Below are 115,343 nucleotides of genomic sequence, written 5' to 3' on the forward strand. Positions count from 1 at the left end.
GATCTCACTACATCTTTCCTTTTCTGATCACGCTGTTCTTTTATCGTAGCCATGGAAAGCAGTATACACTGCCAATACTTTCGGAACGATTAATAGTAAGCAGACACAAGAACCAGTATCAAAAGCCCGAGCAAAAGGATTCGTCGAATAACGGGATTCATCCGGTCATCTTTCACGACAGATGTAAACAGAAATGCATCACCCACCCCTCTACTTGGGTGGTTTATTGCAACAGGCCGGAGGCGGTGCATGTGCATTGTCTCTGGCATTGGTATCGGTAAATTCAAACCAATTGCCCTTAAACCGGCACCACCAATTGTCTAATGGCGGAAAGCCGGCGTTTTCCAACGCCTCCACAATGGCTTGGTAAGCCGACTGACTGGCGTCGTATCGCACGATGAGCTGGTGTTTTTCCACATCCGTAGCCATATTGCGGACACCCGATAAAGCACGGACTGCATCTTCCACTGCCATCGCATCGGCAGCATGAACCAGTGCCGGTATCTTGATCCTGCGCCTGACTTCCCAGGTGCCTACAGGTTTCATGGAATCTTGCGTTTTCATCACTTACTCCGGACTCTATTCAACCACCCAAATCCTTTCGTTTTTGCTCGAACTCCTCTTGATCAATCTCACCCCTTGCGTAGCGCTCCTTCAGGATGTCCAGTGCAGACTTTTGCGTTTCAGGTGAATCATTGCTACTCCCCCCAGCCGCCTTTACAGCCCACACAATCACAACGATCAAAAGGATCCAAAACAACCACATAAAGCCACCACCAAAACCCATACCAAAACCGTTTCCCATCATGACCTCCTCTTCGTTAAATCGTTACTCGCCTGAGTCTGAGTGCATTACCAATCACGGACACCGAGCTAAAGCTCATGGCGGCCGCAGCGAGTATCGGTGATAACAACAGACCAAAAACGGGATAGAGTGCACCGGCGGCTACCGGCACACCGAGAGAATTGTAGATAAAGGCGAAGAAGAGGTTCTGGCGGATATTGCGCATGGTCGCCCGGCTCAACCGCTTAGCACGCACGATGCCGCGCAGGTCACCCTTGACCAGGGTCACGCCGGCGCTCTCCATCGCCACATCGGTACCGGTACCCATAGCGATACCGACATGGGATTGCGCCAGGGCTGGGGCGTCGTTGATGCCATCTCCCGCCATCGCGACCGTATGCCCCTCCGCCTGGAGCTTTCTGACGATCTCAGCCTTCTGGTCCGGCAGCACTTCGGCCTCGACCCGGTCGATACCAAGCTGGTCAGCCACAGCCTGAGCGGTCGTTTGATTATCACCCGTCAGCATGACCACCTTTACGCCCTCGACATGCAGATCACGAATGGCCTGTGGTGTGGAGGCCTTGATGGGATCAGCCACACCAATCAGTCCGGCAGCCTTACCGTCAATGGCCACGAACATGACAGTCTGTCCCTGTGCGCGACCAATTTCGGCATCTGCAAGCAAATTGCCCGAATCGATCGACAGCCCCTCGAGCAGTGTGAGGTTGCCGAGCGCCACCGCTCGTCCATCGACAGTGCCGGTCACGCCTTGGCCGGTGATCGATTCGAACCGGTCAGTGGGAGCCAAGCTGACACCCCTCTCCTCGGCACCACGGACAATGGCCTCCGCCAGCGGGTGTTCACTGGCCCGTTCCAGACTGGCGGCGAGACGCAGCATCTCATCTTCTTCGAAGTCTTGGCTGACCTGAATGGAAACCAGCTGCGGCTTGCCCTCGGTCAGGGTGCCAGTCTTATCCACCACCAGGGTGTCCACCTTCTCCATGATCTCCAGCGCCTCGGCGTTCTTGATCAGTACGCCCAGGGTCGCCCCCTTGCCGGTACCGACCATGATCGACATGGGTGTCGCCAGCCCCAACGCACAGGGACAGGCGATGATGAGCACCGCCACGGCATTGATCATGGCGTGGGCCAGGCGCGGCTCCGGGCCAAAAAAGCCCCAGACAATCAGGGTGAGTACGGCAATCATCACCACCGCCGGCACGAAGTAGCCAGCAACGATATCCGCCAGCTTCTGGATCGGCGCCCGCGAACGCTGAGCCTCGCTGACCATGCGTACGATCTGAGCCAGCAGGGTATCACTCCCCACTTTCTCCGCCTGCATCAGCAGGCTACCGGTGCCATTTACGGTGGCACCAATCAAGGATTCACCCCGGGTCTTCTCGACCGGTATCGGTTCCCCGGTGACCATCGACTCATCGACAGCACTACTGCCGTCGGTCACCACGCCATCCACCGGCACTTTCTCTCCTGGCCTGACTCGAAGGATGTCGCCAGGCATAACCTGTTCCAGCGGAATGTCATCTTCGGTGCCGTCCGCATGCACGATGCGTGCTGTGTTGGGGGCCAGCCCCAGCAACAGCTTGATGGCCGCATTGGTGCGGCTGCGGGCGCGCAGCTCCAATACCTGTCCCAGCAGTACCAGGGCCGTAATCACGGCTGCCGCCTCGAAGTAGACGGGGACCGTCCCGCCTTCGTGCAGCATGTTGGCGGGAAAGATGGCCGGAAACAGCAACGCGACGACGCTGTAGATCCAGGCCACCGCCACGCCCAGTCCGATCAGGGTGAACATGTTGAGATTCCAACTCACCACCGACTGCCAGCCACGTACGAAGAAGGGCCAGCCACCCCACAGGACCACCGGCGTGGCCAGAGTGAACTCGATCCATTGCACCGTCTTCATGGATAGACCAGCCGGCAGCCAGCTGGGCATGAGATCCGCCACCATCGCCAGCAAGAAGAGCGGCAGGGCCAGCATGGCGCTCACCCAGAAGCGCCGGTTCATATCGATCAGCTCTTCGTTTTTCTCCTCCACCTCGATAGTGCGCGGCTCCAGCGCCATGCCACACTTGGGGCAATTACCGGGATGCTCCTGCACGATCTCGGGGTGCATCGGGCAGGTGTATTCGGTGCGAGTCACCGCCACCGGCTCACCCATCGGCTCCAGAGCCATGCCGCACTTGGGACAGGGGCCGGGATGCGCTTCCTGGATCTCCGGATGCATGGGACAGGTGTAGACAGCGCCGGCCACAGGCGGATGCGCAACAGCCTTCGCAGCGTGATCATGATGACAGCTGTGGCAGCTATCAGCATCGGCGTGTTCCTGCTCTGCCGCCTGATCCATCTCCTTATCATTCAGATAGGCGGATGGATCAACCGCGAACTTCTTCTCGCAGTGTTCACTGCAGAAACGATATTCGACACCCTCAAAATGGAATCGATATTCGCTTTCCGCTGAGACCTCCATACCACAGACCGGATCAGTATCCGGGGAGGGCTTCAGATAGTGTTCTGGCTGAGCACGAAACTTGTCGAGACATGAACCGCTACAGAACCCATATTCGATATGGTTATATGTGTAGCGGTGAGGGCTTTCGGGATTGACATCCATGCCACAGACCGGATCGACACCGTTCCAGGTTTCAAGTTTCTTTGCTGGATGTCCCATGGTTGTCTCCTTAGCTCTCTGCGTGACAGGGTTGTTTATCTTCGTTGCTTTCGATCGACTCGATGAGATGGCACACGCTGTTGCCATCGGGAATCCCGTTTGGCATCAGCTTCCACTGCTCCAGTGCCTGTTCCATGCGAGCCTGCAGTTTCATCATCTCCTCAATCTTGACCCGGTTCTCCTGAATACGATGCTGGATGATCTTTCGCACATCGTCACAAGGTGACTCACCCATATCCCCATGCCGGGTGATCTGTTTGATCTCATTCAGGGTAAAGCCAAGATGCTTGGCCATGCGGATAAAACGGATCCGGGTTGCATCGTGTGACGTAAAGAGGCGGTAACCATTCTCCTGCTGTCCGGCAGGCTGGATCAGACCGATACGCACGTAGTAGCGAACCACATGGGCCGGTGCATCGCTCTGTATCGCAAGTTCATTAACTGTGAGCATCGATCTGTTCCTCCTGCCAGCCGGTTGTTTGCTATTTCTTCTGCAACTCAACCAACTGTTTCAGCAGTGCCTCTATGTTGGCCATGTGCGTTTCCATTTTCTTCATATGCTCCTGCATCATGGCCTGCTTCTCCTGCATCATCTTCATCATGGGCATACCGTCCTTGCCGCCACCCATCATCATGTTGCCCTGGCCCTTCATCCCGGCCATTCCACCCTGTTGGCCACTCATCATCGGCATCTGTCCACTGGACATGGGCATTCCGGAAGATGGATTTGCCGCACCTTCAGCGTAATGCTCGGAATCGGCAATCGCTGCAAAAGAAACGGAAGCCAGAAAAACGACCATGCTCATGGTTTTCGTTATCGCCATCATCTCTGCCTCTCTATTTGGAATAATCTCGCTGTAATCAGCTGGTATATTTATCGTACAACCTGCGTGTTACACACAGGTCAAGGATCTTTTTGTACGATCAGTCAATCGTGCTTCCACCCATCGCCTGGCGCACACGAAGAAGTCTGGAACGCACCTCTTTCGCCAGCTCAGCAATATCGTCCCGATCGACCAGATTTAAGACCGCCTCCGGATCCATGAATGCAACGGTGATCGTTCCATCCTCCTCTCCTCGTATCACCACATTGCACGGCAGCAGGAGTCCGATATCGGGCTCTGCATCAATGGCCTGGTTGGCAAGGGGCGGGTTGCAGGCACCAAGAATCTTGTAGGGCCTCTTCTCCAGACCCAGTTTTTTCTTCAGCGTGGCCTGCACATCAATCTCGGTCAGAATGCCGAATCCTTCGTCCTTCAACGCACCGATTAACTTCTGTTCGATCTCGTCCAGGTTCCCCGTCAGTCGGGTTGAAAAGCTGTACATCTCTTTTATCCCTCTATTTGTTAATGAAAAACTATAGCGTTCTCAGGAAATGAATGATCTTCCATCGATCCTCTTCGCCCAGTGTCTCCTTGAATGCCGGCATGGCGGTATTAAATCGCTTGCCGCCTTCACTGATGGTCCAGATGAGATAGTTGTCCCGGGCCATCATGCGCATTTGCATAAAATGGTTGAGATTGGCTGGTCGCGGTGAAAGCGGCTTGCCTGCCGGGCCATCGCCATAACCCTGCTTGCCGTGACAGGCAGCGCAGTTGGCCTGATAGAGCTGCTCGCCCTCAGCTATGACCGCATCTGATTCAGGCAATGAATTTCGCATATCTCTGTAGGGTTCAGGAACACCCACCCGCATACCCTGATGATGTCTGGCCACGCTATGGTTCATCATCATGCCGCCAGCCAGAGTGACACCAGTCACCAACGCCAACGCACCCAATCCAAATTGGCCTGCTCGTTTATTCATAACGGCTTCCTTTAGACACAGAACATCACTGCACGGTGATCGTGATCTTGCCGGAAATCAGTGGTGGATCCTGGGGTTCATGTTGCTCATCGCCCAGTAACAACTGAAGCGTGTGTCTACCGGGGGGGAGTTCCAGCAGGGTTTCGGTCTCTCCCTGATCGAAATGGATGTGGTGTGCATCACTTGGGATGGCCTCATCCATATCCGGTGTTTGATCCAGGTCCACCAGAAGGTGGTGATGGCCCGCAGTATGCCGCCGCTTTCCCGTGGTCCCGGCAGGGGTAATACCGAAACCCTCGATCCCAAATTTCACTTTGAATGGACTTTTTACCACTGCTCCATCCACAAGGCCGATGAAATAGACCTTTGCCTGTTCTGATGGCGAGTGTGCCCTCGCGATGGTTGTCCCCAGCAGCAGTGCCATTACCAGAACGGGCGTGATAACTGAAACAAGACGCTTCTTAATCATCTCTATCTCCTACTGATTGCGCCTGGCATACACGGTGGTTTTTCCGTTTGCCTGGAAGGTCACAACGTCATAAGGATCTTCCCTCGGCCCTTCCATCCCTGGCGACCCCATGGGCATGCCGGGCACAGCCAGGCCTTTGATAGGTGGTTTTTCTTTCAACAGACGGCCAATCACATCGGCAGGCACGTGCCCCTCAATGACATACTCACCCACTTTGGCGGTATGGCAGGATTGCAGATGACGCGGCACGCCCAGCTCTGCTTTCACCGGATTCATGTTGCGCTGGTTGTGTACTTCCACCGTATAACCGTTCTCTTTCAGATGACTGACCCAACCCTTGCAACAGCCGCAGGTCGGGCTTTTATAGACAACTACATCGGCCGCTTTAGCCGGTTGTTGAGTGAGTAATACGCCTCCCGTAACCAGCGTGATTCCGGCCAGCAGCCAAGCAGCGAGCTTTGCATAAGCAGGTGTTTTCTTTGACTTCACGATTCTCTTCTTTGTCATAATCTTTCTCCTTAGCCCCCATTGATTGGCCGCATGGATTTACTAGCCTGAGCATTCCGCTCATACCACACACGGTAGATCTCATCGGACCAGTGGGTCTGCACCCAGGCCAGAATGTCATCGATCTGCTGATTGTTCAGTTTGTCGGCAAAGCCCGGCATGGTCCCGCCAAGAGGAATACCTCCCCGTTGCACGGTTCGATGCAAAACGGATAACGGGTGGTGCCAGGTGTGTGCGGTACCGTTTAATGGCGGCGGAGGATACTTGCCCTCAGCATCGGGTTCTTTCCAGTTCGGTGTACCTGAGGCATCCGGCTTATGACAGCTGGCACAATTTGTCTGGAACAGTACATTGCCTCTTGCAACCTGTTCTTGGTTGTACCAACGCTGAACGGACGGAGACACCGGTGGCGATGCGACTTGTTTATAGACGCTGGCCGTCGCGTTTTGCTGGTCACTGCAACCGGCGAGCCCAATCAGGCTGGACAGCAACAGCACACCCAATAATCGTTTCTTCATGTTTCAGACTCCTTCGGTTTCATTCCACCGGCCCTTCCTCTGGGCCGGTGAAAAAGTGTTGTTGAAAGATCAGAACCAGGCCCGGATACCAGCAACGAACTGAACATCGCTGGTGTCCTCACCCTCGTCTCTAGCGAAGTCGGCGGTCTGGCCAAATTTATTCGTCCAGTTGACGCCAATATAGGGTGCAAACTCTCGCCGTACCTCGTAGCGCAACCGCAGTCCCAACTCCATGTCGGAGAGACCGGAGCCAATGCCGACCGCTGCGTCGTCCTTGCTGTAGAGATTCATCGCGATCTCGGGGGACAGGATCAGTTTTTGCGTGAACATATACTCATATTCCGCATCCAGTCGGGCACCGATCTGTCCCGATTCACCAATGAACACTCCCGTATCTACCTCGAACAGATAAGGCGCCAGGCCTTTGAATCCGAAGGCCAGAAAGTCACGGTCCGGTTCCGGTTTAATATCCCGACGCCAGCCAACCTGGAGATCCCAGAAGGGTGCGATGGCACGGCTGTAGAGAAATTGCATTTCAGCCTCTTCCGTTTTGCCATCCACCCGTTCCACGTCGGTCTTGAACCAGAACTTGTTGAGGTCGTATCCGACCCAGGCATCCGCTTCCAGTACCAGTGGATTGGGGCCATCTGTACTCCTGATCTCCAGTTTGTCGATCATCACCTTGTAGAGCAGCGGATCATCTGCCCCACCGGCAAAGACGGGGGCGGATAGTCCGATCGCCATCAAAACAGCTACTGTCTTTTTCATAATCTTTGCCTCCTCAACTGACGATGACGGTGCGGAACATGCCGAGCATGTGGTAGAGCAGATGGCAGTGGTAGGCCCAGCCACCCTCCGCATCCACGGTGACCCGGTAGCTAATCCGGGAGCCAGGCTGCACGATCACGGTGTGCTTGCGCGGGATGAAGTTGTTGTCGCCGGTCTCCAGATCACTCCACATTCCGTGCAGATGCATCGGGTGATTCATCATGGTGTCGTTGACGAAGGTGATACGCAGGCGTTCACCCAGCTTCCAGCGCAGGGGTTCGGCATCGCTGTGTTTGACGCCGTTGATCGACCACATGTAACGCCCCATGTTGCCGGTCAGATGGAGTTCGATCTCCCGGTCCGGCTCACGGTGATCGTGGGTGGTGCGCAGGTTGCGCAGATCAGCGTAGGTGAGAACACGACGGCCGTTATTACGCAGGCCGACACCAGGATCATCCAGCCGGTACTGAGGCGCATCAGCGCGCATGTCTACATGGGGGCCATATTCGGTTGCAGCATGATGGACGGGACCTGCGGTAAAGTCCGATGGATTGGGCTTCATTACCGGCTTCGCTGACGGTGCTTGAGCCAACTGCATGCCGCCCATATCCATGCCGGCCATCTGGTGCTGGCTGTGGTCCATGCCTGACATCATCTTTCCATCCGGCATCTGGTGCTGGCTGTGGTCCATACCAGACATCATCTTCCCATCCGGCATCTGATGCTGGCTGTGGTCCATACCCGACATGTCATGTCCGGTGTGGTTCATCATGTTCATGCCCATATCCCCATGCCCCAGATTCGGTACCGGGTCCATCTCGGGGATCGTAGCCGTCAATGAGGGATCGGGTGTCAAAGTCCCCCTGGCATAACCAGAGCGGGCGATATCCTGGGCGAAGATGGTGTAGGCCGTGTCGTCCTTAGGCTCGACGATAACGTCATAGGTCTCCGCCACGCCCATGCGGAACTCATCCACCGTCACCGGCTCGATGTACTGACCATCCGCTGCCACCACGGTCATCTTCAGGCCGGGAATGCGTACATCGAAGAAGGTCATAGCTGAACCGTTGATAAAGCGCAGACGGACCTTCTCGCCTCTCTTGAACAACCCTGTCCAGCCATCCGCCGGAGTCTGGCCATTAGTCAGAAAAGTGTAGGTATAGCCGGTCACATCAGACAGGTCGCGCTGACTCATGCGCATCTGATTCCACATCTTGCGGTTGTTCCAGGTAGCGGCCAGCCCCTTCTCCTTGAGGTCCTTCATCAGGTCGGTGTGGGTACGCTCATTGAAGTTGTAGTAGTGGCTGAGCTTCTTCAGCTTGGCATAGACATCGGTGGGGTCTTCATCGGTCCAGTCGGAGAACATCACCACATAGTCCCGATCGTAGCTGAAGGGTTCCGGCTCCCTGGGGTCGATGATGATAGAACCGTAGAGCCCGGTCTGCTCCTGAAACCCGGAGTGGCTGTGGTACCAGTAGGTCCCGCTTTGGGTCACCGGAAACTGATAGGTGAAGGTTTCACCCGGCTTGATTCCATTAAAGCCGGTAGCGATACCTGGTACACCGTCCATCGCGCTCGGCAGGATGATGCCGTGCCAGTGGATGGAACTGGTTTCACGCAACAGGTTAGTTACCCGCATCGTCACGGTATCGCCTTCCCGCCAACGCAGGATGGGGGCCGGCAGTGAACCATTGACGGTGGTGCCGATACGTGGCGCGCCAGTGAAATTGACCGCCTGCTCACCGATGGTCAGATTGAAATCGGTGCCGCGCAGGGTCTGTGGTCCCTGCTGTTTCATAGCGGCAGCAAGGGCGCTGGAACCCAGCCCTAGGCCGGCGACGGCACCACCCATCGCCAGCCCCTGTACAAATCGGCGGCGCGTCAGACAGACGCCTTCCAGGGATGGAGAAGTGTCGCGAGAGGTAGGACGCCGAAAGCGACCGCCCCCCTTGATTGGGTCGTTAATACTACTCATGGAGTTATTCTTCCTCTGCAAGTCAGCAGCAGACATAACGCTGCTGACCAATGGTCAACAAACAGTTGTCACAAGAGCGATCCCTGAAAAACCAGAGATCAACAGCAGGGAAGTCAGGCCCTGGGCGGGCGGAAGAGGAAAGAGGAGAGTTGGCTTATAAAACCGTCATCCGCCGATAGTGATACGGGGTTAACAGTCAGCATTGTAGGGTGAGAAAAGACCGAGAACAGCGCCAGCACACAGGAAGTACAATGACTGGAGGAGCAGCTATGACCGGTACAGTCATTGCCGGCATTGCACTGCTCACAATCGTGGGTTGTATGATCCATAACAGCCATACCCGCACCACTCTCATGCATGCTCGACATCTGATGCGCCCCCTCCTCCTGGCCGGAGGAAGCGGCAAAACCGGCTATCGCACCCTGCAGTGGAGCAAATCCCAGCAGCAGCATGAGCAGAATGGCCAGCAATCTTTCAGAGAGTCGGTGCATGGAGGTAGATCATACTGAGATTCATTCTTGTTTCAATATTTTTTGGCAAACACTTTCCAGAAAAGTTCCTTGAAGCAGGGGGAACATAAGGCAGGTGTCGGAGCCAAGCCGTCCAGTGTACCAGGCAAACAGAACACGGCAGCACGGTTTGACTCCGACCTCTTGGAAGAGATGCTCCCTCACCGAAGAGCGTGATGCAGCCCAATCAAGTTACCGGCCCTGGCCTGCTGTTCGGGGGTCAGTACGCTGTACAGATCACGACTGGCGGTAGTGACCTTTTGCATCTGTTCCAACCCCTGCTGATGGAAAGTGAAGCGCTGTTCAGGTGCAATCGACCCGCTGCCAAACATGCTCTGTCGATGAGAAGCCATCAGTCCGGCCTTGCCTTTCACAGCCTCTGTATAAGCGTTCCAGGCACTCTCCTGGTCAGCCGTAATACCCAGTGTGCTTCTCAGTCCGATCAGCTGCTGATCCGCATAGGCCACCGGATCACCGTCCATCATCCAACCCGGACCAGCACCTGGGCCGTACATGCCACCAGGACCGCCCATCATCCCATGGTGACCACCCCAGCCGGGGCCAAAACCAGGACCATATCCACCGTGGGCGAATACACCGTTGACCAGACCAATAACAAGTACGGAAGCGGCAGCGATACCCAGAAATTGTTTGGTTGTCTGTTTCATGACTCTCTCCTTTTTGCGTTACAGTGAATCGAATTGGTTGTTCAGGCTCTTGCCTTGATTTCTATAAAACCGCACTTGTGTAAGCCGCCAGTGTCGAAAAAGAGGCGTTTTGTAATCTTATGTAACAGGGGCCTTGAAAATTACCGAGCGTTACAATTCACTCCCTCACAAGTAGAAAAAACCCTTTAGATTTGGAGCCATGGACACCCCTCAAGACCACATATTGGTCGTCGATGACGACCCCGAGATCCGACACCTACTCAAGACCTATCTGGAGAAGAATGGTTACCAGGTCACGACGGCGGCAGAGGGCACCGGCATGTGGATGGCGCTGGACCAGGCCCGCATCGATCTCATCACCCTTGATCTGATGCTGCCCGGCGTTGACGGAATGGAGCTCTGCCGTACCCTGCGCACGCGTTCCAGGATTCCGGTGATCATGCTGACGGCACGAGGCGATGAGATGGATCGCATCCTGGGTCTGGAGATGGGAGCGGACGACTATCTGGCCAAGCCTTTCAGCGCCAGGGAGCTGCTGGCCCGGATCAAGGTGGTACTGCGCCGGGTACGGGACCTGCCCATCGACCCGCTGGCGAATGCCCCGGAGCGGCTCATATTCTCCGACTGGATCCTGGACACCCGAACCCAGCACCTTACCTCACCCGATGGTCTGGTGGTCCCCTTGAGCAACGCCGAGTATCGGCTATTGCACGTGCTGCTGACCCACCCCAACCGAGCACTCACCCGCGACCAATTGCTTGACCTGACCCAGGGGCGAGACGGCGGCCCCTTTGACCGCAGTATCGACGTCCTGATCGGCCGGTTGCGCAGACGCCTCGGCGACAATGCCAAGCAGCCAAAATTGATCAAGACCCTACGCGGTCGCGGCTACTTGCTCGCAAGCAAGGTCTCGTCAGCAATCTGAAGGGGAGACTCAAGGTGCCAAAATCACTTTTCGGAAGGCTGGTACTGTTGTTGCTGACGGGCCTGGTCCTGGCTCAGTTGCTCTCGGCTTTCATCCTGTTGCGTGACCGGGGACAGGTACTCTACGAGTCCATTCGAGAGAACCTGATCGTCCGTACAGCAGGCATTGTCCGCCTCCTTGACTCCCTTCCCGCCCATGATCGCCAACAGCTAGTGCCGTTATTGGCCAGCCCGGAGCTACAGATCACCCTCTCTGAGCAACCGGCTTCAATCCCGGAAGCGGATCAGAATTCCCATCCCACTTCCGAGATGGTCAGACATCAACTGCTGAAACAGCTGCCGCAGCATACCGAGGTACGGGTCTCCATCGAAAGCTCGGTCATGGAACCGCAGATGCCGCAAATGCACCGCCAGCATATGATGAGCGGCGGCCCCATGTCAGGCCCCTGGGCCTACATGCACGGACTGCATACCATGGCACAATTTTTCCACATCCAGGTGAGGTTACAAGACGGCACCTGGGTACGCTTCGAGCGCGGTCTTTCCGAGCGCATGTTCGATTGGCCAACCCGGCTCCTCATCGTCCTGGCTATTTTGCTGATCAGCGTGATCCTGCTCTCACTCATCGGCGTACGTTCGATCATCCGTCCCTTGCGGGATCTGAGGCGAGCGGCGGAAGGGCTCGGCAAGGATATCCAGCAACCGCCACTCAAAGAGACCGGCCCCGCCGAGGTCAAGGATACGGCGAAAGCCTTCAATACCATGCAAACTCGCCTGAAGAACTATATCGAAGACCGGGCGAGTATCCTCGCGGCAGTCTCCCACGACCTCAAGACACCACTGACCCGAATACGTCTACGCACGGATCTAATGGACGACGAGGAACTGCGGGCAAAGACCGAGAAGGATCTCGATGATATGGAGTCCATGGTGAGCGCAACTCTGGACTTCATGCGGGGTACCGAAACAAGAGAACCCAGCCAGCGCCTGGATCTGATGGCACTGCTGGAAAGCATTCAGGAGGATGCCCAGGAAGCGGGCGAGGATGTGCAACTTCATGGCCAGATAATCGCGCCCTACAATGGCAAACCTCTGGCGCTGAAACGCTGTATCGTCAACCTGGTGGAGAACGCTGTGCGCTATGGCGGGCAAGCCGATATCAAAATTGAAGATACAGAAGCAGAGGTCGTCATATCCATCTGCGACAAGGGTCCAGGCATTCCCGAAGGGTCACTGCAGAAGGTATTTGACCCGTTCTTTCGTCTGGAAAGCTCCCGTGCCCAACAGACTGGAGGGACGGGACTGGGTCTTGGGATTGCACGAAACATCGCACGCGCCCATGGCGGCGACCTAATTTTGCATAACCGCTCCGAGGACGGACTCTGCGCCAAGCTAAACCTGCCGCGATGAATACCCTGATACTGATTGCGCTCACCTTGTTGGCGGGAGCCCTCCTGACACCGATTTTGATTCACCGGGCCTATCGCGCACCGAGGATCCAGGAGCATAGATCGCCAGCAGATCTGGGGCTGCCCTACCGGGCCGTGCGCATCCCAACCGCAAACGGCAAGCGCCTGTTTGCCTGGTTCATTCCACTCCCGGAAGGCATCAAAAACGGCCCTGCGGTGGCCGTGATACATGGCTGGGGCGGCAACGCCGGGCACATGCTGCCGTTCGCCTCCCTGCTCCATCACGAAGGCTATGCTGTACTGCTGCTAGACGCCCGCAATCACGGCAACAGCGATGATGACAGTTTCTCTTCCATGCCACGCTTCGCCGAAGATCTCGAGCACGGGCTCGACTGGCTGGGCCACCAGCCACGCATTGACCCACAGCGGCTGTGCCTGCTCGGCCACTCCGTGGGGGCAGCTGCGGCGCTGCTGGTAGCCTCCCGCCGACAGGATCTGGCCTGCGTGATAAGCATCGCCGCCTTCGCCCACCCCGTAGAGATGATGCGCAGGCAGATGCGCTCACACCATATTCCATACCTGCCCATCGGCTGGCTGGTGCTGCGCTATATCGAACGGACCATCAAGGCCAACTTCGATGATATCGCCCCCTGCAACACCATCCGGCAGGGGAGCTGTCCGGTACTGCTGGTACACGGCGAGGAGGACGAGAGCGTTCCGCTGGCGGATGCACAGCGGATATACGCCAACCGCCTCGACGACCGGGTGGAACTGCTGCTATTGCCTGAAACCGGCCACGACTCCAGGGAAGCCATCTCCACACACGGTGGATCGCTGCTGGCGTTCCTCCGGCGAAATGCAGAGGGATTGCCCATCGCCATGGGGCGGAGAGATGCGGGTTAACGCGCATCGCTAACCCGCAGAAACGACGCAAAGCGCGGAATACCGTTGTTGGTAAAACCCTGATACTTGAATGTGACCACACTGCCGACCGCAGGTGGCGCCGCGCGTTCCCGATCTGTCAGGCCGGAGCCGATATAGAAGCGCTTGTTTCCCTCGATCTCTACCCATAGGGCCCCGGTCATTCCGTGGTATTTCCCCTTGCCAGGCCGATAGCCAACCACTCTGCCCTCCATATCATCAAAGCGTTTCACCTTGAGGGCGTTGGGACTGCAGCCTGTTTCGTAAGGGCTGCCAGGATTTCTCAATACCAATCCCTCACCACCGGCCGCATCCACCGCCATCAACCGCGTCATAACATGGGCAACATCTCGACAAACGGCTTGAGGGATAATCCGCAACTGCTCAACCGAATCGCGCGCCAAGTATTGCCGCAGTCGCCCCAAGCGGGCATCCAGACCGCCCGGCGCATTCGGTACCTCGAAGATGTTGTAGGTGATGCGGCGCCACCCCGGGTGCGGCTGATCGCGCGACGTAATGGAGAGGGTCTCTTCAAAGCGCCCCCTGGCGATCCACAATTCACCGTCCAACTCAAAAGGGGGAAGCTTCTCGGTAAACCAGCTGGGGGCAGCAAACAGCTTGCCCTGGCGCGACAGCAGCTGTCGGCCGTCCCAATAGGCCCGCACGCCATCGAGCTTCTCGCTCATAAACCAGCCGCTGACATCCATCCCCGGCCGATACTTTGTCAGCAGCAGGAGATCCGGCGCCGCGGCATGGGCAGTCAAGGTAACAAACAGCGCCAACAGCCAGCCCAAACAGATCCCTGTCCTCTTCATTGATCACATCTCCTTGTTGATCGAGTAAACACAGACGCTAACAACCGACCGGTAGTGATGGCAATCACCGCCACATCTGAAATGGCCCTCGGTCCGCGATTGGGGGGATAATGAAGCGATCATGCACACTATTCCCGATAGCCGGGGACAGGAGGTCCCCATGTCATCAAGGATTCAGACGGCCCTGCACCACTATTTTGGCTTCACCGAGTTACGCCCCGGCCAACAGGCGGTGATGCAACGTCTGCTCGACGGCCACTCAGCGGCTGCTGTGTTCCCCACCGGTGGCGGAAAATCCCTCTGCTATCAGTTACCCGCGCTGTTGCTGCCCGGCGTAACTTTGGTCGTCTCGCCACTGATTGCGCTGATGAAGGATCAGATAGATGCGCTCACCGCACGCGGCATCAGCGCCTGCCGACTCGACTCCTCACTCACTGCCGATGAGTACCGGGAGGTGGTGCAGCAACTTAAGAGCGGTGAGCTGCGGCTGCTCTACGTCGCCCCAGAGCGGTTCAATAATGAGCGATTCAGGGCGATGCTAAAGCCTATCCAGATCGCCCTGTTTGCCGTGGATGAGGCACACTGCATCTCGGAATGGGGGCACAATTTCCGTCCCGACTACCTCAAGCTGGCGGGGTTCGCTCGCCAGTTCGGCGCCGAACGCATACTGGCTCTAACGGCCACCGCCACGCCAGCAGTGCTGGAGGATATCTGCCGGCTGTTCGAGATCAAACCAGACTGCGCGGTGAGCACCGGCTTTTACCGCCCCAACCTCAACATCGAGACCACCGTAGTCGAGGCGTCGGAGCGCGACCGGGTGTTGCTCGAGGCGATCGGCCACACCCCCCCCGGCCCGGCCATCGTCTATGTCACCCTGCAAAAGACTGCCGAAGCGGTTGCCCAACGACTTGCCGATGCCGGGTTACCCGCCCGCGCCTATCACGCCGGACTCAAGGATGATATCCGTGGCGAGATCCAGGAGTGGTTCATGACAGCCAGCCACGCCATCGTGGTCGCCACCATCGCCTTCGGCATGGGGGTGGACAAGGCGAATATCCGTGCAGTCTATCACTACAACCTGCCCAAGAGTCTGGAGAACTATTCGCAGGAGATCGGTCGTGCCGGGCGTGACGGCGCACCTTCAGTTTGCCAAATGCTAGTCTGCCCCGACGACCTGAACGTGCTGGAAAACTTTGTCTATGGCGACACCCCAGATAAAGCCGCGTTGTATGGTCTAATCGATGAGCTGTTCGCTCAGGAGCCGAGCTTCGACGTCAGCCTCTATACCCTGTCGGCCCGGCACGACATCCGCCCGCTGGTGTTGCGAACGCTGCTTACCTACCTGGAGTTGGCGGGCTATCTGGAAGGCGGCACCCCCTTCTACGCTGACTACAAATTCAAACCCCTGCAAAGCTCGGCCGAGATCCTCTCCCGCTTCAAGGGGGAACATCGTAATTTTCTCGCCACCCTGTTTCGGCATGCGGTCAAGGGCAGAATCTGGTTCAGTATTGATCCAACCGAGACCGCCGTAGCGATGCAAACAACCCGCGACAGGATCGTACAGGCGCTCGAATGGCTGGGGGAGCAGCAGCTACTAGAGGTGAAGGTCGCCGGCATACGCCACCGATTCCAGCGGATGCGACAACCGGACACCACCGAGGCCCTGGCCAGTGAGCTGTACCAACGCCTCATCAAACGGGAAGACGCGGAGATCCATCGTCTGCAACAGATATTGGATCTGGTCACCCTGGACGACTGTCAGAGCAACGCCCTGGCACAGCATTTCGGCGAACAGCGTGAAGCCCCCTGCGGCCATTGCAGCTGGTGCCGACGTGGCAGGAGCGAGCTCCCGCCACGCCGAGCACAAACAATCAGTGACACATTCTGGCAGGAGCTCAGCGCCGTCAGGCAGGAGCAGACCAAAATACTGATGCAGCCGCGCCTGTTGAGCCGTTTCCTGTGCGGTATCACATCGCCGCGCCTGAGCCGGAGCAAACTGACCCGCCACCCCCTGTTTGGCAGCTTGGAGAACGTATCCTTCAGGACGGTGCTGAGCCGGGCCCAGAAGAGTATCTAGGCGAAGCTCCCGCTCCTTACCTACAGCCATGTAGGCATGGATGCCGATATCAAGCGTGGGGTCCATCAGTAGCGACTTCACATGAGGGAAATAGCCCCGCCGTGAAACGCTCGAACTCACGGGTTTTGCGCAGATAACCCAACAGATCTTCCAGGCGATCGAAAACCAGTTGCTGACGCCCCAACTGGCGATGATTGACCTCTGCGTACTCGATCCGGCAGCCGGCGCCTTGTTCTAGCGCTGTCTTCCCATCACGCACCTGGTTGTAGTCGGCCATCAACGCCTTAGCGCCCGGCCTTTCCACTGGGATACGCAGGGGAAGGAAAGAGCGCCTCTTCTCCCAGCCCGGCACGTAAGGCCCGGCCACTGCTCCAGTAGCGCTCGGCCTTTTGACGTAGTTCCTGATGTGTCAGCACGGTTCAATCATCTGGCTAGAGAGGACTTCAGGGGTCGGAGTCGAGTCAGCTATGAAGTTACTGCACTTGTATCGCATTGATCTTGCATCAAGCCACACCCAACAGACTCGCTCTCGACTCTAGACCCCGGGAGAGCTGCATCTCCTCACTTTTTGGTTTAGGTCAATTGATCGGTTCCGGCACATGGCTAAAATGCGCTTCCTTTGTGCCCAGCCTGTCGGAATAGCTTGTCGGTGGTGCGCACAAGTAACGATACGCCAAACTTTGCCAGGGGCCTGTTTTGAGTGAATTTCTGACCCAGTCTTGCAGTGACATACTGACCACCATCCTTCGTGACCTCTGTACCGGCGGTGACCCGGATGCCGCCATGCGCCACTTTGGGGACGCATGTGAGTCGTTGGATAAGGAGACATTTTCCACGATTATCGAGGAGCTGGAAGAAGAGGGGCTATTTGTCCAGTCCAACCCCAAAGTGGCCGCCTTCTATCACGACGTGCTGGTGGAGAAGCTGGCCGCCGGGCAACTGAAGCAGTTCGAACCAGGCCACCCAGTGAGGGTCTATCTGGAAGAGAACCGCCTGCTGCGTGCGCTGTTTGCCGAGATCAATCAACTGGACCCTCTCACGGAGAGAGAGGGGTTCGAGCAGCTGTTCCAGCAGATCGCCGGGGTGGATCTGCACTATGTGCGCAAGGAAAACCAGCTGTTCCCCTGTCTCGAACGCCACGGCTGGGACTCCCCGAGCAAGAACATGTGGGCCTTTCACGACGACATCCGAGCCAGGATCAAAGAGGTCCGTCTGGTACTGGAGACGGGGGATATGCAGCAGGTGGCGCTGCTGTTTCCCCTGCTGCAGGATGAGATGACACGCTTAATGAGCGTGGAGGAGACCCGGCTACTACCCAATGCGCTGCAGCTGCTGGATAAGTCCGAGTGGCAGGCCATGCGAGCTGGCGACGAAGAGATAGGCTGGATGCTGAATGAGACACCGCCACCCTATCCAGCTCCTGCAGAGAAGGAGGCGTATGTGCACCCCTCCCAGGTTGAGCGATCAGGTGAACTACCCTTCGCCACAGAGAACCGTTTTCACTATGACGAGGGGTATATGACCCCGGAGCAGGTGAATCTCATCTTTCGGCACCTGCCGCTGGACATCACCTACGTAGACGAGAATGACCGGGTGGTCTTCTATAACCGGGGTGAGGATCGTCTGTTCCCGCGCAGTGCAGGTATCATTGGCAGGGAGGTACGTTACTGTCACCCACCGAAGTCGGTGGACACAGTGTTGCGAATCCTGGAGGAGTTCAAACGCGGCACCAAGGATGTGGCAGATTTCCGCATTCACGTGAAGGGCCGGTTTGTGCAGATCCGCTATTTTGCAGTGCGTGACGAGGCGAAGAACTATCGAGGCGTTATCGAGATGTCCCAGGATATTACGGACATCAAGACCCTGGAGGGGGAACAGCGGCTGCTGGACTGGGATTAAATCCCGGCCCTACAGGGGGCCGACGGAGGAACATCATGCAATCCGAACCGGAAAAACTGCTCAAGCGGCACGCAAAGCTCGTTCACTCCGATATGCTCAAGGTGATCTCCCATGTGCAGCGGGACGAGGGGGAGTGGATCATCAACACCCTGCTGGTGGAGGGGTATGATGTTTCCTTCAGCTACAAACGCAAGCAACGATACAAGAACATCACCGGTCAGCGGGTCAACCTGACCTACTATCCAGCAACCAAGATGGTCGCCGGGATCGAGTTTGAGGTGATGAACGTGGTAAGGATCAAGATCGCCTGAGGGCAGATTCAGTCACTCACCATGGAACTGGGGGTGAACCGGCTCAAACCGGGCGGAGAAATCCGCCTAATTTATTGTCAATAGAGCTCAAAACGGCCCTGGGCATTCTCCTTTATCCCCGCACCGAGGCGGCCGCACTCTCTACCCATGGTTTGTGCCAGCCATCGTCTGTCTTGCATCGACGGTGTTTGCAGACGAAACCGCCTGATCTGCATCGGTGTCATCTGCAGGCGCAGCAACCTGCCGCTGTGCGGCTCCAGGGTAAGGAAATACATCAGCGTCAGGTCATCCCTGTACTGCGGAAAGCCGCCGATGCCTTCGTAGTCGTTGAGGAAGTCGCCGCAGCCGTAGAGTATGGGGCGGTCGTGGTAGATCTCGATCCCCTTGGGGTGATGGGAGGAGTGGCCATGCACCACATCCACGCCCGCCCGGTCGATGAGGCCGTAGGCAAAGCGTTGTTGTTCACTGGCGATTTGGTAGCCCCAGTTGCCGCCCCAGTGGATGGACACAACCACCAGGTCACCCGCCTGCTTCACCGCCGCCACTTGGCTGGCGACCTCCTCGATGCCCGCCTCGGACAGACTCTCCATAAGACGGACTCCCGCCCGCCCGGGACCGGCCCGCCATGCCCGGGGCACGCCGCTGGAGGGGTGGGCAAAGGCCAGCACTATCACGCGCCGTCCGCCAGCCAGTTCAAAGACTGCCGGTGCCTTGGCCTCCTTGCCGTTATGCCCTGCACCTATGGTCTTTATGCCGGCTGCCTCCACGGTATCGAGTGTCTCCTTCAGACCGTCATAGCCCCAGTCCAAGACATGGTTGTTGGCCAGGATACAGCCGTTGATGCCGGCTGCCTCGATGCAGGGGAAGTTATCCGGGTGCATGCGGTAGTTGATCCCCTTGCTCGGCCAGTAGCTGTCGCTGCGGGTGACGGCAGTCTCCAGATTGATCAGACGCAGATCCGGTGCCACCCGGATAAACTCCGTCAGCGCATCGCCCCAGATGTAATCGAAGGCAACCGGTGCCGGGATGGGGCCGTTGGCCTCTTCTGCAATCTCCACATAGCCCAGGGCCGAGGTCATATAGGATTCGTAGATCTCGGGGGATGAGGGGTGGGGCAGTACCTGATCGATGCCGCGACCGGTCATCACGTCGCCACAGAGAAACAGCGTGACGGGATCGGTTTTGTTCTCTGTCTCATGATGAGTCATGCGCTGTGTCCCCGCCCTGGCCACGGCTCCGCTGCCAAGGCCAAGCAGCCCCAGGCCCAGCCAGGAAAGCATCCGACGGCGTTGCACGGCTACTCCAGCATGGCGGCAAGCTGCGCCATCAAGGTGTCCTGGTCAGTGTAGAGCAAACCCCTCATCCCACAGCTGCAGGCCCGTTCTATATTGCCAGGTGCGTCATCGATAAAGATGACCTGCTGTGGTGCCAGTCCCAGGCTCTGTACCGTGTCATCGAAGAGGGAGGCATCACGCTTGCCCTTGGCGAGCCGATAGCTGACGAAGGCGTGATCGAACTCACCGGCAAAGTGCTGCTGTTCATCCAGCAGGTCCAGCCAGTCGGTCTGATCACTGAGGATGCCGGTCATGTAGCCACGCGCCCGCAGTTTCCGGACCAGTTGGATTATCCATGGTCGCACCACGAAGCGCGTCAGTATCTCATGCCGCAGTGAGACATCGTCACCCGTCATGCCCGTGCGCTTTCGCAGCAGATCCCAGAAGGCCGCTTCACTGCCTCTTCCCGTGACATAACCCGAGTCGTATACGGCGTCCATCGCCTGTGCCGGCAATATCTCGGCATCCAGCCCCTGCTGCCTGGCGATCGCTCTGAGTCCTTCAACGAAGCCCTCCGCGGCGATGACCCCGCCAAAGTCGAACAAGATGGCGCGGATCTGGCTATCCTGTTTCTGTGTCATATTATTTGTTGAGTCCAGTTTAAGCGGGGGTTTGGCTAGGGTATTCATTGGAGATTCGTATACCTTCATGGATACGGGAAGTGCCACACGGGAACACGCAGCCCTTAGTTCATCATAAAGCTGCTGCGGGTTTTGCTGGTAACGGCGCGAGAAGTGAAACGGCACCAGGCGGGATACCCATGCCTCGGTAGCGATCTCTCCCGCGGCACGGGTGGTCAGATGACCATTCTTCGCCGCATTCACTGCATCACCTTCGCTGAAGGTGGCCTCACAGAACAGGGTATGAGCATTACGGGCCAGAGCTACCAGTTTTTCCCGGTTTTCTGGCGTATCGGCCAGGTCGGTGGCATACACCAGCTTCTTACCTGGCATCACCAGTATCAGTTCGTCGCCCAGTTCACCCACACTGGCCTCGCTACCGTCTGGCAGGTAGACAGGTGCCTTCAGGTTGCCGGCCATGAGTTGCTGCTTCAGCTCAGTAAGCCAGGGCCCGGGCTCCAGTCCCCGTGCTTGCAACCGATCCTTACGTACGTTGAGGGTCTTCGCCAGTTCCAGGGCATAGGCGAGCACCGGTGTATGGTGGTCCAGTTGCACCGTACGAACCCGAAACCCCGACTCTTCCAGCAGGACACCGTCTGTTACCTCCACCTCTTCCAGCACCTCGCGCCCCGCTATGCCGGCCTGTAGGCGAACGCGTTTAAGACGTTGTCCGTGGAGTTCCGCCACTTCAAAGGCGGGGCCATTCTTACCGATGCGGTCCCACAGAAAGCTGTTGATGAAACAGACAACATGCTCTATCAGGCCCGGTGGTCCATAGATCCTGCAGGGTGGAAACTCGCCAAGCCGTGAACGCAACAGCCACTGAAAACCACTCAGGTGATCCATGTGAGCATGGCTGATGAATACATCGCTCACCTGGTGGGCAACCCGTGCCGACAAACGACTTCCGTCTCCCAGATCAAACAGCATGCTGCGACCCAGATGACGGATGCGCAGATGCAGCAGGGGGTCGCCAAACACACCATTGAGCAGGGTCAGATCAAGCGCTCCGACCCGACCCACAATGCGTGGCCCGCCGCTTTCTTCTCCCAATGTCACCCCCTCTGGTTGGGGCAGATAGGCAATGCGCCCAGCGGCAAAGGGTTCCGCCGTCTCCATCAGCCCACTGGTGCTACGGACCGCATCCCGTACCAGTAATGAATCTGCCGTGATGGCTTCCAGTGGCGTCATGACAGTCAGGCTGCCCTCCTCCAGGTGCAGTACCTCGGCCATGGCCTCGGTCCGGTTTTCTTTTAACAAGGCCACCTGCCTTCCAATCCAGGCTGCCTGTTCTTCAAGGGGTGGTGGTGTTCCAATGGGTCTGACTTCGCCCAGGTTCAGGCAATGTGTTTTCGCACCCACCAAATAGCCGTCCCACTGCGCCGTACGCAGCCTGGCCCGCGTGCGTTTGCCGGGCCGCTTTACCACCGATGCGGTATGCACCAGGAATACCTCGGCAGTAAGGGCATGGAGTTCCTCAGCAAGGGGAGGAGATCGGCCCGCTGTAGTAAGGGCAAGCACCGTATCTATCCCTGCGGCCTCCACCAGTCCTGCCAGCAGCTCGCGGCCAGCCACGCCCCGTACCACTCCGGGGCTGTCCAGTAACATCACGCCGTTCTTGCACAGCAGCGCCAGACGACGCACTGCAGTCACCAGGGGCAAACGAAAGCGGCCAGCATCCAGGGTACACAAGGATTCGTAGGCAACGACCTGCCAGCCATCATTGGCCCATTGACCCAACGACAGGGTGCCGGGAACGCCAAATGCCGGGCTACCCGGGTCAGCACTGATACACAGGCAGCTACGGTCAGAATTGTCCAGCGTACGCGCCAATTCCGCAGCCAATGTCGACTTGCCAACACCGGATGGGCCGAACAGCAATATCTGCCGGTCACCCGCGAGGAGGGTGCCAACAATATCAGTGGCGGAGCTGGGCAGAACGGGCCAGGAGTGTTTAGGTAAGTCAGTCGCCATTACATGAATGTAAATAGAGTTGAGCCCAATATCCACAGGCTCAAGAACGGATGCAGCCGACATGGCAACTGTGGTCTATAGATTAAAGAGCAATGTACCGATTGCGATGTGCTTAAACAGGGTCGATAAGCGCAAAACGCGACCTTGTTGCGCATCTAACTCAATCTACGTTTGCTTAGGGGGAGAAAATGGGGATCGCGACAGGCGCGAACATCCTCGACCCGGCCCTGGCGAAGCAGGGCCAGCGGCGTATCGAATGGGCATTGCAGGAGATGCCCGTCTTGTACGGGCTCATGGAGTGATTCCATGAACAACACCCGCTGCGGGGCACGGGGCCAACATTGTCATTACCGAGGTCGATCCGCTACGCACCCTGGAGGCGACCATGGAGATCATCATCGATGAGCTGACGCCTGAACAGCGGAGCTATCTTACTTCCTGGGAGCAGGGTACATGAGCACGCAGCGCGAGCGGCAGCGGATGATCGACGATATCAAAAGCGAGATCGACTTCACCCGCAACATGATCGACCGGGATCACTTCGAGCCGCGGGTCATGGCGGCCATGCGCAAGGTGCCGCGGGAGGAGTTCGTGCCCCCAGAGCTGAAACATGCCGCCTTCGACAACGGTCCATTGCCAATTGGTCACGGGCAGACCATATCCCAGCCCTACATCGTGGCCTTAATGACCGACTTGCTGCAGCCCGAGCCCGACCACACCATCCTCGAGATCGGCACCGGCTCGGGCTACCAGACCGCCATACTCTCGCAGATGTGCAGACCGGAAACGGCTACCTGGGCTGGCCGGAACATGCCCCCTACGATGGTGTCATCGTCACGGCGGCGGCCGGCCATATCCCCCCCGCCCTCGTAGAACAGCTCAGACCGGGAGGCAGGCTGGTGATCCCGGTCGGGCAGCCGTACAGCTATCAGGAACTGATGCTGGTAGAAAAGGACCGGGAGGGCAACAGCCATACTCGCAATATTCTCAGCGTTGCTTTCGTTCCCCTGGTGGAGACCATACCGACCAGCGGTGACGACCCAAGGTAGCGGCTATAGCCGACGACGCGCTCGTTACTACGATTGCACGCCATATCTGGGAGATCAAGTATCGGTGCATCTCGATATCTTCGAGGCATTCCGCTCATTGTACGAAAGCGCCTATCATCAAGGCGTGAAAGGTTGCACCGCATTCAGGCCAAGCAAACTGCGTGAAGGCATTTTACTGTCCGGCGAGATTGGGTGCAGCACTGCTGCAGCATCGAGCAGGAAGAGGACTGAACGGCGGCCTTGATGCCTTCTTTGCGATTGATCCTGCAATACGCGGGCTAGAACCCTGACCTTCGGTACAGGCAAACTACCAGAAATCCTCCCAGGGGCAGCGAGTCGGGAATGAATCGATCAAGCCGCTGTGCGATGGCGCCACCAGAGGGGAAAAACACTGTCCATCCAGCCCGGATCTCTGGTGTGGGCTGGAGCCCCTGTGTCCATTGCCTTACCTCATCCAGGAGATCCCAGCGAGCACCTTGGTAACTGCCACGGCCGGCCTTATACAGCCACAATAGGCTGCGGCGGTACAGCAGGCCCAGAATGACGCTTTTGCGGCTGACTCGCCACAGTTCCTCCAGGGCACGGGCAGGATCGGCCACAAAACAGAGGCTGGTTACTGCGGCACTGTGGTCGAAAGCGCCGTCGGTGAAGGGAAGTGCCCCGCTGTGGCCCTGGATATGGCCGATACGCTGGTCCAGTTTACGGGCGAAGCCCAGTGCGGCCGGGTCCGGGTCGAGACCAGTTACTGTAAGCCCTGCGTCGGTGAAACGGCTGCTAAAGTAGCCCGTGCCGCAGCCGACATCCAGCAGTTTTTCTCCCGGCTTGAATGGCAGCAGTTTGAGCATCAGCTCCAGCTCTTGCCCGGCGATCCGGCTCCCGCGTGGGGTGCTGTACCAGGCGTGGTAGGCGACCGGGTCGTGGATGCCGGTTTTACCTTGCATAATGGCGAGCCGAATATTCGTTTATCTTTGCCCTATTGAGAGCATAGGCAATGGATTTGGGCTATTTTTAAGTTATCCCCCTGGAATGCCGGCTGGGTAGATGAATGTGACCATTAGGCTTTCCACCTGGTCGGCTTTCCGCATTTAACCCGAACCTGCAGTTGCACCTTGCGCAAGTGCCCAGTATGGGAGATAGAGCCATGACTATTGCTACATCTGTTATGAACATGCTGAATGAGCGGCATATTCCCTATGAAGTGCTTGAACATGCCAAGACTGCAACCAGTCCTCAGGCGGCCCTGGCAGCCCATGTGCCCGATGATCATATCGCCAAGGGCGTGCTGATGAAGGACAACATCGGTTATATGCTGGCCGTGATTCCTGGTGACCAGTGGCTCGACCGGCGGCGTCTGAGCGAGGAGCTCGGCCGAGATCTGCGGATGGCCAGTGAGGAAGAGATCGGCCGTCTGTTCAGTGACTGTGATCTGGGCGCCATTCCGCCATTGGGTAGTGCCTATGGCATCGATATGATGCTGGACGAGGATCTGAGCAGCCTAGCCAATGTCTATTTCGAGGCCGGTGATCATGAGCACCTGCTTATGGTGGACAGCGAGCATTTCCATGAGTTGATGCGTGGTGCGCGCCACGGTCATCTTACTGCTGTGCATTGAGTTGGGAAAACCCTGCGAACTGATTACCTGGCATCAGAGTTACGGCCTGTGTCGCCGGCTTGCGGAACGGCTTCGCGCCAGCGGCTTTCGCCCTGACATCATCGTGGCCATCGGTCACGGTGGCTGGGTCATCGGTCGCATTCTGGCCGATTTCCTCGATCTCATGGATCTGACCAGTTTCAAGATCGAGCATTACCACGGACCCCACAAGCAGGCGCGTGCGAAGGTGAAATACCCCTCTCTGCCCATGTCAGCGGCCGGCGGGTCCTTCTAGTCGACGACGTCAGCGACAGCGGCGATACCTTCGAGATCGCCCTCGCGCATTTGCGTACCCGCGGCGCACCTGCGATTGTTCGCATCGCCGTGATCCATCACAAGATCCAATCGCACTTCACGCCCGATTTCCATGCCCGCAAGATCGTGAAATGGCGCTGGTTGACCTATCCGTGGGCGCTCCTGGAGGATCTGACGACGTTCGTCGGCAAGATGAAGCCCGTTCCCCGAGATGCCGAGGAGATCGCCCGGCACCTGCACCAAGAGCACGGCATCCGGCTCTCTCCGCACATGCTTCAAGACCTGTGCCTGGCGTTGGAAGAAACGGCAGTCATATCATCCCCTCAATCCAATCCCAGAAGCGGATAACGCACTCGCTGTTCACGCGATCACAAGAACAAACCAGCCCGCTGTCCCACTATTTCCACGACCACTATGCGATGGATGCTCATCCCTTCACGCAGATCAGTGGCTCAAGGCGCGCCACCTTGCGCGATAGCCCGGCCTGATGGGCGACATCGACTACTCGGCTGACATCCTTGTAGGCACCCGGCGCCTCTTCGGCCACGCCACGCAGGGATGGGCTGCGGATCAGAATGCCGCGGGTCTCCAGTTCCTTGATAACGTTCCTGCCATGCCAGCGCTTGGTCGCCTGGTGGCGGCTCATAGCACGGCCCGCGCCATGGCAAGCGGAGCTGAATGCCAGCTTTTCGCTCTCTTTAACACCGGCCAATATGTAGGACTCGGTGCCCATGGAGCCGCCGATGATCACCGGCTGTCCAACCTCGCGCAGACCATCCGGCAGGTCGGGGTGTCCGGGACCGAGCGCCAGGGTCGCACCCTTGCGATGTACGAACAGCTGTTTTTCCTTACCGTCGATCCTGTGGGTCTCGCGTTTACAAGTATTGTGTGAGACATCATAAAGCAGCGTCAGCTGGGTGCCGGGCAGGACGTCGTCGCATACCTCGCGGGTAAGATGGGTGAGAATCTGACGGTTGGCCAGGGCGCAGTTGATACCGGCACGCATGGCCCCGAGGTAGGACTGCCCGAGCTTGGACTCGATCGGCGCGCAGGCCAATTCGCGGTCCGGCAGCCAGATGCCGTGATCCTTGGCCTTGGTGGCCATGAACTTGAGGAACTCAGTGCCGATCTGATGGCCCAGGCCACGCGACCCGCAGTGGATGCTGATCACGATCTCGCCTTCCCTGAGATCGAAGGCGGCCGCAGTTTCGGCATCATAGACCTGGGCGACCAGCTGGACCTCCAGGTAGTGATTGCCGGAACCCAGAGTTCCCATCTCGCGGCGCTGTCGCTCCTTGGCCTTTTCCGAGACATCGGCCGGGTTGGCTCCGGCCATGCAGCCATGCTCCTCGGTGCGGAGCAGGTCGGCCTCACTGCCGTAGCCCTGCTGTACCGCCCAGGCGGCACCGCCAATCAGCATCTGGTCCATCTCTCGATGTGTCAGCTTTATAGTGCCTGTACTGCCCAGGCCCGCCGGGATGGCCACAGCCAGCAGGTCGGCCAAGGCCTTTTTGTGGGGGCGCAACTGATCGAGCGTCAGGCCGGTGTGCAGGGTTCGTACGCCGCAGGAGATGTCGAAACCGACGCCGCCGCCCGAGACCACGCCACCTTCATCCGGATCAAACGCCGCCACACCACCGATGGGAAAACCATAACCCCAGTGGGCATCTGGCATGGCGTAGGCAGCCTGCTGGATGCCGGGCAGGCTGGCGACATTGCTGAGCTGTTTGAAGACCTTGTGGTCCATGGCCTCGATCAGCATGTGATCGGCATAGATGATGGCTGGCACCCGCATCCTGCCCTGGGGCGCGATCCGCCAAGCGTAGGGTGATTCGGTGGCTAGGGGTCTGAATTCCATCTTTTCACTCCTTGCTACACGTCGACCACGCACTGCGCATGCCACAGGCCGTCTTCATCCAGCCATACACGCAACTCCGTAAAGGTCGCGCCCTTGATCTCCACTGCGGGCTGATGGCGGGCAATGTCAATCGGTTCGCCCCAGGCCTTGCCCTGTAGTTCATGATCACAGATCTTGACCTGGAAGCGTGTGAACAGCATATGGCGTGTCGCCATCTCATAGATCAAGGCATTCAACCACTCGGTCAGCAGCAGCTCCTCGTCAGGGGCCGAGACATTGAGCTCTATCGTCTCGCTACCTGCCACCGTATCGGGCTCGACGATCACCGCCGTCATGGCCAGCGCGGCTTGTTCGAAGGCCTCGGCTAGAGTGTAGCCGCTACCACGCACGCCGATATCGGCGACGTGGTGAAAATGCTCCCATGCTGGTACGGACGACTCTTTCATCTAGTGCTCCCCGGTCAGAGGAACAAAGGCCAAGGGAAAATAGCTCTTCATCCCCCAATCAGGCAGGTAGCGCCCGACCACTGCTCCAGTACGTTCGACTTTTTGACTTGGGGCGGCGTGTAGAGCACCCGGGACATGACAAGCGCCAGCTGTGGGTGCAATCCATCGACGCTGGCAAAGCGACATCATCAGGCGGCTCATCCTTGATCAGGATGGCTCATTTTTCGATGCTACGCACCAGTTCCATGATCCGCTTATTCTCCAGCCAAGCCTGGTCGTCCAGATACTTACACAGCTGTTTCACCAGTTGATTATTGGTTTGATAGACCTTTCTCGCCCGCCTCCAGTAGATAGTAGCGGATACGCTCGAGGATCGACCTAGGCGCATCGCCTCCATCAGTCTCAACCAGGGGCACCACCGCCACCAGTTCATCCAGTTCCTGCTGGCGACGGGGTGACATCAGAAACTCCCAGAAGGCGCAAAGTCGGGTGGGACTACTTCAGTTTTAAGCGGTACTCGTACTACAACGCCGTCTACTCCGGATCTATAACGGCTATTCTACCCCCCCCTTCAGTGGGCCATTGAACGGTTGCAGATACTGATATTATCCCTGGAAAATCACCTCATCACCCAGGCAGCTTGAATAGAATGGATAGTGAAACCCTGCTCCAGCTCGACCGACAACACGTCTGGCACCCCTACAGCGCCATTGGAGCTGATCTGCCGGTGTTCCCGGTGGCCTCCGCCAAAGGGGTGCGGCTACGCCTCAGCGACGGGCGCGAGTTGATCGACGGTATGTCCTCTTGGTGGAGTGCGATCCACGGCTACAACCACCCGGAACTGAACCGTGCGGTGCAGGATCAGCTCAGCTCCATGTCTCACGTCATGTTCGGCGGGCTGACCCACCAGCCGGCGGTGGAGCTGGCGCAACGGCTGGTGGAGCTGACCCCCGAGCCGTTGCAGTGTGTCTTCTTTGCCGATTCCGGCTCGGTGGCGGTGGAGGTGGCGATGAAGATGGCCATCCAATACTGGCACGCCCGCGGTAAACCGTCGAAGCAGCGCTTTCTTACCATCCGCAATGGCTACCATGGCGACACCTTTGGCGCGATGTCGGTGTGCGATCCGGTCAACGGCATGCACGGGCTGTTTCGCGATGCCCTAGTGCAGCAATTTTTTGTCGACGCCCCGAGCCGCCCGTTTGGCGAGCCCTGCGACGATACGGACATGGCGCCGATGGCTGAACGCCTGGCGAAGGATCATCAGCAGATCGCCGCGGTGATCCTTGAACCGGTGGTGCAAGGGGCCGGTGGTATGCGCTTCTACTCCGCCGACTATCTGCGGCACCTGCGCCAGCTGTGTGACCGCTACGGCGTGCTGCTGATCTTCGACGAGATCGCCACCGGCTTCGGTCGCAGCGGCCGTCTGTTTGCCTGTGAGCACGCCGGCGTCAGCCCGGACATCCTCTGTCTGGGCAAGGCCCTGACCGGCGGTTACATGACCCTGGCTGCGACTCTCGCTACGCAAGATGTCGCCGCCACCATCTCATCAGGGGAGCCTGGTCTGTTCATGCACGGCCCCACCTTCATGGCCAACCCGCTGGCCTGCGCCACCGCTCTGGCCAGCATCCAACTACTACTGAACTCCCCCTGGCAGGCTCGGGTGGAAGCCATCGAATCAGGCATGCGCAGTGGCCTGGAGGCCTGTCGAGGGCTGCCGTCGGTGGCCGATGTGAGAGTGTTGGGGGCGATTGGCGTGGTGGAGCTGACTGCCCCGGTGGAGATGCGCAGCGTGCAGCCGGCGTTTGTCGAGCGAGGCGTCTGGCTGCGGCCGTTTGGACGACTGGTCTATCTGATGCCACCCTACATCATCGAGGCAGCAGATCTGCAGTACCTGACCGAAGCCGTGGTGGATGTGGTCCAGCAGCTGCAGGAGAACGGCCGGGGCAACCTGCAGATCACCTGAATCTTGCCCCCGGACCGGGAGCGTCGCTGTGTCAGGCTCATTTCCCGGACTAAAGCCGGTTTTTCTCATCAAAAAAAGGCTGTGCCGCCTCAGCATCCCCTTCATTCAGTAGCAGGTGCGCCCATTTCCGATAGTATGCGCCTGCTTACAAAGAGCTGGCGCATACTCAGGATGCGCGGCAATTACCTGGTCAAGCTCTGCCTTAGCCTGTTGCAGCTTCGACTGCCTGCCTCGATAGCTGTCCAGCAGTTCCTTTATCTGCCCTACCCTGGTAACAGGGTCTTCATCCAACCCTGCGGCAACTACCGCATCTGCACATGGTAACCCCAGCAGGAGAGCCAAAATAAGTGCTTGAACCAACGATCTGATCGGTTCCATTCCGTTTTCCGTTCTCAAACGATCCATCAATATCTGGCAACTCTGCCACCGGCTGAACCGGGCACGGCACACGCATGGTTATGCCAATCCATTTCTGCATCAGGATTAACGAAGGTAAAAGCATCAAGAGTTAGGGCAACGCTGGATTTATCACCCCCATTGGCCGAGACATCTGCCGCACGTTGTACCGCATCACCGAGACACCGCCGGTCATATGGCGAAAGCGCTGATCGATATTCCCCATACTCCGGCTCATCTGGCCCATCTCCTGGTCGATTGAGACCATTACAGAGCCGATCTTACCCATCGAATCACCCACCCCCGGCATCAGCTGACCCATCGCCTCGGTATGGGCAGTGATCTGGTCCATGTTGCCCATATGCTTATCGATGCTCTCCACCTTGTCGGTGATGCGGTTCATATTGACCCTCACCACCTCCAGATTGGTATGCATCGAATCCATATTGTCGACAATACCGTTAAGGTCATTAGAGAGGATGTGGATGTAGTAGACATTGAAGACGGCCACCACCAGCAGGAGGGCTGAGACCACCATCAGCACGATATTGGTGATATGGAAGTGGTGCTGGCGTTCATCCAAATGGAACTGGGTCTCCCGTCCCAGACGCCCCACCATCTGGACAAACAGGCGTTTTGGATCCTCTGACATCACAAACTCCTAGGGAAACGGGAACATCTTGTTCATGGTGCGGGCTGGCTGCCCCATACGGTGCATATCCTGCCCCATCATCTGCACCTCGCCGTTCATCTGGTTGATCGAGACGGAGATATTGTCAATCTTGCCGCGCACCTCGGTCATATGATTTCTGATGCCACCGATGGTGCCTTCCATCTGCGTCAGATCCTGAGCGATGCCCTGCATCTCGCGGTTCATCGTCTCGGTCTGCACAGTAATGCTATCCATCCGCGAGACCCGTCGTTCCATGGAGGAGATGTAGTTCTCGATACGCCCCATCTCCCCCGAGACGCTGGTGAAATTGTGGTTCATATCGGCGACAACGTTGGAGATCCGGGTGATCTGGGAGGAGAGTGTCAGCAACAGGATTAGGATTGAGACGGCAATCAGGCCCAGGATGATGACTCCGGTGCGAATGCTGTAATTCAGCCGGTCGACGAGATGCTTCTTGACCTCGATCTGGCTGAGAATGATCGCCTCAAAAGAGGTGACAGCACGTACCAACTGCTGGTCCGACACCGGCTCGCTACTGCTTGCTGCCGATGCCTGCGTTTCATCACCCATGAATTTTTACCTCGCCCCACCGTGATGCGCTGATGCTAACCAAAACTGTAGGGAATGAGAAGAAACGGATCAGCTTCAGAGTTCTGGCGAACGCACCACCATCATCTTCTCGACCTGCATATCACGATAAGTGTGGGGAATGCCGCCAACCCCCAACCCTGACTGACGCAACCCGGCAAAAGGCATCCAGTCAACGCGAAAGGCGGTGAAATCATTGACCATCACCGCCGATGCATCGAGCCGGCGGTAGGCGCGCATTGCCTGATCCAGATTTTTCGTAAAGACCGCCGCCTGAAACACATAGGGCAGACTGTTGGCTCGTTCGATCGCCTCATCCATATCCGTATAGGGATAGACACAGATCACCGGACCGAACACCTCTTGCTGACTGACCCGTACCTGCGACGGCGGATCGTAGAGCACCGTTGCCGGATAGCAGGTCTCTGAGAGCGGTTCACCACCACACAGGCACTCAGTCCCGGCGGCGACAGCCTCCTCCACCCACTCATGGATGCGTTGCGTCTCTGCAGGCCGGATCAGCGGCCCCACCGCGGTCTCCGCCAAGGTCGGATCGCCCACCTTCATCTGCTGCGCCTGCACCTTGAGCCGCTCGGCCAGCTCACGCGCGATGGAGGCCTCGGCAAACACCCGCTGCACCGACACACAGACCTGCCCGGCGTGGTAGAAGCCGCCCTTGGCCAGCAGTGGGATGGTATCGTTCAAGTCCGCATCGGCAGCGACGATCACCGGCGCCACCCCGCCGTGTTCCAGCGCACAACGGGTACCCGGCGCCAGCTGTGAGCGCAGCCACCAGCCGACCTTCGCCGAACCGATGAAGGAGAGAAAGCCGACCCGCGCATCGGTTGCCAGCTGGCCAGCGGTGGTCTGATCCTCGGTTAGCAGCGCCTGGGCCCAGCCTTTCGGCAGACCCGCCTCATGCAGGATCTGGATAAAACGCAGGCAGGAGAGCGGAGTGTCAGAGGCCGGTTTGACGATCACCGGGCAACCGGCGGCCACTGCCGGCCCCGCCTGGTGTACGATCAAGTTGAGCGGGTGGTTGAAGGCAGAGAGCGCCACCATCACCCCAATCGGTTCACGACGAGTGAAGGCGAGCCGTCCCACCGAGGCCTGGGTCAACCCCATCGGGATCTCCTCGCCCGCTTCGGTGCGCAGGGTCTCGATGCAGAGCTGCATACCGTCGATGGCACGCGCCACCTCCACCCGTGAATCACTCAACGGCTTGCCGCCCTCACGAGCCGCCTCCAGCGCCAGCTCCTCGGCCCGCCCGATCATAATCTGCCGGGCACGCTCAAGGATCTCAGTACGCCGCCAGACAGGCAGCCAGCCATCCTTATTGCGAAACAGCGTCTCAGCCGTCGCCAGCGCCTGCTCGACCCCGGCTGCGTCCAGCGTGTCGACTGTCGCGATCGGGGTGCGGTCAAAAGGGGCCAGCACCTCAATCTGACCAGCAGGAGGGGTCTGTTCCGCAATTAGGTGAGAGAAGTGTGGAATCTCTGGCATAGCTGTTCCCCTTTGATGAACGATTGCACAAGTGGCCGGCTCCATACTAAGCACAAAGCCCGCTCTCACCAACAGGAAATGCAGCACATCTGTCAGCCCAACCACCAGACCCTATGATGCGGTTATTTCCCAATCTGCCCCAGCGCCGAATTACCTGGCCATTGATTGTCCATACTGTGGGTAGATCAACCAAATCTTCGAGGTCGCAGCAATGCCACTACAGAGTCTCGAGCAGAACCTTATCCAACCCCTGCCCTCTCCACTCACCCCACCCAGCAGAGACGCCAAGAGCGGGGCCACTCTAAGCACAGCTGCAACCAGCGAAGCGCTCAACCTGCAAGCCAGCCAGCAGCCCCTGGAGCTGCTCTACCGCAGTGCCCTGGCAAAGCTCAATGAGATACTGGCGCCCGAACTCGGCCCCCAGGCTATCGAACAAGCCGCCAAGCAGGATTTCACCCCCGAGGCCACCGCCGAACGCATCGTCGGCTTCGCCACCGGCTTCTTTGGCGGCTTTCTTGAGAACCACCCCGAGATGGAGCAGGACAGCGCACTGAACGAGTTCATTGAACTGATCGGTGGCGGCATCGAACAGGGTTTTGCAGAGGCGAGGGGGATCCTCAAGGGGCTGGAGATCCTCAACGGCGAGATCGAGCAGAATGTCGATAAGACCTATGAGCTGGTGCAGCAGGGGCTGGAACGCTTCCGCCTGGCGATCATGGAGCAGTTGGGATTGAGCGAAAACAAAGACGCCACGCCAGCATAATGAGAATGAGATAGGCACAAAAAAGGGGCCCGCGGGCCCCTTTCTCATCGACACTGTCAGAGCAGGATTACTCCCCCTCCTCCACCGCCTTCATGGAGAGACGGATGCGACCCTGCTTATCCACCTCCAGTACCTTGACGCGGATGTTATCCCCTTCGGAGAGCTTGTCGCTCACCTTCTCCACTCGCTCGTTGGATATCTGCGAGATATGCACCAGACCATCCTTGCCGGGCAGGATGGTGACAAAGGCGCCGAAGTCCATCAGGCGGGCGACCTTGCCCTCGTAGACGGTACCGACCTCGACATCCGCGGTGATCAGCTCAACGCGCTTCTTCGCCTCTTCACCGGCCGCCTTGTCGACCGAGAAGATCTTCACGATGCCATCGTCGGTGATGTCGACGGTGGCACCGGTCGCCTCGGTGATGCCGCGGATGGTCACACCACCCTTGCCGATCACATCGCGGATCTTGTCCGGGTTGATCTTGATCTCGATGATACGCGGCGCGTGCTCGGACATCTCACCCCGATGCGAGGAGATCACGCGGTTCATCTCGTCGAGGATGTGCAAACGTCCCTCTTTGGCCTGCTCCAGGGCGATCTCCATGATCTCCTTGGTGATGCCGTTGATCTTGATATCCATCTGCAGGGCGTTGATGCCCTGGGCGGTACCGGCGACCTTGAAGTCCATGTCGCCGAGGTGATCCTCGTCGCCCATGATGTCGGTGAGCACAGCAAAACGCTCATCCTCTTTGATCAGGCCCATCGCCACACCGGCCACCGGTGCCTTTAACGGCACACCGGCGTCCATCAGCGAGAGGCTGGTGCCACACACCGATGCCATCGAGGAGGAGCCGTTCGACTCGGTGATCTCGGAGACCACTCGGATCGCGTAGGGGAACTCCGCCAGGGTCGGCATGCAGGCCAGCACGCCGCGTTTGGCGAGACGACCGTGGCCAATCTCGCGACGTTTGGGGCTACCAACGCGACCGGTCTCGCCAACACAGAAGGGCGGGAAGTTGTAGTGCAGCATGAAGGACTCGCGGCGCTCGCCCTCCAGCGCATCGATGATCTGGCTGTCGCGCTCGGTGCCGAGGGTGGTGACCACCAGCGCCTGAGTCTCACCGCGGGTGAACAGGGCCGAACCGTGGGTACGCGGCAGCACACCGGTGCGCACGCTGATCGGGCGCACAGTGCGGGTGTCGCGACCATCGATGCGCGGCTCACCGTCGAGGATACGGCCGCGCACGATCCGCTTCTTCAGCTTCTCCAGGGCACCCTTGACCTCGTCGGTGCTCCAGCGGGGCTCTTCGCCCTCAGCAGCGCTGCAGAGTTTCTCCAGGGTCGCCTCTTTCACTGCATCGGCAGCGGCATAGCGCTCCAGCTTGTCGGCGATGCTGTAGGCATCACCCATCCCCGCCTCTGCTGCTTCGGCAACCGCCGCGGTCAGCGCTTCATCCACTGTCGGCGACTCAAACTCGCCCGCGGCCTTGCCCACCTCGGCAGCCAGTGCATTGATCGTGTCGATCACGATCTGGGATTGTTCGTGACCGAACAGGACTGCGCCCAGCATCACCTCTTCGGAGAGCTCATTGGCCTCGGACTCCACCATCAACACCGCCTCTTCGGTACCGGCGACGATCAGATCGAGATCAGAATCGGCGCTCAGGCCGGTGCTGGCAGCGTTGAGGATGTACTCGCCATCCTTGTAGCCGACACGGCAGGCACCGACCGGACCGTTGAACGGCAGGCCAGAGATGGCCAGCGCCGCGGAGGCGCCGATCAGAGCCGGGATCTCAGGATCCACTGCCGGATTGAGGGACTTCACGGTGAGGATCACCTGAACCTCACTGTTGTAGCCCTTGGGGAACAGCGGACGGATCGGACGATCGATCAGACGCGAGGTGAGGATCTCCTTCTCACTCGGGCGCCCCTCGCGGCGGAAGAAACCTCCGGGGATCTTACCCGCGGCATAGGTCTTCTCCTGATAATCCACTGTCAGCGGAAAGAAGTCGCGACCCGGGATCGGGCCGGCCCCGACCACGGTGGCCAGGACCACGGTGTCGTCCATATTGACCAGCACCGCGCCGTCAGCCTGGCGGGCGATCTCACCGGTCTCTAAGGAGACCTTGTGCTCACCCCACTGAAACTCTTTTTTGATTGCAGTCACTCTCTTTGTCCTCTGTGCAGAATTGACGATGCGCTTAGCGGCGCAGACCTAGTCGGGAGATCAGATCGCGGTAACGATCCACGTCTTTATTCTTCAGGTAGTCGAGCAGCTTGCGGCGGGAGTTGACCATGCGCACCAGGCCCTGACGGGAGTGGTGGTCCTGCTTATGCTCTTTGAAGTGTTCAGTGAGCTGAAGGATACGCGAGGTCAGCAGGGCTACCTGCACCTCGGGGGAACCTGTGTCGTTCGGTCCGCGTTTGTACTCTTCAACGATTGCGTTCTTTTCTGCTGCGCTCATTGCCATGACGTCTACTCCTAAGTAGCTGTGGCGTCTGTAGAAGGCCTTCACTTTGCCCCTCCAACAATGAGCTCAGAGGGGATCCGGCCGGTTAATCAGGCAGCCCCGAAGTGGGTCTGCCAAAAGCGGGTGAGTATGCGCCGTTCAAGGCGCCTCTTCAAATCGGAAAAACACCTTAGTCGGTCTTAATTCGCTGCCTGCATCATACGCTTGGGGGCGACCCGACCATCATCGAGGATCTGGCCCACACCGATGAACTCGTCACCGTTGGCGTAGAGCCGCACCCAACCTTCAGTGGGGGCCTTCGGCACCAGGATCGGCTGCCCCTGACGCAAGTAGAAAAGCATGTCAGGGGAGAGGACGACCTCTGGCCAGTTCTCCAAGGCGCTCTCCAGCGGCAGGAGCATCTGGTCCATCTCATCGAAGCGGCGCTCCTGCCAGGCCTCTTTGAGCTCGGCCAGAGTCACCATTTCGGCACCGTCATAGGGCCCAACCCCGGTGCGCCGCAGGCCGCTGACATAGGCGCCGCAGCCTAATGCCTTGCCGATATCCTCGGCGAGGGTCCGCACATAGGTGCCTTTGGAGCAGTGCACATCGAGCTCGAACTCGGGCAGCTCGCACGACAGTAACTCCAGCGCGTGAATATGGATGGTGCGCGGCTCGCGCTCCACCTCGATACCCTTACGCGCCAGATTGTAGAGGCGCTCGCCCTTGTGTTTGATGGCGGAGTACATCGGCGGTAGCTGTTGCTGCTCGCCGCGAAAGTCAGCGAGCGTGTCACGGATCTGCGCCTCGCTAACCCCGGAGGCATCCCGCTCTTCAACCACCTCGCCCTCGGCATCGGCTGTGGTGGTAGTCACCCCGAGCCGGATCCGCACCTGGTAGTGTTTGTCTGCATCGAGCAGAAACGCCGACAGCTTGGTCGCCTCGCCAAAGCAGATCGGCAACAGGCCAGTGGCAAGCGGATCGAGGCTGCCGGTATGGCCCGCCTTCGCCGCCTTGTAGAAAAACTTGACCTCCTGCAAGGCCTTGTTCGAGGTAATGCCTTCCGGCTTATCCAGCAGGAACACACCGCTGATATTGCGCCCCCGATTGCGACCACGTCCCATCTTCTACTTCAACTCTCTAATCTGAGGCTAACCGGCGCTGCCTTGATGGCAACCGATCGGGCCAGGTAATACCAATACCGGATTATTCCGGTTCGTCAGCGGTGCGGCTCACCGCCTCTTCAATCAGCTGCGTCAGATGCTGGCCCCGCCCTACCGACTCATCAAAAACAAACTTGAGCTTGGGCACTGTGCGAATCTTCAGCCCCTGCCCCAACAGCCAGCGCAGATGGCTCGCCTGCTGGTTCAGCAGCTTGGTGCACTCCGCCAGGCTGAGACTGGCGCTCATCACGGTATAGAAGACCTTGGCGACAGACAGATCACGTACCACCCGGACCTCCTGGATGGTGACCATGCCAAGGCCCGGATCACCGACCTCGCTACGGATCAGCTCTGCCAGATCGCGCTGGATCTGTGCACCAACCCGGTCGCTACGCTTAAAATCACGCGCCATGGCTTACTCGATCACCCGTGCCACTTCGGTGCGTTCGAATACCTCGATCTGGTCGCCTGGCTGCACGTCATTGTAGTTTTTCACGCCGATACCGCACTCGGTGCCCGCCTTGACCTCACTGACGTCGTCCTTGAAGCGACGCAGCGACTCTAGTGAGCCTTCGTAGATCACCACATTGTCGCGCAGCACGCGGATCGGATTGTTGCGCTTGACTGTACCCTCGGTGACCATGCAGCCGGCAATGGCACCGATCTTGGAGTTGCGAAACACGTCGCGCACCTCGGCCATACCGATGATCTCCTCACGGATCTCCGGTGAGAGCATGCCGCTGAGGGCCTTTTTCACATCATCAATGATCTCGTAGATGATGCTGTAGTAGCGCATGTCGATGCCCTGCTCCTCCACCACCCGGCGCGCGCCGGCATCGCCACGCACGTTGAAGCCGATGATGATGGCGCCGGAAGTGACCGCCAGGTTGGCGTCCGATTCGGTGATACCGCCAACTCCGGAGGCAACCACCCGCACCTTCACCTCGTCGGTGGAGGTCTTCACCAGGGACTCTTTAAGCGCCTCCACCGAGCCCTGCACGTCTGCCTTGAGGATAACGTTGAGGGTCTGGGTCTCACCCTCGGCCATCTTGCTGAACATCTCATCGAGCTTGGCCGCCTTCTGTGCTGCCAGGCGGGTATCGCGCTGGCGCTCATGACGCAGTTCGGCTAGCTCACGGGCGCGCCGTTCATCGCTCATCACGCGCATGTCGTCACCCGCTTCGGGAGTGCCGGAGAGGCCCAACACCACCACCGGGATCGAGGGACCGGCCGACTTCACTGAGTGGCCGTTCTCGTCGAACATAGCACGCACCCGGCCGAACTCCCGACCCGAGACGATCATGTCGCCACGCTTGAGGGTACCGGAACGTACCAACACAGTAGCCACCGGACCGCGCCCCTTATCAAGGGAGGATTCGACGATGGAGCCAACAGCCGGGCCGTCAGCCACTGCCTTCAGCTCCAGTACCTCCGACTGCAGCAGGATCGCGTCAAGCAGTTCGTCGATGCCCTGACCTGTCTTTGCAGAGACCCGTATAAACTGAGTATCGCCACCCCACTCCTCGGGAATCACCTCCTCCTGGGAGAGTTCCTGGATCACCCGGTCGGGGTTAGCATCCTCTTTGTCGATCTTGTTGATCGCCACGATCAGCGGCACATCAGCGGCCTTGGCGTGCTGGATTGCCTCTTTGGTCTGTGGCATCACGCCATCATCGGCGGCCACCACCAGGATTACGATATCGGTGACCTTGGCGCCGCGGGCACGCATCGCGGTAAAAGCAGCGTGGCCGGGGGTATCGAGGAAGGAAACGGTACCTTTCTTGGTATCCACATGGTAGGCACCGATGTGCTGGGTGATGCCGCCGGCTTCGCCCGCCGCCACCCGGCTGGTGCGGATGTAATCGAGCAACGAGGTCTTGCCGTGGTCGACATGGCCCATGATGGTGACCACCGGCGGGCGTGTCACCGCCTCGCCCAGCATCTCGCTATCTTCATCCGCACTCAGTAGCTCCGCCTCGACATCCTCGTCCTTCTGTTCGACCGGGGTATGCCCCAGCTCTTCCACCACCAGCACGGCGGTATCCCGGTCGAGCGGCTGGTTGATGGTGACCATCATGCCCATCTTCATCAGCACCTTGATCACCTCGGCCGCCTTCAACGCCATGCGCTGAGCCAGTTCCGCCACGGCAATGCTCTCTGGGATCAGTACCTCACGCACCACCGGTGCGGTGGGGCGCTTGAAGCCATGCTCCTGATTCTCCGGCGCCGCACCCTGACGTCCGCGCCGACGCGCTCCAGGCGGCTGCCTCTTTTTGCGCTTGCCGCGTTTGTCTGCTGAAACATGCAGCTCTTTGCGGGCGAAGCGGGAATCTTTACCCGGACCTTTGCTTTCGGCCGGTTTTTTGGGCTCACTCCGTGGCTTAGCGGCACGCCCGGCCTCTTTCTGCTTGCGCGCCTCTTCTTCCTGGCGCTTCAGCTCAGCCTGTTTGCGCTGCTCTTCTTCGGCAGCCAGGCGAAGCTTTTCCTCTTTTTGGCGCAACTCTTCCGCTGCTTTTGCCTCCTGTTCCGCCTTGAGACGGCCTGCCGCCTCTTCGGCGTGCTGCCTCTCCTGCTCAGCATTACGCCGCGCCTCGGCCTCGGCCTCGATCTTGGCCTGCTCGGCCGCCTGTGCCTCGAGCGCCTTACGCGCCTCTTCAGCCTCTTTCAGGGCAGATTCGCTGGTCTCTACCGCACTGCGTTTCACATAGGTCCGCTTCTTGCGTACCTCCACGCTGACGGTTTTACTGGCGCCGACAGGCGCTCTCCGACTCGGGGTGCTGCGTCCACTTGCCGTGGGCTGGCGCAGTTCGCTCACGGTTTTGCGTCGCAGCGTCACCTTGCTCGGCGAGCTGACAATCGACTTCCCCTGTTTGCCATGGCTTTTGCGCAGATGGCTGAGCAGGCGCGATTTTTCCTCATCGCTAATCGGGTCGTCGAGACCTTTGGCCTGAATACCGGCATCGACCAGCTGTCCCAACAGACGATCTGCGGGAATACCAACCACCTTTGCAAGCTGCGCTACGGTTACTTCGCTCATTTATTCAGGCCTCTCGGGTTTGCCTTTCCTTCGTGTTGCTGTGCAACTTGTTCTCATTGTCGCCCAGACTACTCTGCGTCTTCGAACCAGGGCGCACGCGCGGTGATGATCAGCTTACCAGCCCGCTCTTCATCCATGCCTTCGACGTCCATCAGGTCATCCACCGACTGCTCCGCCAGATCCTCCATGGTGGCGATGCCGTGGCTCGCCAGCAGATAGGCCAGGTCCTTGTCCATACCGTCCATTGTTAACAGGTCTTCAGCCGGCTCGGCAAACGCCTCTTCCTTGGCGATCGCCTTGGTCAGCAGCACATCCTTGGCACGGTTGCGCAGCTCGTCTACCAGATCATCATCGAACTCTTCGATGCTCAGCATCTCTTCGATCGGCACATAGGCCACCTCGTCAACGCTGGTGAAGCCCTCCTGCACCAGAATGGTGGCGACATCCTCGTCCACACCAAGATGCTCCATGAAGGCTTCGATGAAGCCACGCGACTCCTGATCGCTCTTCTCTGCCGCCTGGGCCTCGTCCATCACGTTGAGCTCCCAGCCCGTCAGCTGGCTGGCCAGGCGCACATTCTGTCCGCCCCGCCCGATCGCCTGGGATAGGTTCTCCTCGCTGACCGCCACATCCATGGCGTGCCGGTCCTCATCTACTACGATGGATACTACATCCGCCGGCGACATGGCGTTGATCACGAACTGCGCAGGGTTATCGTTCCATAGGATGATATCAACCCGCTCGCCGTTGAGTTCGTTGGAGACCGCCTGCACTCGCGAACCGCGCATGCCGACACAGGCGCCGACCGGGTCGATGCGTGAGTCGAGGGCCTTAACCGCGATCTTGGCGCGCAGACCGGCGTCGCGGGCGGCGCCGCGGATCTCGATCAGCCCCTCGCCGACCTCGGGCACCTCCAACTTAAAGAGTTCGATCAGCAATTCCGGCATAGTGCGGCTGACAAACAGTTGCGGCCCGCGGACCTCAGAGCGGATCTCGTAGAGATAGCCGCGGATGCGATCGCCTACCCGCACCGCCTCTTTCGGGATCATGTGTTCACGACCGATAAAGGCCTCAGCGTTGCCACCGAGATCGAGAAATACGTTGCCGCGGTCGACCCGCTTGACCACGCCGGTGACCAGTTCGCCCTTGCGGTCTTCATAGGCGGCCACGACCTTGGCGCGCTCGGCTTCGCGCACCTTCTGTACGATCACCTGTTTGGCGGCCTGGGCGGCAATGCGACCAAACTCAATTGAGTCGATCTCTTCTTCGATGAAGTCACCGATCTGGATGTCGGGTTGCTGCTCTTTGGCTGCGTCGAAAGTGATCTGACGTAGTGGCGCATCCGGTTCATCACTGGAGTAGTCTTCCACCACTTCCCAGCGGCGAAAGCTCTCGTAGTCACCACTGGTGCGGTCGATCTCGACCCGGACCAGGATATCGTCGCCGTTTTTTTTGCGCGTAGCGGATGCCAGGGCGGCTTCAATCGCCTCGAAGATAATTACCTTCTCCACGCCCTTTTCATTCGAAACAGCGTCAACAACCAGCAGAATTTCTTTACTCATCTGTTGTTACCCAATTCAGAATTTCGGTATCAAACGGGCTGAATCTATCTCATCCAGCGGAATGGCGTGCTGCTTGCCATCCTCTTCCAGCAGGATAGTGTTGCCTTCCAAACCGCTCAGCGTTCCGCTGAAGCGGCGCTGATTGCCTATCTTCATGCGAGTTTTCACACGAACCCGCTGGCCTTTGAATCGCTCAAAGTCTGCCGCTTCAAACAGCGGCCGATCGAGACCCGGCGAGGAGACCTCCAGGTCATACTTCTCCTTGATCGGATCCTCTACATCGAGCACACCGCTCACCTGGTGACTCACCTGGGCGCAATCATCGACATTGATGCCCTGCTCATGATCAATGTAGATGCGCAGCAGCAGATTGCCTCTTGGGCCACTGGTCGACTCGACACCCACCAGTTCATAGCCGAGCAGGTCGACCTCCTGGCGAATCAGTTGAATCAGTTTATCCGGTGCTGAGCGCATTTATTCTCCGCAATAAAAAATGGGCTCAAGGCCCATTCCAGCTGACTTCGACCCACCGCCGAAGATGCATATTGCAGTTACTGCATCTCCCTCTGGCCGTCCTGGGCGATCGGTGTCGAAAATAAAAAAACCCCGTAAAACGGGGTTTTTTATTATGTGGTAGCGGGGGCAGGATTTGAACCTACGACCTTCGGGTTATGAGCCCGACGAGCTACCAGACTGCTCCACCCCGCATCAACGCCGCGAATACTACTTCGATTGGTGCCCCATGGCAAGAACTATTTCACAATTATTAGCCCCAAGCAGTAATGTCCCCTTTTCCTGTCAGGAGTTGACAGGACTATTTTACAATCCGGGAATCATCCGCCAATTGCACTGTTACAGATCGAGAGCAACCCTGCAGGGAACAGGCCAAGCAGCAGCACCGCCAGTCCATTCAGCGACAGTACGATCTGTGTATCCGCACCCACAACGAGTGGTTGCTCATCAACCGGCTTGTCGAAGTACATCAGCTTAATCATGCGGATATAGTAGAAGGCACCAATGATCGAGAAGAAAACGCCTACCATAGCCACCCAGGTGAGATCGACACTGATCACAGCATCCAGCACGAACAGTTTAGCGAAGAAACCGACTGTCGGCGGTACCCCGGCCATCGAGAACATCAGCAACAGCATCATCGCAGCGAACCAGGGATTGCGCTGGTTGAGGCCCTTGAAATCATCCAGACTCTCAGCCTCGAAACCGCGCCGGCTCAGGGCGATAACGATACCGAAGCCACCCAGCGACATCACAGCATAGACCAGAGTGTAGAACATCGCTGCGGTGTAGCCTTCGGCAGTACCCGCCAGTATGCCCAACATGATGAACCCCACATGGGAGATGGTCGAGTAGGCCAGCATGCGTTTGATGTTGGTCTGCACCACCGCCACCAGGTTACCTATACCCATCGAGAGTACGGCAAGGATGATCAACATCCCCTGCCAGCCCTGCATGCCGCCATGCAGCCCCTGCATACCGTTCAGGCCTGCCATTCCATCCACCAGCAAACGCATCGCCAGCGCAAAGGCGGCGATCTTCGGTGCGCTGCTGAGAAATAGAGTCACCGCAGTCGGCGCACCATGGTAGACATCCGGCACCCACATGTGGAAAGGCACCGCACCCAGCTTAAAGGCCAGCCCGATCACCACGAACACCAGGCCGAACACCAACACCATGTTGTTCGGCTCGACGTCCTTGAGGGCCACCGCCAGCTCATCGAAACGCAACGTGCCGGTGGCGCCATAGATCATCGAGATGCCGTAGAGCAGCATCCCGGACGCGATGGCGCCGAGCACGAAATATTTCATCGCCGCCTCGGCGCCGTCTTTGCTGTCGCGATTAAAGGCGACCAACGCATACAGTGAGAGCGAGAGCAGCTCGAGACCGAGATAGACCACCAGAAAACTGTTGGCGGAGACCATAATGCTCATGCCAAGCACCGCAAACAGCCCCAGAGTATAGAACTCGCCCTTGAACAGGCCGCGCTGGCGCAGATAGTCCTTGGCATAGAGGAAGGCCACCAGACTGACCAGGTAGATCGCCACCTTCAGTACGTCCGCCATCGGATCACGCACATAGGAACCATCGAAGACGATCTCGACGCCCCCGCCAGAGACGCCTATAGCGACCGCAGCGCCGACAATCAGACCAAACTGAGTGATCGCATAGCTAACGATGCGGTGCTCATCCTTAAGATAGAGATCCACCACCAGCACTACGCAGGCCAGGGTCAGAATAACAATCTCCGGCAGGACCGGAACCAGTGTGGCTAAATCAAAATGCATCTGATGCTACCCGTGCGGATTACCCGATCAGAGTTTAGAGACCGAAATATGTTGCAGGAGATTGACGATGGAGGCGTCCATCACCTCCACCAGCGGCGCCGGCCAGAGCCCCAGGATCAACACCGCCACTGCCAGCGTACCAAGCACGACCAACTCGCGGCGATTCATATCCTGCAGCCCGGCAACACCTTCGCTCTCGACCGTGCCGAACACCACTCGTTTCACCATCCACAAGGTGTAAGCCGCGCCGATGATCAGCGTGGTCGCCGCCAGGAAGGCATACCAGAAGTCGGCCTGGAAGCTGGCCAGAATCACCATGAACTCGCCGACGAAACCGGAGGTGCCAGGCAAACCTGCATTGGCCATGGCAAAGAAGACCATGAAGGCGCCAAACACCGGCATGGTGTTGATCACACCACCGTAGTCGCCGATCTCACGGCTGTGCAGTCGATCGTAGAGAACCCCCACGCAGAGGAACATCGCCGCTGAGATAAAGCCGTGGGAGACCATCTGCACCATGCCACCCTCGACACCGAGGATTGCACCGGAGGCATCGCTGGAACCAGAAGATATGGTGAAGACGATGAAGAAGCCGAGGGTGACAAAACCCATATGGGCGATAGACGAATAGGCGATCAGCTTCTTCATGTCCTGCTGTACCAGCGCAACAAAACCGATATAGACCACCGCAATCAAGGACATACCGATGATCAGCCAGTCGAGTGAGTGGCTGGCGTCGGGTGTGATCGGCAGACTGAAGCGCAGGAAGCCATAGCCTCCGATCTTCAGCATGATCGCCGCCAGGATCACAGAACCGCCAGTGGGCGCCTCGACATGGGCATCCGGCAACCAGGTGTGGACCGGCCACATCGGCACCTTCACGGCAAATGCCAACAGAAAGGCGATAAAGATCAGGATCTGTTCGTTCAGACCCAGCTTGAGGTCATGAAAACCGAGGATCTCGAAACTGCCCGACTGAAAGAACATATAGATCAGTGCGACCAGCATGAAGACTGAGCCAAGAAAAGTGTAGAGGAAAAACTTGATGGTGGCGTAGACGCGGTTCGGCCCACCCCAGACACCGATGATGACGAACATCGGAATCAGCATCGATTCCCAGAACACATAGAAGAGCATTGCATCAAGGGCAGAGAAGACGCCCACCATGACACCCTCCATGATCAGAAAGGCTGCCATGTATTGTGAGGGTTTGTACTGAATCACCTCCCAACCGGCGATCACCACTAGCGGGGTGATGAAGGTGGTCAACACGATCAACGGCATCGAGATGCCATCGACACCCATGTAATACTCGACATTGAGTAGAGGGATCCAAGCAGCACGCTCGACAAACTGCATCTCGGCGGTCGAGCTATCGAAGCCGAACCAGAGTGGCAGGCTCACGATAAAGGTGAGCAGCGCAATGATCAGTGCAGTCCAGCGAGTTGCATTAGGTTCACGATCACCACTGGCGAGCACCACGGCGCCGCCGATGATAGGCAGCCAAACGGTAAGGCTGAGGATTGGCCAATCCGCAATCATGCTTTGTATCCTTCGTCTTCTTATACAATCACGAACCAGGTCAGCATCAGCAGCAAACCCAGAATCATGGCAATCGCATAGTGATAGAGGTAACCGGTCTGCACATGCCGCACCACACCGGCAATCCAGCCCACGCTGCGCGCTGATCCGTTGACCAGCAGGCCATCGATCAAAGTGCGGTCACCGACAAACCAGAACAGCTTACCGATCAGGCGGCTGCCACCGGCAAACACCAGCTGATAGGCCTCATCGAACCAGTACTTTTTATCCAGCAGAGTGTAGAGTGGCGCTGCCTTCGACTTGATCCGCTCGGCAATTGATGGATCCTTCATATAGATGTACCAGGCGGTGAGAAAACCACCCAGTGCCAACCAGAACGGCAGACCCATCATGCCATGCAGGATAAAGCCTGCAGAACCGTGGAATTGCTCACCCATTTCGGCCAGCACATTATGCTGCGCTGACACATGCAGCACACCGCTGAACCAGTCACCGAACAGCATCGGTTCTATAGTCAGATAGCCAAGACCAACGGATGGGATCGCCAACAGAATCAGCGGTATCGTCACCACCTTTGGGGTCTCATGAATATGCTCTTTGGCATGTTCATCACGCGGCCCCTCGCCGTGGAACACCAGAAAGAACATACGGAAGCTGTAAAGCGCGGTGACAAATACCCCGGCCACCACCAGCAGATAGGCATAGCCTGCGCCCGCCACGCTGGAGTGGTGCACCGCTTCGATGATCGCATCTTTGGAGAAGAAACCGGAGAAGCCGGGGAAACCGATCAGCGCCAGTGAACCGATCAGCGAGGTCCAGTAGGTGATCGGCATGTACTTCTTGATGCCACCCATGTTGCGGATATCTTGATCGTGGTGCATACCGATGATCACAGAGCCGGCGGCAAGGAACAGCAGCGCCTTGAAGAAAGCGTGAGTCATCAGGTGGAAGATACCAGCGGCATAGGCCGATGCGCCCAACGCCACCATCATGTAACCCAGCTGTGACAGGGTCGAATAGGCCACCACCCGTTTGATATCGTTCTGCACTATGCCGATCAGGCCAGTGAAGAAAGCGGTGGTAGCACCGATCACCAGCACGAAGCTGAGCGCGGTCTCGGACAACTCATAGAGCGGCGACATACGCGCCACCATGAAGATACCGGCAGTGACCATGGTCGCGGCGTGGATCAAGGCCGAGATCGGGGTCGGACCTTCCATCGAGTCGGGCAGCCAGACATGCAGCGGCACCTGCGCCGACTTACCCATGGCGCCGATAAACAGCAGGATACCGATCGCCGACATCAGTGAGACACCGCCAAAGATATCGATCTGCTTGTCGGCAAAGCCCTTGCTTGGATCCATCGCCAGCTCGAACACCTCGCGATAATCGAGACTACCGAAGTACATCACAATCGCGGCAATGCCGAGAATAAAGCCAAAGTCACCCACCCGGTTGACCAGGAACGCCTTCAGGTTGGCAAAGATTGCAGTCGGACGCACCGACCAGAAGCCGATCAGCAGATAGGAGACCAGGCCCACCGCCTCCCAGCCGAAGAACAGCTGCATGAAATTGTTGGACATCACCAACATCAACATGGAGAAGGTGAACAACGAAATGTAGCTGAAGAAACGCTGGTAGCTATTGCGCCCGGCAAGACTCTCTTTCGGCCAGTTGTGCTCGTCGTCCGCCATGTAACCGATGGTGTAGACATGCACGCAGAAGGAGACAAAGGTCACCACGCTGATCATCACGGCGGTCAGCTGATCAACCAGAAATCCCACCTCCATGTTGATTCCGCCACTCACCATCCAGGTGTAAATCAGACCATTGAAAACCGCTTCAGCGTCGAGCGCAAAGCGCTTCAGAGTATAGAGCGACAGCAGCGCGGCGATGCCAACGCCAGCGGTGGTCACCCAGTGGGCACCCTTGCGACCGATACTGCCACCAAGGAAACCCGCGATAATGGCGCCCAACAGAGGGGCCAATACTATGATGAGGTATATATTTTCCATGGTTGTCTGTTTTCTACGCTATCCCCGGTCGAACGGTTCCCCGAACGTCCACTACAGCCCATTTGCAGAAATCTGCTCTGCACCTTGCCATTCTGATTCATGCGGAGCACGACATCGCGCACCCGCGCCGCACACTATCCCTTCAGGGCATCCATATCCTCAACATTGATGCTGCGCCTGCTGCGGAACAGCACCACCAGCAGCGCCAACCCGATTGCCGCCTCTGCTGCAGCCACCGTCAGGATAAAGAAGACGAACACCTGACCCGCGCTATCTCCGAGAAAATGGGAGAAGGCAACAAAGTTGATATTGACCGCCAACAGCATCAACTCGATACACATCAGCAGGATGATCACGTTCTTACGATTCAGGAAGATGCCTGCAATGCTCAGGGCAAACAGGATGGCACCTACCACAAGATAATCTGAAAGCGCTATCACTGACCCGACTCCTAACTCTTCTCTGCGTCCATCTGCACCATCCGCACCCGATCAGCACGCTTCACCACCACCTGTTGGGATGGATCGATGCTCTTGTTCTCAGGACGTTTACGCATGGTCAGTCTGATTGCAGCAATAATCGCCACCAGCAGGATCACCGCGGCAATCTCAAACGGATACATATAGACCGTGTAGAGCACGCTGCCGAGCTCCTCTGTATTGCTGTAGTCGGCTGCATGACGCGCAGGCGCTGCAAACTTCTCAAGACCAAAGTTCTGTGGTCCCACCACCAGCAACAGCTCTGCGCCCATCGCCACCGCCATCACCAGCCCGATCGGCAGATAGCGAATAAAGCCTGCCCGGAGGGTGGCGATCTCAATATCGAGCATCATCACCACAAACAGGAACAGCACCATCACCGCACCGACGTAGACCAGCACCAGGGTCATCGCGAGAAACTCCGCTTCCGCCAGCAGCCAGAGCCCGCTGGTTGCGATAAACGCAACGATCAAAAACAGCGCCGAGTGCACCGGATTGCGCCGGGTGATCACCATAGTGGCGGCAAAGATCAGGATCGCCGCCAAAACATAAAAGACAATCTTTTCAAAGGTCATCGGGGTCATCCAACCGGGTTGGCTAATCTTCCAGGCTCAGCGATATCTCGCCTGGGCCTCGATATCTGCTGCGAGCTGGGCCTCATACTTATCGCCCAGCGCCAGCAATTTCTGTTTTGTCATCACCGCATCTTCTCGGTTCTCAAAGTGATACTCGTAGATGCGGGTTTCGACGATCGCGTCCACCGGGCAGGACTCCTGACAGTAACCGCAGAAGATGCACTTGAACAGATCGATGTCGTAGCGTGTGGTGCGCCGCGAACCATCCTCACGGGGCGAAGCTTCGATAGTGATCGCCAGTGCCGGACAAGTCGCCTCACACAGCTTGCAAGCGATGCAACGCTCCTCGCCGTTGGCATAGCGACGCTGCGCGTGCAGACCACGAAAGCGCGGCGAGACTGGCGCCTTCTCCTCCGGATACATCACCGTGAACTTGCGCTTAAACAGGTAGCGTCCGGTCAGCCGCAGGCCACGCAACAGCTCCAGCAGGAACAGGCTCTTGAAATAGTTGGTCAGTGCATTCATTGGTCAGAGCCTCTCAATCGAACCACCAGGGGAGCTGATAGACCACCGCCAGACCCACCACTGCGATCCAGACGATGGTGATCGGGATGAACACCTTCCAGCCGAGCCGCATGATCTGGTCGTAGCGGTAACGCGGAAAGGTCGCACGCAACCAGAGAAACAGAAACATGAAGAACGCGGTCTTAAACACCAACCAGACAAAACCAGGCACCCAGTCGAACAGCGCACCGAGCAGCGGCCAGCCTTCAAAGGGGGAGAGCCAGCCACCCATGAACATCAGCGCGGTCAGCGCCGAGATCAGGATCATGTTGGCATACTCGGCGAGGAAGAAGGCGGCGAAGGTCATACCCGAATAATCGACATGGAAACCCGCCACGATCTCTGACTCACCCTCCGCCACGTCGAATGGCGCACGGTTCGACTCTGCCACGCCGGAGATCACATAGATCACAAACAGCGGCAACAATGGCAGCCAGAACCAGGAGAAGAGCCCGCCGTGCTGGGCATTAACGATGGCGCCTAGATTCAGGCTACCCGCCGCCACCAGCACACCCACCAGAGCAAAGCCCATGGCGATCTCGTAGGAGACGATCTGCGCCGCGGAGCGCATTGCACCAAGGAAGGCATATTTTGAGTTGGAGGCCCAACCGGCGATGATCACACCGTAGACCCCCAGCGAGGTCATCGCCAGGATATAGAGCAGACCGGCATTGATATTCGCCAGCACCAGCTCCTCACTGAACGGAAACACCGCCCAGGCGGCCAGTGCCGGCCCCAGAAACAGCGCCGGCGCAATCACGAACAGGATCTTGTTGGCGCTGCTCGGGATGACGATCTCTTTGAACATCAGCTTGACCGCGTCGGCGATCGGCTGCAGCCAGCCCTTCGGCCCGACCCGGTTGGGGCCAACACGCACCTGCATGTAGCCGATGATCTTGCGCTCGGCGTAGGTGAAGTAGGCCACCAGCAACATCAGCGGCGCAACGATCGCCACGATCTTCAGCAGGGTCCAGATCAGGGTCTGCAACCCCGCCGGCAGGAGTTCCCAGATGCTGATAAAAAATTCCATCGCTTATGCCTTCTCCAGGGTCACTTCGCCAAACTGTGGGCCCAGCGCCTGCGTGCCCTCCAGCCCGCTTGGAATCCAGACACATCCAGCGGGAACCCGTTCATCCACCTGCAACAGCAACTCGGCCCGGTTACCGTTCTGATCAGCGACCACTGAGGCGCCATCCTCCAGCCCGGCCTGACGCGCCACCTTACCATTCACGCGAATCAGCGCCGCTCGGGCATCCCCGGTCTGCTGCAACGATTTGGCCTGGCGCACCAGCAGATCAGTAGCGTAGATCGGCACCTCACCGACTCTCATCAGGCCACTGCCGCCACTTGCCAGCTCCACCGACTCGACTCTGCCAACCTGGTTATCAGGGATCGCACCGTCGCACACTGCGGTCAGCTCGTCGCGCACCTCTTCACAAGCGGTGTAGTCAAAGCCCTGCAGGTCAAGCAGATTGCCCAAAACCCGCAATACCTTCCAGGCCGGACGCGCCTCGCCCTGTGGCTTGACCGCACCACGGAACGACTGCCACTCGCCCGCCGCATTTACATAGCTACCGGCTGTCTCGGCGAAAGCTGCTATCGGCAGCTGGATATCGGCACAGCTGTCGAGAGAGGCCGTGCGATGGGTGGTCAGCGCCACCACCAGATCAGCGCTCTTCAGAGCTGACTGGGCGACAGCCGGATCCCAGCAGTCTGCCGCCGGCTCCACACCCATCAGCAGATAGGCCTTGAGCGGCAGTTTGAGCATCTTCAGCGCATCGTTGCCAGAATCCTCAGCACGTTTCGCGCCGGGCAGTAGATGGGGCGCTGCACCCGCCAACCGGGCCCCCACACTGTTGGCGGCGGCGGGGACCAACGCGAGCTTTGCTGCTGCCGCTTCAGCCACTGCCGCGGCAAGTCCACAGAGGATGGAGTAGTCGGGATGCGCCGAGGCCAGGGCGCCCAACATTACGCATGCATTGTTGGCCTGCTTCAGGGCGTTCGCTGCAGCCTTGGCAGCCTCATCCGCCTTGGCACCCTTGATCAACTTGCCCAGAGCGCCATCCGTAGAGGCACCCAGCGCACCGGCGATAGCCGCCAGCCTATCGACCATCTCTGCCGGGCTGCAGACCTGCTGCTCGGCGACATAGTTCAGGTCCAACTGCAGCGGCGTGATGTAGCGGATATCCGCCCCATCCAACGCCGCCTTGCGCAGGCGGTGCCCGAGAATCGGTTGTTCTTTACGTAGATTGCAGCCAACCAGCAGCGCCGCATCGAGCTGTTCAAGATCAGCGATCGGCATGCCCAGCCAAGCCAGTTCAGGCTCGGCGCCATCCAGGCGGAAATCGCCCTGGCGCAGCCGGTGGTCGATATGACTGCTGCCGAGAGCACGAGTGATCTTCTGCGCCAGGTAGAGCTCTTCAAGCGTCGATGTGGGCGACACTAGGCTGCCGATCTGATCGCCACTGCCCACCTCACGCAGGCCCGCGGCCGCCATCTCCAGCGCCATCTCCCAGCTGCTCTCCTGCCACTCGCCATTCTTCTTCACCATCGGGCTGGTGAGGCGGTTGTCGCTGTTCAGCCCTTCGTAGCTGAAGCGGTCGCGATCGGAGATCCAACTCTCGTTGATCGACTCGTTGTCGCGCGGATGGACCCGCATCACGCGATTACCACGCAGGTGCAGGTTGATATTGGAACCCACCGAGTCGTGGGGTGCTATGCCTTCGACTTGGACCAATTCCCAAGCGCGGGCGGAGAAGCGAAAGGGTTTGGAGGTCAGCGCGCCCACCGGGCAGAGATCGATGATGTTGCCGGAGAGCTCCGAATCGACAGTCTTCGCCACATAGGTACCGATCACCATGTGCTCACCGCGACCGGTGGCACCCAGTTCACGGATGCCGGCGATCTCGTCACCGAAGCGCACGCAGCGCGTACAGTGGATGCAGCGGGTCATATCGGTGGCGATCAGCGGACCGATATCCTTCTGCGGCACCACCCGCTTACCCTCGGCAAAGCGGGAGACATCACTGCCGTAGCCCATCGCCACGTCCTGCAGCTCACACTCACCACCCTGATCACAAATTGGGCAATCGAGCGGATGGTTGATCAGCAGAAACTCCATGGTGCCCTTCTGCGCTGCCAGCGCCTTGGGCGAGCGGGTCTGCACCTTCATGCCATCCATTACCGGCGTGGCGCAAGCTGGCATCGGCTTGGGGGCGTTTTCCACCTCCACCAGACACTGGCGGCAGTTGGCGGAGATCGACAATTTTTTGTGATAACAGAATCGAGGGATGCTGATGCCTGCCTCATCGGTGACTTCGATGAGCATCGCGCCGGGCTTCGCCTGCAGCGGCTGGCCGTTCACCTCGATGGTTACCATGGATTCCTCAGTCATTGGCGTGCTTCGTCCCTTTACTGAGTCTGGCCATTACCGACCATGCATCTCTGATGATCGATGTGGTATTGGAATTCATCCCGGAAGTACTTGAGCATGCCCTGCACCGGCATTGCCGCCGCATCGCCCAAGGCGCAGATGGTGCGTCCGGCGATCTTCGCAGCCACATCATCCAGCAGATCCAGATCCTCCTGGCAACCCTTGCCGTTCTCAATCCGGCTCACCACCCGATAGAGCCAACCGGTGCCTTCCCGGCAGGGGGTGCACTGGCCGCAGGACTCTTCATGGTAGAAGTAGGACATGCGTTCCAGCACCCTGACCATGCAGTTGGTGTCATCGAGCACGATTACCGCGCCTGAGCCCAACATCGAACCGGCGTTGGCGATGGCATCGTAGTCCATGGTCAGATCCATCATCATCTCGCCGGGGATGACCGGAGAGGAGGAGCCGCCGGGGATCACCGCCTTGATCTTGCGCCCATCCTTCATGCCACCGGCCATCTCCAACAGTTCAGAGAAGGGGGTGCCCATGGGGATCTCGAACACACCGGGGTTGTTCAGATTGCCGGAGATGGAGAAGAGTTTGGAACCGCCGCTGTTCTTTACGCCCACGTCAGCGAACCACTTACCGCCCTTCTCCAGGATCATCGGGATCGAGGCGAGGGATTCGGTGTTGTTGATGATGGTGGGTCGGCCGTAGAGACCAAAGTGGGCCGGAAACGGCGGCTTGAAGCGCGGCTGCCCCTTTTTACCCTCGATCGACTCGAGCAGCGCGGTCTCCTCACCGCAGACGTAGGCGCCCGCGCCGAGATGGGCGTGCAGTTCAAAGTCAAAGCCGGAGCCGAACAGATCCTCGCCGAGCAAGCCGGCTGCGCGGGCCTCTTCCAGGGCCGCCTCGAAGCGTTCGTAAGGCTCCCAGAACTCACCGCGGATGTAATTGTAGCCGCAGGTGGCGCCGATGCAGTAGCCGGCGATGATCATGCCCTCGATCAGCTGATGCGGGTTGTAGCGCAGGATGTCGCGATCCTTGAAGGTACCCGGCTCGCCCTCGTCCGAGTTGCAAACCACATATTTCTGACCCGGTGCGTTGCGGGTGATAAAGCTCCATTTCAGGCCGGTGGGAAAGCCCGCGCCGCCACGGCCGCGCAAACCGGATTGCTTTACCTCTTCGATGAGCTGTTCGGGCGGTGTCTTCTCTTTGAGGATCTTCTTCAGTACCTCATAGCCGCCACGGCTCTGGTACTGCTCCAGTAGCCAGGGACGCTCCTGATCGAGGTTACGTAAACAGACTTCGTTCGCCATCCGCCTACTCCAGCCCATCGAGAATCGAATCGACGATCTCGGGGGTAAGGTTTTCGTAATACTGCCGTCCGATCTGCATCATCGGCGCGCCACCGCAGGCACCCAGGCACTCCACCTCTTTCAGAGTGAAGCGGCCATCTTCAGTCGTCTGCCCGAGACCGATGCCGAGACGTTTCTCCAGATGCTCGACGATGCGATCGGAGTTGTTGATCATGCAGGAGACGTTGGTGCAGATGCAGATCTTATGCTTGCCGACCGGTTTCAACTCATACATCGAGTAGAAGGTCGCCACCTCGTAGACCGCAATCGGCGCCATATCAAGATAGGCAGCCACGTCGTCCATCAGCGCAGTGGTCAGCCAGCCGCCATTGGCATCCTGGACGATACGCAGTGCGGCCATCACTGCAGACTGCCTCCACTCCGCCGGGTATTTAGCCACCCAACGATCGATCTCTTCTCGCACCTCAGAGGAGAAGAGTTCCACTTTGTTGTTTGCTTCTGTCGTGCTCATTTCACAGCTCTAGCGGTCGATCTCACCAAAGACCACGTCCATGGTGCCGATCACAGCCACCACATCCGCAAGCATATGCCCCTTAACCATCTCATCCATCGCGGCGAGGTGGGCAAAACCCGGCGCACGAATCTTCAGACGGTAGGGCTTATTTGCACCGTCAGAAATGATGTAACAGCCGAATTCGCCTTTGGGTGCCTCCACCGCGGCGTAGACTTCACCGGCTGGTGGGCAATAGCCTTCGGTGAATAGCTTAAAGTGGTGGATCAACCCCTCCATATCGCCCTTCATGTCAGACCGGCTCGGCGGCGCGATCTTGTGATCGTCGACCATCACCGGCCCCGGGTTGTTGCGCAGCCATTCGACGCACTGCTTGATGATACGGTTGGACTGGCGCAACTCTTCGATGCGCACCAGATAACGGTCATAGCTATCGCCGGTGACACCCACCGGGATATCGAAATCGACCTTATCGTAGGCGGCGTAGGACTGCTTCTTGCGCAGATCCCACTCAACTCCTGAACCGCGCAGCATTGGCCCCGTAAAACCCAACTGCAGCGCGCGTTCTGGCGAGACCACACCAATCCCGACGGTGCGCTGTTTCCAGATCCGGTTGTCGGTCAACAGGGTCTCATACTCGTCGACCAGGGCTGGGAAGCGATCGGCGAAATCCCCGATGAAGTCGAGCAGTGAACCCTGCCGAGCCTCATTGCGCCGGCCCACGTCGCGGCCGGTGGTCCACTGACTCTGCTGGTACTGCGGCATCTGATCCGGCAGATCGCGATAGACGCCACCCGGGCGATAGTAGGCGGCGTGCATACGCGCGCCGGAGACCGCCTCGTAGCAGTCCATCAGATCCTCACGTTCACGAAAGGCGTAGAGGAAGACCGTCATCGCGCCAACATCAAGCGCATGGGTGCCGAGCCACATCAGATGGTTGAGGATGCGGGTAATCTCGTCGAACATGGTGCGGATATACTGCGCACGCAGTGGCACCTCCACCCCCAGCAACTTCTCGATGGCCAGCACATAGCCGTGCTCGTTACACATCATCGAGACGTAGTCGAGGCGGTCCATGTAGGGAATGCTTTGGTTATAGGGCTTGGACTCTGCCAGCTTCTCGGTGGCGCGATGTAGCAGACCAATGTGCGGATCGGCGCGTTCGATCACCTCACCGTCCATCTCCAGCACCAGGCGCAATACGCCGTGGGCAGCCGGATGCTGGGGGCCAAAGTTTAGGGTGTAGTTGCGAATCTCAGGCATCAGCGGAGTCCTGCTGTTCAGGCGATTCACCGGCAGCGCTGCTGCTGTTGCGAACCACGCGGGGCACCAGGGTGCGTGACTCGATACTCACCGGCTCGTAGATAACACGCTGCTGCTCGGGGTCGTAACGCATCTCGACCTGGCCAATGAGAGGAAAATCTTTACGGAACGGATGGCCGATAAAACCGTAGTCGGTGAGGATGCGACGCAGATCGGGATGTCCATCGAAGAGGATGCCATAGAGATCGAAGGCCTCGCGTTCGAACCAGTCAGCGCCTCGCCATACCTCGACCACAGAAGGCACCACCGGCTGCTCAGCATCACCAAACACGCGCAGCCGCAGCCGCATGTTATTGGCCACCGAAAGCAGATGGTAGACAACAGCGAAACGTTCCTCGGCATCTAACTGAAGCTCTGCATCCCGCTGGACACCGCGCCCAAAACCCTGCGCCGAGGCCTGCTCGGTCTGCCATTCGCCCTGACCGTAAGTCGAGTAGTCGACACCGCAGACGTCGACAACCTCTTCGAAACGAAACGCATCTTCGTCACGCAGCGCAACGGCAACTTCGAGCAGCCGTTGCCGCGGCACCCGCATTGTTACCTCACCAAGGGTATGCACGACGTCGCATCCCAGCGCGGAGAAACGCTCCTCGAGATCCCCAACCAATCCTTGGAGGCGCAACTGCATCGGTGATTGCTCGTTAGAACTCATATCCTCTCCACCTAGCGGGCGATCGTACAGGTACGCCGAATCTTATCCTGCAACTGAATTATCCCGTACAGCAGCGCCTCCGCGGTGGGAGGACAGCCAGGCACGTAGATATCCACCGGCACCACGCGGTCGCAACCACGCACCACCGCATAGGAGTAGTGATAGTAGCCACCACCGTTGGCACAGGAACCCATGGAGATCACCCAACGCGGCTCGGCCATCTGGTCGTAGACTTTGCGCAGCGCCGGCGCCATCTTATTGACTAGAGTGCCGGCAACGATCATCACGTCGGACTGACGGGGACTGGGGCGAAATACGATACCAAAGCGATCCATATCGTAACGGGCTGCAGCCGCATGCATCATCTCTACCGCACAGCAGGCGAGACCAAACGTCATTGGCCAGAGCGATCCGGTACGCGCCCAGTTGATCAGCTTATCGGCTGTCGTGGTGATCACGCCCTCTTCAAGGATGCCTTCTATTCCCACTCGAGCGCCCCCTTCTTCCATTCATAGATGAAGCCGATGACCAGGATACCGAGAAACAGCATCATCGCCAGGTAGCCGACCATGCCGATCTTCTCCAGCACCACAGCCCAAGGAAACAGGAAGGCAATCTCCAGATCGAAGATTATGAAGAGGATCGCCACCAGATAGAAACGCACATCAAACTTCATGCGCCCATCTTCAAAGGCCTCAAAACCGCACTCATAGGGTGACAACTTCTCGCTATCGGGCTTGCGCGTTCCCAACAGGAAACCCATACCGATAACCACAGCCCCTATCACGATCGCCACCCCAACAAAGATCAGGATGGGCAAATAGTTTTCTAGCATTATTATGCCGCCCCCCTTCGGACGATCAGCCTTTCGTTTTGCACGAACTATCTGAGGCGAAAAGTCTAAAGCAGACACCCCCCCCTGTCAAGCCAGTCATTTTATATATTTTCTTTAATATCAATCAGTTATGCCGCTTTTGCTGGCATAAAAAAACGGTATCACCGAGACTTCGATGATACCGTCCAGAGATGGTGCCGATGGCCGGATTTGAACCGGCACGGCTTACGCCACTACCCCCTCAAGATAGCGTGTCTACCAATTCCACCACATCGGCAAATTTTTTCTTACTCGGCCCCTGCAGGCGCAGGAACATCCGCTTCAAGCGCCGCGGACACAGGAACATCTGCTTCAGGCGCTGCAGGCGTAGCCACCACTGGCAGATCCGAGGCACTCTCCTGCTGCTCGATAACCGCTGCCGGCGCATCACCAACCGCATCCATCAAACCCTCAGGCTCGCGTTTCTGGCTGGCAAAAACGGCCAGCGCGATACTGGTAATGAAAAACAGTGCCGCCAGCAGCGCTGTCGCCCTGGAAAGGAAGGAGGCCGAACCCTGTGCGCCAAACACAGTGGCAGAGGCTCCACTACCAAAGGCGGCACCCGCATCCGCGCCCTTACCATGCTGCATCAGCACCAGCCCTATCAGACCGATGGCAAGAAACAAATGAAAAACTACCAGTATCGTCTGCATTATTTGATTCGTCGTTACCGCAACACTTAATTGGCAGCGGTGCAAATACCCAGAAAATCCTCGGCAACCAAGGATGCGCCACCGATCAGACCACCATCGATATCCGGCTTGCCAATCAACTCTTTGGCATTACCGGGCTTCATCGAGCCACCGTAGAGGATCCGCATACCCTCGGCAACCTCGGCACTCTTCTCCGCGATCCGTCCGCGGATAAAGGCATGCACATCTTGCGCCTGCTCAGGAGTTGCCGTCTTGCCGGTGCCGATTGCCCAGACCGGCTCATAGGCGATCACGCCGCATGCCAGTCCATCCACGCCCACCAGATCGATGACCGCATCGAGCTGACGTGCGCAAACATCCTCGGTGATGCCCTGCTCACGCTCCTCAAGGGTCTCACCGACACAGAGGATCGGCACCAGACCGCCAGCGCGCGCGGCGGCGAACTTCTTCGCCACCAGCTCGTCGCTTTCGCCGTGGTAGCTACGGCGCTCGGAGTGACCGACGATCACATACTTGCAGCCAAAGTCGCTCAGCATGGAAGCGGCAATCTCACCAGTATAGGCGCCAGAGACCTCAACAGAGAGATCCTGGCCACCCCAGCTGATGGCGCTGCCATCCAGCAACTTCTGAACCTCAGGGACAAAGACGTAGGGCGGACAGACCGCCACCTCAGCATTGCTCACGGCATCGATACCCGACTTGAGGCCTTCGAGCAGCTCCCGGACACTCTCCAGAGAACCGTTCATTTTCCAGTTGCCTGCAACCAGAGGCTTACGCATCTTCCTGAACTCCTGCTACTGAATAAGGCGCGCTAGCTTACAGCCCAGCGCCTGCAAAATCAACGACGAAACGGCTTTTTTCAGGCCTGTTTCGAGCCTGAGCTATGTTGCCAAACACCCTCCGACCAGCCATGGGGCTCCGACAAGATTCAGGCCGACTCCCGCACCACATCAGCCAGCCGCTGCCCCAGATCGAGGATCTGCTGCTCGTCCTGACCCTCCAACATCACGCGGATTAGCGGCTCGGTACCTGAGGGCCGCAGCAGCACCCGACCCCGCTTGCCCAGCTCCACCTCGACCTCTCGCACACTCCGCTCGATCGCCTCCGAGGCCATCACCTCGGCCGCCGGACGTTCACCCAGACGCACATTGATCAGCGTCTGCGGGTATTTGCCCATACCGGATGCCAGCTCACGTAACGACCGGCCAGTCTGTTTGATCTCCGCCAGCACCTGCAGCGCCGAGACGATACCATCACCGGTGGTGGTGCGATCGAGGCAAATGATATGCCCCGACTGCTCGCCGCCCAGCAGCCAACCCTTCTTCTTCAGCTTCTCCATGATGTAGCGATCACCCACGTTGGTCCGCTCGAACACAACGCCTTGATCCTTCAAAGCATTTTCCAGGCCAAGATTGCTCATCAGGGTACCAACCACAGCCCCTTTGAGCATACCTTCGCGCAGCCGCGAGCAGGCGATGATGTAGAGGATCTCGTCGCCGTCGACCTCCGCACCCTCGCCATCGACCATGATCAGCCGGTCACCATCACCATCCAGCGCGATACCCAGATCAGCCTGGTTATCGAGCACTGCCTGGCTGAGGTATTCCGGGTGGGTCGAGCCGACACCATCGTTGATATTCAGCCCATTCGGCTCATTGCCGATGGCGATCACATCCGCGCCTAGCTCATCCAGCACAAAGGGGGCGATGTTGTAGGTGGCACCGTGGGCACAGTCGACCACGATCTTCATCCCCGCCAAACTCATGCCCAGCGGGATGGTCGACTTGCAGAACTCGATATAGCGACCCTCGGCGTCATCCACCCGGTCGGCGCGCCCCAGATCGGCCGCCTCGACAGTGAACATCGGCTTATCCATCTGCGCCTCGATCGCCAGTTCCACCTCATCGGGAAGCTTGCAACCCTGCCCGGAGAAGAACTTGATGCCGTTATCCTGATAGGGGTTGTGTGAAGCGCTGATAACTATGCCCGCCTGGGCATGCAGAGTGCGAGTCAGATAAGCGATACCGGGGGTCGGCATCGGCCCAAGCAGGCGGATATTGACACCGGCCGCCGAAAGCCCGGCCTCCAGGGCCGACTCCAGCAGATAACCTGAGAGGCGGGTATCTTTACCGATCAATACGCGACTGTTGGCCTCCTGACCGAGCACCCGACCAACCGACCACCCAAGCTTCAGAACAAACTCAGGGGTGATCGCCCCCTCGCCCAGACGACCACGAATACCATCGGTTCCAAAATAGCGTCGCTCCACTCTCTCCTCCTTATCTTTTGCCGACACCCGGAGGGTGTTCCAAGTCAATTTGAAAGCCCAAAAGCAAGATCACCACCGCCTACGACGGCAAGCAGAGAATAATACGTTTTTTATATGACAGCTGATGCGACCCGGAGCGCATCTACAGTCGCCCGCACATCGTGGCTGCGGATCACTCGAGCGCCGTTGGCAACCGCCATCACCGCCGCCGCCAGACTGCCGTAGAGACGCTGCCCCACCGGTGCATCATCAAGCAGCGCACCGATCATCGACTTACGTGAGATTCCCACCAGCAGCGGCGCCCCCAATCCGGCGAGCGCTGGTAGCCCCTTTAGCAACGCAAGATTGTGTTCCAGAGTCTTACCGAAACCAAACCCCGGGTCGAGCAGGATCTGCCCGGCAGCGATGCCCGCCTGCTCGCAGGCGGCCATCCGCTGGCGCAGAAACGCCGCCACCTCGGCCACCACATTCTGATAGTGAGGGGAGGATTGCATGCTACGCGGCTCACCCTGCATGTGCATCAGACAGACTGGCACCTGCAGCCGCGCCGCAGTCTCGAGCGCTCCCGGCGCCCGTAACGCCATCACATCGTTGATCAGACCGGCGCCAGCAGTCACCGCCTCGCGCATCACCGCCGGCTTGCTGGTGTCGATGGAGATCGGCCGATCGATCTCACCGGCTAGCACCTCGATGAGCGGGATCACCCGGTCCAGCTCCTGCTGCTCGGAGACCGCCGCGGCGCCTGGCCGGGTCGACTCGCCGCCGATATCGATGATCGCCGCCCCCTCTGCCACCATCTGACGTGCGTGCGCGAGCGCCGCATCAGCGACCAGAAAACGGCCGCCGTCAGAGAAGGAGTCGGGGGTAAGATTGAGAATGCCCATGACCTGGGCGGAACTCAGGTCGATGGGCTTGCCTGCGCAGTCGAGTTTCAAGTGCAGACTGGGGTGGGATCAGTGCTGGTTTGCCGGATCACCCAGAGTATCGGATGAATCTCCGGACGAGGCCGCCGAATTACCACTAGCGGCACCGCCGGTGGAATCAGATTCAGAGTCGTCCCAATCCTTCGGTGGACGTGGCACTCTGCCCTCCATGATGTCGTTGATCTGATCCGCGTCGATCGTTTCGTACTTGATCAGCGCCTCCGCCATCATCTTCAGCTTATCGATATTCTCGTTGAGAATACGCTCCGCACGCTGATAGTTGTGGTCGATAAAGCCACGGATCTCCTCGTCGATGGCATGTGCGGTATCATCAGAGACATTCTTGTGCTGGGTCACCGAACGACCGAGAAAGACTTCACCCTCCTCCTCACCGTAGGTCAGCGGACCAAGCCGCGAGGAGAGCCCCCACTTGGTCACCATGCTGCGAGCAATCTCGGTGGCGCGCTCGATGTCGTTCTGCGCGCCGGTGGTCACCTTGTCGGGACCGAAGGTTAGCTCCTCGGCAATACGACCGCCGAACAGGCTGGAGATCTGGCTCTCCAGATGCTCCTTGCTCATGCTGTAGCGATCCTCCTCCGGCAGAAACATGGTCACACCCAGAGCGCGGCCGCGCGGGATGATACTGACCTTGTAGACCGGGTCGTGGGAGGGCACCAGCCGACCGACGATGGCGTGACCCGCCTCATGGTAGGCGGTAAGACTCTTCTCCTCGTCGCTCATCACCATGCTGCGCCGCTCGGCGCCCATCATAATCTTATCCTTGGCCTTCTCCATCTCCGCCATGCCGACCACTTTCATGTTGGCACGGGCGGCAAACAGCGCCGCCTCGTTGACCAGGTTAGCCAGATCGGCGCCGGAGAAGCCGGGGGTACCGCGGGCGATGATCGATGCTTTGACATCGTCTCCTGCCGCCACCTTGCGCAGGTGGACTTTGAGGATCTGCTCACGACCGCGCACATCGGGTAGCGGCACCACCACCTGGCGGTCGAAACGACCGGGACGCAGCAACGCCGGGTCGAGCACGTCGGGACGGTTGGTGGCGGCGATCACGATCACGCCCTCGTTGCCTTCGAAGCCATCCATCTCCACCAATAGCTGATTGAGGGTCTGCTCACGTTCGTCATGACCACCACCCAGGCCGGCCCCACGATGGCGACCGACCGCATCGATCTCGTCGATAAAGATGATACAGGGCGCATGCTTCTTCGCCTGCTCAAACATATCGCGCACCCGCGAGGCACCTACACCCACGAACATCTCCACGAAATCGGAACCAGAGATGGTGAAAAACGGCACCTTGGCCTCGCCGGCGATGGCCCGGGCCAGCAGCGTCTTACCGGTACCCGGCGAGCCGACCATCAACACTCCCTTGGGGATCTTGCCGCCGAGCTTCTGAAACTTGGAGGGGTCGCGCAGGAAGTCGACCATCTCGGTGACCTCATCCTTGGCCTCCTCCACGCCGGCCACATCGCTGAAGGTGACCTTGATCTGGTCCTCACCGAGCATACGCGCCTTGCTCTTGCCAAACGACATGGCGCCGCGACCACCGCCGCCGCCCTGCATCTGGCGCATGAAGAAGATCCACAGCCCGATCAAAACGAACAGAGGAAACCAGTTGATCAAAATGTTCATCAACAGCGAGGGCTTCTCCGGCGGAGTCGCTTCGATCTCCACCTGGCCGTTGAGCAGATCACTGATCAGGCCGTCATCACCCGGGCTGTAGGTGGAGAAGTGCTTGCCGTCGTGCAGCGTGCCATCGATGTTGCGGCCACTGATGGTGACCTCTTTCACCGAGCCGGCCTTGACCTTGCTGATGAACTCCGAATAGGCCATCTGCTGAGGCTTGGTCTGAGTGGTACTGAAGTTGTTGAAAATCGTCATCAGGACGACGGCGATCACCACCCAGAGAATCAGATTCTTTGCCATTTCGTTCAAACGTCTTATCCCTCTTTTAAAGAGTCTTCTGGCTCGCCCCTGCTGATCAGGAAACGCCGGCTTACAGGCAGTTTGGTACCGTACTATAACTTGAAGTTCCCGGCTACCAGGTAAATCTCGCGGCTTTTGGCCCGAGACGAGCGGGGTTTGCGGCTCACCACCCGACCAAAGGCCTGGCGCATCTCGCGCAGATAGTCGTCAAAACCCTCTCCCTGGAACACCTTTACCACGAAGCCACCCCCAGGTCGCAGCACCTCCTTGGCAAAATCAAGCGCCAGTTCGCACAAATACATAGAGCGCGGCTGATCCACAGTGACCATACCCGTAACATTGGGCGCCATATCGGAAATTACAAGGTCCACCGGCTCACCGGCGAGCTGCTCACGCAGCTGCTCGAGTGGCCCCTCCTCTCGGAAATCACCCTGAATGATGGTGACACCGGCGATCGGGTCCATCTCGAGAATATCCAGGGCGACCACCCTGCCCTTCTCCCCCACCAAATCACGCGCTACTTGTGACCAGCCACCCGGTGCCGCCCCCAGATCCACGACCCGCATGCCCGGCTTGATCAGCCGGCCTTTCTCCTGAATTTCCAGTAGCTTGAAGACCGCACGTGAACGATACCCCAGTTTCTGCGCGCGCTTTACATATTCATCATTGAAGTGCCGATCGAGCCACCGGCGGCTGCTCTTGCTTTTTTTCATAACGACCCACGGCCAATAACCGCCTCTGATTCATGGAAATAATCTGACTTTGCCGGACTACTGGGATAAAATTTGCCACCTTTTGCACCAGGAAATGCCCAGATGGCCTTAAGCACTCAACAGAATCGCAAACTAAAACAGCTCGCCCACCATCTCAAACCGGTTGTCATCATCGGCCAGCATGGCCTGAGCGAAAACGTGATGAGCGAGTTTGAACTCGCCCTGAACCACCACGAGCTGATCAAAGTCAAGCTGGCCGGCGCCGACAAGGCGGAGCGAGAACAACTCAGCAGCGCGATCACCGAACAGAGCGGCGCTGCACTGGTGCAGATCATCGGCCGGGTGGCGATCTTCTACCGCGCCAACCCCGAGAAAAAGAAAAACCGGATCATCGTCTGAGCGACAACCCGGTCTTTTTATGCCTGGGCGGGGCCGGCCCTGGTTCGCTAGCTACTCGTAACGGATCTCCAGCACCTCGAACTCGCGCAGGCCGCCGGGGGTCTCCAGATTGACCTCGTCGCCCTCCGCTTTGCCGATCAGGGCGCGGGCGATCGGCGAGCTGACCGAGATCAGGCCGCTCTTGATGTCGGCCTCGTCGTCGCCAACGATCTGGAAGGTGTGCTCCTCATTATTATCCAGCTCTATCACATCCACGGTAGCGCCAAACACCACCTTACCATTGGCGTTGATGGTAGTGACATCGATGATCTGGGCATGTGAGAGCTTGCCTTCGATATCCTTGATACGGCCTTCGATGAAACTCTGCTGCTCACGGGCCGCGTGATACTCGGCGTTCTCTTTCAGGTCACCATGCGCACGCGCCTCGGCGATCGCCTTGATCACCCGCGGCCGCGCCACACTCTTTAACTCTTGCAACTCTTCCTGGAGCTTGTTCGCACCCCGGGCGGTCAACGGTACTTTATTCATATGTCACACTCATGCAATAAAGGGGATCAGCTATGCAAATCCTGCAAGCGGTTCACACTCACCGCGTCCAACTGTTTCAATGCCAGACAGGTCGCCTCAGCGCCTGAGATGGTGGTGGTATAACTCACCTTATGCTGCAGTGCAGCACGACGGATCTCAGCCGAATCTGCAATCGCCTTGGCCCCCTCAGTGGTATTGACGATGAAGGAGATCTCGCGATTCTTGATCATATCCACAATGTGCGGACGCCCCTCTTTCACCTTATTAACCCGTTCGCAGGGGATATCGGCCGCATTGATCGCCTCGGCAGTGCCACCGGTGGCACAGAGCTCAAAGCCCAGCTCGTGCAGGTCCTTGGCGACTCGCACCGCCCGTACTTTATCTGCATCACGCACGCTGATCAGCGCCTTGCCACCTTGCGGCAACGCTGAGCCACCACCGAGGATCGCCTTATTGTAGGCCTCACCAAAGCTCTTGCCGACCCCCATCACCTCGCCGGTAGACTTCATCTCCGGCCCCAGCACGGTATCGACGCCGGGGAACTTGACGAAGGGGAAGACCGCCTCCTTGACGAAGTAGTTCTCCGGGACCACCTCTTTAGTGGAACCCTGCTCGGCAAGACTGGTGCCAGCCATGCAGCGCGCCGCCACCTTGGCCAGCGGCACTCCGGTCGCCTTGGAGACAAAGGGCACGGTACGTGAGGCGCGCGGATTGACCTCCAGCAGGTAGATCTCATCGCCCTTGATCGCGAACTGGGTGTTCATCAGACCAATCACCTTCAGCTCCAGTGCCATCTGGCGGATCTGCTCACGCATTCGATCCTGGACCGAGGGCGACAGGGTGTAGGGCGGCAGTGAGCAGGCGGAGTCGCCTGAGTGCACGCCGGCCTGTTCGATATGCTCCATGATGCTACCGATCAACACATCCTTACCGTCGCAGATGGCATCGATATCGACCTCGATGGCGTCGTCGAGGAAGCGATCGAGCAGCACCGGCGAGTCGTTGGAGACACTCACCGCCTCGCGCATATAGCGACGCAGATCCTCCTCGCCGTAGACGATCTCCATCGCGCGCCCGCCCAACACATAGGAGGGGCGCACCACCAGTGGGTAGCCGATCTCCTCAGCCAACTGCACCGCCTGCTCCGCCTCAGTGGCGGTACGGTTCGGCGGCTGCTTCAGGCCCAGCTTCTCCACCAGCTTCTGGAAGCGCTCACGATCTTCCGCCAGGTCGATGGAGTCGGGGCTGGTGCCGATGATCGGTGCGCCAGCCGCTTCCAGATCCTGCGCCAGCTTGAGCGGGGTCTGGCCGCCATACTGCACGATCACGCCAACCGGCTGCTCCTTGTCGATCACCTCCAACACATCCTCCAGGGTCAGCGGCTCGAAGTAGAGACGGTCGGAGGTGTCGTAGTCGGTGGAGACGGTCTCCGGGTTACAGTTGACCATGATGGTCTCGTAACCATCCTCGCGCATCGCAAACGCCGCATGCACGCAACAGTAGTCGAACTCGATGCCCTGGCCGATACGGTTGGGCCCACCGCCCAGCACCATGATCTTCTTCCTGCCGCTGGGCATCGCCTCGCACTCCTCTTCATAGGTGGAGTACATGTAGGCAGTGCTGGTGGCAAACTCGGCGGCGCAGGTGTCGACTCGCTTGAACACAGGTCGAACTCCAGCCTGATGGCGACGCTCGCGGATCTCTGACTCACTGCTGCCGGTGAGCATGGCAAGCCGCTTGTCAGCAAAGCCCTTGCGCTTAAGGTAGCGCAGGCGATCAGCATCCAGCGCCTCGACGCCCTGACCGGCGATCTCGCGTTCCAGATTCACCAGCTCCTCGATCTGCACCAGGAACCAGGGGTCGACCCGGCTGTGCTCATGCACCTCGTCCAGATCCATGCCAAGTCGGAAGGCGTCGGCAAGATACCAGATGCGCTCAGGGCCGGGCAGACGCATCTCGCGCACCAGGGTGGCGCGCACATCCTCGGCCTCGGCATCGACGATCTCACACAGGCCGTACTTACCGGTCTCCAGGCCGCGCAGCGCCTTCTGCAGCGACTCCTGGAAGCTGCGACCGATCGCCATCACCTCGCCCACCGACTTCATCTGGGTGGTGAGGCGATCGTCGGCCAGCGGGAACTTCTCGAAGGCGAAGCGCGGTATCTTGGTGACCACATAGTCGATGCTCGGCTCGAACGAGGCCGGGGTGGCGCCGCCGGTAATATCATTCTGCAGCTCGTCCAGCGTATAACCCACCGCCAGCTTGGCCGCCACCTTGGCGATCGGGAAACCGGTGGCCTTGGAAGCAAGCGCCGAGGAGCGCGACACGCGCGGGTTCATCTCGATGATGATCATGCGCCCGTCGGCCGGGTTGATGGAAAACTGGACGTTGGAGCCACCGGTCTCGACGCCGATCTCGCGCAACACTGCCAGCGAGGCGTTGCGCATGATCTGGTACTCCTTGTCGGTCAGGGTCTGGGCCGGCGCCACAGTGATCGAGTCGCCGGTATGCACCCCCATCGGGTCGAGGTTTTCGATGGAACAGATGATGATGCAGTTGTCGTTGCGATCCCGCACCACCTCCATCTCATACTCTTTCCAACCGAGGATCGACTCCTCGATCAGCAGTTCGCTGGTGGGTGAGAGATCGAGACCGCGCTCGCAAATCTCGACAAACTCCTCCGGATTGTAGGCGATGCCACCACCACTGCCGCCCATGGTGAAGGAGGGACGGATGATCGCCGGATAACCGATGCTGGCCTGCACCTGGTGCGCCTCTTCCATACTGTGGGCGATACCGGAACGGGGCATGTCGAGGCCGATCTTGCGCATCGCCTGGCGGAACAGATCACGATCCTCGGCCTTGTCGATCGCCTCGCGGGAGGCGCCGATCATCTCCACGCCGTGTTTCTCCAGCACCCCCTCACGAACCAGGTCGAGCGCGCAGTTGAGCGCGGTCTGACCACCCATGGTGGGCAGCAGCGCGTCCGGCTGCTCCTTCTCGATGATGCGCGCCACCACCTCCCAGGTGATCGGCTCGATGTAAGTGGCATCCGCCATCTCCGGGTCGGTCATGATGGTGGCGGGATTGGAGTTGACCAGGATCACCCGGAACCCCTCCTCGCGCAGCGCCTTGCAGGCCTGGGCGCCGGAGTAGTCGAACTCACAGGCCTGACCGATCACGATAGGACCGGCGCCGATGATCAGGATGCTTTTAATATCTGTACGCTTGGGCATTTACTCAAACCGTTGGGTAACTGGACGCAAATCTTCGCTAAATCAAATTACGATCGTCATGGTCCCAGACGACTTACTCTTTCCAAAATCCTTTTCGAATTATTCGCGTTATTTGCGGCTAATTCACTCTGGTCTTCATCAACTCGATGAAATGATTGAACACGGGCGCTACATCATGGGGACCGGGGCTGGCCTCGGGGTGCCCCTGGAAGCCGAAGGCCGGCTTGTCGGTGCGATGAATACCCTGCAGGGAACCGTCAAACAGGGAGCGGTGGGTCGCCGCCAGGTTGGCCGGCAGGCTCTGTTCATCCACTGCAAAGCCGTGGTTCTGACTGGAGATCATCACGGTCTTTTCGGCCAGATCCTGCACCGGATGGTTGGCACCGTGGTGGCCAAACTTCATCTTCACGGTGTTGGCGCCGCTGGCCAGGGAGAGCAACTGGTGTCCCAGGCAGATGCCAAAGGTGGGGATACCACTCTCGACAATCTGTCGGATCGCATCGATGGCATAGTCGCAGGGCTCCGGATCACCCGGACCGTTGGAGAGAAAGATCCCATCCGGCTGCAGCGCCAACACCTCTTCGGCGGGCATCTGCGCCGGCACTACAGTGAGGCGACAGCCGCGATCCACCAGCATGCGCAGGATATTGCGCTTTACGCCGTAGTCGTAGGCGACCACGTGTAGCGGCAGCTTCTCTTCGATGGGGTGTTCGGCCTCCGGCATGCCGCCTTCAAGGGACCAGCTGCCCTGAACCCATTCGTAGGGGATGTCGGTGGTGACCTGTTTCGCCAGATCCATCCCCTTGAGGCCGGGGAAGTCCTTGGCCGCAGCTAGCGCGGCGGCCTCGTCGATCGCCTCACCGGCCAGGATGCAGCCACCCTGGGCGCCCTTCTCGCGGAGAATTCGGGTCAGCTTGCGGGTATCGATACCGGCGATCGCCACCACATTATTGCGGCGCAGATAGGCATCGAGCGGCTCCTGGCTGCGCCAATTACTGCTCAACAGCGGCAGATCGCGAATCACCAGACCGGCGGCGTGGATATGCGCCGACTCCTCGTCATCCTCGTTGGCACCAGTGTTGCCGATATGTGGGTAGGTCAGAGTGATGATCTGACGTGCGTAGGAGGGATCGGTGAGGATCTCCTGATAACCCGTCATCGCCGTATTGAACACGACCTCACCCACGGAACATCCGTCGGCACCGATCGATTCGCCCCGGAACAGGGTGCCATCCTCCAGGACAAGAACTGCCGACTTACTCAAAAAAACCCTCCGCGTAGCACATGCGAAAAGGGAGGGGCCTCACGGCCACTCCCCTCTCGGAAATCCAGAAACGGTATCAGCGGCACGGATTGCCGCCAGAACCCGCTGGATTCTACTAAAAATCCGTGAAACCGTCTATCGACTTCAACCGCCGACCACTGCCTGGCGGGCCCAGGCAACAATCCCGGCAGCATCCAACGCCCCGGCGAGCCGCTGCTGCTCCTGACCGGCACGGAACAGCATCAGGGTCGGAATGCTGCGAATACCGTACTGGGCGGCCAGCTGCTGCTGTTCCTCAGTATTGACCTTGATCAACCGCACCGACGGTTCCAGCTGGCGGGCCGCCTGCTCAAAAGCCGGTGCCATCATCTGACAGGGACCACACCAGGGCGCCCAAAAATCAACCAGCAGGGGAATCTCGCTGCGCTGCAGATGACGTTGGAAACGCGCGCCATCCAACGCCAGCGGCTGTCCGGAAAAGAGCGGCTTGCGACACTTGCCACAGCTGGCGCCATCGCCGAGACGCGCCCGGGGGAGCCGGTTTACCCCGTCACAGTGGGGACAGACCACATGCACTGAATTAGACATAAAAATAACTCCAGCAATCTATACCACCCTCCAGATTGGGCCCCATCCATTCCTTTTCAAGCTCGTGCCATTCAATACCCAATCAGTATAATAGCGAGCATCGAAATCACTGGATTCAAATCGAAATGAGCGACTCCCCGTTTGTTATTGAGGTCAATGCCGAAAACTTTCAGCGCGTGGTAATCGAGGGCTCCATGGAACGGCCGGTGCTGGTCGACTTCTGGGCCGACTGGTGCAACCCCTGCAAGATACTGATGCCGATCCTCGCCAGCCTCGCCGAGGCCTATCAGGGTAAGTTCATCCTCGCCAAGCTCAACACCGAAGAGCAGCGCGAACTGGCCGCCCAGTACGGCATCCGCAGTCTGCCTACCGTCAAGCTGTTCCGCAACGGCCAGCCACTGGACGAGTTCATGGGCGCACTGCCGGAGAGTGAGATCCGCACCTTTCTCGACCGCCATATCCCGCGCGAGTCCGACCTGATCCTGGCCCAGGCAGAACAGCTGCTGCAACAGGGCGACAGCGAAGGCGCCGGCGAATTGATGCTAAAGGCCAACCAGATGGAACCGGACAACCCACGGGTACTACTCGCCCTGGGCCGCTATCTAACCGACCAGGGCAGACTCGACGACGCCCAAGCACTGCTCAATGCTCTCCCGGCAGAGGAACGCGAAACGCCAGAGGTCACCGCTCTGCTGGCCCGTATCGAATTCGACCGAACCTGCGCCGATGCCCCCGCTGTGGAAGAGTTGGAAAAGAGGCTGGAAGCAGACCCTGACGACAGCAAGGCGCGCTTCCAGCTAGCCAACCATAAGGTCATCAACAACGATCTGGAAGGAGCGCTGGAGCAGTTTCTGATCCTGATGCAGAAGGATCGCCAGTATAACGATGACGCCGCCCGCAAGGGCATGCTGAAGCTCTTCGAGATGCTCGGTGGCGAGGGCGAACTCGTCAAACGCTACCGCAATCGCATGTTCAACATCCTGCACTGATCCATGACCGATGAGTTCCGACATGCTCTCCCAACCGCGGCCTGATCTCGGTTTCGGTCTCAGCCTGAGACGCGAGTTTGTCAGCGATGTGTTGCAACGGCAACCAGCAGTCGACTGGTTTGAACTACCCTGTGACAACTACCTCGACGCAGATGCCGGCACCCTCGACGAGCTTGCCAGGATCCGCCAGGACTACCCGCTGATACTGCATGGCGGCTCGCTCTCGATCGGCGGTCCCGACCCCATCGACCAGCGCTATCTGCAGCAGATCAAACAGCTCAGCGAACGGCTGCAGTGCGCCTGGTTCTCCGACCACCTCTGCTGGACCCTGCCGGGCCAGTCCCACAGCTACGACCTGCGCCCACTGCCCTATACCAAAGAGATGATCGACCATCTGGTGACGCGCATCGAGCAAGTGCAGGAAACACTTGGACAGCGGCTGCTACTGGAGAACATCCCGGAGTTCCATCGTGATCGCTCCAAACAGATGGACGAGTGGGAGTTTGTCAGTGCTGTTGCAGAACGCTCTGACTCGCTGATCCTACTCGACCTGAGCAACATCATCAGCAAGGCGATCGACCACAACTTCTCTCCCCTCGACTATCTCCGGCAGCTGCCAGCGGATCGCATCTGGGAGGTGCACCTCACCCCACCCCAAGAGCGGCAGGAGTATCAAGGGGATGCGGATGACGCGACTGCCCCCGACTCATCCCGGATCTGGGCGCTCTATCGTGAGACTCTGGCACAAACCGGCCCAATCTCCACCCTGCTCGAACCAGATCACGACATTCCACCACTGGAGGAGTTGGAACAGGGACTGAAGGCGGCGCGGATCATCAGTTCACAGATTCACCAAAACTAATCCCCCACCCAACCCCTGCACCGCGCCCATTCATCTGAATGACCGACAAACACTCGCCCGCAATCTCCTGCTGATCAAGCCAAAAAGAAGGGGCTTCACAAAAGCCCCTCCATCAGGAAGCATTTCCTCAGTCCTCCCCATTGACCTCATCACTGAACACGCCTGTCCAATAATTAAGATGGCTTAGCCATTTTTTCTGACGTAATCCGGTCACCTGCCGATGCAAGACGCACCTCAACACCCACAGGCGGCAACCCGATGAGCAGCTATCCGCTTCCCAACAACTACCTCTTCCAGAGCGACAGCCTACCGCCTAAGAAGTTACTGCCGTTCCACGGCATCTTTGGCATTGAGTGGCTGGAGGACAAACGCACCGGCAAACTCCACCTGATCGACTTCAACGCCCGCCCCTTTTCCTCCATCGGCCATCTGCAGGACAGCGGCCTCAACCTGTCCTACCTCTACTATAAGGAACTGCTCGGCACAGACATCAGCGATCAGCCCCTAAAACCCGTGCTGCGACACAAAGACTGGATTGACCTGAAGGGTGACATCAAGAGCTTCCGTCAGCACCAGCGCCGCGGGGATCTCTCCATCGGCAACTGGCTGCTATCGCTGATGAGATGCCGCTCCTTCACCTTCTTCCGCTGGCACGACCTGCGTCCCTCACTGCATATCCTTTGGTCAATGCTGCAGCATGTGGGAAGCTCGGCACTACGCCGCCTCGGCGGCCAACTCTAACAGGCTGTTGATATTCGCTCAGGTGAGTGCGAGGCCGATTTTAACGCCGGATCGCGCCGCCTGAGTAGAATTTCAATAACCTGCTAAACCCTTGGGTAAGCCGGTGCCGCCAGCAGCAGAGCAGACCCGTCTCAAGCGGACGATGGGGCCTGCTCAGAAGCCTGCCTGAGTGATCGCAGATAGCCGGGCATCTCACCCACCAACTCCAAGGCGGCCTCGCCGGGCCGGTTCTGAAACGGCTGACAGACCACCAACCCCGGCAGTGCCACCAACTCTCCATCCAGATAGAGCAACGGCACTCGCGGCCTGATCCAGGGCGGGATACCCCACTGTTGAAACAGCTGCTTGAGTGGACGCCGGTGTGGGTCAGCCACAGGTCGGCAGCACTCTCCACCGTGACGAAACCGCACTTCCACCCGGCTGGCCTGCCAGCGATCGAGACTGATTCCCTGGCTGGCATCGATGCACCGCAGCTCGCCCATCGCCGCAGGCAGCTGCAGCGAATCACCGCCCTCCCAGTAGATTCGAGTGGCCCGATCAAACGGCTTGAGGCTCTTCATCAGATAGATACCATCGCGATACCGCCGCACCTGCCAGCCAGCCCACTCCACCAGTGGCTGCGCATCCTTGCGGCTGCCAAGCAGCTCCCGCTCTATCCGCAGCAGGTGGCGCGATCCCGGCAACGGCGCCCCCTGGGCACGGATCCAGTGACGTAACAGGCTACGCTGGCGGGGCGATGAGAGTGACAACAGATGACGCATCGACAACACCCCATCGCACCGCTCTGCTGTCGCCAGATCCTCCGCCGCCAGCTCGTCGATCAGCTGCTGGGCGTCACCACAGAGCGACGCCGAGCGGGAGAGAGTGGCATCGGCGGCGGGCCAGCGCGCCTTCAACATCGGCACCACCCGGTGACGCAGATAGTTGCGGTCGAACTGGAGCTGGGCGTTGCTCGGGTCCTCCAACCACTGCAAGCCCTGCTGATGGGCATAGGCCTCCAGCGCACTACGTGGGAAATCGAGCAGCGGCCTCACCAGCCGACCCTGACCCAGCGGGGCGATGCGCGGCATGGCGGCTAGACCAGCCGGACCGCTGCCGCGCAGCAGCTGTAGCAACAGGGTCTCTGCCTGGTCATCCCGATGCTGCGCGGTGAGCAACAGATCCCCAGCCAGCAGGACACCGGCCAAGCTCTGATAGCGATGCTGGCGCGCCAACGCCTCCAGGCTTTCACCCGGCTGGGGGACAATCTCCAGACGTTGCTGGATCAGGGGGATTTCAAGATCAGCGCAGAGCTGGCCGGCCTGCTCGGCCCAGAGCCTGGAGTCCGGCTGTAGGCCGTGGTCCACATGCACTGCCACCAGCCCGCCGCTCAGGCGTTCGCGGAGCCCGGCAAGGGCGTGCAACAGAACCGTAGAATCGAGCCCACCGCTGAAGGCGACCAGATAGCGGTCGCCTTTGGGCAGCTCGTTGAGGATTTTCAGCAGATGATTGGTAGAGAACTCCATCAGAGCTCACACCAGAGGTGACCGGACAGGCTCAGTCTCCGCTGAACTGCCCGTACTGCATCAGACGCTGGTAACGGGTATCCAACAGCTTGTCGATCGCCATGCTGCGAAGGTTTGCCAGCCCTTCGACCAGGGCGTGTTTGAGATTCTTCGCCATCGTCTCAATGTCACGATGGGCGCCGCCAAGGGGCTCTGGCACGATCTCATCGACCAGATTCAGCTCCTTCAGGCGGTCGGAGGTGATGCCCATCGCCTCAGCAGCGAGCGGCGCCTTCTCCGCATCTTTCCACAGGATCGAGGCGCACCCCTCGGGGGAGATCACCGAATAGGTGCTGTTTTGCAGCATCATCGTCCGGTCGCCCACCCCGATAGCCAGCGCGCCGCCGGAGCCACCCTCACCGATCACAGTGCAGATGATCGGGGTACGCAAGCCCGACATCACCCTGAGGTTGCGCGCGATCGCCTCACTCTGGCCGCGCTCTTCTGCACCCACGCCGGGGTAGGCACCGGGGGTGTCGATAAAGGTCAGGATCGGCAGCTGAAAACGCTCTGCCATCTCCATCAGGCGCAGCGCCTTGCGGTAGCCCTCGGGACGCGGCATACCGAAGTTGCGATAGATCTTGTCCTTGGTGTCACGCCCCTTCTGCTGACCGATCACCATCACTGGCTCGCCCTCAAGACGCGCCACACCACCGACGATCGCATGGTCATCGGCAAACGCACGATCACCGTGGAGTTCATGGAACTCATCGAAGATGCGACTGATGTAGTCGAGCATGTAGGGGCGCAGCGGATGGCGCGCCAGCTGGGAGATCTGCCAGGGTTTCAGGTTGGAGAAGATCGACTCGGTAAGCGCCTGGCTCTTGCTCTCCAGACGGCTGATTTCGTCCTGGATGTTGATCTCGTTGTCGTCGCCGACCAGCCGCAGCTCCTCGATTTTTGCCTCGAGTTCTGCGATCGGCTGCTCAAATTCTAGAAAGTTTAAATCCATGTGCGGAATATACCGGAATTGTTTTTTTTAGGACAGAGGGGGAATCCTTATTCAGATGGCCACACCGCTCCCACGGACCTGACTGCCTCTCATATCCCTGATGCAGAATCCCCAGGCGGCAGCGGCGGGGTTGCCAGCAGGACCGACTCCAGTTCCATGGCGAATCCACCACCACTACTCATCAAACCGCACGGGACAAACCGGCAAGCGGTTCACCCGGAGCTCAAAGATGTCCGGCCTGGCGTAGTGGCTTGCCACATCCAGTACCCGCTTGGAACCGGTCTGCGCAGTGGGGTCGATCTCGGCCTGTAGAATTCCCTTCTCCCGGTGCATCGGACCCGCGATGATCCTGCCCCCAGGGGCGATGACCACCGAGTCTCCCGGATGAGTGGATCAATCCGAGTCTGGATAGAGCTGGCGCCTGTCCGGGAGGTCGTCCGGCAGATCTCTCGCCTCGATCACGGTACCGCAGCCGATCACCCAGCAGCAGCCCTCCCGAGCGATGTGCTGCAGGCTGCCGAGCCAGTCGGCACCGCTGTCGTAGATCGGTGCGATATAGAGTTCGACCCCCTGGGCGTAGAGCGCATAACGGGCCAGCGGCATATAGTTCTCCCAACACATCAGGGTGCTGAGCCTGCCGGCCGGCGTCTCCACCACCCGCAGTCCGCTGGCGTCACCCATGCCCCAGACCATCCGTTCTGGATTGATGGGCATCAGCTTGCAGTGACGATTGAGGATCTCGCCCTGATCGCCGATGATCACCACTGTATTGTAGAGCGTGCTCCGGCTGGATCGCCCATCCCGCTCGTTCAGGCCGCAGACCACCACCACCCGGTGCCGCCGCGCCGCCTCACACAGGGGAGCCAGCTCTCCAGCTCCGATATCGACGGCATTCTCCACCAGCCGGGCATGCAGCTGTTCCGATGGGCCCCAGTCACTACCAGGGCGCAGGCGCCAGATCCACAACGGATAACCAGCGATGGAGGTCTCACTGAACACCACCAGGCCGCCTCCTGTTCCACGGCGGAGAGAGCGGAGAGCATCTGATGCAGTGCACCAAACGACGCCTTCTCGAAGCGCAGGCACTCCTTGGCCGAGCCACACACCACCGGAGCCTGCACCGCCTCCACCTCGATATCCCGGAAGCCAGCGGCTTGGAAGGCATTTTCTAGCACCTCCACACTCCCCAGACTGAAAGGCCCTGGCTGCCCGGGGAGCGGCGGGGCAGTTGCGCACGGCGACGGATGATGGAGACCGGCTGCGAGAAAAAGCCGTTGCGCTCGGCGCTGGAGTAGACCATGGCGGCCACCTTGCCATTCTCCTTCAGCACTCGCCGCATGCCAGCCAGCGTTCGCTGCTGATCCGGGAAGTAGATCATGCCAACCCGCGAGATCACGGCATCAAAACTGCCCTCTTCCAGGACGCTAAGATCCTCACCGTCCAGCTCCCGGGTGGCGACATTGTTCAGCCCCTCTGCCCGCGCCGACTGCCCGGCAAAGTGCAGGATGGAGGGAGAGATATCGGTGGCCAGAACCCATCCCTCGGACCCGACACGCCGGGCCACGGCCAGGGTCTGCTCACCGGTGCCGGCAGCGACATCGAGAACCCGGGAACCGGTGCCAGGCCTCCGCAGCATTCTCCCACTGTTGGCGGGTGGTTCGTTTGTAAGCGACGGCATCAAATGTTTGTAAAACGACAGACATGGTGAATCTCCTCTGTTTCTGTTTGAACTCTGCTGCCGGACAACCTCCGATCAGCTCTGCCTGGAGATCTAGTCCAGAGGAAAGAAAACATCCCTAAGAAACGACTAAACGTTTCCTAAGCCGCCATGATGATTCCATCATAGATTCCGCAACAGACTGATATGCAAGAAGAAAAGACAGACCTGGCAGAGCAATCGATACGGGGTGGCGGATGGCTGTTGGACGCCCCACTCAACCAGATTGAGCAGGATGGCCGGGGGGTCAGGCTCGAACCCAAGGCGATGGCCCTGCTGCTCTACCTGGCACAGAGGGCGGACGAGGTGGTCAGCCGCAAGCAACTGCTGTCGGCCCTCTGGCCGGGGGTGATCGTCAGTGACGATGCCCTGACCCAGGTCATCATCAAGTTGCGCAAGGCCCTGGGAGATGACGCAAGACACCCACGTTATATCCAGACCATCTCCAAACATGGCTATCGATTGATTGCACAGGTCGAAAATCTGCCCTTAAAGGAGCCCCCGGCAGATGGAGGCAAAAAAAGCGTCAACTGGCTGCCACAACGACCACTCTGGTGGGGAACCGGTGTCACCCAGCCTCGCTCCGCGCCCCTGACCATCAGCGTACTCCCCTTCAAAACAGCAGCGGACGATGCCGTCTCGATAAGATTTGCCGGCGGTATAACCGCCGACCTGGCCGATGATCTCTCCAGACTGTCAGAAATTTGGGTGATCAACGACCCGGGAGGAAGCGGCGATCTGCATCACGAAAAACGCGCCCGTTATCTGGTTTCGGGGAGCGTGTTCCATGCACAGGAACGGTTGCTGGTCCATGTCCAGCTAACCGAATCCGCAACCGCGCATCAGCTCTGGTCGGAACGTTTCGATCACCCGCTTGGAGAGCTATTCGATATGCAGTCGGAGATCAGTCGCCGCGTGGTCGACCAGCTGTCGCTGCGCGTCAGTCAGGCCGAGCGCCGCCACCTGGCCCGGCGCTATACCCGCAATCTGGCCGCCTACGGCTATTTTCTCGATGCCCAGGTCCATCTCCTGACCCGCGAGACGGAGGACAACCGGCAGGCCCGGGCTCTCTACCGGCTGGCCATCGAGCAGGCCCCTGCCTTCGCACGGGCCCACACCGGCCTCGCCCTAAGCCATGCGGCAGACTATCGTAATCAGTGATCAGAGGATGGCGGCGCCTCCCTCAGCCGGGCCCGGGAGATGGCCGATACCGCCTTGCATATCGACCCGGAGATCCCGCAGACCTATTGGGTGCTGGGGTATGTGGACGCCCAACGACGCCGGCATCAACAGGCACTAGAGTCCCTGCGCAAGGCGGTGGCGCTGGATAACTCCTTTGCCGACGCCTACGCCCTGATGGGGGGCATCCACACCTATCTCGGTACACCGAAGCGCTCGCTCTCCCTGCTGCGCCGGGCCATGCGTCTGCGGCCGGAAGCAGGCTATCTCTACTTCCTGCTCCTTGGCCGCGCCTACTATTTCCTCGGCGACATCGAGCAGGCCCGGATCAATCTCCATGAGGCCCTGTCACGCAATCCGGCCAGTCTGGAGGCCCACCTCTATATGGCAGCCAGGGCGATTGCCTCGGAAGAGGATGAGAGCGGGGAGTGGGAGGCCGAAGAGGTACGGATGATCCGTCCCGGTTTCTCCTTTCAGCGATGGCTGCAGACCTACCCCATGACCAGCGCTGACCAGATCGAGCAGCTAAGGGGCGCGCTGGCCACGGTCGGGCTGCGATGAGGCAGGAGGGGCAAGGGGTCGATGAGATTATTTGATTTAATCGCTGGGCAACTAACCGCCGAACAGATCCCGAGTGAAGTTGTTGTACCAACTATGGGCATACGCCAGATCGCGGCGGCGCTCTTCGGGGCTGGCGTCGGCACGCGACAGCCCGCCGCTGCCGGGCACCTGTTCGATCTGCTGGCCACCGGCGGTAAGTCGGTAGACCCCGAGCACCGAGATGGCATAGTCGGTGCCAACGATGCTATAGCAGGCGTTGGCGTAGGAGGGGCTGCCTGGCGGCTGATCGTTGAACAACGCCGCCACCGCCAAGGCGCACTGCTTCGCCTCGGAGTTGGCGGCAAACCCCGATTTGGGCAGCGGGCTGGCGCTACAGGCGTCACCGATCACATGGATGCCAGGGCGCAATCGGGACTCAAAGGTTTGTGGGTCCACCGGACACCAACCGCTGGCGTCGGTCAGACCGGCCTGGAAGGCGAGCGCACCGGCCTGTTGGGCCGGCACCAGGTTCAACACATCGGCGCTGTAGCTATCGCCAAACCCGGTGGTGACCCGGCGGCTAACAGGATCGACCTGCACCACCCCCTGCTCGGCGCCAGAGATCCACTCAATCATCGAGTTGTCGCTGTCATAGCCGTAGAGATCCCGCCAGCCCTGGATGAACAGGCTCTGCTTGGCGAAGCTGCTCTTCGGATCGAGGATCAGCACCTTGCTGCGCGGCTTGTGCTGCTTGAAATAGTGGGCCACCTGGCTGGCCCGCTCGTAGGGGGCGGGCGGACAGCGGTAGGGGTTGGGTGGCGCGGCCAGAACGAAGGTGCCGCCATCTGGCATCGCCTCCAGCTGGGCACGCAGCAGGCGGGTCTGCTCCCCCGCCTTCCAAGCGTGGGGGATGGTGTCGATCACCGAGGCGTCGTAACCCGCCACCGTGTCGTAGCGGAAGTCGATGCCCGGCGAGACGATGCAACGATCATAGGGGAGGCGCACGCCAGAGGCGGTGATCACTTGCTGAGCCGCTGAATCGATGGCGCTGACCCGATCCTGCACCAGCTGGATGCCATCCGCCTGCACACCGGCATAGCCAAACCGGATCGACGCCAGACTGCGCCCTCCCCCCACCACCTCATTGCTCATATAGCAGGTGTAGTAGTCGGCATCGGGCTCGATCAGGGTCACCGTGATCGTGGCATCGGCGCGGCGCAGGGCGCGGGCTACGCTGACCCCGCCAGTGCCACCACCGACCACCACCACCTGGCGGGTCGCCCCCAGCGCCAAGGCCGGAGCACTCAACAGGGCCGCACCTGCGCCCAGGGTCTTGAGAAAACCTCTGCGATCCATCTTGTTCATCGTTACTAAACCTATATCAGTGCTGGCCAAGTCGATCCACGACCACCCTCTCTCACACCCTGATCCCGGTGGAGCGATTCGGGTCGAACAGGCTCACTGGCTCAGCCCGCAGCGGGAAGCGCTGGGCCAGGGGGTGCTGGTCGATGCCCAGCAGCTTGCGCAGCTCACTCTGAATATGGCGCGGCTGGAGCAGCATGCCGCCGCTGTCGAGTTGCAGGGTGCGCGGGTCGATCGCGAGCTTCTCATGCCGTGGGCCGCCCGCGCCGACGATCCGGTCGCTCCAGCCGACCCCCTGCATCATCAACAGCTCGCTGCCTGCCGACCAGTAATCCTTGCCGTTGTTGCTGTTGTAGCTTGGCGTGCGCCCCACATCCGAGGTGACATGCACCAACAGGCGGTCGGCCAGGCCAATCTGTTCGGCCTTGCTCCAGAGGTAGTCGAGGCCACGGGTCAGCCGCAGCAGGGCCGCAGCCTGGTTGTTGTCGTGGTTGCCGTGGGTGTCGAAACCGCCGCTGCTGAAGACCCCGGTCACGCTCATGCCGGCCGCCGCCATCACCAGAAACAGGTGCATGTCGCGCACCAGACTACTCCTGTCGCCCTTCAGATCGGTGCTGTCGAGACTCGACGGCATCACATCGGCAAGGCGGGCCAGACCACCACTGCCGCTGCGGGCGCTATAGAGCTCATCCAACTTGCCCTGCCAACGGGGCAGGTTGTCCGAACGCTGCCGCTGCGCCTGCAACCGCTCCAGCTGAAAACGCCGCACGATGGCGATATCAGAGGGTTTGTGGAAGGTGCGGTTGGCATCCCGCCAATTCGGGTCGGCCATGGTGCGCAATAATGACTCATCCGGCAGGCCGGTAAAGGGCATCACCCCAGCCGTCTCGGAGAAGCCGCTGGCGCGCACAAACGGCATCGGCATCCCCTGACCATGGACCCCCGCCAACAGCTCGTTGAGACTCGGGTAGCCGGTCATCAGCTGGCCGGTGCTGCGGTTGCGCTCCGCCGCCCCATGACCGTTGCTCTGCAGATCGATACCGTTGATCACCAACATCCGCTGATGGTGGCGCTGAAAGAACTCGGCGTTCTCGGCGAACGGGGCGTAACGCAGGTTTCCGGCCCGGCCGGCCGGTGCGTTGGCCGCCCAGTGGTTCACCGTGTTGTCCTCCCGCGGATCGCAGAAGGAACTCTGATCCCAGCCGCCACCGGCGTGCAAGGTGATCAGGATCGGCCCATTATAGGCCTGCGCCGCCATCCCTGGCCGCATCCAGCCCGGCAGCGCCGCCGCCATGCCAGCCACTCCCGCCAGTCTCAGAAACTCTCTTCTCTTCATCCTTCTCTGCTCCAGGCTGCCCGGTCACTCATAGAGGAAACGTGCATCACCCAACAGGTAGAGCACCACCATCGCCCAGGCCCGTTTGGTGTAGTAAGGGTCCTGCCAGCGGTTGTTGAGGGAACAACTCACCGAGTCGGAGACGTTCTCCCGATCGTTCCAGATCGCCTGAAACAGATCAAAGGTGCGATCGATCTCAGGGTCATCCAGGGGCAACGGCTCACCCAGCAGATGGCTATGCAGGTGTTGGATGGCCTGGCGGATATGCTGCTCTCCCGCCCCCATAAAACCGTCTCCCGGCGCCACCAACTGCAGGTAGGTATCGTCGACATAGGCATCGTTGTTGGCCTGACTCGTATTGGTGCGCACCCCTAGCAGATGGAAACGCACCCGTCGAGTCCCCACCGGCACCGCGACGAAGCGGCTCTGTTGCTGCCAACGGCTCTGCTCACCGATTAGATGGGGACTCTCGGCCAGCTGGCTGCCGTCGGCAGCGTGGAAGCTGACGAAGACCTCGGGGCGGTCGTTGTTGCGCGACCAGGGACGCAGCCGCGCGCCAAACAGCACCCGGCTCCCACCCTGGTCGATGGCCACGGCCTGGGCGTTGAGATCGACCTCCTGATAGGCCTCACCGATGGCGCTCTGCCCAGAGCAGATGCCGCCGACGACGAAGTAGCCCTCACCGGCATCGGTGCCGGGGCCACGACAGCCGCCGATCCGCTCACCGTTGTGCCAGACCTGTACCGTACCCTGGGCCAGGGTCCAGCCGACCATCCCCTGCTCCGCCCCTGGATTCACCAGCAGATTGTTACCACTCAATTGGTCCAGGTCGGGGGTGTCGACGGCCTCCACCGCGCCGAACAGCAGCCGCTCCGCCACTGGGCGGGCAAAGTCGTGACGCACGATGTTGCAACTCAGTTCCATCCCCATCCGCTCCGGGATGGTCGCCATCAGGCTGTTGATCTGGCTATTCGGCTGGCTCAACAGGCTACCGCCATCGAAGCCGCCATAGAACTTGCCCTGTTGAGTGTGCCAGACAGCACCATCGCGGAAGTAGTACCAATCCTCGCCGGTCAGGCTCAACAGTTTGTGGTTCAACTCCTCCGGGGTCAGCAGCCGCGCCATCCCCAGATCGTGCAGTTCGGCACGACCCTGGGCATCCAGCCCCTCGGCGGATACGGCGCGGAACAGCGGGCTGACCACCAGCTCGACCAGCAGATCCTTGACGTTGAAGGGGCCATGGCCCTGATCACGGACAAACTGCCCGGCGATCTCCTCCAGCAACCGATCCTGCTGATTGTAGGCGGCCAGCCGGATGGCATAGTCGTCCACCGTGCTGCTCATCGGCGCACTCAGCGGATCACGCTTGAACAGGGCGCGATACCAGAAATGGACACCACCCTTGGCGAAGCGGGGATCCGCCACCAGATGACGCCCCAACCACTGCAGGCTGCCGCTCACCCCCGCCTCGCGGCTGTTCAGTGCCGGGAGTTGCAGACGCAGCTGAGCGGCATCGATATAGACATCCGAAACACTCCCCGAACGGCGCAGCCCAGCCATCACATAGCGGATGGTGCGGGTGCCCCTGGGCAGGGTCAGGGTCTCGGTGTAGCGACGCCAGTAGGGGCGCTGGTTACTCAGCCGGTTGCTGACGCCGACCTGCCCACCCTGGGCATCGAGGAACTCCAGATAGACCTCGGGACGGTCGGACCACCCCTTGTCGCGCAGCTGGGCGCCGTAGATCGCCTGCACCTGACCGGCGTCGATGGCCGCCGCGTGGCGCGCCACGCTCAGATCCTGGTGGACCAGGGTCTGGCGCTCGGCCTCGCCACAGCCACCGAGCATGAACAACTGGCTGCCGTTGTAGGGCTCGGGGATGGGGCCGCAACCCGCCGCCTGGTTCGCCAGCAGCACGCCCTGATCAACCACCCAGCCCTCGACATCCTGCTCGGCGCCGGGGTTCTGCAACAGGTTATCGGTCACCTCGCTCTCGGCCCCATAGCCGCGGTGCCCCCCCGGCATCACCAGGTCACCATAGCCGGCAGGCAGGGCATCGCGATACCAGGCATCACCGGGACGATACCAGGGAAGACCGTTGTGATCGGGAGGGAAATCCGCCGACTTATAGGCGCGCGGCAGGGAGTCCCGGTCGCCCTGACTGCCATTGAAGTTCTGCTGATAGCGGGCCGCCGTGCCCCAGTTCTGAAAGGCTCCAGCCACCGGGTCCATCGAGGTGTGACAGACCAGGCAGGTGGGACTCTCCAGGGTCGGCACCAGGAAATCACCATTGTTGCTGTCATCCAGCGGCCGCTGTCCCAGGGCCTCGATATCGATGCCGAGGAACTGCTTGAAGACCGACTTCGAACGATGGCGGTTACGATTGGTGTCGGTGGTCGGGAAACGCGACAACCAGGCGTGGGTGGTCAGCACCCCGGCATGGGGAAAGGGTTGATCGATGCGCGCCGAGATACGCGTCTGACGCGCCGGCACGAACTGATCCTCTCCCGCAAAACTGCCAGAGATCGGCTCGGCCCCCATCACCCGGCCGATGATCGGGTTGGCCAGGGTGTAGTCGGCGGTAACGATCTCGCTCCACGGGCGGTCGTTGTCGACGATGTAGCTCAGCAGGTGGACCGGCTGATGGCGCACCGCATCGTGCAGTTGCCCGCGCTCGGCCCGGCTCAGCCCATTCAGCAGTGGATAGTCGTCACGGCTCAGGCCACGGCTGCCATAGAGCCCGGCGGCGCCGTTGCTGAGGAAGCGTTCAAAGCCAGCCCGTTCGGCAAAGCCGTGCAGCGCATCCCCCGCCATCATCTCCCGCAGGGTCTGGCGCAGGGTCTCGTCCGAGTCTACCGCGGCCTGCTCCGCCGCCGTGGGTATGCGATTCAGCAACAGCAGGCTCGCCTTGCGCAGGGTCGCCTGGGGGTCGAGCAGACGAACGCCATCTGGGGCGCTGGTGTCACGCTGCAAGGTCAGGTTCAAGCTGCCGGAACGGCTCGAACGGTTGCCCGCCGCATCCAGCGCCAGGATCTGGTAGCTGTAGCTACCTTGCTCCAATGCCGTATCGGTGAAGCTGTTCCACTGGGTCGTGGCGATCAGCTGGCCGTCGCGGTAGATCTCATAGCCGGTCACCTGCCAGTCGTCATCCGCGTCAGTCCAGGTCAAGGTCAGCGAATCGTTGGTGGTGGCTGCCAGGGCGAGATCGACAGGCTGGTCCGGACCACGGGTATCGGCGGCCTGACCGGCATAGAAGTGGGCCAACGCCTGAGCCGCCTGGGGGGCGATGCGATGCGCCTGATCCAAGCCACTGCGCATCGCAGTGGGGGCCTGGCTGCGATCCGCCAGATAGTCGCTCAACACCGCCTCAAGATAGGGACGCCACTGACCAGCCAGACGCACCCCGGTCAGGCCGTTGTCACGACCACTGTTGGTATGGCAGCTCTCGCACGCATCCCGATGCAGACTCTGGCCCTGCTGTTGTAGGGTGGCATCGACCGACTGGCTGGTCTGGCTCTGCGGCAGCGCGGCGAAGTAGTCGGCCATCGCCGCGATCTGATCCGCCGAGTAGCCCTTGGCGACGCGGTCCATGATGCTGGCGTGGCGGCGGCCGCTCTGGTAGTCGTTCATCACCCGCACGAAGTAGCCTCGATCGAGCCCAGCGATGGCCGGCATCGCCGGACCGCCGCTAACGCCGCCACTGCTGTGACAGATGGCGCAGTTACCCACCAGTGCCGCCACCGGAACATCATCGACGCTCGGCGCCGAGCCGCCGCAGGCGGCCGGGTCGTCCAGCTGGCGCAGGAACTCCGCCAGGTTGCGATAGGCGAGGCTCTGGGCATCACCGAACGGTGCGCCGCCGCCGTGGGGCCGTGCGCCGATGCTCTTCTCCAGCAGGGTCGCGCCGCCCAACTGGTTAGCGGCATCTACCACCACCTTCTGGTTGCGGCTCGCCGCATCGGCTCCCTGATGGAGCACGAAACGGGTCATATGGGCGAGGCCGCCGGAGTTGTGGCAGCTGGCGCAGAGCTCCAGGTGGGGGGCGACCTCGCGCACGAAGAACGACTCGGTGGCGGCGCAGGCCGCGGCCAGGCTGACATCAGCCGGGTTCGAGGCCGCGGAGAGGTTGCCCGCCGCGTCGATCGCCCGAACCCGATAGCTGTAGCTGAGGCCCGCCTCGGCGGAACTGTCGGTGTATTCGGTCTGCATCGCGGTGGCGATCAGGCGGCCGTCGCGGATCACCCGGTAGCCGCTCACCGCCTGGTTGTCCCGCGAGGCGCCCCAACTGAGGCGCACACTCTGGTTGCTCAGAAGCTCGGCACGCAGGCTGGTCGGACTGGTCGGGGCCTCGGTGTCACCGGTGCGCACCTCCACCGCCGGAGTGGCGCTGGAGAGGTTGCCCGCCGCATCCAGCGCCCGGATCTGATAGCGGTAGCGGCGGCTACCCGCCAGCCCCTGGTCGCTGTAGCTGGTGCTGGCCACCCTGGCGATCGTCTTGCCATCGCGCAGCACCTGATAGCCACTGACCCCAGCGTTGTCGGTTGCAGCCTGCCAACTGAGCTGCATCGAGGTGGCGTCGACCGGCTGTACGCTCAGCCCCGTCGGGGCCGAGGGTGGGGTGCCGTCATTAGTGGTGACGGTGAGCGCAGCGGTCGGCGGCGAGGCGTTGCCCGCCGCATCCAGGGCGATCACCTGATAGCTGTAGTGGCTGAAGCTCTGCAGGCCCTGGTCGGTAAAGCTGGTCTGACTGACCGTCGCCACCGCCTCGCCATTGCGCAGCAGCCGATAGCCGGTCACCGCGATATTGTCGCTCGCCGCGCCCCAGCTGAGGCCAATGCTGTCGTTGCTGCGCGATAGGACTTGCAACGCCCCCGGCACGCCGGGAGGGATGGTATCGGGCACTGTCAACTCAACCAGGCTGGCCGGGGACTCGGTGCCATTGGGCCAGACCGCCTTTATCGCATAGCGATAGGCCTGACCGACCTCGACCTGGCTATCACGATAGCCGTTACTATCGACACTACCCAGTAGCCGGCCGCCGCGATAGACGTTGTAGCGCCCAATCAGGTCGTGGGGCTGCCACGCCAGGGTCACCCCCTGATGGCCCTGCTCGGTGATCTTCAGCCCTGCCGGCGGCTGGGGCGCACCGCTCTGGTCCGCCTGCCAGCCCAGCTGGGCTACGGCACCGCCTCCGACCTCGAAATAGTCCATCCGGATCTGGTGGCGTCCCTGGTCGAGAAAGACTCGCCGGCTATACTCGGTCGGCGCCATCGGCCGCCAGGCATCGATCAGCAGCTGGTCATCGACCCACAGCCGCACCCCATCATCGGTGCGGCTGGTGAAGCTGTACTCACCCGCCGGCAGGTCGAATGCACCACTCCAGCGCGCCGAGAAGTGGTCACGCCCCTTCACCCCCAGCGGCTTGCCACCGCCCCAGTCGAAGTCAATCTTCGGCTCCTGCCGGATATCTGCCAGCGGCCCCTTCAGGTCACCCTGGTTGTAGTATTCGGCGCAGAATGCACCCACCGGCAGCGGGGAACAGTCATCGATCGGCTGCCAGTTGACCTTCAGCGCGGCACCACCCCAGCCGTCGAAGTGCTCCACCCGGACCCGGTGTTTGCCCTGGATCAGTTGACGCACCGCCCGGTACTCGGTGGGTTTCTGCTGGTTCCAGTAGTCGATGATCAGCTCATCATCGAGCCACACCCGCACCCCATCGTCGGCCAGCGCCGAGAAGCGGTAGAGCCCCGCCTCAAAGGCGAAATCCCCCACCCACTTGTCGGAGAAGGTGTCGTGCTCGATGTTGTCGATCGGGTTTTTCGGCCAGTCAAAGTCGAGCCTGGCGACCTCCAGGGTGTCGGCCAGGCCGCCCGTGAAGTCCATCTCCTCATAGAACTCGCCACAGAAGCGCCCCTCCGGCACCACCGAACAGTCGGGGGCTTTGCTCCAGCTCAGCTTCGCCTTGGCCTTGCCCCAGGCCTCGTAGTACTCGACCTTGATACGATGGGTGCCGGCCTCCAGCTTCAGTAGCGTGCGCTGCTTGCCGTACCAGGGCCAGCTGCGTTTCCAGGCGTCGATGATCAGATCGCCATCCACCCAGACCCGGAAGCCGTCATCGGCATCGCTGCGGAAGCGGTAGTAGCCCGCCTCGAATTCAAAGTCACCCTGCCAGCGGGCGGAGAACTTGTCGTGACTCAGCGCCTCGCTGGGTCCACCACCCTGCCAATCAAAATCGATAGCCGGATCGAGACTCGCCTCCAGCGGCTCGCCGGAGAGATCCTGATTGGGGAAGTATTCGCCGCAGAACTCGCCGCTGGGCACCGCGTCGCAGCTGGGCGCGGTCTCCCAGACCAAGGCGGCCCTGGCATTGCCCCAACCCTCGCGGTATTCGACCTTGATGCGGTGGTTACCCTCCGTCAGACGTTGCAGGATCTGGCGCTTGCCGAACCAACTCCACTTCGGATCCCAGGCGTCGATCACCAACACGCCGTCGATCCAGACCCGCATCGCGTCATCGAAGCGGCTCTTGAAACGATAGGTGCCGGCCGCGAACGGAAAGTCACCTTCCCAGCGCACCGAGAACTTGTTTGCCCCCACCCCTACGATCGGGCTGCCGCTACCCCAATCGAAGTCGATCTTATCGTAGAGCCGCGAGTCCACCGGGTCGCCGCTCAGGTCGGTGGTGGGAAAAAAGCTGGCGCAAAATTGCCCTTGCGGCACCTGCGAACAGTCGGCGGTCTCCTCCCAGCGCAGCTTGGCGACAGCACCACCACCGCTCTCGAAGTACTCCATCTTGATGCGATGTGTGCCCGCTGTAAGCGGCAGCATGGCACGGTATTCGGTGGGCCGCTGATGGCGCCAGCCATCGATGATCAGCCGCCCATCGACCCACACCCGAATACCGTCATCCCCGGTGGCGATGAAGCGGTAGCCCGACGCCTTAAACGCGAAGTCGCCCTGCCAACGCACCGAGAAGTTGTCCTTCCAGACCCCGTCGATCGGCGCGCCGCTGTTCCAGTCGAAGTTGATGGCCGGATCGACGCGCCCCTCGCTGGGTGCCCCGGTGAGGGTTTTGTTGCCGAAGAACTCGGCGCAGAAACGGCCGCTCGGCACCGCCTCGCAACCCGCCACCCGTTGCCAGTGGAAGTTGGCCTTGGCCGTGCCCCAACGCTCCTTGTACTCCACCCGGACCCGGTGGCTGCCCGCCGTCAGCCGATGGAGCCGGTGCTGGGTGCCGTAGAGGGGCCATTTGCGCGCCCCGTCCCAGGTATCGATGATCGGCTCGCCGTCGATCCAGACCCGCATGCTGTCGTCGGCATCACTGATGAAACGGTAGGCGCCCGCCTCGAAGGTGAAGTCGCCCTGCCAGCGCAGCGAGAAGCGGTCGGTGCGCTTGCTATTGTCCGGGCTCCCCTTGCCCCAGTCGTGGGCGATCTGCGCCTCACTCCAGCCATCCACCGGGTCGCCCTGCAGCTCTTCGTTGTGGAACAGCTCGGCGCAAAAATGGCCGCTCGGCACCGTGCCGCAGCCGGGCACCGCCTCCCATCTGAGTTTTGCCCGAGCATCGCTCCAGGCCTCGCGGTACTCCAGGCGGATCTTGTGCGCGCCCGGATCGAGGCGCAGCAGGCGGCTGTATTTGCCGCGGTAGCTCCAATCCATGCTCCAGGCGTCGATTACCTGGCGATCGTCGATCCAGAGCCGGATGCCGTCATCCACATCACTGGTGAAGCGGTAGGCGCCGCCGTCGAAGTTGAAACTGCCCTCCCAGCGCACCGAGAAGCGGTCGGGGTTGACCCCATGCATCGGCCGCTGCCGGCCCCAGTCGAATGCGATGGCCGGCGTCTGCTCCTGGCGCACCGGCTCACCCTGAAGCTGCTCGTTGTTGAAGTAGCTGCCGCAGAAGGCGCCGCTCGGCACGCCGCTACAGGGGTGGCGCTGCTCCCAATGGAACTGGGCGGTAGCCCAGCCGCCATGCTCCTTGTATTCGATCTTGATGCGGTGGCTGCCCGCCGCCAGATGCAGATCCTTGAAATACTCGGTGGCGGCCTGGGGCTTCCAGGAGTCGATGATCGGTGCGTCGTCGATCCAGACCCGCATCCCGTCGTCGGTGCGGGCGATAAAGCGGTAGTCACCCTCGGTGAAGGTGAAGTCCCCCTGCCAGCGGGCCGAGAAGTTATCCTTGCCGATCACCCCGGCGAAGGGCGACTCACCCTTCCACTCAAAATCAATGGCCGGCACATTGGCGGCGTGGACCGGCAGCCCAGTCAGTTCGCGGTTGTTGAAGAACTCGCCACAGAAGGCCCCGTTTGGCACCGACTCGCAGCGCTGCCCCAGCTCCCAGCTGACGTGGGCGCGGGCCCAGCCGCCCCACTCCCGATATTCGATCCGCACCCGCTGCAACCCCGCCGGCAGCGTGACCACCTGGTTGATGCGGCCACCGTGCTGCCAGGAGTCGATGAGCAGCCGATCACCGATCCAGACCCGCACCCCATCATCGGTGTAGCTGTGGAGGTTGTACTCCCCCCCCTCGAACTGGAATTCGCCCAACCAACGGACTGAAAAGTGATCCTTACCCAGTCCGTTGGCGGGCGCCTTGTCCTGCCACTCGAACGCAATCTGTTGATCTTCACGCACCAGCGCCGCATCACCGGCCAGGTCGTGGTTGTCGTAGTAGGCGCCGCAGAAGCGCCCCTGGGGGATCGCCCCGCAGCCCACCGCGCTGGCCCAGCTCAGCTCGGCCACGGCGCCACCGCCGCCCTCAAAATATTCGGCGCGGATGCGGTGTCTGCCCGCCTTCAGCCAGAGGCTCTTCTGATGGACGGTCGGCGCCTGACCGTGCCAGCTGTCGATCACCGGCTCACCGTCGACCCAGAGGCGGAAGCCGTCGTCGGTCCGTACCTGGAAGTTGTAGCTGCCATCCTGATCAAACTGAAAGTCGCCCTGCCAGCGTACCGAGAAGTTGTCCCGCGGCAGGCTGGCATCAGCACTGCCGTTGCCCCAGTCAAAGTTGACCTGCGGGTCGATGCGCACCAGCGCCGGATCACCCTCCAGGTTTCGGTTGGCAAAATACTCGGCGCAGAACTCACCCGCCGGCACTGAGGCACAGTTGACCAGCTCAGCGCCCAGCGGCTGCCAGTCGAGGGAGAGAAAGGCGTTGCTACCGAGGCGGTACTCCAGCGCCAGCAGATGGCCTCCCTGGCTGAGATGGGCTGTGCGCATGGCATCCACTGCACCGCCATCACTGCTGCCCTGGTAGAGGGGCTGGCCATCCAGCGACAGCTTCAGCTCGCGGGCGCCATGGCTGAGCATAAACTGGTAGTCACCCTGGGCGAACACGAAAGAGCCGCTCCAGCGCAGCAGCAGGTCATCCGCCGCTACTCCCACGGGCAGATCGCCGAGGCTGAAACGCAGGCCGTTGTCGCTGATCTGGAGCTGCGCCTGCTCTAGAGGGAGCCACTGATCACCGTCGAAATATTCAAGGCAGAAGCCACCGCCAGGTTGCAGGCAGCCGACCCGCTCCAGCGCCAGACCCAACGCTGCCTCGCCGCTCAGGTCCTGATAGTCGAGGCGCAGCTGATGATAGCCCCCGTCCAGGGTGAGATAGCTGGCCAGGGTACGTTGTGGGGATGGAGCGTCCCAGGCATCGATCAGCGGCGCGCCATCGAGCCAGAGCCGCACCTTATCGTCGGCATCGAGCTCAGCGCGGTAGATGCCAGCGCCCGGGTTGAGGCTGCCGATCCAGCGCAGCGAGAAGCCATCCCGACCGACACCGGCGTCGGGACCGCCCAGCCCCCAGTCCCAATCAAGCAGCTGCTGGCGACCACTGGCGGCGGTCGAGGCCGGCAGATCACCGGCCAACGCCAGGGCCGGAGCGCCCTGGGGGTCATCCAGGCCACTATATTCGAGACAGTAGCGCCCCTCGGTCACCCCGTCGCAGTGGGCCAGTTGCAGACCGGAGCGCTCCTCCAGCCAGAGCCCAGCGCTATCCGCCTCGGCCGGAATCACCTCAGCGGGAAGACGCAACTCGACCCCATCCCAACTCAGCAGGGCGGGATAGTCGCTGAGCGCCATCTGCCTGGCCGTCCGCCCTGGTTGGGGACGCGGGGTGACGCGCCAGAGGCGTTCACCAGGGGCACCTGCGGCGCTGACGATGAAGGGGCGAGCACGCTCGATCAGGCTGTCGATGCGGGGGCTTTTACCCGTCGCGCCAAGCCGCTGCTGCAGCTCGTTCAGGGTCGCAGAGAGCAGCTGGTCGTCCAGTGGATCGGTATGCCCCGCCAGATAGTCACTGACCCCGACCAATCCGGCGTGCAGAATCAGCTCACGGTAGAAGAGGCCGCCCTGGCTGACCGACTGGCTGTCGCTGCCGAAGATCAGGCTGCCCTCCAGCAGCGGATGGATCGGCCGGTCCGAGGCCAGCGCCATGCCGCGCACCCGGTCGATGGCGTCGCTCAGGCTGTCGAAGGGGGCGTTCTGGCTGCCGGAGAGGGGGTTGGGCACACCCGCCAGCAGCTGTGACTGGTGGGTACCGATCTGGGCAGCAGGATTGGCAAGCCGGCCCCAGACCGGGGCGACCGCAAAGACGGTGCGCTGATCGTAGAAACCCTGGGCAGAGACCTGGGCGGTGGGGAACCAGCGTTGCAGCGGCTCCACCACCACCTGCGCCAACCAGGCGGCGCTGCGGCGGCCCATCAGCCGGTCCCAGGTGGGATGGGCTTCACCGTTGCGGCCCGCTGTTAGCAGCGCAGATGCATCTTTCAGGCCGATCGATTCGGCCAGCGACACAAAGCCAGGACTGGCGGTCAGGCGGTTAAAGTAGGCGTCAGGGTCGCCCTGCAGCAGACCACGGGCGTAGAGCCCCGCTACCGAGAGATCACTGCTGGAATCGATGCTGAGCAGGTCAAGCTGACCACCCAGCCCAGCATAACGGGCCAGAAACGCCTCGACCAACGCCTGGCTCGTCTCGGCGCTGGCCTGCCACCAATCGGCCTGGCCCTGCCCGATCGCTGCATCCACCCCCGCGCTGATACGCTCACCAACAACCAATAACAGCCCACGCTGGCCCGCCGCAAGGTCACCGGTAGCAGCCGCCGCCTCGACAGCCAGCGCCTCCGCCTCAGCGACAGAGCTGACCCCGCTCAGATCGACCCGCTGAAGCTGAGGCAGGTTGGCAAACTGATCGGCAGAGACAGACAACCGGTAGCCCAGTGGCTGGGTGCCACCCATGGTCGGAAAGCACAGCCCCAGCAGCAACAGAATGGGCAGGAGGGTGCATCGGTAATGTTTCCAGCTGGCGATCATATCCATGCCTTCCATGAATCGAAATGGTACCTGCGTCGACTGCTGCCACCTGGGATCAAGCACAGCAGAGACCGCCTCTCAGGGAATAATCTGAATGCACATACGGGCGTCATTCAGCCTGCCCAAACTGCAGAATTTGGGAATAAAAAGCGGATTAGGAATTTATTTAATCAATTTGCGGCGCAAATTGTGAAGCACTAGACGCACTTCATGTGACATATGTCACATTTTTTTGATCAGCGGGTCCGATCAACTCCGCCGGACAATCACCACCCGAATCGCCTCTGGGCCGAGCCAGCGCTCCAGCCGCCGCAGCAGTTCGTCGCTGGGATTGACCCGCCAGGCCTCCCCCAAGTGGATCTCAGCGGTAGCCGTGGCAGAGCGATAGTGGAGACGGATCGCACATGTGCCGCCGAGAAACGGGCTCAGCAGCTGTTGCAGCTGCTGACGGAATTCGGCCACCTCGGTGGGGGCCGGTGCAACCTTCAGGTCGAGGTGGCTGGCATAGAGTCCGCGCGCCTGTTCCACCGTGAGCAGGTTGTCGGCGCGCACGCTGAGGCCACCCCGGTACTCGTCGTAGCTGAGGCTGCCGGAGACTACCAGCAGATTGTCGCTGACCAGCAGATCGCGGTGCGCCTCGTAAGCCTCATTGAACAGGGTCACCTCGATGCGACCGCTCTTGTCATCCAGCAGCAGGGTGCCCATGCGGCCGCGTTGGGTCTGCCGATGGCTGGCGGAGACCACCAGCCCCACCACCACCACTGGCACACCGCGCCGGCGACCGCCGCCTCCTCCACCGCCGCCGTTGTTCTCAACCGAGAGCTCGGCGATACGACTGCTGGCCAGCTGTTTGCGATCCTGCTCGTAGCGGTCGATGGGGTGGCCGGTGAGATAGAGGCCGAGAGTCTCCTTTTCGCCTTGCAGACGCTGCTCGTCATCCCACTCCTCCACCCCCTCGGGCACCACTGCCGGCTCAGCCCCGCCCTGGGCCGATTCACCCATGCCGAACAGGTCATCCTGACCAACCTCCTGGGCCTCATGCTGCTGCTCCGCCATTTTCAGGGCCAGCGGCAGATGCAGCATCATGGTGGCGCGATTCTCGCCCAGACCATCCAGCGCACCGGCGCGAATCAGCGACTCTAGCACCCGCCGGTTGACCCGTTTCATATCGATGCGGCGGCAGAAGCTGAACAGATCGGCGAACGGGCCGTTGGCATCACGCTCGCGAACGATGCTCTCGATCGCCGACTCCCCCACCCCCTTGATCGCGCCCAAGCCGTAGATAACGGTCTTCTCATCAGCAATGGTGAACTTGTACTGGGACAGATTGACCTGGGGCGGCTCCACCTTGAGCTGCATGCGCCGCGACTCGTCGATCAGCGGCACCACCTTGTCGGTGTTGTCCATATCCGCCGAGCAGACCGCCGCCATGAAGGCCGCCGGGTAGTGAGCCTTGAGCCACATGGTCTGGTAGGAGACCAGCGCGTAGGCGGCAGAGTGGGATTTGTTGAAGCCGTAGCCGGCGAACTTCTCCACCAGGTCGAAGATCTTCATCGCCAGTTCGGCGTCGATGCCGTTGTTCTCCGCACCCTCCTTGAACACCGCACGCTGCTTGGCCATCTCCTCCGGCTTCTTCTTGCCCATTGCGCGACGCAGCATGTCGGCGCCGCCCAGCGAGTAGCCAGAGAGCACCTGGGCGATCTGCATCACCTGCTCCTGGTAGAGGATGATGCCGTAGGTGGCATCGAGGATCGGCTTCAACGACCCATGTTGATACTGGGCGTCTGGGTAGGAGATCGCCTCGCGGCCATGCTTGCGGTTGATAAAGTTGTCGACCATGCCCGACTGCAGCGGGCCGGGCCGGAACAGCGCCACCAGTGCAGTGATGTCGTCGAAACTGTCGGGCTGCAACTTCTTGATCAGCTCCTTCATGCCGCGGGACTCGAGCTGGAACACCGCGGTGGTCTCGCACCGCTTGAGCATCTTGAAGGTGGCCGGATCGGCCATGTCGATGGCGCTAATATCGATCGGCTCCAAGCCCTGTTTGGCGCGCCCAGCATTCACCGTCTGCAGAGCCCAGTCGATGATGGTGAGGGTGCGCAGGCCGAGGAAGTCGAACTTCACCAGCCCCGCCTGTTCCACATCATTCTTGTCGAACTGGGTCACCAGGTTGCCACCGCCCTCTTCACAGTAGAGCGGGGCGAAGTCGGTGAGCAAGCCAGGGGCAATCACCACGCCGCCCGCGTGCTTGCCAGCGTTGCGCGCCAGCCCCTCAAGCTTGCGCGCCATATTGATCAGCTCGCCCACCTCCTCATCAGTGCGATAGGCGTCGGCCAGATCCTCGCTCTCCTCCAGTGCCTTCTCCAGGGTCATACCCAGCTCGAAGGGGATCATCTTTGCCACCCGGTCGGTAAAACCGTAGGGGTGGCCGAGCACCCGCCCGACGTCGCGCACCACCGCCTTCGCCGCCATTGAGCCGTAGGTGATGATCTGCGATACCGAATCGCGGCCATACTTGCGCGCCACGTAGTCGATTACCTCATCGCGCCGGTCCATGCAGAAGTCGATATCGAAGTCGGGCATAGAGACCCGCTCCGGATTGAGGAAGCGCTCGAACAGCAGTTCGTGCTCGATCGGATCAAGATCGGTGATCTTCAGCACGTAGGCGACCAGCGAGCCGGCGCCGGAGCCGCGCCCCGGCCCCACCGGGATGGCGTTGTCCTTGGCCCACTGGATGAAGTCGGCAACGATCAGGAAGTAGCCGGGGAAGCCCATCTGGTTGATCACGTCGAGTTCGATCTGCAGCCGCTCGTCGTAGGGCTTGCGGATCTCCGCAAAGTCGGCGCTGCTAGTGTCGAACAGCTGCTCGAGTCGCCACTGCAGCCCCTTGCGCGACTCCTCGGAGAAGAACTGCTCGATGGTCATCCCCTCGGGGATCGGGAAGTCGGGCAGGAAGTGCTTGCCGAGGGTTAACGCAAGGCTGCAGCGCTTAGCGATCTCGACACTGTTGGCGAGCGCCTCGGGGATGTCGGCGAACAGCTCGCACATCTCCTGCTGGGTGCGCAGATACTGCTGCTCGCTGTAGAGCCGTGGGCGGCGCGAATCCTCCAGGGTGCGGCCATCGTGGATGCAGACCCGCACCTCATGGGCCTCGAAATCCTCGCTGGCGAGAAAACGCACATCGTTGGTCGCCACCACCGGCACATCCCGCGCCGCCGCCAGGGCAACCGCGGCGTGCAGATAGGCCTCTTCATCGGGACGACCGGTGCGATTCAGCTCCAGGTAGAAACGATCACCGAACAGCTCCAGCCAACCCGCCAGCAGCCTCTCCGCCGCGGCCTGGTTGCCCGCCAGCAGGGCGCGCCCCACATCCCCATCACGTCCCGCTGAGAGCGCGATCAAGCCATCCACGCTGCCTTCGAGCCAGTCCCGATCCAGCATCGGCCGGCCTAGATGCTGGCCCTCACGATAGCTGCGCGAGACCAGCCGGGTCAGGTTGCGATAACCCTCAAGATTCTGCACCAGCAGCAGCAGACGGAAGGGCTTGTTGACATCATCCGGATTGCGGAGCCACAGATCGGTGCCGGCGATCGGCTTGATACCGCCGCCCAGCGCCGCCTGGTAGAACTTGATCAGAGCAAACAGGTTGGATTGATCGGTGAGCGCCACCGCCGGCATGCCCAGCTCCACCGCCTTTGCCACTAGCGGCTTGATGCGCACCATGCCATCGACCAGGGAGTATTCAGAGTGGACGCGGAGGTGGATGAAATTGGGTTGCATGGGGCGTGACTTAAGGGGCTCGGTGCGGCGGCTAATTGAGGATGCAGAGCTTACCAAATCGGCCCGGCCAGGCGCGACCCTCGCCCCCGGCTGGCTCAATCGAGCAGCCGGCGCACCGGGGCGAAGGAGCGGCGGTGGATCGGGCTGATCCCCAGCTCCTGCAACGCCTGCAAGTGGACCTTGGTAGGATAGCCTTTGTGACGGGCCAAGCCGTAGCCGGGATGGTGTTGATCGAGCTCGACCATCTCCCGGTCGCGCGCCACCTTGGCGATGATGGAGGCGGCGCTGATCGCCTCGACGCTGCTGTCGCCGCCGATGATCGCCTCCACCGGGCAGGCGAGCTGCGGGGCATGTTTGCCATCCACCAGCACCCGCTGCGGCGTCAGTGCCAGTGCCTCCACGGCGCGGCGCATCGCCAGCAGGCTTGCCTGCAGGATGTTGATCTGATCGATCTCCTCCACCTCGGCGCGCCCCAGCGTCCAGGCCAGCGATTGGGCACGAATCTGCTCCGCCAGCTGTTCGCGACGCTTTTCCGAGAGCTTTTTGGAGTCGGCCAGTCCCTCAATCGGCTGCGCCGGGTCGAGGATCACTGCCGCAGCCACCACCGGGCCGGCCAGTGGCCCGCGGCCCACCTCGTCGACCCCCGCAACAAAGATCTGATCAGTCATTTTTGTTCTCCATCAAGCATCGCCAAGATCGCATCCGCAGCACGATCGGCTGCGTTGCGCCGTAGGTTTTTGTGAATCTCGGCATAGCGTGTGGCGATTTCGGCACGCCGCTGCGGATCATCGAGCAGCGCCAGCAGCGCAGAACCCATCGCCTCGGGTTCTACCTGCTGCTGCAGAAACTCCGGCGCCAGCTCCTCTTCTGCCAGCAGGTTGGCCATCGCCATGTAGGGGATCTTCACCAGATTGAGGCGGGTCACCAGCCAGTAGGTGAGCGCTGCCAACCGATAGGCAACCACCATCGGCCGCTTCAGCAGCAGGGTCTCCAAAGTGGCGGTGCCAGAAGCGGTGAGCACCAGATCCGCCGCGCCGATCGCCTCGCGCGGGCGGCCATCCAGCAAGGTCAGGGGCAGGCCAGGAGCGAACTCTGCGACCGCTACGGAAAACGCCTCGCGGATCCGCTGGTTGACCATCGGTGCGACAAACTGCAGTTCGGGGCGCTGCTGATGGCACCAGCTAGCGGTCTGCAGAAACGCGGCCGAGAGCATCTTCAGCTCGCTCATGCGGCTACCCGGCAACAGTGCGATCACCGGCCGCTGCGGATCGAGGCCTAATTCACGACGCAACTGCTGCGCATCCGCCGGCTCGAGTGGGATCTGATCCGCCAGCGGGTGGCCGACATATTCGGCACGCACCCGGTTGGCGCGCAAAAATTCACTCTCGAAGGGAAACAGGCAGAGCATCAGGTCGACCGCGCTGTGCAGCTTTTTGACCCGCCCCTGGCGCCAGGCCCAGACCGTGGGGCTGACGAAGTGGGCGGTGCGGATGCCATTTTGTTTCAGACGGCGCGCCAGCGGCAGATTGAAATCAGGGGCATCCACGCCGATGAAGAGATCCGGCGGGTCGGCGCGAAAATGGTTGTAGAGACGGCGGCGCATCGCCAGCAAGGCGGGCAAATGTTTCAGCACCTCGACCAGCCCCATCACCGGCTCGATACGATCCAGAGGCTGGCAACCGGCCGCCTCCATCTGCGGCCCGGTCACGCCTTCGAAGCGCAGCCCCGGACGTTTCGCCTGCAGTGCCTCGATAAGAGAGGCCGCGAGGATGTCGCCCGAGACCTCGTTGGCGACGATGCCAATACGTATCATCAGCGGATGATGCCGCGTCCGCTGTCGTGCAGAAAATCGACCATCAGACCCACCTCTGGTGTCTCTGCGGCGATCGCCCGCAGATCGTCGAGCGCCTCTTCGAGACGTTGATTCGACATGTAGATCGCCTTGTAAGCGCGCTTGATCTGCTGCATCGCTGTCTCGGAGAAGTCGCGTCGACGCAGCCCTTCGCGATTGATGCCGTGGGGTTTGGCGGGTTGGCCCGAGACCATCAGGTAGGGCAGCACATCCTTGCTGATTGACGAGCCCATGGCACAGAAGCTGTGGGCGCCGATGCGGCAGAACTGGTGCACGATAGTGAAACCGCCGAGGATGGCGTAGTCGTCGATAATCACATGGCCACCCAGGGAGGCGGCATTGGCCATGATCACGTTGTCCCCCAGCTGGCAGTCATGGGCGACATGAGTGTAGGCCATCAGCAGGTTGTCGTTGCCGATGCGGGTGGTCGCTGTATCCTGCAGCGTGCCGCGGTTGATGGTGGTGAATTCGCGGATCACGTTGCGATCACCAATTTCCAGCCAAGTCTCTTCGCCGGCGTACTTTTTATCCTGGGGATCTTCACCGACCGAGGCGAACTGGAAGATGCGGTTGTCCTGGCCGATGCGGGTCGGCCCCTTGATCACCGCATGGGGACCCACTCTGGTGCCTTTGCCGATCTGTACACCGGCACCGATGATGCTGAACGGGCCAACCCCGACCCCCTCATCCAGCTCAGCCAACGGGTCGACGATGGCACGCGGGTCGATCAGGGTCATATCTCCCGGGCGGTGCAGATGATGTTGGCGGTGGCTGCGACCTTGCCATCCACCGTCGCTTTGCAGGAGAACATACCCATACCGCGACGCATGGCGGTCTGCTCCACCTCAATGCGCAGCTGATCACCCGGCTCCACCGGGCGTTTGAAGCGCGCCTTGTCGATGCCGACAAACAGGTAGATGGTATTTTCACTGACAGTGGAGGGGTTCGACTCCATCGCCAGCAGACCGGTGGCCTGGGCCATCGCCTCGACAATCAACACCCCCGGCATCACCGGCTTGATCGGGAAATGGCCGTTGAAGAAGGGCTCGTTGTAGGTGACATTCTTCAGCGCCACCAGCCGGGTATCTTTTTCAAATTCCATGACCCGGTCGATCAACAAAAACGGGTAGCGGTGCGGCAGCAAGCTGAGCACCTTTGTAATATCCATAACGGTCAAAACGCTCTCCCCACTCTTCAATCTTTTGGCTGGCTGACGTTACCCAACAATTCTTTGACTTGTTTTTCAAGTTGCTTCAGGCGCTTGGCAAAATCATCCAGATGGCGGATCCGGGCCACGGCCCTTTTCCAGGCACTATTCTCGGTCGCAGGCAGGCCGCTGCTGTAGTAGCCCGGCCGTTCGAAGGAGCGGGTTACCAGCGCTTGACCGGAAAAGTGCACATTGTCACCGATTTTGATGTGTCCAACCACACCGGACGCACCGCCGAAAGTACAGCCGCGGCCGATCCGGGTTGAGCCAGCGATGCCGCTAAGCCCCGCCATCGCGGTATCTTCCCCCACCTGCACGTTGTGCGCGATCATGATCAAGTTATCCAGCTTGACCCCGTCCGCCAGTACCGTATCTTCCAGGGCGCCTCGGTCGATGGTGGTGTTGGCGCCAATCTCGACCCGCTTGCCAACGCGCACCCGCCCCAGCTGCGGTACTTTCTCCCAGCGCCCCTGGTCGTTGGCCAGGCCAAAACCATCGGCGCCCAACACCGCACCGGGGTGAATCAGGCACTGCTCACCGAGCTCGGTATCGCGGCAGAGGGTGACCCGCGCTACCAGCCGCGATCCCGCCGCGATTTTACAGCCAGGCTCGATCACGCAGCCCGGCCCAATATAGACCCCGGCACCGATCATCACATCGGCACCAACCACCGCACAGGGTCCGATCCAGGCGCTGGCATCGACTGCAGCACTTTCATCCACCACGGCACTGGGGTGACGGCCCGGCTCAAATCGCGCGGGCGGAAACAGCTGCGCGGCGATACGCGCATAGGCCAGGTGCGGATTGTCACTGATCACCACTGCGGTGTGACAGTGCTCCGCATCCTCGGCAGAGAGAATCACCGCAGAGGCCTTGGTATCCGCCAGATAGTGCCGGTATTTCGGGTTGGTGAGGAAGCTGATCTGGCCGGAAGTCGCGCCGGAGAGCGTACCGACCCCGCTGATCCTGATCTCAGGATCACCCCGAAGTTCCGCCCCAACAGAGGCAGCAAGATCCCCCAGCCGGCTCCCCATGCCCCACCCCTCCCGCTATTTCGAAACCAATTCCCGCAGCTTCTCCAGCACCATCTCTGAGATATCGATCCGCTTGCTGAAGTAGACCACGCCGTCGGAGACGATCAGGTCGATATTCTCCGCCTTGCCGACATCGCGGATCACCTCCCGCACCTGGGTCCGAAGCTTCTTGAACTCCTCGTTCTGGCGCAGGTTGAGGTCCTCGCGAAACTCGGTCTGTGCATTTTTCAGCTTGCGACGACGGGAGAGAATGTCGCGTTCAAGGCGTTTGACCTCGGATTCGCTCATCACCGTACCGTCCCGCTTCAGCTTCTCCTCCAGTTGCTTCAGTTGGCTCTGGCTCGACAGCAGATCCTTCTCACGGCGGGAGAACTCCTTCTGTAGCCGCTTGCGGGCCGCCTGGTACTGGGGGGACTCCTCAAACACCTTGGTCGCGTTGACAAAGGCGATCCGGTAATCCTCTGCCATCGCGGCGCTTGCGCCGACTAGCAACAACACCAGAAAAGCAGATTTTAAAACTCTATTCACTATTTACTCCTACTGCATCAATAGGTCGTACCAAAACTGAACTGAAGCGTCTCGACTGAATCACCCGACTTATCATTCAATGGATAACCCAGACTGAACGCCAATGCGCCCACTGGCGATAGCCAGGATACCATTACGCCAGTGGACATCCTGATCTCATCCCAATCGATACTGCCTCCATCACGTAGATCAAACACATTGCCCGCATCGAAGAAGACCCCCCAGCGCATGGTTTTTCTGAAGGAATCCATTGGCGGCGGCATCAAAAGTTCGATCTGGCCGATCAGCTTGCTGTTCGCCCCCAACGCCCTGTCGGTGGAGTCCTTAGGACCGAGGGTATTCTCTGCGAAGCCGCGCACCGATCCGATACCACCGGCGAAAAAGTTGCGGAAGAAGGGCAACTCGCCGCCTGAGTAACCCTCGCCATAGCCAAGTTCCCCGTTGAGACGCAGGGTCAGCGAACGGCTCAGCGGCAGATAGTGGGTATGACGGTAGTTGATCCGATAGTATTGGAGATCGCTGCCTGGCACATTCATCTCCAGCGACAGGCGTTGGTGCCCGCCCCGGCTGGGAAATATGGCGCTATCGCGACTGTCGCGGTTCCAGCTGGCCATCAACTCCACATCGTCAAATTCGTCGCCGTTGCGGTCCTTGAAGTCGATTACCTCGCCGGAAGGGGAGTCCCCCAACACAAAACGGGTATGTTCATAGGCGAGACTAAGCCTGAAGCGATCATGCTCGGTCAGCGGCAGACCAAAATTCACTCCCAGACGACTCACATCGGTGGAGTAGCTAGAGATATTCAATTCGGAAAAGTCGGTCTCCTGGAAGATCGCCTCAAAGCCGCGACTGACGCCATCGATGGTGTAGTAGGGGTTGGTATAGGAGAGGTTGACCCGCCGGTTGGCCTTACTGGTGTCAAAGCCCGCGCTGACATGTTTGCCGGTACCCAGGAAGTTATCCTGGGAGATACTGCCGTTAAAGATGATGCCCTGGCTCTGCGAGTAGCCCACACCAGCCGCCAGGTTACCCGAAGGCTTCTCGTTCACCTTGATCTCGATATCCACCTGGTCATTGCGGCCGGGTACCGCCGGCGTCTCCAGCATGACCTCATCGAAATAGCCCAGACGCTGCACCCGCTCGCGGCTCAGCTTGATCTTGCCACCGGAGAACCAGGCAGATTCCATCTGACGCAGCTCACGCCGCACCACCTCGTCACGGGTATTGGTATTACCGCTGATGTTGATGTTACGCACATAGACCCGGCTGCCAGGATCGACGAAATAGGTGATCGCCACCTCACGCTTCTCTCGGTCGATGTCGGGGATGCTGTTGACGTTGGCGAACGCATAGCCGGCGTCTGCGAGTTTGCTGCTGATGCGCTCCGCACTAGCGGTAGTCTGCTTGCGTGAGAAGACCTCGCCACGTTTCAGGTGGATCAACGGGAAGAATGTCTCGGCGGGCAGCTCCAGATCACCCGCCAGCTTGATCTCGCTGATCGTGAAGACATCACCCTCGGTGAGTACCACGGTAACGTAGATGTCCTTCTTGTCCGGGGTGATAGAGACCTGGGTCGAGTCGATCTTAAAGTCGATGTAGCCGCGATCGAGGTAGTAGGAGCGAAGCTTCTCCAGATCCCCGGCGAGTGCCTGCTTGGAGTATTTGTCTTTGTCCGAGAAGAATTCGTACCAGGCCGGCACACCGCGCTGGAACTCATCCAGCAGATCGTCGTCATCAAATGAATCATTGCCGATGATGTTGATCTTCTTAATGCGTGCCGAGACGCCTTCAGAGATCGTTATCGCCACCGCCACCCGATTGCGCTCCAGCGGTGTCACCGTGGAGTCGATCTTCACCCCGTACTTGCCACGGGAGAAGTATTGCCGGTTCAGCTCCTGCTCCACTCGCTCCAGCAGGGCGCGCTTAAAGACTCGACCTTCGGCCAGCCCGATCTCCTTCAGCCCCTCCTTGAGCTTATCGGTCTCCAGATCCTTGTTACCCTCGAAGCTGATCTCGGCAATAGCGGGGCGCTCCTGCACCACTACCACCAACACATCGCCATCCTGCTCCAGTCGAATATCCTTAAAAAAACCGGTCTTGAACAGGGCACGGATGACCTCAGCCGTATCGCCCGGCTCCAACCGCTCTCCCACCTTCACCGGCAGATAATTGAAGACGGTGCCCGCCGCAATGCGCTGCAGACCCTCGACGCGGATATCGCGCACCACAAAAGCGTCCGCCCCGGCAACGGCGGCCATAGAGAACAGCAGAAATCCGACCAGGGATCTTGTCAGCGCACCCATAAAAGACTCAAAAACCTGATTAGTATCCGTGTGGCACGGCCCACCACCAAAGCCTGTCTCCAGGCCCCAGCGTTCCCGACAACAAAAGAGTTGGAAAAACCGGACGTTATTATTACAGCCGCGCTAGTATAAGGGATCTTCCCTGGTTAGCCTACCGCGCCCATCCCCCTACAGCATTTCAGCCGAGCAGCCGATTGATGTCCACGTAGAACGCCAGCCCCATCAATGCCAACAACAGTAGCATGCCGATCTTCTGCCCCTGCTCAACAAACCGCTCCGACAGGGGACGGCCCTTCACCGCCTCGAGCAGGAAAAACAGCAGATGACCGCCATCGAGCACCGGCACCGGCAGCAGATTGAGCACACCGAGACTGATACTCACCACCGCCAGAAACTTGAGAAAATAGACCAGCCCGTAACTGGCCGACTTGCCAGCCGACTCAGCGATCGAGATCGGCCCGCTCAGGTTCTTCACCGAGACCTCGCCGACCAGCATCTTGCCGAGCATCTTCAGCATCAGCGAGGAGAGATCCCAGCTCTTCTGCAGCGCCTTACCCAGCGCCTCCACCGGTGGATAACTGACCTCCACCTGGAACTCATCCATCAGCCCTTCAGGCACCTGCACGCTGGCGCCAATGCGCCCAATCGGCTTGCCCTCGCTCTCGATCTTCGCAGGTGTCAGCTCGACAAAGAACCGCTCATCGCCCCGCTCGACCTCGACCTGCATCGGCAACGCAGGATGGGCCCGTACATACTTCACCCAGGCGCTCCAGCTGGCCAGCGGCTCGCCATCAACGCTGAGCAGCCGATCCGCCACCTGCAGACCAGACTGTTCAGCCGGCTCACCCGGCAGCAGAGCACCGATCACCGCCGGCAGATGGGGGCGCTTCGGGGCCAGCCCCAGACGCAACAACAGCTGCCCATCCTCTGCCATCTGATGCAGATTTTTGGTCTCAAGCCAGCGCACCCGCTGACGCCCCGACTCATCCTCAGTAGTTACCGCCAAGCGCTGATGCTCGATCGATTGCGCCAGCAACGCGTAGACGACGCTCTCCCAGGTGAGAGTCTCCTCACCGTCCACTGCCAGGATCTGATCATTTACCTCAAAACCGGCCTGCGCCGCCAGCGATTCCGCCTCGACACTCCCCACCAGGGGCTTCAGACCGGTGTCGCCACTGACAAAGATCAGCCAGAAGGCGAGGATCGCAAACAGAAAGTTGAATAGCGGACCGGCCACCACGATGGCACTGCGCACCGCCAACGATTGCCGGTTGAAAGCGCGACCCAGCTCCGCTTCAGGGACCGGCGCCTCACGCTCATCCAGCATCTTGACGTAGCCACCCAGCGGGATTGCCGCCACCACATACTCGGTCCCATCCCGCTTGCCCTGCCAACGCCACAGAGTGCGGCCAAAACCGATCGAGAAGCGCAGCACCTTAACCCCAAGCTTGCGCGCCACCCAGAAGTGGCCAAACTCATGGACCGCGATCAGGATCGCCAGCGCGAGCAGAAAAGAGAGTAGCGTAAACAATAGGGAACCCATCGAAACCTCCGGCAGTCAGGGCGTCAGACCCTTTCCCGCACCACTTGTTCCGCATACTCCCGTGCGCGGTGATCCTGCTCCAGCAGCAGTTCGAGAGTCTCTGCCGGTTCGACGGCAAAGGCATTCAAAGTCTGCTCCACCACCTGTGGGATGCCAAGGAAGTCGAGATTTCCCTCAAGGAAGCGTGCCACCGCCACCTCATTCGCCGCATTCAGCACCGCCGGCGCGGTACCGCCCGCATCGATCGCCTGATAGGCGAGGCGCAGACAAGGGAATCGCTCGGTGTCTGGGGCCTCGAAATCGAGCCGCGCCACCGCGAATAGATCGAGGCTGCCGACCCCCGACTCGATCCGCTCCGGCCAAGCCAGGGCGTGGGCGATAGGGATTCGCATGTCAGGATTACCCAGCTGCGCCAGCACCGAGCCGTCGTTGTACTCCACCATCGAGTGGATCACACTCTGCGGATGCAGCACGACCTCGACCTGCTCTGGTGAGGTGCGGAACAGCCAACAGGCCTCAATCACCTCCAACCCCTTGTTCATCATGGTGGCGGAGTCGACAGATATTTTGCGCCCCATCTCCCAATTAGGGTGGGCGCAGGCCTGCTCCGGGGTGACCGCGCGCAACTCATCCAGGCTGCTGCGGCGAAACGGTCCGCCGGAAGCGGTCAGCAGGATCTTTTTCACGCCGACCCGCGCCAGCCCCCGCTCAAAGTCGGCCGGCATGCACTGGAACACCGCGTTGTGCTCCGAATCGATGGGCAGGATCTCGGCGCCATGCTGGCGCGCCTCCTCCATAAACAGATGCCCGGAGACCACCAGCGCCTCCTTATTGGCCAGCAGCAGCCGTTTGCCGGCGCGCACCGCCGCCAGCGCCGGCAGCAACCCAGCGGCGCCGACGATCGCCGCCATCACATAGTCAGCCTCGGGCATCGAAGCGACCCGCTCCAAGCCGACCACACCAGAGAGCACCTCGGTGTTCAGCGACTCATCCCTCAGCCGCCCGGCCAACGCCTCCGCCGAAGCCTCATCGGCCATTACCGCCACCTGCGGGCGGAACGCCTGGCACTGTTGAAGCATCCCCTCCACATCGTGGTTGGCAGTCAGCGCCACCACACGATAGCGATCCGGGTGGCGCGCCACCACGTCCAGGGTGCTGACTCCGATCGAACCGGTGGAACCCAAAATCGTCAGCCCTTTCATCACACTCTGCCCATCACTATCAGACCCAAAACGAACACCGGAGCTGCCGCGGTCAGGCTGTCGATCCGATCCATCATGCCACCGTGGCCCGGCAGCAGCGTACCACTGTCTTTCATGCTGCGCTGACGCTTCATCAGGCTCTCAAACAGATCGCCGGCTACTGAGAAAATCGTGGTCAGCAGACAGAGCAGCAGCAGTCCGGGATAGTCGGCCAGCGGCGCCTCCAGCCACCAGCCGAGCCAAAGTCCCAGCAGCAGCGCACTAACCAGCGCTCCATAGACCCCCTCTCGACTCTTGCCCGGGCTGACCCGCGGTGCCAGCTTGACCCGCCCCCAGCGCCTGCCGGCAAAGTAGGCACCGCTATCTGCACCCCAGATCAGCACCAGCAGGAACAGCATCAGGCCGGGGCCCCGCTCTGCGGTGTAGTGAAGGTAGACCAACGAAAACCAGGTCGGCACCAGCACCAACAGCCCTTCGGCCGCCTGTAGCGAGCTAAAACCCTCGCGACTCACGCCACCCGGGTAACGCCACAATCGCAGGATATTAAACAACCACCAGAGCACCACCAGACTCAGCAACGGCATGACCCAGCCGTGCTGATCAAACAGCAGCGATACCGCCAGCAGCGCAACAGTGACCAGCAAGATATAGAGGGAGCGGTGCAAACAGAAGCCAAGACCCGAGAGCCGCCCCCACTCATTAGCTCCTAGCGCCAGAGCCAGCCCCAGCAGCATCGCCAGATAGAGGCTTGGGAGCAACAGCACCGCCGCCACCACCAGCGGCACCAGTATCAGAGCAGTCAGCAGGCGCTGTTTGAGCATGTGCTCAGAGATCCTTGGCCGATTGCGTCTCCACCACCTGCTCGCCGGTGCGACCGAAACGACGCTGCCGACGGGAATAGTCGGCAATCGCCGCGTCGAGGGCAGCGGCATCGAACTCAGGCCAGAGCAGATCGGTGAAGTAGAGCTCGGAGTAGGCCGCCTGCCAGAGCAGAAAGTTGCTCACACGGCACTCGCCGCCAGTACGGATGAAGAGGTCGGGATCAGGCAGATCAGGGAAGGCAAGCTGCGCCGCCAGTGCCTGCTCGTCGATAGCATCGACATCGATCTCACCGGCAGCCGCCTGCCAGGCCAGTCGGCGCGCCGCGCGAATGATATCCCAGCGGCCGCCGTAGTTTGCCGCCACCTGTAATATCAGGCCACTGTTCGCCGCAGTCAGCGCCTCCACCTCATGGATGCGTTGCTGCAGTTTTTCCGGAAAGGCCGTGCGGTCGCCGATCACCCGCAGCCTGACACCATTGCGGTGCAGGCGTCGCGCCTCCTTTCTGAGGGCGCGGATGAACAGATCCATGATCAAGCCGACCTCTTTCTTCGGCCGCTGCCAGTTTTCACTGCTGAAGGCGAACAGGGTGAGCACCTCTATGCCCTGCTGCACGCAGTGTTCCACCACCTTGCGCACCGATTCGACACCGGCGGGATGGCCAGCGTAGCGCGGCAAACCCCGCTGCCTTGCCCAGCGACCATTGCCGTCCATAATGATTGCAATGTGCCGGGGGAGCTGGGGGGGCGTCCCGGTGCTGTCGGTCTGGCCTGCTGTGCTCATAAGGAGCTGAAATCCTGTTGCTAATCTCGCCTTGACGATCAGAACTCCATCAGATCTTTCTCTTTTACCGCCAGGACTTCATCGATAGTCTTGACGTGCTGATCGGTCAGTTTCTGGATAATCTCCTGACCACGGCGTTCGTCGTCCTCGGAGATCATCTTCTCTTTCACCAGATCCTTGAGATCGTGGTTGGCGTCGCGGCGGATATTGCGCACCGCCACCCGTGCTCCCTCCGCTTCATTGCGCGCTATACGGATCATGTCCTTGCGGCGTTCTTCGGTAAGCGGCGGCATCGGCACCCGGATTACGGTGCCCGCCGACATCGGATTGAGGCCGAGGTCGGAGGTCATGATCGCCTTTTCCACCGCCTGCACCATGGTCTTCTCCCAGGGGGTCACGGCCAGGGTGCGAGCATCCTCAATGTTGATGTTAGCCACCTGATTGAGTGGCGTCTCGGAACCATAGTAGTCGACCTTGATGTGGTCGAGCAGGCTCGGATGGGCCCGCCCGGTGCGGATCTTGGCCAACTCGTTGCGCAGCGCTTCGACACTCTTGTCCATGCGTGTTGCTGCATCGCTTTTGATATCGTCGATCATCTCACTCTCCGCTCTCAACCAAGGAGCCGATCGCCTCTCCGCGCATCAGACGCATCAGGGCACCATGTTCGTTGACATTCATGATACGCAACGGCATGCCATTGTCACGACAGAGCACGATCGCCGTTGCGTCCATCACTTGCAGATTCTCTGCCAGCGCTCGATCGTAACTGAGCACCGGATAGAATTCAGCATCGGCCACCTTCACCGGATCGGCGGAGTAGACGCCGTTCACCTTGGTCGCCTTGATCATCAGATCGGCCTTGATCTCAATCGCCCTCAGCGAGGCGGCGGAATCAGTAGTGAAGTAGGGATTGCCGGTGCCGGCCGCCAGGATCACCACCTCGCCAGCCGCCAGACAGGCGCGCGCCTGACGAGCGGTGAAGCCCTCGCAGACATCCGGCATCGCCAGCGCCGACATCACCCGCGTCGGCACACCGACGCGCTGCAGTGCATCCGCCATCGCCAGCGAGTTCATCACTGTCGCCAGCATCCCCATGTGGTCACCGGTGACCCGGTCGATGCCGCCCCGGGCCAAACCGGCGCCGCGGAAGATGTTGCCGCCGCCGATCACCATGCCAACCTGCACGCCAGCCTCGCTCAGTTCTTTGACCTCGCCGGCAACCCGCGCGATCACATCCGGATCGATACCGAAGTCGCCGCTGCCCATCAGGGCCTCACCGCTGAGTTTGAGTAGAATCCGCTGGCAGATCAGTTCCGACATGGTTTACCGCATTCCTTGTTTTGTAGGGATTGGAAGACTAGGCCGCCGCCCCTGGTGGGCCCGCGGCCAGATTTCGCATCAGAGTTTGGCCTGGGCCATCACTTCGTCGCGGAAGTTCTCCTGCTTCTTCTCGATGCCCTCGCCCACCTCCAGACGCTGGTACTGGATGATCGAAGCACCTCGACTCTTGAGGAGTTTCTCCACGCTCTGGTCGGGATCCTTGACAAAGGCCTGTCCCAGCAGGGTGTTCTCGGCGAGATACTTGCGCATCCGCCCCTCCACCATCTTCTCGACGATGTTATCGGGCTTACCGCTTTCCTGTGCCTGGGCGGTGACGATCTCACGCTCTTTCGCCAGCATCTCCTGGGGCATGCTGTCGGCATCCAGGCAGACCGGGTTGGTAGCGGCGATGTGCATTGCCAGATCCTTACCTAGCGCCTCGTCGCCACCCTCCAGCTCGACCACCACACCAATGCGCACACCGTGACGGTAGCTCACCAGGCTGCCCTTGCTGCTCTGCAGGCGGGCAAAGCGACGCACGTTCATGTTCTCACCCAGCTTCGACACCAGCGCCTCGCGGGCCTGTTCGACGGTGGTTTCCTCGCCCTCGTGCAGCGACCGCTCCATCAGCGCGGCGACACCCTCAGCACCGCTGCTGAGGGCGCGCTCGGCCACTGCGTCGGCAAATGAGGTGAAGTTCTCGTCCTTGCCGACGAAGTCGGTCTCACAGTTGACCTCAACCATCACCGCGCTGCTGTTGTCATCAGAGAAGCTGATCACGATGACGCCCTCAGCCGCGGTTCGGCCGGCTTTCTTCGCCGCTTTCGCCTGACCGGACTTGCGCATCGCTTCGATCGCGGCCTCAACATCGCCATCCGTCTCAACCAGTGCCTTCTTGCACTCCATCATGCCTGCGCCGGTACGCTCGCGCAGCTCTTTAACCAGAGAGGCTGTAATCGCCATGTTCTGTCCTACCTCTGTAGATTCGTAACTTCAAACGAAAAGCGACCGGATCGCGTCTACCACGCGGATCCGGTCTGAGCAGAATATCGCTGTCGGGGTTTACGCGTTGTCGTCTTTGACCTCGACAAACTCATCCCCAGCGCCAGATGCCGCCACATGGGCCGCGCTGGCGCGCCCCTCCAAGACTGCCGCAGAGGCGCCCTGCACAAACAGTTGGACCGCGCGGATCGCGTCATCGTTGCCGGGAATGACGTAATCGATGTCATCTGGGTCGTTATTGGTATCGACCACGCCGACCACCGGAATACCGAGCTTGCGCGCCTCAGCCACAGCAATGTTCTCGTTGCCCACATCGATGACAAACATCGCATCGGGCAGACCGCCCATATCCTTGATACCGCCGATGCTGCGATCGAGCTTCTCCATCTCACGCTTCAGGCCCAAGCCTTCCTTCTTGTTAAAGCGCTGCTCGACACTGCCGTCCTCGAACATCGCCTCAAGCTCTTTCAGACGTTTGATCGACTGCTTGATGGTCTTAAAATTGGTCAGCATGCCGCCCAACCAACGATGGTTAACGAAGGGCATGCCGCAGCGCTGCGCCTCTTCGCGGACCGCATCACGGGCAGCGCGCTTGGTGCCGACAAACAGAATCTTGCCGCCGTTGGCGGAGAGAGAACCGATGTAGTTCATCGCATCGTTGTAGAGGGGCAGGGTCTTCTCAAGATTCACGATGTGAATCTTATTGCGATGACCGAAGATGTAAGGACTCATCTTCGGGTTCCAGTAGCGGGTCTGATGACCAAAGTGCACACCAGCCTCAAGCATCTGGCGCATAGATACAGAGCTCATATAAATCTCCTGATTGTATCGGGTTAGGCCTCCATACACCCCATGCCCCGACCCTGCAGCAATGCTGCTGAGCACCCCGGTACATGTGTCGATGTATGTGCGGATTTGGTGGACCGCGGCACGATCTGCGCCTGCCACCACAATAATGCGAACCGTTTGCGATTCGGCGGGGCGTTTTATACCATACCCGCCGGACTGCGACAAACCCTCCCGCCGCTTCATGTGGCTGTATCCCCCGGACCACCAACCAAATTCAAGCCCATGAGCGTCACCATCAAAACCGCCCAGGAAATCGAAAAAATGCGCGTTGCGGGCCATCTTGCCGCCGAGGTCCTGGAGATGATCGAGCCGTACGTGAAACCGGGCATCACCACCGCAGAGCTCGACCAGATCTGCCACGACTACATCGTCCATCAGCAGCAGGCGATCCCGGCACCGCTCAACTACCGGGGCTTCCCCAAATCGATCTGCAGCTCAGTCAACCAGGTAGTCTGCCACGGCATACCCAACGAGAAACGGCTGAAGAAGGGCGACCTGATCAATCTCGACATTACCGTGATCAAGGATGGCTACCACGGCGACACCAGCCAGATGTTCCTGGTCGGTGGAGGTAGTGTGTTGGCGAAACGATTGATGGATATCACCCAGCAGGCGCTGTGGATCGGCATCCAGCAGGCCAAGCCCGGCGCCCAGCTGGGCGACATCGGCCATGCGATCCAGGATTTTGTCGAACAGCACAACTACTCGGTGGTACGCGAATATTGCGGCCACGGCATCGGCAAGGAGTTTCACGAAGACCCGCAGGTGCTGCACTACGGCAGCCCCGGCACCGGCCTGGTGCTGCAACCCGGCATGTGCTTCACCATCGAACCGATGGTCAACTCAGGCAAACGCCATGTGAAGCTGCGCCCGGACGGCTGGACCGTAGTGACCCGCGACCGCAGCCTCTCAGCCCAATTCGAACACACCCTGCTGATCACACCCGAAGGCTGCGAGGTACTCACCCTGCGCCAGAACGAGACCCAATTCGCCAGCGGTCACTGACATCCATGCCCAAGATTGAATTTGACTTTCAGCCACTGGATCAAGCGTTGCAGGCCGACACCTTTCCGTTCGCCAAATTCCAGACCACCCTGAAGCAGGGTACGGCGCTGATTCAGGAAAAATATCATAAGGGTGTGGCGATCGATCAGCTGGTCCGCGCCCGCGCCCGACTGATCGATGAGTTGCTGGTCCGTGCCTGGCGCCACCATTTCAGCGACGCCAGTGGAGTCGTGCTGGTGGCAGTGGGGGGTTATGGCCGGGGCGAACTCCACCCCGCCTCCGATATCGATCTGATGCTACTGCTCGAGAACGAGGCCGCATTCGAACAACAGCGGGAGCCGCTGGAGGCGTTTCTCACCGCCCTCTGGGACATCGGTCTGGAGGTAGGTCAGAGCGTGCGCACCATCACCGACTGCGTGCGCGAGGCGGAGCAGGACATCACCGTCGCCACCAACATCATGGAGTCGCGGCTGCTAACCGGCCCTCTGGCGCTGTTTGAATCGATGCGCGAGGCCACCGGTCCCGACCGGATCTGGAACAGCCGCGAGTTCTTCGAGGCAAAGTGGAAGGAGCAGCAGGCGCGCCACGCCAAATATGAAGACAGTGTCAGCAACCTGGAACCCAACATAAAAGAGGGACCAGGCGGCCTACGCGATATCCAGATGATCGGCTGGGTGGTGAAACGCCACTTCCGCGCCGAGACCCTGCAGGATCTCGTGCTGCACGAATTTCTCACCCTGGATGAGTACAACACTCTGATCGAGGGCCAGAACTTCCTCTGGCGGGTGCGCTTCGCCCTGCACACCCTCACCGGACGCGCCGGGGACCGTCTGCTGTTCGAGCATCAGCGCGCGCTAGCCGCTGAGTTCGGCTATGACGACGACTCGGCCAACCTGGCGGTAGAGCAATTTATGCAGCTCTACTACCGCACCGTGATGGAGCTAAGCCGCCTTAACGAGATGCTGCTGCAGCTGTTTCAGGAGGCGATCCTGCTGAAAAATCGGCTGGACGAGCCGGTGCAGCTGAACCGCCGCTTCCAGCAACGCAACGGCTTCCTCGAGGCAAGCAGCCCCGAAATCTTCAAGCACACCCCGATCGCCCTGCTGGAGCTGTTTCTGACCCTGCAGCAGCATGCCGAGCTGAAAGGGGTGCGCGCCCGCACCATCCGCCTAATCCGTGACCACTGCCACCTGATCGACGACGCATTCCGTCAGGATATCCAGGCCACCAGCCTGTTTATGGAGATCCTGCGCCAGCCCGAAGGCATCACCGAACAGCTCAGACGCATGAACCGCTACGGCGTGCTCGCCGCCTACATCCCGGCGTTTGCCAATATTGTTGGGCGCATGCAGTACGACCTGTTCCACGTCTACACGGTGGACGAACACACCTTGATGGTGATCCGCAATCTGCGGCGCCTGGCGGTACCCAGCCACAACCATGAATACCCGCTCTGCAGCCAATTACAGCAGAATCTGCCCAAGCAGGAGCTGATCTATCTCGCCGCACTGTTCCACGACATCGCCAAGGGACGCGGCGGCAACCACTCGGAGCTGGGGCAGGAGGACGCCCTGGAATTCTGTCGCCGCCACCACCTCAGCGAGTACGATAGCCGCCTGGTGGCCTGGCTGGTACGCCGCCACCTGCTGATGTCGATGACTGCGCAGCGCAAGGACATCAGCGACCCCGAGGTAATCCAGGCTTTCGCCGAGCAAGTGGTAGAATTGAACCGGCTCGACTACCTCTACCTACTCACCGTTGCCGACAGCCAGGCAACCAATCCAAAACGCTGGAACTCCTGGAAAGAGGCCCTACTGCGCGATCTCTACACATCAACCCGACAGCTGTTGCAGCGCGGCCTCGGCAACCCGCTGGCGCAGGAGGAGCTGATCAGTGAAAAGCAGGCGGAGGCGCGCCAGGGACTGATAGCACAAGGCTACTCTCAGGAGCGCCTGGAGCAGCTCTGGCAGAGCTACAACCCCGAATATTTCCTGACCCATTCGGTAAACGCCATCTGCAGCCAGAGCCGCCTGATCCTCGACACCCCGAAGAGCGAACTGCCACTGATCGCGATCCGCCAGACCGAACATCGCGGCGGCACCGAGGTGATCTACTACGGCATCGAACGGGACAACCTGTTTGCCCTCAGCACCACCCTGCTCGACCAGATCGGCCTCTCTATCGTCAACGCACGCATCATGAGCACCAGTCAGGGCTACTCACTCAACTCCTTCCTGGTCCTGGAAGAGGATGGCTCATCGGTCACACCAGGTGAGCGCACCAATGAGATCCTCGACAGCATGCGCCTCGGCATGAGCCAGACGGAGGTCGACTGTTTCCGAGTGCAACGCCGCATCCCGCGCCAGCACAAGAGCTTCGACACCCCAACCCGGATCTTCTTCTCCCAGGATCTGACCCACCACCGCACCACCATGCGGCTGGTCACCCTCGACCGACCTGGCCTGCTCTCCGAAGTCGGGCAGACCTTTCTCGCCTGCGGCATCAGCCTGCAGCACGCCAAGATCTCCACCATCGGAGCTCAGGTGGAGGATATCTTCTTCATCACCGACCGCGACAAACAACCCCTGCAAGAAGAGCAACAGCTGGAGTGCCTGCGGCGCTCTATCACCGAGCGACTGCCAAAGACACCCGAGGAGTGAGCCGACCTCAGGGCTTGATCGCCTTAATGCTGGCCGAAACAACATACTCCTCCACGCCGCGGCCTGGCGCCCAATCCTTGATGAACGCCCGCGAGCTATCCTTCGGCTCGATGCGGATCTCGACCAAGCCGGCATCAGTCATGAACCACTGCAGATCATCGATCAGCGAAGCACCGGCCATGCACTTGGAGCTGTCACAATCTGAAGCAGAACCCGACCTCCATTCCCGCCCCCTTTCAACGCGAATTTATTTCCTGTGACCCTTGTCACGGTCGCCATTCCGAGCAAGGTTTAGGATTTCTTCAACAAAGAGAGCTGAGTAGCACTGCCATAGCAGCACGGCAACTGCTACTGAAAAGCCTATTTGCTAGCCCCTCCTCTGAGCAGCACTTATAGCCCCCGAAAGGGGGTTTCTTTTACCCGCACGCACAGTCGCGCCCCGCCTGCAGCGACCGTCTCCTACCCGATCACTCACGTCGCACGCTTCTCTTCGCCGCCTTCTTCAACTTCACAACGCGCACGATCTCCCAGATCATGCCACCCACCGACCCCCAAAA

102 protein-coding genes, 2 tRNA genes and 1 pseudogene (1 of these 105 running past the window's edge) are annotated in these 115,343 nt (G+C 60.1%); 20 read left to right on the top strand and 85 right to left on the bottom strand.

Annotation, left to right across the window (positions count from 1 at the left end):
• Nucleotides 1-210: 210 nt before the first annotated feature.
• The 12 genes from Ga0074115_RS04780 to Ga0074115_RS04830 form a co-directional block, all read right to left on the bottom strand.
• A complete protein-coding gene (locus tag Ga0074115_RS04780) occupies nucleotides 211-564 on the bottom strand; it encodes a heavy-metal-associated domain-containing protein (protein ID WP_060528265.1) in 354 nt (117 codons plus the stop codon).
• A 19-nt stretch (nucleotides 565-583) separates the two neighbouring features.
• Nucleotides 584-808 (bottom strand): SHOCT domain-containing protein, encoded by a 225-nt coding sequence (locus Ga0074115_RS04785; RefSeq protein ID WP_060528266.1) that lies wholly within the window; start codon nucleotides 806-808, stop codon nucleotides 584-586.
• A gap of 13 nt (nucleotides 809-821) precedes the next feature.
• Nucleotides 822-3,470 (bottom strand): heavy metal translocating P-type ATPase, encoded by a 2,649-nt coding sequence (locus Ga0074115_RS04790; RefSeq protein ID WP_060528267.1) that lies wholly within the window; start codon nucleotides 3,468-3,470, stop codon nucleotides 822-824.
• A gap of 10 nt (nucleotides 3,471-3,480) precedes the next feature.
• Nucleotides 3,481-3,921 (bottom strand): MerR family DNA-binding protein, encoded by a 441-nt coding sequence (locus tag Ga0074115_RS04795; protein WP_057957064.1) that lies wholly within the window; start codon nucleotides 3,919-3,921, stop codon nucleotides 3,481-3,483.
• A 31-nt stretch (nucleotides 3,922-3,952) separates the two neighbouring features.
• Nucleotides 3,953-4,297, bottom strand: coding sequence for a hypothetical protein (locus Ga0074115_RS04800; RefSeq protein ID WP_057957065.1), 345 nt, complete (start codon nucleotides 4,295-4,297; stop codon nucleotides 3,953-3,955).
• Nucleotides 4,298-4,394: 97 nt separating this feature from the next.
• Nucleotides 4,395-4,796 carry a DUF302 domain-containing protein gene (locus tag Ga0074115_RS04805; protein WP_005966592.1) on the bottom strand — a complete coding sequence of 134 codons (402 nt, stop codon included), beginning with the start codon at nucleotides 4,794-4,796 and terminating at the stop codon, nucleotides 4,395-4,397.
• A 31-nt stretch (nucleotides 4,797-4,827) separates the two neighbouring features.
• Nucleotides 4,828-5,274, bottom strand: coding sequence for a c-type cytochrome (locus Ga0074115_RS04810; RefSeq protein ID WP_082626921.1), 447 nt, complete (start codon nucleotides 5,272-5,274; stop codon nucleotides 4,828-4,830).
• Nucleotides 5,275-5,299: 25 nt separating this feature from the next.
• The gene (locus Ga0074115_RS04815; RefSeq protein ID WP_057957068.1) at nucleotides 5,300-5,743 is read right to left on the bottom strand and encodes a DUF4399 domain-containing protein; all 444 of its coding nucleotides are present in this window, start codon (nucleotides 5,741-5,743) and stop codon (nucleotides 5,300-5,302) included.
• 9 nt (nucleotides 5,744-5,752) lie between these two features.
• Nucleotides 5,753-6,250, bottom strand: coding sequence for a DUF411 domain-containing protein (locus Ga0074115_RS04820; protein ID WP_057957069.1), 498 nt, complete (start codon nucleotides 6,248-6,250; stop codon nucleotides 5,753-5,755).
• 11 nt (nucleotides 6,251-6,261) lie between these two features.
• Nucleotides 6,262-6,768, bottom strand: coding sequence for a c-type cytochrome (locus tag Ga0074115_RS15695; RefSeq protein ID WP_082626922.1), 507 nt, complete (start codon nucleotides 6,766-6,768; stop codon nucleotides 6,262-6,264).
• A gap of 69 nt (nucleotides 6,769-6,837) precedes the next feature.
• Nucleotides 6,838-7,536 carry a copper resistance protein B gene (locus tag Ga0074115_RS04825; protein ID WP_057957070.1) on the bottom strand — a complete coding sequence of 233 codons (699 nt, stop codon included), beginning with the start codon at nucleotides 7,534-7,536 and terminating at the stop codon, nucleotides 6,838-6,840.
• A gap of 13 nt (nucleotides 7,537-7,549) precedes the next feature.
• On the bottom strand, nucleotides 7,550-9,511 hold the full coding sequence (locus Ga0074115_RS04830; protein WP_087959732.1) for a copper resistance system multicopper oxidase: 1,962 nt from the start codon (nucleotides 9,509-9,511) through the stop codon (nucleotides 7,550-7,552).
• 269 nt (nucleotides 9,512-9,780) lie between these two features.
• On the opposite strand from Ga0074115_RS04830, the gene Ga0074115_RS04835 reads away from it, so the two are divergent.
• On the top strand, nucleotides 9,781-10,020 hold the full coding sequence (locus Ga0074115_RS04835; RefSeq protein ID WP_057957072.1) for a hypothetical protein: 240 nt from the start codon (nucleotides 9,781-9,783) through the stop codon (nucleotides 10,018-10,020).
• A 161-nt stretch (nucleotides 10,021-10,181) separates the two neighbouring features.
• On the opposite strand, the gene Ga0074115_RS04840 is transcribed toward Ga0074115_RS04835, so the two are convergent.
• Complete coding sequence (locus tag Ga0074115_RS04840) at nucleotides 10,182-10,688, bottom strand: Spy/CpxP family protein refolding chaperone (protein ID WP_057957073.1); 507 nt, start codon at nucleotides 10,686-10,688, stop codon at nucleotides 10,182-10,184.
• Between the two features lie 199 nt (nucleotides 10,689-10,887).
• On the opposite strand from Ga0074115_RS04840, the gene Ga0074115_RS04845 reads away from it, so the two are divergent.
• Genes Ga0074115_RS04845 through Ga0074115_RS04855 form a run of 3 tightly spaced genes read left to right on the top strand, consistent with a single transcriptional unit; the run spans nucleotide 10,888 to nucleotide 13,924 of the window.
• A complete protein-coding gene (locus Ga0074115_RS04845) occupies nucleotides 10,888-11,613 on the top strand; it encodes a response regulator (protein ID WP_057957074.1) in 726 nt (241 codons plus the stop codon).
• Nucleotides 11,614-11,627: 14 nt separating this feature from the next.
• On the top strand, nucleotides 11,628-13,022 hold the full coding sequence (locus tag Ga0074115_RS04850; RefSeq protein WP_060528269.1) for an ATP-binding protein: 1,395 nt from the start codon (nucleotides 11,628-11,630) through the stop codon (nucleotides 13,020-13,022).
• Nucleotides 13,019-13,924 (top strand): alpha/beta hydrolase, encoded by a 906-nt coding sequence (locus Ga0074115_RS04855; RefSeq protein WP_057957347.1) that lies wholly within the window; start codon nucleotides 13,019-13,021, stop codon nucleotides 13,922-13,924. The genes Ga0074115_RS04850 and Ga0074115_RS04855 overlap by 4 nt, the downstream gene beginning before the upstream one ends.
• Here the strand turns inward: Ga0074115_RS04855 and Ga0074115_RS04860 are convergent.
• Nucleotides 13,921-14,757, bottom strand: a complete 837-nt coding sequence (locus Ga0074115_RS04860) for a DNA ligase (protein ID WP_057957348.1) — start codon at nucleotides 14,755-14,757, stop codon at nucleotides 13,921-13,923. The genes Ga0074115_RS04855 and Ga0074115_RS04860 overlap by 4 nt on opposite strands.
• Before the next feature lie 160 nt (nucleotides 14,758-14,917).
• Here Ga0074115_RS04860 and Ga0074115_RS04865 point away from each other — a divergent pair, with 160 nt between their 5' ends.
• Nucleotides 14,918-16,834 (top strand): RecQ family ATP-dependent DNA helicase, encoded by a 1,917-nt coding sequence (locus Ga0074115_RS04865; protein WP_087959733.1) that lies wholly within the window; start codon nucleotides 14,918-14,920, stop codon nucleotides 16,832-16,834.
• Nucleotides 16,835-16,883: 49 nt separating this feature from the next.
• Here the strand turns inward: Ga0074115_RS04865 and Ga0074115_RS15700 are convergent, their stop codons facing one another.
• Nucleotides 16,884-17,201 carry a DUF3322 domain-containing protein gene (locus Ga0074115_RS15700; RefSeq protein ID WP_157292660.1) on the bottom strand — a complete coding sequence of 106 codons (318 nt, stop codon included), beginning with the start codon at nucleotides 17,199-17,201 and terminating at the stop codon, nucleotides 16,884-16,886.
• A 572-nt stretch (nucleotides 17,202-17,773) separates the two neighbouring features.
• Here Ga0074115_RS15700 and Ga0074115_RS04875 point away from each other — a divergent pair.
• Both Ga0074115_RS04875 and Ga0074115_RS04880 read left to right on the top strand, forming a co-directional pair.
• Complete coding sequence (locus tag Ga0074115_RS04875; RefSeq protein WP_060528295.1) at nucleotides 17,774-18,733, top strand: DUF438 domain-containing protein; 960 nt, start codon at nucleotides 17,774-17,776, stop codon at nucleotides 18,731-18,733.
• Between the two features lie 35 nt (nucleotides 18,734-18,768).
• On the top strand, nucleotides 18,769-19,044 hold the full coding sequence (locus tag Ga0074115_RS04880) for a hypothetical protein (protein ID WP_057957352.1): 276 nt from the start codon (nucleotides 18,769-18,771) through the stop codon (nucleotides 19,042-19,044).
• A 77-nt stretch (nucleotides 19,045-19,121) separates the two neighbouring features.
• Here Ga0074115_RS04880 and Ga0074115_RS04885 read toward each other — a convergent pair whose 3' ends face one another.
• Nucleotides 19,122-20,252, bottom strand: a complete 1,131-nt coding sequence (locus Ga0074115_RS04885; protein WP_060528296.1) for a CapA family protein — start codon at nucleotides 20,250-20,252, stop codon at nucleotides 19,122-19,124.
• Nucleotides 20,253-20,341: 89 nt separating this feature from the next.
• Nucleotides 20,342-22,972, bottom strand: coding sequence for an HAD-IA family hydrolase (locus Ga0074115_RS04890; protein WP_087959734.1), 2,631 nt, complete (start codon nucleotides 22,970-22,972; stop codon nucleotides 20,342-20,344).
• Nucleotides 22,973-23,425: 453 nt separating this feature from the next.
• On the opposite strand from Ga0074115_RS04890, the pseudogene Ga0074115_RS04895 reads away from it, so the two are divergent.
• Nucleotides 23,426-24,021, top strand: a pseudogene (locus Ga0074115_RS04895) (protein-L-isoaspartate O-methyltransferase family protein).
• Between the two features lie 278 nt (nucleotides 24,022-24,299).
• On the opposite strand, the gene Ga0074115_RS04900 reads toward Ga0074115_RS04895, so the two are convergent.
• Nucleotides 24,300-24,962 (bottom strand): class I SAM-dependent methyltransferase, encoded by a 663-nt coding sequence (locus Ga0074115_RS04900; RefSeq protein WP_057957201.1) that lies wholly within the window; start codon nucleotides 24,960-24,962, stop codon nucleotides 24,300-24,302.
• A gap of 200 nt (nucleotides 24,963-25,162) precedes the next feature.
• Here Ga0074115_RS04900 and Ga0074115_RS04905 point away from each other — a divergent pair, with 200 nt between their 5' ends.
• Complete coding sequence (locus Ga0074115_RS04905) at nucleotides 25,163-25,633, top strand: aminoacyl-tRNA deacylase (RefSeq protein ID WP_039960769.1); 471 nt, start codon at nucleotides 25,163-25,165, stop codon at nucleotides 25,631-25,633.
• Here the strand turns inward: Ga0074115_RS04905 and Ga0074115_RS16595 are convergent.
• A complete protein-coding gene (locus Ga0074115_RS16595) occupies nucleotides 25,617-25,826 on the bottom strand; it encodes a hypothetical protein (protein WP_232432908.1) in 210 nt (69 codons plus the stop codon). The genes Ga0074115_RS04905 and Ga0074115_RS16595 overlap by 17 nt on opposite strands.
• 38 nt (nucleotides 25,827-25,864) lie before the next feature.
• Here Ga0074115_RS16595 and Ga0074115_RS16600 point away from each other — a divergent pair, with 38 nt between their 5' ends.
• Nucleotides 25,865-26,275, top strand: coding sequence for a phosphoribosyltransferase (locus Ga0074115_RS16600; protein ID WP_232432913.1), 411 nt, complete (start codon nucleotides 25,865-25,867; stop codon nucleotides 26,273-26,275).
• A gap of 79 nt (nucleotides 26,276-26,354) precedes the next feature.
• Here Ga0074115_RS16600 and Ga0074115_RS04920 read toward each other — a convergent pair whose 3' ends face one another.
• The 3 genes from Ga0074115_RS04920 to Ga0074115_RS04930 form a co-directional block, all read right to left on the bottom strand.
• On the bottom strand, nucleotides 26,355-27,785 hold the full coding sequence (locus Ga0074115_RS04920) for an RtcB family protein (protein ID WP_057956302.1): 1,431 nt from the start codon (nucleotides 27,783-27,785) through the stop codon (nucleotides 26,355-26,357).
• A gap of 14 nt (nucleotides 27,786-27,799) precedes the next feature.
• Complete coding sequence (locus Ga0074115_RS04925) at nucleotides 27,800-28,231, bottom strand: archease (protein WP_060528272.1); 432 nt, start codon at nucleotides 28,229-28,231, stop codon at nucleotides 27,800-27,802.
• Nucleotides 28,232-28,542: 311 nt separating this feature from the next.
• A complete protein-coding gene (locus Ga0074115_RS04930) occupies nucleotides 28,543-28,692 on the bottom strand; it encodes a pseudouridine synthase (RefSeq protein ID WP_232432909.1) in 150 nt (49 codons plus the stop codon).
• A gap of 188 nt (nucleotides 28,693-28,880) precedes the next feature.
• On the opposite strand from Ga0074115_RS04930, the gene bioA reads away from it, so the two are divergent.
• Nucleotides 28,881-30,194 (top strand): adenosylmethionine--8-amino-7-oxononanoate transaminase, encoded by a 1,314-nt coding sequence (bioA, locus tag Ga0074115_RS04935; protein WP_057956300.1) that lies wholly within the window; start codon nucleotides 28,881-28,883, stop codon nucleotides 30,192-30,194.
• A gap of 105 nt (nucleotides 30,195-30,299) precedes the next feature.
• Here bioA and Ga0074115_RS04940 read toward each other — a convergent pair whose 3' ends face one another.
• The 4 genes from Ga0074115_RS04940 to Ga0074115_RS04955 all read right to left on the bottom strand — a co-directional run bounded on the left by Ga0074115_RS04940 (nucleotide 30,300) and on the right by Ga0074115_RS04955 (nucleotide 33,354).
• Nucleotides 30,300-30,572 carry a hypothetical protein gene (locus Ga0074115_RS04940; RefSeq protein WP_057956299.1) on the bottom strand — a complete coding sequence of 91 codons (273 nt, stop codon included), beginning with the start codon at nucleotides 30,570-30,572 and terminating at the stop codon, nucleotides 30,300-30,302.
• A gap of 130 nt (nucleotides 30,573-30,702) precedes the next feature.
• Nucleotides 30,703-31,242, bottom strand: coding sequence for a hypothetical protein (locus Ga0074115_RS04945; protein WP_057956298.1), 540 nt, complete (start codon nucleotides 31,240-31,242; stop codon nucleotides 30,703-30,705).
• Nucleotides 31,243-31,251: 9 nt separating this feature from the next.
• A complete protein-coding gene (locus Ga0074115_RS04950) occupies nucleotides 31,252-31,833 on the bottom strand; it encodes a hypothetical protein (RefSeq protein ID WP_005965065.1) in 582 nt (193 codons plus the stop codon).
• A 75-nt stretch (nucleotides 31,834-31,908) separates the two neighbouring features.
• A complete protein-coding gene (locus tag Ga0074115_RS04955; RefSeq protein ID WP_060528273.1) occupies nucleotides 31,909-33,354 on the bottom strand; it encodes an aldehyde dehydrogenase family protein in 1,446 nt (481 codons plus the stop codon).
• Nucleotides 33,355-33,565: 211 nt separating this feature from the next.
• Here Ga0074115_RS04955 and Ga0074115_RS04960 point away from each other — a divergent pair, with 211 nt between their 5' ends.
• A complete protein-coding gene (locus Ga0074115_RS04960) occupies nucleotides 33,566-34,117 on the top strand; it encodes a DUF5610 domain-containing protein (RefSeq protein ID WP_060528274.1) in 552 nt (183 codons plus the stop codon).
• Nucleotides 34,118-34,184: 67 nt separating this feature from the next.
• Here the strand turns inward: Ga0074115_RS04960 and pnp are convergent, their stop codons facing one another.
• The 29 genes from pnp to rlmE form a co-directional block, all read right to left on the bottom strand.
• A complete protein-coding gene (gene pnp / locus Ga0074115_RS04965) occupies nucleotides 34,185-36,284 on the bottom strand; it encodes a polyribonucleotide nucleotidyltransferase (RefSeq protein WP_057956295.1) in 2,100 nt (699 codons plus the stop codon).
• 34 nt (nucleotides 36,285-36,318) lie between these two features.
• Nucleotides 36,319-36,588, bottom strand: a complete 270-nt coding sequence (gene rpsO / locus Ga0074115_RS04970; protein WP_006474940.1) for a 30S ribosomal protein S15 — start codon at nucleotides 36,586-36,588, stop codon at nucleotides 36,319-36,321.
• A 179-nt stretch (nucleotides 36,589-36,767) separates the two neighbouring features.
• Entirely contained in the window at nucleotides 36,768-37,691 is a 924-nt protein-coding gene (gene truB, locus Ga0074115_RS04975; protein ID WP_005965046.1) for a tRNA pseudouridine(55) synthase TruB, read from the bottom strand.
• Nucleotides 37,692-37,773: 82 nt separating this feature from the next.
• A complete protein-coding gene (rbfA, locus tag Ga0074115_RS04980; RefSeq protein ID WP_057956294.1) occupies nucleotides 37,774-38,142 on the bottom strand; it encodes a 30S ribosome-binding factor RbfA in 369 nt (122 codons plus the stop codon).
• 3 nt (nucleotides 38,143-38,145) lie between these two features.
• The gene (infB, locus tag Ga0074115_RS04985) at nucleotides 38,146-40,767 is read right to left on the bottom strand and encodes a translation initiation factor IF-2 (protein WP_060528275.1); all 2,622 of its coding nucleotides are present in this window, start codon (nucleotides 40,765-40,767) and stop codon (nucleotides 38,146-38,148) included.
• A gap of 68 nt (nucleotides 40,768-40,835) precedes the next feature.
• Nucleotides 40,836-42,329: a transcription termination factor NusA gene (nusA, locus tag Ga0074115_RS04990; protein WP_060528276.1), complete on the bottom strand. Its 1,494-nt coding sequence runs from the start codon at nucleotides 42,327-42,329 to the stop codon at nucleotides 40,836-40,838.
• A gap of 15 nt (nucleotides 42,330-42,344) precedes the next feature.
• Entirely contained in the window at nucleotides 42,345-42,803 is a 459-nt protein-coding gene (gene rimP, locus Ga0074115_RS04995; RefSeq protein ID WP_057956291.1) for a ribosome maturation factor RimP, read from the bottom strand.
• A 157-nt stretch (nucleotides 42,804-42,960) separates the two neighbouring features.
• A tRNA-Met gene (locus Ga0074115_RS05000) sits at nucleotides 42,961-43,037 on the bottom strand.
• 125 nt (nucleotides 43,038-43,162) lie between these two features.
• Complete coding sequence (nuoN, locus tag Ga0074115_RS05005) at nucleotides 43,163-44,629, bottom strand: NADH-quinone oxidoreductase subunit NuoN (protein ID WP_057956290.1); 1,467 nt, start codon at nucleotides 44,627-44,629, stop codon at nucleotides 43,163-43,165.
• A 27-nt stretch (nucleotides 44,630-44,656) separates the two neighbouring features.
• Nucleotides 44,657-46,171 (bottom strand): NADH-quinone oxidoreductase subunit M, encoded by a 1,515-nt coding sequence (locus tag Ga0074115_RS05010; RefSeq protein ID WP_060528277.1) that lies wholly within the window; start codon nucleotides 46,169-46,171, stop codon nucleotides 44,657-44,659.
• Between the two features lie 20 nt (nucleotides 46,172-46,191).
• Entirely contained in the window at nucleotides 46,192-48,186 is a 1,995-nt protein-coding gene (gene nuoL / locus Ga0074115_RS05015; protein ID WP_060528278.1) for an NADH-quinone oxidoreductase subunit L, read from the bottom strand.
• 134 nt (nucleotides 48,187-48,320) lie between these two features.
• Nucleotides 48,321-48,626, bottom strand: a complete 306-nt coding sequence (gene nuoK / locus Ga0074115_RS05020; RefSeq protein ID WP_005961591.1) for an NADH-quinone oxidoreductase subunit NuoK — start codon at nucleotides 48,624-48,626, stop codon at nucleotides 48,321-48,323.
• A gap of 11 nt (nucleotides 48,627-48,637) precedes the next feature.
• Nucleotides 48,638-49,240 carry an NADH-quinone oxidoreductase subunit J gene (locus Ga0074115_RS05025; protein ID WP_060528297.1) on the bottom strand — a complete coding sequence of 201 codons (603 nt, stop codon included), beginning with the start codon at nucleotides 49,238-49,240 and terminating at the stop codon, nucleotides 48,638-48,640.
• Nucleotides 49,241-49,276: 36 nt separating this feature from the next.
• Nucleotides 49,277-49,765 carry an NADH-quinone oxidoreductase subunit NuoI gene (gene nuoI, locus Ga0074115_RS05030; RefSeq protein WP_057956023.1) on the bottom strand — a complete coding sequence of 163 codons (489 nt, stop codon included), beginning with the start codon at nucleotides 49,763-49,765 and terminating at the stop codon, nucleotides 49,277-49,279.
• 13 nt (nucleotides 49,766-49,778) lie between these two features.
• Nucleotides 49,779-50,834, bottom strand: a complete 1,056-nt coding sequence (gene nuoH / locus Ga0074115_RS05035) for an NADH-quinone oxidoreductase subunit NuoH (RefSeq protein WP_060528279.1) — start codon at nucleotides 50,832-50,834, stop codon at nucleotides 49,779-49,781.
• A gap of 3 nt (nucleotides 50,835-50,837) precedes the next feature.
• Nucleotides 50,838-53,198, bottom strand: a complete 2,361-nt coding sequence (nuoG, locus tag Ga0074115_RS05040) for an NADH-quinone oxidoreductase subunit NuoG (RefSeq protein WP_057956021.1) — start codon at nucleotides 53,196-53,198, stop codon at nucleotides 50,838-50,840.
• Nucleotides 53,199-53,215: 17 nt separating this feature from the next.
• On the bottom strand, nucleotides 53,216-54,499 hold the full coding sequence (nuoF, locus tag Ga0074115_RS05045) for an NADH-quinone oxidoreductase subunit NuoF (protein WP_006474948.1): 1,284 nt from the start codon (nucleotides 54,497-54,499) through the stop codon (nucleotides 53,216-53,218).
• Between the two features lie 4 nt (nucleotides 54,500-54,503).
• A complete protein-coding gene (gene nuoE / locus Ga0074115_RS05050; RefSeq protein ID WP_005961580.1) occupies nucleotides 54,504-55,010 on the bottom strand; it encodes an NADH-quinone oxidoreductase subunit NuoE in 507 nt (168 codons plus the stop codon).
• 9 nt (nucleotides 55,011-55,019) lie between these two features.
• Nucleotides 55,020-56,273: an NADH-quinone oxidoreductase subunit D gene (locus Ga0074115_RS05055; RefSeq protein WP_060528280.1), complete on the bottom strand. Its 1,254-nt coding sequence runs from the start codon at nucleotides 56,271-56,273 to the stop codon at nucleotides 55,020-55,022.
• On the bottom strand, nucleotides 56,266-56,961 hold the full coding sequence (locus tag Ga0074115_RS05060) for an NADH-quinone oxidoreductase subunit C (protein WP_198295042.1): 696 nt from the start codon (nucleotides 56,959-56,961) through the stop codon (nucleotides 56,266-56,268). The genes Ga0074115_RS05055 and Ga0074115_RS05060 overlap by 8 nt, the downstream gene beginning before the upstream one ends.
• Before the next feature lie 35 nt (nucleotides 56,962-56,996).
• A complete protein-coding gene (locus Ga0074115_RS05065; protein WP_005961574.1) occupies nucleotides 56,997-57,473 on the bottom strand; it encodes a NuoB/complex I 20 kDa subunit family protein in 477 nt (158 codons plus the stop codon).
• Nucleotides 57,464-57,820 carry an NADH-quinone oxidoreductase subunit A gene (locus Ga0074115_RS05070; RefSeq protein ID WP_005961572.1) on the bottom strand — a complete coding sequence of 119 codons (357 nt, stop codon included), beginning with the start codon at nucleotides 57,818-57,820 and terminating at the stop codon, nucleotides 57,464-57,466. Before Ga0074115_RS05070 ends, Ga0074115_RS05065 begins: the two co-directional genes overlap by 10 nt.
• A 192-nt stretch (nucleotides 57,821-58,012) precedes the next feature.
• Nucleotides 58,013-58,097 (bottom strand) — tRNA-Leu (locus Ga0074115_RS05075).
• 10 nt (nucleotides 58,098-58,107) lie between these two features.
• Nucleotides 58,108-58,515, bottom strand: a complete 408-nt coding sequence (gene secG, locus Ga0074115_RS05080) for a preprotein translocase subunit SecG (protein ID WP_057956025.1) — start codon at nucleotides 58,513-58,515, stop codon at nucleotides 58,108-58,110.
• 23 nt (nucleotides 58,516-58,538) lie between these two features.
• Complete coding sequence (tpiA, locus tag Ga0074115_RS05085; RefSeq protein WP_057956018.1) at nucleotides 58,539-59,291, bottom strand: triose-phosphate isomerase; 753 nt, start codon at nucleotides 59,289-59,291, stop codon at nucleotides 58,539-58,541.
• 149 nt (nucleotides 59,292-59,440) lie between these two features.
• Nucleotides 59,441-60,781, bottom strand: coding sequence for a phosphoglucosamine mutase (glmM, locus tag Ga0074115_RS05090; RefSeq protein WP_057956017.1), 1,341 nt, complete (start codon nucleotides 60,779-60,781; stop codon nucleotides 59,441-59,443).
• 110 nt (nucleotides 60,782-60,891) lie between these two features.
• A complete protein-coding gene (folP, locus tag Ga0074115_RS05095; RefSeq protein WP_232432914.1) occupies nucleotides 60,892-61,665 on the bottom strand; it encodes a dihydropteroate synthase in 774 nt (257 codons plus the stop codon).
• Nucleotides 61,666-61,734: 69 nt separating this feature from the next.
• Complete coding sequence (ftsH, locus tag Ga0074115_RS05100) at nucleotides 61,735-63,651, bottom strand: ATP-dependent zinc metalloprotease FtsH (RefSeq protein WP_198295039.1); 1,917 nt, start codon at nucleotides 63,649-63,651, stop codon at nucleotides 61,735-61,737.
• A 92-nt stretch (nucleotides 63,652-63,743) separates the two neighbouring features.
• Nucleotides 63,744-64,364, bottom strand: a complete 621-nt coding sequence (gene rlmE / locus Ga0074115_RS05105; protein ID WP_057956015.1) for a 23S rRNA (uridine(2552)-2'-O)-methyltransferase RlmE — start codon at nucleotides 64,362-64,364, stop codon at nucleotides 63,744-63,746.
• 102 nt (nucleotides 64,365-64,466) lie between these two features.
• Between rlmE and yhbY the strand changes: the two genes are divergently transcribed.
• A complete protein-coding gene (gene yhbY, locus Ga0074115_RS05110) occupies nucleotides 64,467-64,763 on the top strand; it encodes a ribosome assembly RNA-binding protein YhbY (protein ID WP_057956014.1) in 297 nt (98 codons plus the stop codon).
• A gap of 51 nt (nucleotides 64,764-64,814) precedes the next feature.
• On the opposite strand, the gene greA is transcribed toward yhbY, so the two are convergent.
• The 4 genes from greA to trxC form a co-directional block, all read right to left on the bottom strand.
• A complete protein-coding gene (greA, locus tag Ga0074115_RS05115) occupies nucleotides 64,815-65,291 on the bottom strand; it encodes a transcription elongation factor GreA (protein WP_057956013.1) in 477 nt (158 codons plus the stop codon).
• Nucleotides 65,292-65,317: 26 nt separating this feature from the next.
• Nucleotides 65,318-68,527, bottom strand: a complete 3,210-nt coding sequence (gene carB, locus Ga0074115_RS05120; RefSeq protein ID WP_057956012.1) for a carbamoyl-phosphate synthase large subunit — start codon at nucleotides 68,525-68,527, stop codon at nucleotides 65,318-65,320.
• A gap of 118 nt (nucleotides 68,528-68,645) precedes the next feature.
• A complete protein-coding gene (carA, locus tag Ga0074115_RS05125) occupies nucleotides 68,646-69,791 on the bottom strand; it encodes a glutamine-hydrolyzing carbamoyl-phosphate synthase small subunit (RefSeq protein WP_060528282.1) in 1,146 nt (381 codons plus the stop codon).
• Nucleotides 69,792-69,935: 144 nt separating this feature from the next.
• The gene (trxC, locus tag Ga0074115_RS05130; protein ID WP_057956010.1) at nucleotides 69,936-70,379 is read right to left on the bottom strand and encodes a thioredoxin TrxC; all 444 of its coding nucleotides are present in this window, start codon (nucleotides 70,377-70,379) and stop codon (nucleotides 69,936-69,938) included.
• Nucleotides 70,380-70,504: 125 nt separating this feature from the next.
• On the opposite strand from trxC, the gene trxA reads away from it, so the two are divergent.
• The 3 genes from trxA (at nucleotide 70,505) to Ga0074115_RS05145 (ending at nucleotide 72,971) form a co-directional block, all read left to right on the top strand.
• Nucleotides 70,505-71,368, top strand: a complete 864-nt coding sequence (trxA, locus tag Ga0074115_RS05135) for a thioredoxin (protein ID WP_057956009.1) — start codon at nucleotides 70,505-70,507, stop codon at nucleotides 71,366-71,368.
• Between the two features lie 22 nt (nucleotides 71,369-71,390).
• Nucleotides 71,391-72,230 (top strand): MbnB/TglH/ChrH family RiPP precursor modification enzyme, encoded by an 840-nt coding sequence (locus Ga0074115_RS05140; RefSeq protein ID WP_232432910.1) that lies wholly within the window; start codon nucleotides 71,391-71,393, stop codon nucleotides 72,228-72,230.
• A 258-nt stretch (nucleotides 72,231-72,488) separates the two neighbouring features.
• Nucleotides 72,489-72,971: a hypothetical protein gene (locus Ga0074115_RS05145; protein WP_057956007.1), complete on the top strand. Its 483-nt coding sequence runs from the start codon at nucleotides 72,489-72,491 to the stop codon at nucleotides 72,969-72,971.
• 131 nt (nucleotides 72,972-73,102) lie between these two features.
• Here Ga0074115_RS05145 and tilS read toward each other — a convergent pair whose 3' ends face one another.
• The 5 genes from tilS to Ga0074115_RS15710 all read right to left on the bottom strand — a co-directional run bounded on the left by tilS (nucleotide 73,103) and on the right by Ga0074115_RS15710 (nucleotide 77,103).
• On the bottom strand, nucleotides 73,103-74,476 hold the full coding sequence (gene tilS, locus Ga0074115_RS05150; RefSeq protein ID WP_060528283.1) for a tRNA lysidine(34) synthetase TilS: 1,374 nt from the start codon (nucleotides 74,474-74,476) through the stop codon (nucleotides 73,103-73,105).
• Between the two features lie 31 nt (nucleotides 74,477-74,507).
• Nucleotides 74,508-75,467: an acetyl-CoA carboxylase carboxyl transferase subunit alpha gene (gene accA / locus Ga0074115_RS05155; protein ID WP_005961537.1), complete on the bottom strand. Its 960-nt coding sequence runs from the start codon at nucleotides 75,465-75,467 to the stop codon at nucleotides 74,508-74,510.
• A gap of 174 nt (nucleotides 75,468-75,641) precedes the next feature.
• Complete coding sequence (locus Ga0074115_RS17155; RefSeq protein ID WP_157292664.1) at nucleotides 75,642-75,839, bottom strand: hypothetical protein; 198 nt, start codon at nucleotides 75,837-75,839, stop codon at nucleotides 75,642-75,644.
• Nucleotides 75,840-75,860: 21 nt separating this feature from the next.
• A complete protein-coding gene (locus Ga0074115_RS16605; RefSeq protein WP_057957270.1) occupies nucleotides 75,861-76,469 on the bottom strand; it encodes a nitrilase-related carbon-nitrogen hydrolase in 609 nt (202 codons plus the stop codon).
• A gap of 166 nt (nucleotides 76,470-76,635) precedes the next feature.
• On the bottom strand, nucleotides 76,636-77,103 hold the full coding sequence (locus Ga0074115_RS15710; protein WP_057957269.1) for a class I SAM-dependent methyltransferase: 468 nt from the start codon (nucleotides 77,101-77,103) through the stop codon (nucleotides 76,636-76,638).
• Between the two features lie 228 nt (nucleotides 77,104-77,331).
• On the opposite strand from Ga0074115_RS15710, the gene Ga0074115_RS16610 reads away from it, so the two are divergent.
• Complete coding sequence (locus Ga0074115_RS16610; RefSeq protein ID WP_232432911.1) at nucleotides 77,332-78,345, top strand: winged helix-turn-helix domain-containing protein; 1,014 nt, start codon at nucleotides 77,332-77,334, stop codon at nucleotides 78,343-78,345.
• A gap of 39 nt (nucleotides 78,346-78,384) precedes the next feature.
• A complete protein-coding gene (locus tag Ga0074115_RS16615) occupies nucleotides 78,385-78,924 on the top strand; it encodes a tetratricopeptide repeat protein (RefSeq protein ID WP_232432912.1) in 540 nt (179 codons plus the stop codon).
• 51 nt (nucleotides 78,925-78,975) lie between these two features.
• Here the strand turns inward: Ga0074115_RS16615 and Ga0074115_RS05175 are convergent, their stop codons facing one another.
• From Ga0074115_RS05175 to rpsB, 19 genes are all read right to left on the bottom strand, one after another.
• Complete coding sequence (locus tag Ga0074115_RS05175) at nucleotides 78,976-80,268, bottom strand: NAD(P)/FAD-dependent oxidoreductase (RefSeq protein WP_060528284.1); 1,293 nt, start codon at nucleotides 80,266-80,268, stop codon at nucleotides 78,976-78,978.
• A 52-nt stretch (nucleotides 80,269-80,320) separates the two neighbouring features.
• A complete protein-coding gene (locus Ga0074115_RS05180; protein ID WP_082626727.1) occupies nucleotides 80,321-81,601 on the bottom strand; it encodes a DUF1501 domain-containing protein in 1,281 nt (426 codons plus the stop codon).
• Between the two features lie 24 nt (nucleotides 81,602-81,625).
• Nucleotides 81,626-92,905, bottom strand: a complete 11,280-nt coding sequence (locus Ga0074115_RS05185) for a PA14 domain-containing protein (RefSeq protein WP_198295040.1) — start codon at nucleotides 92,903-92,905, stop codon at nucleotides 81,626-81,628.
• A 243-nt stretch (nucleotides 92,906-93,148) separates the two neighbouring features.
• Nucleotides 93,149-96,679 carry a DNA polymerase III subunit alpha gene (gene dnaE / locus Ga0074115_RS05190; RefSeq protein ID WP_060528286.1) on the bottom strand — a complete coding sequence of 1,177 codons (3,531 nt, stop codon included), beginning with the start codon at nucleotides 96,677-96,679 and terminating at the stop codon, nucleotides 93,149-93,151.
• Nucleotides 96,680-96,774: 95 nt separating this feature from the next.
• Nucleotides 96,775-97,347, bottom strand: coding sequence for a ribonuclease HII (rnhB, locus tag Ga0074115_RS05195; protein WP_057955313.1), 573 nt, complete (start codon nucleotides 97,345-97,347; stop codon nucleotides 96,775-96,777).
• The gene (lpxB, locus tag Ga0074115_RS05200) at nucleotides 97,344-98,492 is read right to left on the bottom strand and encodes a lipid-A-disaccharide synthase (protein ID WP_057955312.1); all 1,149 of its coding nucleotides are present in this window, start codon (nucleotides 98,490-98,492) and stop codon (nucleotides 97,344-97,346) included. The genes rnhB and lpxB overlap by 4 nt, the downstream gene beginning before the upstream one ends.
• Entirely contained in the window at nucleotides 98,492-99,268 is a 777-nt protein-coding gene (lpxA, locus tag Ga0074115_RS05205) for an acyl-ACP--UDP-N-acetylglucosamine O-acyltransferase (protein WP_082626726.1), read from the bottom strand. Before lpxA ends, lpxB begins: the two co-directional genes overlap by 1 nt.
• On the bottom strand, nucleotides 99,265-99,699 hold the full coding sequence (gene fabZ / locus Ga0074115_RS05210) for a 3-hydroxyacyl-ACP dehydratase FabZ (protein ID WP_081417690.1): 435 nt from the start codon (nucleotides 99,697-99,699) through the stop codon (nucleotides 99,265-99,267). Before fabZ ends, lpxA begins: the two co-directional genes overlap by 4 nt.
• A 26-nt stretch (nucleotides 99,700-99,725) precedes the next feature.
• The gene (gene lpxD, locus Ga0074115_RS05215) at nucleotides 99,726-100,772 is read right to left on the bottom strand and encodes a UDP-3-O-(3-hydroxymyristoyl)glucosamine N-acyltransferase (protein WP_060528287.1); all 1,047 of its coding nucleotides are present in this window, start codon (nucleotides 100,770-100,772) and stop codon (nucleotides 99,726-99,728) included.
• A 15-nt stretch (nucleotides 100,773-100,787) separates the two neighbouring features.
• Nucleotides 100,788-101,300 (bottom strand): OmpH/Skp family outer membrane protein, encoded by a 513-nt coding sequence (locus Ga0074115_RS05220; RefSeq protein ID WP_082626724.1) that lies wholly within the window; start codon nucleotides 101,298-101,300, stop codon nucleotides 100,788-100,790.
• A gap of 17 nt (nucleotides 101,301-101,317) precedes the next feature.
• The gene (gene bamA, locus Ga0074115_RS05225) at nucleotides 101,318-103,603 is read right to left on the bottom strand and encodes an outer membrane protein assembly factor BamA (RefSeq protein WP_057955311.1); all 2,286 of its coding nucleotides are present in this window, start codon (nucleotides 103,601-103,603) and stop codon (nucleotides 101,318-101,320) included.
• Between the two features lie 178 nt (nucleotides 103,604-103,781).
• Nucleotides 103,782-105,146: an RIP metalloprotease RseP gene (rseP, locus tag Ga0074115_RS05230; protein ID WP_060528288.1), complete on the bottom strand. Its 1,365-nt coding sequence runs from the start codon at nucleotides 105,144-105,146 to the stop codon at nucleotides 103,782-103,784.
• 23 nt (nucleotides 105,147-105,169) lie between these two features.
• Nucleotides 105,170-106,348 (bottom strand): 1-deoxy-D-xylulose-5-phosphate reductoisomerase, encoded by a 1,179-nt coding sequence (gene ispC / locus Ga0074115_RS05235; protein ID WP_057955310.1) that lies wholly within the window; start codon nucleotides 106,346-106,348, stop codon nucleotides 105,170-105,172.
• Complete coding sequence (locus Ga0074115_RS05240; RefSeq protein WP_057955309.1) at nucleotides 106,348-107,169, bottom strand: phosphatidate cytidylyltransferase; 822 nt, start codon at nucleotides 107,167-107,169, stop codon at nucleotides 106,348-106,350. The genes ispC and Ga0074115_RS05240 overlap by 1 nt, the downstream gene beginning before the upstream one ends.
• Before the next feature lie 4 nt (nucleotides 107,170-107,173).
• Nucleotides 107,174-107,950: an isoprenyl transferase gene (locus Ga0074115_RS05245; protein WP_057955308.1), complete on the bottom strand. Its 777-nt coding sequence runs from the start codon at nucleotides 107,948-107,950 to the stop codon at nucleotides 107,174-107,176.
• Between the two features lie 38 nt (nucleotides 107,951-107,988).
• On the bottom strand, nucleotides 107,989-108,546 hold the full coding sequence (gene frr / locus Ga0074115_RS05250; protein ID WP_057955307.1) for a ribosome recycling factor: 558 nt from the start codon (nucleotides 108,544-108,546) through the stop codon (nucleotides 107,989-107,991).
• Between the two features lies 1 nt (nucleotide 108,547).
• Nucleotides 108,548-109,270 carry a UMP kinase gene (pyrH, locus tag Ga0074115_RS05255; RefSeq protein WP_060528289.1) on the bottom strand — a complete coding sequence of 241 codons (723 nt, stop codon included), beginning with the start codon at nucleotides 109,268-109,270 and terminating at the stop codon, nucleotides 108,548-108,550.
• A gap of 78 nt (nucleotides 109,271-109,348) precedes the next feature.
• Entirely contained in the window at nucleotides 109,349-110,233 is an 885-nt protein-coding gene (gene tsf, locus Ga0074115_RS05260) for a translation elongation factor Ts (RefSeq protein ID WP_057955305.1), read from the bottom strand.
• A gap of 99 nt (nucleotides 110,234-110,332) precedes the next feature.
• Nucleotides 110,333-111,067: a 30S ribosomal protein S2 gene (rpsB, locus tag Ga0074115_RS05265; protein WP_198295043.1), complete on the bottom strand. Its 735-nt coding sequence runs from the start codon at nucleotides 111,065-111,067 to the stop codon at nucleotides 110,333-110,335.
• Between the two features lie 276 nt (nucleotides 111,068-111,343).
• Here rpsB and map point away from each other — a divergent pair, with 276 nt between their 5' ends.
• Both map and glnD read left to right on the top strand, forming a co-directional pair.
• Nucleotides 111,344-112,126, top strand: coding sequence for a type I methionyl aminopeptidase (gene map / locus Ga0074115_RS05270; RefSeq protein ID WP_006475415.1), 783 nt, complete (start codon nucleotides 111,344-111,346; stop codon nucleotides 112,124-112,126).
• A gap of 5 nt (nucleotides 112,127-112,131) precedes the next feature.
• A complete protein-coding gene (glnD, locus tag Ga0074115_RS05275) occupies nucleotides 112,132-114,786 on the top strand; it encodes a [protein-PII] uridylyltransferase (RefSeq protein WP_060528290.1) in 2,655 nt (884 codons plus the stop codon).
• Nucleotides 114,787-114,793: 7 nt separating this feature from the next.
• Here glnD and Ga0074115_RS16450 read toward each other — a convergent pair whose 3' ends face one another.
• Entirely contained in the window at nucleotides 114,794-114,967 is a 174-nt protein-coding gene (locus Ga0074115_RS16450; protein WP_198295041.1) for a class I SAM-dependent methyltransferase, read from the bottom strand.
• Nucleotides 114,968-115,253: 286 nt separating this feature from the next.
• Nucleotides 115,254-115,343: the 3' end of a hypothetical protein gene (locus Ga0074115_RS05280; RefSeq protein WP_057955303.1), read on the bottom strand. It continues 318 nt past the right edge of the window; 90 of the gene's 408 nt are visible here — the last part of the coding sequence; its start codon lies beyond the right edge, outside the window; the stop codon is at nucleotides 115,254-115,256.

Origin of the sequence: endosymbiont of Ridgeia piscesae, from assembly GCF_001443665.1 — a bacterium.
Classification (GTDB): Bacteria; Pseudomonadota; Gammaproteobacteria; order Chromatiales; family Chromatiaceae; genus Endoriftia; species Endoriftia persephonae.

What these genes read in the sequence shown, in the direction of transcription:
- Ga0074115_RS04780 (WP_060528265.1), bottom strand. Translation starts at nt 564, where the DNA reads ATGAAAACGCAAGATTCCATGAAACCTGTAGGCACCTGGGAAGTCAGG.
- Ga0074115_RS04785 (WP_060528266.1), bottom strand. Translation starts at nt 808, where the DNA reads ATGATGGGAAACGGTTTTGGTATGGGTTTTGGTGGTGGCTTTATGTGG.
- Ga0074115_RS04790 (WP_060528267.1), bottom strand. Translation starts at nt 3,470, where the DNA reads ATGGGACATCCAGCAAAGAAACTTGAAACCTGGAACGGTGTCGATCCG.
- Ga0074115_RS04795 (WP_057957064.1), bottom strand. Translation starts at nt 3,921, where the DNA reads ATGCTCACAGTTAATGAACTTGCGATACAGAGCGATGCACCGGCCCAT.
- Ga0074115_RS04800 (WP_057957065.1), bottom strand. Translation starts at nt 4,297, where the DNA reads ATGATGGCGATAACGAAAACCATGAGCATGGTCGTTTTTCTGGCTTCC.
- Ga0074115_RS04805 (WP_005966592.1), bottom strand. Translation starts at nt 4,796, where the DNA reads ATGTACAGCTTTTCAACCCGACTGACGGGGAACCTGGACGAGATCGAA.
- Ga0074115_RS04810 (WP_082626921.1), bottom strand. Translation starts at nt 5,274, where the DNA reads ATGAATAAACGAGCAGGCCAATTTGGATTGGGTGCGTTGGCGTTGGTG.
- Ga0074115_RS04815 (WP_057957068.1), bottom strand. Translation starts at nt 5,743, where the DNA reads ATGATTAAGAAGCGTCTTGTTTCAGTTATCACGCCCGTTCTGGTAATG.
- Ga0074115_RS04820 (WP_057957069.1), bottom strand. Translation starts at nt 6,250, where the DNA reads ATGACAAAGAAGAGAATCGTGAAGTCAAAGAAAACACCTGCTTATGCA.
- Ga0074115_RS15695 (WP_082626922.1), bottom strand. Translation starts at nt 6,768, where the DNA reads ATGAAGAAACGATTATTGGGTGTGCTGTTGCTGTCCAGCCTGATTGGG.
- Ga0074115_RS04825 (WP_057957070.1), bottom strand. Translation starts at nt 7,536, where the DNA reads ATGAAAAAGACAGTAGCTGTTTTGATGGCGATCGGACTATCCGCCCCC.
- Ga0074115_RS04830 (WP_087959732.1), bottom strand. Translation starts at nt 9,511, where the DNA reads ATGAGTAGTATTAACGACCCAATCAAGGGGGGCGGTCGCTTTCGGCGT.
- Ga0074115_RS04835 (WP_057957072.1), top strand. Translation starts at nt 9,781, where the DNA reads ATGACCGGTACAGTCATTGCCGGCATTGCACTGCTCACAATCGTGGGT.
- Ga0074115_RS04840 (WP_057957073.1), bottom strand. Translation starts at nt 10,688, where the DNA reads ATGAAACAGACAACCAAACAATTTCTGGGTATCGCTGCCGCTTCCGTA.
- Ga0074115_RS04845 (WP_057957074.1), top strand. Translation starts at nt 10,888, where the DNA reads ATGGACACCCCTCAAGACCACATATTGGTCGTCGATGACGACCCCGAG.
- Ga0074115_RS04855 (WP_057957347.1), top strand. Translation starts at nt 13,019, where the DNA reads ATGAATACCCTGATACTGATTGCGCTCACCTTGTTGGCGGGAGCCCTC.
- Ga0074115_RS04860 (WP_057957348.1), bottom strand. Translation starts at nt 14,757, where the DNA reads ATGAAGAGGACAGGGATCTGTTTGGGCTGGCTGTTGGCGCTGTTTGTT.
- Ga0074115_RS04865 (WP_087959733.1), top strand. Translation starts at nt 14,918, where the DNA reads ATGTCATCAAGGATTCAGACGGCCCTGCACCACTATTTTGGCTTCACC.
- Ga0074115_RS04880 (WP_057957352.1), top strand. Translation starts at nt 18,769, where the DNA reads ATGCAATCCGAACCGGAAAAACTGCTCAAGCGGCACGCAAAGCTCGTT.
- Ga0074115_RS04885 (WP_060528296.1), bottom strand. Translation starts at nt 20,252, where the DNA reads ATGACTCATCATGAGACAGAGAACAAAACCGATCCCGTCACGCTGTTT.
- Ga0074115_RS04890 (WP_087959734.1), bottom strand. Translation starts at nt 22,972, where the DNA reads ATGGCGACTGACTTACCTAAACACTCCTGGCCCGTTCTGCCCAGCTCC.
- Ga0074115_RS04900 (WP_057957201.1), bottom strand. Translation starts at nt 24,962, where the DNA reads ATGCAAGGTAAAACCGGCATCCACGACCCGGTCGCCTACCACGCCTGG.
- Ga0074115_RS04905 (WP_039960769.1), top strand. Translation starts at nt 25,163, where the DNA reads ATGACTATTGCTACATCTGTTATGAACATGCTGAATGAGCGGCATATT.
- Ga0074115_RS16595 (WP_232432908.1), bottom strand. Translation starts at nt 25,826, where the DNA reads ATGCTCGATCTTGAAACTGGTCAGATCCATGAGATCGAGGAAATCGGC.
- Ga0074115_RS04920 (WP_057956302.1), bottom strand. Translation starts at nt 27,785, where the DNA reads ATGGAATTCAGACCCCTAGCCACCGAATCACCCTACGCTTGGCGGATC.
- Ga0074115_RS04925 (WP_060528272.1), bottom strand. Translation starts at nt 28,231, where the DNA reads ATGAAAGAGTCGTCCGTACCAGCATGGGAGCATTTTCACCACGTCGCC.
- Ga0074115_RS04930 (WP_232432909.1), bottom strand. Translation starts at nt 28,692, where the DNA reads ATGTCACCCCGTCGCCAGCAGGAACTGGATGAACTGGTGGCGGTGGTG.
- bioA (WP_057956300.1), top strand. Translation starts at nt 28,881, where the DNA reads ATGGATAGTGAAACCCTGCTCCAGCTCGACCGACAACACGTCTGGCAC.
- Ga0074115_RS04940 (WP_057956299.1), bottom strand. Translation starts at nt 30,572, where the DNA reads ATGGAACCGATCAGATCGTTGGTTCAAGCACTTATTTTGGCTCTCCTG.
- Ga0074115_RS04945 (WP_057956298.1), bottom strand. Translation starts at nt 31,242, where the DNA reads ATGTCAGAGGATCCAAAACGCCTGTTTGTCCAGATGGTGGGGCGTCTG.
- Ga0074115_RS04950 (WP_005965065.1), bottom strand. Translation starts at nt 31,833, where the DNA reads ATGGGTGATGAAACGCAGGCATCGGCAGCAAGCAGTAGCGAGCCGGTG.
- Ga0074115_RS04955 (WP_060528273.1), bottom strand. Translation starts at nt 33,354, where the DNA reads ATGCCAGAGATTCCACACTTCTCTCACCTAATTGCGGAACAGACCCCT.
- Ga0074115_RS04960 (WP_060528274.1), top strand. Translation starts at nt 33,566, where the DNA reads ATGCCACTACAGAGTCTCGAGCAGAACCTTATCCAACCCCTGCCCTCT.
- rpsO (WP_006474940.1), bottom strand. Translation starts at nt 36,588, where the DNA reads ATGGCAATGAGCGCAGCAGAAAAGAACGCAATCGTTGAAGAGTACAAA.
- truB (WP_005965046.1), bottom strand. Translation starts at nt 37,691, where the DNA reads ATGGGACGTGGTCGCAATCGGGGGCGCAATATCAGCGGTGTGTTCCTG.
- rbfA (WP_057956294.1), bottom strand. Translation starts at nt 38,142, where the DNA reads ATGGCGCGTGATTTTAAGCGTAGCGACCGGGTTGGTGCACAGATCCAG.
- infB (WP_060528275.1), bottom strand. Translation starts at nt 40,767, where the DNA reads ATGAGCGAAGTAACCGTAGCGCAGCTTGCAAAGGTGGTTGGTATTCCC.
- nusA (WP_060528276.1), bottom strand. Translation starts at nt 42,329, where the DNA reads ATGAGTAAAGAAATTCTGCTGGTTGTTGACGCTGTTTCGAATGAAAAG.
- rimP (WP_057956291.1), bottom strand. Translation starts at nt 42,803, where the DNA reads ATGCGCTCAGCACCGGATAAACTGATTCAACTGATTCGCCAGGAGGTC.
- nuoN (WP_057956290.1), bottom strand. Translation starts at nt 44,629, where the DNA reads ATGCATTTTGATTTAGCCACACTGGTTCCGGTCCTGCCGGAGATTGTT.
- Ga0074115_RS05010 (WP_060528277.1), bottom strand. Translation starts at nt 46,171, where the DNA reads ATGATTGCGGATTGGCCAATCCTCAGCCTTACCGTTTGGCTGCCTATC.
- nuoL (WP_060528278.1), bottom strand. Translation starts at nt 48,186, where the DNA reads ATGGAAAATATATACCTCATCATAGTATTGGCCCCTCTGTTGGGCGCC.
- Ga0074115_RS05025 (WP_060528297.1), bottom strand. Translation starts at nt 49,240, where the DNA reads ATGACCTTTGAAAAGATTGTCTTTTATGTTTTGGCGGCGATCCTGATC.
- nuoI (WP_057956023.1), bottom strand. Translation starts at nt 49,765, where the DNA reads ATGAATGCACTGACCAACTATTTCAAGAGCCTGTTCCTGCTGGAGCTG.
- nuoH (WP_060528279.1), bottom strand. Translation starts at nt 50,834, where the DNA reads ATGGAATTTTTTATCAGCATCTGGGAACTCCTGCCGGCGGGGTTGCAG.
- nuoG (WP_057956021.1), bottom strand. Translation starts at nt 53,198, where the DNA reads ATGACTGAGGAATCCATGGTAACCATCGAGGTGAACGGCCAGCCGCTG.
- nuoF (WP_006474948.1), bottom strand. Translation starts at nt 54,499, where the DNA reads ATGGCGAACGAAGTCTGTTTACGTAACCTCGATCAGGAGCGTCCCTGG.
- nuoE (WP_005961580.1), bottom strand. Translation starts at nt 55,010, where the DNA reads ATGAGCACGACAGAAGCAAACAACAAAGTGGAACTCTTCTCCTCTGAG.
- Ga0074115_RS05055 (WP_060528280.1), bottom strand. Translation starts at nt 56,273, where the DNA reads ATGCCTGAGATTCGCAACTACACCCTAAACTTTGGCCCCCAGCATCCG.
- Ga0074115_RS05060 (WP_198295042.1), bottom strand. Translation starts at nt 56,961, where the DNA reads ATGCAGTTGCGCCTCCAAGGATTGGTTGGGGATCTCGAGGAGCGTTTC.
- Ga0074115_RS05070 (WP_005961572.1), bottom strand. Translation starts at nt 57,820, where the DNA reads ATGCTAGAAAACTATTTGCCCATCCTGATCTTTGTTGGGGTGGCGATC.
- tpiA (WP_057956018.1), bottom strand. Translation starts at nt 59,291, where the DNA reads ATGCGTAAGCCTCTGGTTGCAGGCAACTGGAAAATGAACGGTTCTCTG.
- folP (WP_232432914.1), bottom strand. Translation starts at nt 61,665, where the DNA reads ATGGGCATTCTCAATCTTACCCCCGACTCCTTCTCTGACGGCGGCCGT.
- ftsH (WP_198295039.1), bottom strand. Translation starts at nt 63,651, where the DNA reads ATGGCAAAGAATCTGATTCTCTGGGTGGTGATCGCCGTCGTCCTGATG.
- rlmE (WP_057956015.1), bottom strand. Translation starts at nt 64,364, where the DNA reads ATGAAAAAAAGCAAGAGCAGCCGCCGGTGGCTCGATCGGCACTTCAAT.
- yhbY (WP_057956014.1), top strand. Translation starts at nt 64,467, where the DNA reads ATGGCCTTAAGCACTCAACAGAATCGCAAACTAAAACAGCTCGCCCAC.
- greA (WP_057956013.1), bottom strand. Translation starts at nt 65,291, where the DNA reads ATGAATAAAGTACCGTTGACCGCCCGGGGTGCGAACAAGCTCCAGGAA.
- carB (WP_057956012.1), bottom strand. Translation starts at nt 68,527, where the DNA reads ATGCCCAAGCGTACAGATATTAAAAGCATCCTGATCATCGGCGCCGGT.
- trxC (WP_057956010.1), bottom strand. Translation starts at nt 70,379, where the DNA reads ATGTCTAATTCAGTGCATGTGGTCTGTCCCCACTGTGACGGGGTAAAC.
- trxA (WP_057956009.1), top strand. Translation starts at nt 70,505, where the DNA reads ATGAGCGACTCCCCGTTTGTTATTGAGGTCAATGCCGAAAACTTTCAG.
- Ga0074115_RS05140 (WP_232432910.1), top strand. Translation starts at nt 71,391, where the DNA reads ATGCTCTCCCAACCGCGGCCTGATCTCGGTTTCGGTCTCAGCCTGAGA.
- Ga0074115_RS05145 (WP_057956007.1), top strand. Translation starts at nt 72,489, where the DNA reads ATGAGCAGCTATCCGCTTCCCAACAACTACCTCTTCCAGAGCGACAGC.
- tilS (WP_060528283.1), bottom strand. Translation starts at nt 74,476, where the DNA reads ATGGAGTTCTCTACCAATCATCTGCTGAAAATCCTCAACGAGCTGCCC.
- accA (WP_005961537.1), bottom strand. Translation starts at nt 75,467, where the DNA reads ATGGATTTAAACTTTCTAGAATTTGAGCAGCCGATCGCAGAACTCGAG.
- Ga0074115_RS15710 (WP_057957269.1), bottom strand. Translation starts at nt 77,103, where the DNA reads ATGCTGCGGAGGCCTGGCACCGGTTCCCGGGTTCTCGATGTCGCTGCC.
- Ga0074115_RS16610 (WP_232432911.1), top strand. Translation starts at nt 77,332, where the DNA reads ATGCAAGAAGAAAAGACAGACCTGGCAGAGCAATCGATACGGGGTGGC.
- Ga0074115_RS16615 (WP_232432912.1), top strand. Translation starts at nt 78,385, where the DNA reads ATGGCCGATACCGCCTTGCATATCGACCCGGAGATCCCGCAGACCTAT.
- Ga0074115_RS05175 (WP_060528284.1), bottom strand. Translation starts at nt 80,268, where the DNA reads ATGAACAAGATGGATCGCAGAGGTTTTCTCAAGACCCTGGGCGCAGGT.
- Ga0074115_RS05180 (WP_082626727.1), bottom strand. Translation starts at nt 81,601, where the DNA reads ATGAAGAGAAGAGAGTTTCTGAGACTGGCGGGAGTGGCTGGCATGGCG.
- Ga0074115_RS05185 (WP_198295040.1), bottom strand. Translation starts at nt 92,905, where the DNA reads ATGGATATGATCGCCAGCTGGAAACATTACCGATGCACCCTCCTGCCC.
- dnaE (WP_060528286.1), bottom strand. Translation starts at nt 96,679, where the DNA reads ATGCAACCCAATTTCATCCACCTCCGCGTCCACTCTGAATACTCCCTG.
- rnhB (WP_057955313.1), bottom strand. Translation starts at nt 97,347, where the DNA reads ATGACTGATCAGATCTTTGTTGCGGGGGTCGACGAGGTGGGCCGCGGG.
- lpxB (WP_057955312.1), bottom strand. Translation starts at nt 98,492, where the DNA reads ATGATACGTATTGGCATCGTCGCCAACGAGGTCTCGGGCGACATCCTC.
- lpxA (WP_082626726.1), bottom strand. Translation starts at nt 99,268, where the DNA reads ATGACCCTGATCGACCCGCGTGCCATCGTCGACCCGTTGGCTGAGCTG.
- fabZ (WP_081417690.1), bottom strand. Translation starts at nt 99,699, where the DNA reads ATGGATATTACAAAGGTGCTCAGCTTGCTGCCGCACCGCTACCCGTTT.
- lpxD (WP_060528287.1), bottom strand. Translation starts at nt 100,772, where the DNA reads ATGGGGAGCCGGCTGGGGGATCTTGCTGCCTCTGTTGGGGCGGAACTT.
- bamA (WP_057955311.1), bottom strand. Translation starts at nt 103,603, where the DNA reads ATGGGTGCGCTGACAAGATCCCTGGTCGGATTTCTGCTGTTCTCTATG.
- rseP (WP_060528288.1), bottom strand. Translation starts at nt 105,146, where the DNA reads ATGGGTTCCCTATTGTTTACGCTACTCTCTTTTCTGCTCGCGCTGGCG.
- ispC (WP_057955310.1), bottom strand. Translation starts at nt 106,348, where the DNA reads ATGAAAGGGCTGACGATTTTGGGTTCCACCGGTTCGATCGGAGTCAGC.
- Ga0074115_RS05240 (WP_057955309.1), bottom strand. Translation starts at nt 107,169, where the DNA reads ATGCTCAAACAGCGCCTGCTGACTGCTCTGATACTGGTGCCGCTGGTG.
- Ga0074115_RS05245 (WP_057955308.1), bottom strand. Translation starts at nt 107,950, where the DNA reads ATGAGCACAGCAGGCCAGACCGACAGCACCGGGACGCCCCCCCAGCTC.
- frr (WP_057955307.1), bottom strand. Translation starts at nt 108,546, where the DNA reads ATGATCGACGATATCAAAAGCGATGCAGCAACACGCATGGACAAGAGT.
- pyrH (WP_060528289.1), bottom strand. Translation starts at nt 109,270, where the DNA reads ATGTCGGAACTGATCTGCCAGCGGATTCTACTCAAACTCAGCGGTGAG.
- tsf (WP_057955305.1), bottom strand. Translation starts at nt 110,233, where the DNA reads ATGGCGATTACAGCCTCTCTGGTTAAAGAGCTGCGCGAGCGTACCGGC.
- rpsB (WP_198295043.1), bottom strand. Translation starts at nt 111,067, where the DNA reads ATGCGCCAGATGCTTGAGGCTGGTGTGCACTTTGGTCATCAGACCCGC.
- map (WP_006475415.1), top strand. Translation starts at nt 111,344, where the DNA reads ATGAGCGTCACCATCAAAACCGCCCAGGAAATCGAAAAAATGCGCGTT.
- glnD (WP_060528290.1), top strand. Translation starts at nt 112,132, where the DNA reads ATGCCCAAGATTGAATTTGACTTTCAGCCACTGGATCAAGCGTTGCAG.
- Ga0074115_RS16450 (WP_198295041.1), bottom strand. Translation starts at nt 114,967, where the DNA reads ATGGCCGGTGCTTCGCTGATCGATGATCTGCAGTGGTTCATGACTGAT.